Annotated in this window: 114 protein-coding genes, 1 rRNA gene and 1 riboswitch (1 of these 116 running past the window's edge); of the genes, 25 read left to right on the top strand and 90 right to left on the bottom strand. The window is 47.1% G+C overall.

All coding sequences use genetic code 11. The annotated features are described in order from the left end of the window. Together argF and FJM67_RS03720 are read left to right on the top strand one after the other, a co-directional pair. Positions 1–174 carry the 3' end of an ornithine carbamoyltransferase gene (gene argF / locus FJM67_RS03725; protein ID WP_140587328.1) on the top strand. 732 nt of this gene lie to the left of the window's left edge, so 174 of the gene's 906 nt are visible here — the last part of the coding sequence; the start codon falls outside the window, past its left edge; the stop codon is at positions 172–174. 96 nt (positions 175–270) lie between these two features. Continuing rightward, on the top strand, positions 271–1,197 hold the full coding sequence (locus tag FJM67_RS03720) for a LysR family transcriptional regulator (RefSeq protein WP_181161421.1): 927 nt from the start codon (positions 271–273) through the stop codon (positions 1,195–1,197). A 2-nt stretch (positions 1,198–1,199) separates the two neighbouring features. Here the strand turns inward: FJM67_RS03720 and FJM67_RS03715 are convergent, their stop codons facing one another. The 6 genes from FJM67_RS03715 to FJM67_RS03690 all read right to left on the bottom strand — a co-directional run bounded on the left by FJM67_RS03715 (position 1,200) and on the right by FJM67_RS03690 (position 6,501). Further along, positions 1,200–2,711, bottom strand: a complete 1,512-nt coding sequence (locus FJM67_RS03715) for an ATP-binding protein (RefSeq protein WP_140587327.1) — start codon at positions 2,709–2,711, stop codon at positions 1,200–1,202. Between the two features lie 2 nt (positions 2,712–2,713). Next, positions 2,714–3,433 carry a response regulator gene (locus FJM67_RS03710; protein ID WP_140587326.1) on the bottom strand — a complete coding sequence of 240 codons (720 nt, stop codon included), beginning with the start codon at positions 3,431–3,433 and terminating at the stop codon, positions 2,714–2,716. Between the two features lie 44 nt (positions 3,434–3,477). Continuing rightward, positions 3,478–3,939, bottom strand: a complete 462-nt coding sequence (locus FJM67_RS03705) for a DUF1499 domain-containing protein (RefSeq protein WP_140587325.1) — start codon at positions 3,937–3,939, stop codon at positions 3,478–3,480. Between the two features lie 30 nt (positions 3,940–3,969). Continuing rightward, positions 3,970–4,872: a 23S rRNA pseudouridine(2605) synthase RluB gene (gene rluB, locus FJM67_RS03700; RefSeq protein ID WP_140587381.1), complete on the bottom strand. Its 903-nt coding sequence runs from the start codon at positions 4,870–4,872 to the stop codon at positions 3,970–3,972. Between the two features lie 117 nt (positions 4,873–4,989). After that, positions 4,990–5,613: an L-threonylcarbamoyladenylate synthase gene (locus tag FJM67_RS03695; RefSeq protein ID WP_140587324.1), complete on the bottom strand. Its 624-nt coding sequence runs from the start codon at positions 5,611–5,613 to the stop codon at positions 4,990–4,992. A 54-nt stretch (positions 5,614–5,667) separates the two neighbouring features. Beyond that, complete coding sequence (locus FJM67_RS03690; RefSeq protein ID WP_140587323.1) at positions 5,668–6,501, bottom strand: PHP domain-containing protein; 834 nt, start codon at positions 6,499–6,501, stop codon at positions 5,668–5,670. A 107-nt stretch (positions 6,502–6,608) separates the two neighbouring features. Here FJM67_RS03690 and FJM67_RS03685 point away from each other — a divergent pair, with 107 nt between their 5' ends. Continuing rightward, positions 6,609–6,905 carry a YciI family protein gene (locus FJM67_RS03685; protein ID WP_140587322.1) on the top strand — a complete coding sequence of 99 codons (297 nt, stop codon included), beginning with the start codon at positions 6,609–6,611 and terminating at the stop codon, positions 6,903–6,905. A gap of 7 nt (positions 6,906–6,912) precedes the next feature. Here FJM67_RS03685 and FJM67_RS03680 read toward each other — a convergent pair whose 3' ends face one another. Continuing rightward, positions 6,913–7,191: a SelT/SelW/SelH family protein gene (locus tag FJM67_RS03680; RefSeq protein ID WP_140587321.1), complete on the bottom strand. Its 279-nt coding sequence runs from the start codon at positions 7,189–7,191 to the stop codon at positions 6,913–6,915. Positions 7,192–7,271: 80 nt separating this feature from the next. Between FJM67_RS03680 and FJM67_RS03675 the strand changes: the two genes are divergently transcribed. Together FJM67_RS03675 and mnmC are read left to right on the top strand one after the other, a co-directional pair. Beyond that, on the top strand, positions 7,272–7,823 hold the full coding sequence (locus tag FJM67_RS03675; protein WP_140587320.1) for a peptidylprolyl isomerase: 552 nt from the start codon (positions 7,272–7,274) through the stop codon (positions 7,821–7,823). Beyond that, complete coding sequence (mnmC, locus tag FJM67_RS03670) at positions 7,813–9,780, top strand: bifunctional tRNA (5-methylaminomethyl-2-thiouridine)(34)-methyltransferase MnmD/FAD-dependent 5-carboxymethylaminomethyl-2-thiouridine(34) oxidoreductase MnmC (RefSeq protein ID WP_140587319.1); 1,968 nt, start codon at positions 7,813–7,815, stop codon at positions 9,778–9,780. The genes FJM67_RS03675 and mnmC overlap by 11 nt, the downstream gene beginning before the upstream one ends. 49 nt (positions 9,781–9,829) lie before the next feature. On the opposite strand, the gene FJM67_RS03665 is transcribed toward mnmC, so the two are convergent. Continuing rightward, positions 9,830–10,159, bottom strand: a complete 330-nt coding sequence (locus tag FJM67_RS03665) for a hypothetical protein (protein ID WP_140587318.1) — start codon at positions 10,157–10,159, stop codon at positions 9,830–9,832. A gap of 113 nt (positions 10,160–10,272) precedes the next feature. On the opposite strand from FJM67_RS03665, the gene cysE reads away from it, so the two are divergent. Then, complete coding sequence (cysE, locus tag FJM67_RS03660; protein WP_268888255.1) at positions 10,273–11,079, top strand: serine O-acetyltransferase; 807 nt, start codon at positions 10,273–10,275, stop codon at positions 11,077–11,079. A 43-nt stretch (positions 11,080–11,122) separates the two neighbouring features. Here the strand turns inward: cysE and FJM67_RS03655 are convergent, their stop codons facing one another. The 12 genes from FJM67_RS03655 to ccmA all read right to left on the bottom strand — a co-directional run bounded on the left by FJM67_RS03655 (position 11,123) and on the right by ccmA (position 21,231). Continuing rightward, positions 11,123–11,356 (bottom strand): YheU family protein, encoded by a 234-nt coding sequence (locus FJM67_RS03655; protein ID WP_140587317.1) that lies wholly within the window; start codon positions 11,354–11,356, stop codon positions 11,123–11,125. A gap of 3 nt (positions 11,357–11,359) precedes the next feature. Continuing rightward, complete coding sequence (gene ligA, locus FJM67_RS03650; RefSeq protein WP_140587316.1) at positions 11,360–13,396, bottom strand: NAD-dependent DNA ligase LigA; 2,037 nt, start codon at positions 13,394–13,396, stop codon at positions 11,360–11,362. 68 nt (positions 13,397–13,464) lie between these two features. Next, positions 13,465–14,496, bottom strand: a complete 1,032-nt coding sequence (gene zipA, locus FJM67_RS03645) for a cell division protein ZipA (protein ID WP_140587315.1) — start codon at positions 14,494–14,496, stop codon at positions 13,465–13,467. 64 nt (positions 14,497–14,560) lie between these two features. Beyond that, entirely contained in the window at positions 14,561–15,727 is a 1,167-nt protein-coding gene (gene ccmI / locus FJM67_RS03640) for a c-type cytochrome biogenesis protein CcmI (protein WP_140587314.1), read from the bottom strand. Further along, the gene (locus tag FJM67_RS03635; protein ID WP_140587313.1) at positions 15,724–16,137 is read right to left on the bottom strand and encodes a cytochrome c-type biogenesis protein; all 414 of its coding nucleotides are present in this window, start codon (positions 16,135–16,137) and stop codon (positions 15,724–15,726) included. Before FJM67_RS03635 ends, ccmI begins: the two co-directional genes overlap by 4 nt. Then, positions 16,134–16,643 (bottom strand): DsbE family thiol:disulfide interchange protein, encoded by a 510-nt coding sequence (locus FJM67_RS03630; protein ID WP_140587312.1) that lies wholly within the window; start codon positions 16,641–16,643, stop codon positions 16,134–16,136. Before FJM67_RS03630 ends, FJM67_RS03635 begins: the two co-directional genes overlap by 4 nt. Further along, positions 16,636–18,582, bottom strand: coding sequence for a heme lyase CcmF/NrfE family subunit (locus FJM67_RS03625; RefSeq protein WP_140587379.1), 1,947 nt, complete (start codon positions 18,580–18,582; stop codon positions 16,636–16,638). The genes FJM67_RS03630 and FJM67_RS03625 overlap by 8 nt, the downstream gene beginning before the upstream one ends. Before the next feature lie 17 nt (positions 18,583–18,599). Beyond that, a complete protein-coding gene (ccmE, locus tag FJM67_RS03620) occupies positions 18,600–19,046 on the bottom strand; it encodes a cytochrome c maturation protein CcmE (RefSeq protein WP_140587311.1) in 447 nt (148 codons plus the stop codon). After that, on the bottom strand, positions 19,046–19,222 hold the full coding sequence (gene ccmD / locus FJM67_RS03615) for a heme exporter protein CcmD (RefSeq protein WP_140587310.1): 177 nt from the start codon (positions 19,220–19,222) through the stop codon (positions 19,046–19,048). The genes ccmE and ccmD overlap by 1 nt, the downstream gene beginning before the upstream one ends. Continuing rightward, positions 19,212–19,958, bottom strand: a complete 747-nt coding sequence (locus FJM67_RS03610; RefSeq protein ID WP_140587309.1) for a heme ABC transporter permease — start codon at positions 19,956–19,958, stop codon at positions 19,212–19,214. Before FJM67_RS03610 ends, ccmD begins: the two co-directional genes overlap by 11 nt. Next, entirely contained in the window at positions 19,958–20,620 is a 663-nt protein-coding gene (gene ccmB, locus FJM67_RS03605; RefSeq protein WP_140587308.1) for a heme exporter protein CcmB, read from the bottom strand. Before ccmB ends, FJM67_RS03610 begins: the two co-directional genes overlap by 1 nt. Beyond that, positions 20,617–21,231 carry a cytochrome c biogenesis heme-transporting ATPase CcmA gene (gene ccmA, locus FJM67_RS03600; protein WP_140587307.1) on the bottom strand — a complete coding sequence of 205 codons (615 nt, stop codon included), beginning with the start codon at positions 21,229–21,231 and terminating at the stop codon, positions 20,617–20,619. The genes ccmB and ccmA overlap by 4 nt, the downstream gene beginning before the upstream one ends. A gap of 113 nt (positions 21,232–21,344) precedes the next feature. On the opposite strand from ccmA, the gene FJM67_RS03595 reads away from it, so the two are divergent. Together FJM67_RS03595 and FJM67_RS03590 are read left to right on the top strand one after the other, a co-directional pair. Then, the gene (locus FJM67_RS03595; protein WP_140587306.1) at positions 21,345–22,802 is read left to right on the top strand and encodes a flagellar hook-length control protein FliK; all 1,458 of its coding nucleotides are present in this window, start codon (positions 21,345–21,347) and stop codon (positions 22,800–22,802) included. 1 nt (position 22,803) lies between these two features. After that, entirely contained in the window at positions 22,804–23,076 is a 273-nt protein-coding gene (locus tag FJM67_RS03590) for an EscU/YscU/HrcU family type III secretion system export apparatus switch protein (RefSeq protein WP_140587305.1), read from the top strand. Positions 23,077–23,088: 12 nt separating this feature from the next. Here FJM67_RS03590 and FJM67_RS03585 read toward each other — a convergent pair whose 3' ends face one another. The 44 genes from FJM67_RS03585 to bioB all read right to left on the bottom strand — a co-directional run bounded on the left by FJM67_RS03585 (position 23,089) and on the right by bioB (position 67,918). Beyond that, on the bottom strand, positions 23,089–23,496 hold the full coding sequence (locus FJM67_RS03585) for a DUF2802 domain-containing protein (protein ID WP_140587304.1): 408 nt from the start codon (positions 23,494–23,496) through the stop codon (positions 23,089–23,091). A 45-nt stretch (positions 23,497–23,541) separates the two neighbouring features. Continuing rightward, positions 23,542–24,033, bottom strand: a complete 492-nt coding sequence (locus FJM67_RS03580; RefSeq protein ID WP_140587303.1) for a chemotaxis protein CheW — start codon at positions 24,031–24,033, stop codon at positions 23,542–23,544. Between the two features lie 20 nt (positions 24,034–24,053). Next, positions 24,054–25,145: a chemotaxis protein CheW gene (locus tag FJM67_RS03575; RefSeq protein WP_140587302.1), complete on the bottom strand. Its 1,092-nt coding sequence runs from the start codon at positions 25,143–25,145 to the stop codon at positions 24,054–24,056. Positions 25,146–25,154: 9 nt separating this feature from the next. Continuing rightward, positions 25,155–25,928 (bottom strand): ParA family protein, encoded by a 774-nt coding sequence (locus FJM67_RS03570; RefSeq protein ID WP_140587301.1) that lies wholly within the window; start codon positions 25,926–25,928, stop codon positions 25,155–25,157. A gap of 63 nt (positions 25,929–25,991) precedes the next feature. Next, entirely contained in the window at positions 25,992–26,840 is an 849-nt protein-coding gene (locus FJM67_RS03565) for an OmpA family protein (protein ID WP_140587300.1), read from the bottom strand. Further along, complete coding sequence (locus tag FJM67_RS03560; RefSeq protein ID WP_140587299.1) at positions 26,833–27,570, bottom strand: flagellar motor protein; 738 nt, start codon at positions 27,568–27,570, stop codon at positions 26,833–26,835. Before FJM67_RS03560 ends, FJM67_RS03565 begins: the two co-directional genes overlap by 8 nt. Further along, positions 27,570–28,634, bottom strand: coding sequence for a protein-glutamate methylesterase/protein-glutamine glutaminase (locus FJM67_RS03555; RefSeq protein WP_140587298.1), 1,065 nt, complete (start codon positions 28,632–28,634; stop codon positions 27,570–27,572). Before FJM67_RS03555 ends, FJM67_RS03560 begins: the two co-directional genes overlap by 1 nt. Before the next feature lie 20 nt (positions 28,635–28,654). Then, a complete protein-coding gene (locus FJM67_RS03550) occupies positions 28,655–30,964 on the bottom strand; it encodes a chemotaxis protein CheA (RefSeq protein WP_140587297.1) in 2,310 nt (769 codons plus the stop codon). 12 nt (positions 30,965–30,976) lie between these two features. Beyond that, entirely contained in the window at positions 30,977–31,765 is a 789-nt protein-coding gene (locus tag FJM67_RS03545) for a protein phosphatase CheZ (RefSeq protein WP_140587296.1), read from the bottom strand. Positions 31,766–31,773: 8 nt separating this feature from the next. Next, a complete protein-coding gene (locus tag FJM67_RS03540) occupies positions 31,774–32,154 on the bottom strand; it encodes a chemotaxis response regulator CheY (RefSeq protein ID WP_425452749.1) in 381 nt (126 codons plus the stop codon). A 57-nt stretch (positions 32,155–32,211) separates the two neighbouring features. Continuing rightward, positions 32,212–32,961, bottom strand: coding sequence for an RNA polymerase sigma factor FliA (locus tag FJM67_RS03535; RefSeq protein WP_140587295.1), 750 nt, complete (start codon positions 32,959–32,961; stop codon positions 32,212–32,214). Positions 32,962–33,056: 95 nt separating this feature from the next. Further along, positions 33,057–34,394 carry a flagellar biosynthesis protein FlhF gene (gene flhF, locus FJM67_RS03530; protein WP_235889974.1) on the bottom strand — a complete coding sequence of 446 codons (1,338 nt, stop codon included), beginning with the start codon at positions 34,392–34,394 and terminating at the stop codon, positions 33,057–33,059. A 127-nt stretch (positions 34,395–34,521) separates the two neighbouring features. Beyond that, a complete protein-coding gene (flhA, locus tag FJM67_RS03525; RefSeq protein ID WP_140587293.1) occupies positions 34,522–36,651 on the bottom strand; it encodes a flagellar biosynthesis protein FlhA in 2,130 nt (709 codons plus the stop codon). 43 nt (positions 36,652–36,694) lie between these two features. Further along, the gene (flhB, locus tag FJM67_RS03520) at positions 36,695–37,828 is read right to left on the bottom strand and encodes a flagellar biosynthesis protein FlhB (protein WP_140587292.1); all 1,134 of its coding nucleotides are present in this window, start codon (positions 37,826–37,828) and stop codon (positions 36,695–36,697) included. Further along, positions 37,821–38,603 carry a flagellar biosynthetic protein FliR gene (gene fliR / locus FJM67_RS03515; protein WP_140587291.1) on the bottom strand — a complete coding sequence of 261 codons (783 nt, stop codon included), beginning with the start codon at positions 38,601–38,603 and terminating at the stop codon, positions 37,821–37,823. Before fliR ends, flhB begins: the two co-directional genes overlap by 8 nt. After that, entirely contained in the window at positions 38,603–38,872 is a 270-nt protein-coding gene (gene fliQ / locus FJM67_RS03510) for a flagellar biosynthesis protein FliQ (RefSeq protein WP_140587290.1), read from the bottom strand. The genes fliR and fliQ overlap by 1 nt, the downstream gene beginning before the upstream one ends. Positions 38,873–38,875: 3 nt before the next feature. Then, on the bottom strand, positions 38,876–39,616 hold the full coding sequence (gene fliP, locus FJM67_RS03505; RefSeq protein WP_181161420.1) for a flagellar type III secretion system pore protein FliP: 741 nt from the start codon (positions 39,614–39,616) through the stop codon (positions 38,876–38,878). Continuing rightward, positions 39,616–40,032 (bottom strand): flagellar biosynthetic protein FliO, encoded by a 417-nt coding sequence (fliO, locus tag FJM67_RS03500; RefSeq protein ID WP_140587288.1) that lies wholly within the window; start codon positions 40,030–40,032, stop codon positions 39,616–39,618. Before fliO ends, fliP begins: the two co-directional genes overlap by 1 nt. Continuing rightward, complete coding sequence (fliN, locus tag FJM67_RS03495; RefSeq protein ID WP_140587287.1) at positions 40,007–40,465, bottom strand: flagellar motor switch protein FliN; 459 nt, start codon at positions 40,463–40,465, stop codon at positions 40,007–40,009. Before fliN ends, fliO begins: the two co-directional genes overlap by 26 nt. A gap of 8 nt (positions 40,466–40,473) precedes the next feature. Beyond that, entirely contained in the window at positions 40,474–41,442 is a 969-nt protein-coding gene (fliM, locus tag FJM67_RS03490) for a flagellar motor switch protein FliM (protein ID WP_140587286.1), read from the bottom strand. A gap of 7 nt (positions 41,443–41,449) precedes the next feature. Next, the gene (locus tag FJM67_RS03485; RefSeq protein ID WP_140587285.1) at positions 41,450–41,971 is read right to left on the bottom strand and encodes a flagellar basal body-associated FliL family protein; all 522 of its coding nucleotides are present in this window, start codon (positions 41,969–41,971) and stop codon (positions 41,450–41,452) included. Between the two features lie 119 nt (positions 41,972–42,090). Beyond that, positions 42,091–43,623, bottom strand: coding sequence for a flagellar hook-length control protein FliK (locus tag FJM67_RS03480; protein WP_140587284.1), 1,533 nt, complete (start codon positions 43,621–43,623; stop codon positions 42,091–42,093). Between the two features lie 46 nt (positions 43,624–43,669). Then, complete coding sequence (locus FJM67_RS03475) at positions 43,670–45,373, bottom strand: SpoIIE family protein phosphatase (RefSeq protein ID WP_140587283.1); 1,704 nt, start codon at positions 45,371–45,373, stop codon at positions 43,670–43,672. A gap of 6 nt (positions 45,374–45,379) precedes the next feature. Continuing rightward, entirely contained in the window at positions 45,380–45,679 is a 300-nt protein-coding gene (locus FJM67_RS03470; protein WP_140587282.1) for an STAS domain-containing protein, read from the bottom strand. A 12-nt stretch (positions 45,680–45,691) separates the two neighbouring features. Next, the gene (locus FJM67_RS03465; RefSeq protein ID WP_140587281.1) at positions 45,692–47,152 is read right to left on the bottom strand and encodes a hypothetical protein; all 1,461 of its coding nucleotides are present in this window, start codon (positions 47,150–47,152) and stop codon (positions 45,692–45,694) included. Then, positions 47,142–48,716 (bottom strand): hypothetical protein, encoded by a 1,575-nt coding sequence (locus tag FJM67_RS03460; protein ID WP_140587280.1) that lies wholly within the window; start codon positions 48,714–48,716, stop codon positions 47,142–47,144. The genes FJM67_RS03465 and FJM67_RS03460 overlap by 11 nt, the downstream gene beginning before the upstream one ends. Continuing rightward, positions 48,716–49,156, bottom strand: coding sequence for a flagellar export protein FliJ (gene fliJ, locus FJM67_RS03455; protein ID WP_140587279.1), 441 nt, complete (start codon positions 49,154–49,156; stop codon positions 48,716–48,718). Before fliJ ends, FJM67_RS03460 begins: the two co-directional genes overlap by 1 nt. A gap of 42 nt (positions 49,157–49,198) precedes the next feature. After that, positions 49,199–50,527, bottom strand: coding sequence for a flagellar protein export ATPase FliI (gene fliI, locus FJM67_RS03450; RefSeq protein WP_140587278.1), 1,329 nt, complete (start codon positions 50,525–50,527; stop codon positions 49,199–49,201). Between the two features lie 9 nt (positions 50,528–50,536). Next, positions 50,537–51,328: a FliH/SctL family protein gene (locus FJM67_RS03445; RefSeq protein ID WP_140587277.1), complete on the bottom strand. Its 792-nt coding sequence runs from the start codon at positions 51,326–51,328 to the stop codon at positions 50,537–50,539. 9 nt (positions 51,329–51,337) lie between these two features. Beyond that, positions 51,338–52,348 (bottom strand): flagellar motor switch protein FliG, encoded by a 1,011-nt coding sequence (fliG, locus tag FJM67_RS03440; protein WP_140587276.1) that lies wholly within the window; start codon positions 52,346–52,348, stop codon positions 51,338–51,340. Beyond that, on the bottom strand, positions 52,349–54,022 hold the full coding sequence (gene fliF, locus FJM67_RS03435) for a flagellar basal-body MS-ring/collar protein FliF (RefSeq protein ID WP_140587275.1): 1,674 nt from the start codon (positions 54,020–54,022) through the stop codon (positions 52,349–52,351). It abuts the gene before it with no gap. Positions 54,023–54,046: 24 nt separating this feature from the next. Further along, a complete protein-coding gene (gene fliE, locus FJM67_RS03430) occupies positions 54,047–54,400 on the bottom strand; it encodes a flagellar hook-basal body complex protein FliE (RefSeq protein WP_140587274.1) in 354 nt (117 codons plus the stop codon). Between the two features lie 67 nt (positions 54,401–54,467). Further along, entirely contained in the window at positions 54,468–55,808 is a 1,341-nt protein-coding gene (locus FJM67_RS03425; RefSeq protein WP_140587273.1) for a sigma-54-dependent transcriptional regulator, read from the bottom strand. 6 nt (positions 55,809–55,814) lie between these two features. Further along, positions 55,815–56,966: a sensor histidine kinase gene (locus FJM67_RS03420; RefSeq protein WP_140587272.1), complete on the bottom strand. Its 1,152-nt coding sequence runs from the start codon at positions 56,964–56,966 to the stop codon at positions 55,815–55,817. 13 nt (positions 56,967–56,979) lie between these two features. Then, positions 56,980–57,450: a helix-turn-helix domain-containing protein gene (locus FJM67_RS03415; RefSeq protein WP_140587271.1), complete on the bottom strand. Its 471-nt coding sequence runs from the start codon at positions 57,448–57,450 to the stop codon at positions 56,980–56,982. 64 nt (positions 57,451–57,514) lie between these two features. Continuing rightward, complete coding sequence (locus FJM67_RS03410) at positions 57,515–59,176, bottom strand: two-component system response regulator (protein WP_140587270.1); 1,662 nt, start codon at positions 59,174–59,176, stop codon at positions 57,515–57,517. Beyond that, positions 59,176–59,544: a response regulator gene (locus FJM67_RS03405; protein ID WP_140587269.1), complete on the bottom strand. Its 369-nt coding sequence runs from the start codon at positions 59,542–59,544 to the stop codon at positions 59,176–59,178. The genes FJM67_RS03410 and FJM67_RS03405 overlap by 1 nt, the downstream gene beginning before the upstream one ends. After that, positions 59,541–62,162: a response regulator gene (locus FJM67_RS03400; protein ID WP_140587268.1), complete on the bottom strand. Its 2,622-nt coding sequence runs from the start codon at positions 62,160–62,162 to the stop codon at positions 59,541–59,543. Before FJM67_RS03400 ends, FJM67_RS03405 begins: the two co-directional genes overlap by 4 nt. A 10-nt stretch (positions 62,163–62,172) precedes the next feature. Next, positions 62,173–63,342: an ABC transporter substrate-binding protein gene (locus tag FJM67_RS03395; RefSeq protein WP_140587267.1), complete on the bottom strand. Its 1,170-nt coding sequence runs from the start codon at positions 63,340–63,342 to the stop codon at positions 62,173–62,175. Between the two features lie 58 nt (positions 63,343–63,400). Next, entirely contained in the window at positions 63,401–64,108 is a 708-nt protein-coding gene (gene bioD / locus FJM67_RS03390; RefSeq protein ID WP_140587266.1) for a dethiobiotin synthase, read from the bottom strand. Further along, positions 64,105–64,899: a malonyl-ACP O-methyltransferase BioC gene (gene bioC / locus FJM67_RS03385; RefSeq protein WP_140587265.1), complete on the bottom strand. Its 795-nt coding sequence runs from the start codon at positions 64,897–64,899 to the stop codon at positions 64,105–64,107. Before bioC ends, bioD begins: the two co-directional genes overlap by 4 nt. Further along, the gene (locus tag FJM67_RS03380; RefSeq protein WP_140587264.1) at positions 64,877–65,689 is read right to left on the bottom strand and encodes an alpha/beta fold hydrolase; all 813 of its coding nucleotides are present in this window, start codon (positions 65,687–65,689) and stop codon (positions 64,877–64,879) included. The genes bioC and FJM67_RS03380 overlap by 23 nt, the downstream gene beginning before the upstream one ends. Next, on the bottom strand, positions 65,686–66,870 hold the full coding sequence (bioF, locus tag FJM67_RS03375) for an 8-amino-7-oxononanoate synthase (RefSeq protein ID WP_140587263.1): 1,185 nt from the start codon (positions 66,868–66,870) through the stop codon (positions 65,686–65,688). Before bioF ends, FJM67_RS03380 begins: the two co-directional genes overlap by 4 nt. Next, entirely contained in the window at positions 66,863–67,918 is a 1,056-nt protein-coding gene (bioB, locus tag FJM67_RS03370) for a biotin synthase BioB (RefSeq protein WP_140587262.1), read from the bottom strand. Before bioB ends, bioF begins: the two co-directional genes overlap by 8 nt. Before the next feature lie 41 nt (positions 67,919–67,959). Here bioB and FJM67_RS03365 point away from each other — a divergent pair, with 41 nt between their 5' ends. Together FJM67_RS03365 and bioA are read left to right on the top strand one after the other, a co-directional pair. Continuing rightward, entirely contained in the window at positions 67,960–68,700 is a 741-nt protein-coding gene (locus FJM67_RS03365) for a ComF family protein (protein WP_140587261.1), read from the top strand. 78 nt (positions 68,701–68,778) lie between these two features. Continuing rightward, the gene (gene bioA, locus FJM67_RS03360) at positions 68,779–70,068 is read left to right on the top strand and encodes an adenosylmethionine--8-amino-7-oxononanoate transaminase (RefSeq protein ID WP_140587260.1); all 1,290 of its coding nucleotides are present in this window, start codon (positions 68,779–68,781) and stop codon (positions 70,066–70,068) included. Between the two features lie 53 nt (positions 70,069–70,121). Here the strand turns inward: bioA and FJM67_RS03355 are convergent, their stop codons facing one another. The 14 genes from FJM67_RS03355 to hldE all read right to left on the bottom strand — a co-directional run bounded on the left by FJM67_RS03355 (position 70,122) and on the right by hldE (position 85,293). After that, positions 70,122–71,684 carry a methyl-accepting chemotaxis protein gene (locus FJM67_RS03355; RefSeq protein ID WP_140587259.1) on the bottom strand — a complete coding sequence of 521 codons (1,563 nt, stop codon included), beginning with the start codon at positions 71,682–71,684 and terminating at the stop codon, positions 70,122–70,124. A 91-nt stretch (positions 71,685–71,775) separates the two neighbouring features. After that, positions 71,776–73,152, bottom strand: coding sequence for a replicative DNA helicase (dnaB, locus tag FJM67_RS03350; protein ID WP_140587258.1), 1,377 nt, complete (start codon positions 73,150–73,152; stop codon positions 71,776–71,778). Between the two features lie 141 nt (positions 73,153–73,293). Next, positions 73,294–73,740: a 50S ribosomal protein L9 gene (rplI, locus tag FJM67_RS03345; protein ID WP_140587257.1), complete on the bottom strand. Its 447-nt coding sequence runs from the start codon at positions 73,738–73,740 to the stop codon at positions 73,294–73,296. A gap of 32 nt (positions 73,741–73,772) precedes the next feature. Beyond that, positions 73,773–74,621, bottom strand: a complete 849-nt coding sequence (locus FJM67_RS03340) for a hypothetical protein (RefSeq protein WP_140587256.1) — start codon at positions 74,619–74,621, stop codon at positions 73,773–73,775. A 19-nt stretch (positions 74,622–74,640) separates the two neighbouring features. Then, entirely contained in the window at positions 74,641–74,871 is a 231-nt protein-coding gene (gene rpsR, locus FJM67_RS03335; protein ID WP_055461955.1) for a 30S ribosomal protein S18, read from the bottom strand. Between the two features lie 21 nt (positions 74,872–74,892). After that, entirely contained in the window at positions 74,893–75,297 is a 405-nt protein-coding gene (gene rpsF / locus FJM67_RS03330; RefSeq protein WP_140587255.1) for a 30S ribosomal protein S6, read from the bottom strand. A gap of 139 nt (positions 75,298–75,436) precedes the next feature. After that, on the bottom strand, positions 75,437–76,312 hold the full coding sequence (locus tag FJM67_RS03325) for a DMT family transporter (protein ID WP_140587254.1): 876 nt from the start codon (positions 76,310–76,312) through the stop codon (positions 75,437–75,439). Between the two features lie 122 nt (positions 76,313–76,434). After that, entirely contained in the window at positions 76,435–77,058 is a 624-nt protein-coding gene (locus tag FJM67_RS03320) for a thiamine ABC transporter ATP-binding protein (protein ID WP_140587253.1), read from the bottom strand. Next, complete coding sequence (thiP, locus tag FJM67_RS03315; RefSeq protein ID WP_140587252.1) at positions 77,045–78,619, bottom strand: thiamine/thiamine pyrophosphate ABC transporter permease; 1,575 nt, start codon at positions 78,617–78,619, stop codon at positions 77,045–77,047. The genes FJM67_RS03320 and thiP overlap by 14 nt, the downstream gene beginning before the upstream one ends. A 16-nt stretch (positions 78,620–78,635) precedes the next feature. Next, positions 78,636–79,628, bottom strand: coding sequence for a thiamine ABC transporter substrate binding subunit (gene thiB, locus FJM67_RS03310; RefSeq protein ID WP_140587251.1), 993 nt, complete (start codon positions 79,626–79,628; stop codon positions 78,636–78,638). A 51-nt stretch (positions 79,629–79,679) separates the two neighbouring features. Beyond that, positions 79,680–79,777, bottom strand: a riboswitch (TPP riboswitch). A gap of 11 nt (positions 79,778–79,788) precedes the next feature. Then, positions 79,789–80,883, bottom strand: coding sequence for a glycosyltransferase family 9 protein (locus FJM67_RS03305; RefSeq protein ID WP_140587250.1), 1,095 nt, complete (start codon positions 80,881–80,883; stop codon positions 79,789–79,791). Positions 80,884–80,887: 4 nt separating this feature from the next. Beyond that, positions 80,888–82,111 carry a 3-deoxy-D-manno-octulosonic acid transferase gene (locus FJM67_RS03300; RefSeq protein ID WP_235889977.1) on the bottom strand — a complete coding sequence of 408 codons (1,224 nt, stop codon included), beginning with the start codon at positions 82,109–82,111 and terminating at the stop codon, positions 80,888–80,890. Position 82,112: 1 nt separating this feature from the next. Beyond that, positions 82,113–83,873, bottom strand: coding sequence for a lipid A export permease/ATP-binding protein MsbA (msbA, locus tag FJM67_RS03295; protein ID WP_328591921.1), 1,761 nt, complete (start codon positions 83,871–83,873; stop codon positions 82,113–82,115). After that, a complete protein-coding gene (gene hldE / locus FJM67_RS03290; RefSeq protein ID WP_140587248.1) occupies positions 83,863–85,293 on the bottom strand; it encodes a bifunctional D-glycero-beta-D-manno-heptose-7-phosphate kinase/D-glycero-beta-D-manno-heptose 1-phosphate adenylyltransferase HldE in 1,431 nt (476 codons plus the stop codon). The genes msbA and hldE overlap by 11 nt, the downstream gene beginning before the upstream one ends. Positions 85,294–85,381: 88 nt before the next feature. On the opposite strand from hldE, the gene FJM67_RS03285 reads away from it, so the two are divergent. The 6 genes from FJM67_RS03285 to FJM67_RS03260 are packed head-to-tail and all read left to right on the top strand — an operon-like array spanning position 85,382 to position 91,176. Continuing rightward, complete coding sequence (locus FJM67_RS03285; protein ID WP_140587247.1) at positions 85,382–86,509, top strand: AGE family epimerase/isomerase; 1,128 nt, start codon at positions 85,382–85,384, stop codon at positions 86,507–86,509. Between the two features lie 23 nt (positions 86,510–86,532). After that, positions 86,533–87,480, top strand: coding sequence for an ADP-glyceromanno-heptose 6-epimerase (rfaD, locus tag FJM67_RS03280; protein WP_140587246.1), 948 nt, complete (start codon positions 86,533–86,535; stop codon positions 87,478–87,480). Continuing rightward, on the top strand, positions 87,473–88,471 hold the full coding sequence (gene waaF / locus FJM67_RS03275) for a lipopolysaccharide heptosyltransferase II (RefSeq protein WP_140587245.1): 999 nt from the start codon (positions 87,473–87,475) through the stop codon (positions 88,469–88,471). Before rfaD ends, waaF begins: the two co-directional genes overlap by 8 nt. Continuing rightward, positions 88,468–89,358, top strand: a complete 891-nt coding sequence (locus tag FJM67_RS03270) for a glycosyltransferase family 9 protein (protein ID WP_140587244.1) — start codon at positions 88,468–88,470, stop codon at positions 89,356–89,358. Before waaF ends, FJM67_RS03270 begins: the two co-directional genes overlap by 4 nt. After that, positions 89,358–90,140, top strand: a complete 783-nt coding sequence (locus FJM67_RS03265) for a glycosyltransferase family 2 protein (RefSeq protein ID WP_140587243.1) — start codon at positions 89,358–89,360, stop codon at positions 90,138–90,140. The genes FJM67_RS03270 and FJM67_RS03265 overlap by 1 nt, the downstream gene beginning before the upstream one ends. 4 nt (positions 90,141–90,144) lie before the next feature. After that, positions 90,145–91,176, top strand: a complete 1,032-nt coding sequence (locus FJM67_RS03260) for a glycosyltransferase family 4 protein (RefSeq protein ID WP_140587242.1) — start codon at positions 90,145–90,147, stop codon at positions 91,174–91,176. Between the two features lie 31 nt (positions 91,177–91,207). Here the strand turns inward: FJM67_RS03260 and FJM67_RS03255 are convergent, their stop codons facing one another. Further along, complete coding sequence (locus FJM67_RS03255; protein ID WP_140587241.1) at positions 91,208–92,377, bottom strand: nucleotide sugar dehydrogenase; 1,170 nt, start codon at positions 92,375–92,377, stop codon at positions 91,208–91,210. Positions 92,378–92,530: 153 nt separating this feature from the next. Between FJM67_RS03255 and FJM67_RS03250 the strand changes: the two genes are divergently transcribed. Then, a complete protein-coding gene (locus FJM67_RS03250; RefSeq protein WP_140587240.1) occupies positions 92,531–93,289 on the top strand; it encodes a TlyA family RNA methyltransferase in 759 nt (252 codons plus the stop codon). Here the strand turns inward: FJM67_RS03250 and FJM67_RS03245 are convergent. From FJM67_RS03245 to FJM67_RS03225, 5 genes are all read right to left on the bottom strand, one after another. Continuing rightward, entirely contained in the window at positions 93,286–94,641 is a 1,356-nt protein-coding gene (locus FJM67_RS03245) for an MATE family efflux transporter (RefSeq protein WP_235889973.1), read from the bottom strand. The two genes, FJM67_RS03250 and FJM67_RS03245, sit on opposite strands and share 4 nt — an antisense overlap. A gap of 96 nt (positions 94,642–94,737) precedes the next feature. Further along, on the bottom strand, positions 94,738–97,179 hold the full coding sequence (gene lon, locus FJM67_RS03240; RefSeq protein WP_140587239.1) for an endopeptidase La: 2,442 nt from the start codon (positions 97,177–97,179) through the stop codon (positions 94,738–94,740). Positions 97,180–97,286: 107 nt separating this feature from the next. After that, entirely contained in the window at positions 97,287–97,907 is a 621-nt protein-coding gene (locus FJM67_RS03235) for a LysE family translocator (protein WP_140587238.1), read from the bottom strand. A 2-nt stretch (positions 97,908–97,909) separates the two neighbouring features. Then, on the bottom strand, positions 97,910–98,551 hold the full coding sequence (locus tag FJM67_RS03230) for a TetR/AcrR family transcriptional regulator (RefSeq protein ID WP_140587237.1): 642 nt from the start codon (positions 98,549–98,551) through the stop codon (positions 97,910–97,912). A 300-nt stretch (positions 98,552–98,851) separates the two neighbouring features. Continuing rightward, positions 98,852–100,000: a GGDEF domain-containing protein gene (locus FJM67_RS03225; RefSeq protein ID WP_140587236.1), complete on the bottom strand. Its 1,149-nt coding sequence runs from the start codon at positions 99,998–100,000 to the stop codon at positions 98,852–98,854. 127 nt (positions 100,001–100,127) lie between these two features. Here FJM67_RS03225 and FJM67_RS03220 point away from each other — a divergent pair, with 127 nt between their 5' ends. The 3 genes from FJM67_RS03220 to FJM67_RS03210 all read left to right on the top strand — a co-directional run bounded on the left by FJM67_RS03220 (position 100,128) and on the right by FJM67_RS03210 (position 104,214). Further along, a complete protein-coding gene (locus FJM67_RS03220; protein WP_140587376.1) occupies positions 100,128–101,096 on the top strand; it encodes a glutathione S-transferase family protein in 969 nt (322 codons plus the stop codon). Positions 101,097–101,246: 150 nt separating this feature from the next. After that, positions 101,247–102,164 (top strand): glucosaminidase domain-containing protein, encoded by a 918-nt coding sequence (locus tag FJM67_RS03215; protein ID WP_140587235.1) that lies wholly within the window; start codon positions 101,247–101,249, stop codon positions 102,162–102,164. A 133-nt stretch (positions 102,165–102,297) separates the two neighbouring features. Next, positions 102,298–104,214 carry a beta-ketoacyl synthase gene (locus FJM67_RS03210; RefSeq protein ID WP_140587234.1) on the top strand — a complete coding sequence of 639 codons (1,917 nt, stop codon included), beginning with the start codon at positions 102,298–102,300 and terminating at the stop codon, positions 104,212–104,214. A gap of 28 nt (positions 104,215–104,242) precedes the next feature. On the opposite strand, the gene FJM67_RS03205 is transcribed toward FJM67_RS03210, so the two are convergent. Next, on the bottom strand, positions 104,243–105,133 hold the full coding sequence (locus FJM67_RS03205) for a LysR family transcriptional regulator (protein WP_140587233.1): 891 nt from the start codon (positions 105,131–105,133) through the stop codon (positions 104,243–104,245). Between the two features lie 133 nt (positions 105,134–105,266). Between FJM67_RS03205 and FJM67_RS03200 the strand changes: the two genes are divergently transcribed. Further along, the gene (locus tag FJM67_RS03200; RefSeq protein WP_140587232.1) at positions 105,267–105,800 is read left to right on the top strand and encodes a YceI family protein; all 534 of its coding nucleotides are present in this window, start codon (positions 105,267–105,269) and stop codon (positions 105,798–105,800) included. A 13-nt stretch (positions 105,801–105,813) separates the two neighbouring features. Continuing rightward, the gene (locus FJM67_RS03195; RefSeq protein WP_140587231.1) at positions 105,814–106,650 is read left to right on the top strand and encodes a hypothetical protein; all 837 of its coding nucleotides are present in this window, start codon (positions 105,814–105,816) and stop codon (positions 106,648–106,650) included. On the opposite strand, the gene FJM67_RS03190 is transcribed toward FJM67_RS03195, so the two are convergent. From FJM67_RS03190 to FJM67_RS03180, 3 genes are all read right to left on the bottom strand, one after another. After that, positions 106,647–106,994: a hypothetical protein gene (locus FJM67_RS03190; RefSeq protein WP_140587230.1), complete on the bottom strand. Its 348-nt coding sequence runs from the start codon at positions 106,992–106,994 to the stop codon at positions 106,647–106,649. The two genes, FJM67_RS03195 and FJM67_RS03190, sit on opposite strands and share 4 nt — an antisense overlap. 98 nt (positions 106,995–107,092) lie before the next feature. Then, the gene (locus tag FJM67_RS03185) at positions 107,093–107,986 is read right to left on the bottom strand and encodes a sugar nucleotide-binding protein (RefSeq protein ID WP_140587229.1); all 894 of its coding nucleotides are present in this window, start codon (positions 107,984–107,986) and stop codon (positions 107,093–107,095) included. Between the two features lie 11 nt (positions 107,987–107,997). After that, on the bottom strand, positions 107,998–108,771 hold the full coding sequence (locus tag FJM67_RS03180) for a TatD family hydrolase (RefSeq protein ID WP_140587228.1): 774 nt from the start codon (positions 108,769–108,771) through the stop codon (positions 107,998–108,000). A gap of 133 nt (positions 108,772–108,904) precedes the next feature. Between FJM67_RS03180 and FJM67_RS03175 the strand changes: the two genes are divergently transcribed. Together FJM67_RS03175 and FJM67_RS03170 are read left to right on the top strand one after the other, a co-directional pair. Continuing rightward, complete coding sequence (locus FJM67_RS03175; RefSeq protein ID WP_140587227.1) at positions 108,905–109,405, top strand: DUF4405 domain-containing protein; 501 nt, start codon at positions 108,905–108,907, stop codon at positions 109,403–109,405. Positions 109,406–109,679: 274 nt separating this feature from the next. Further along, the gene (locus tag FJM67_RS03170) at positions 109,680–111,287 is read left to right on the top strand and encodes a methyl-accepting chemotaxis protein (RefSeq protein ID WP_140587226.1); all 1,608 of its coding nucleotides are present in this window, start codon (positions 109,680–109,682) and stop codon (positions 111,285–111,287) included. A 65-nt stretch (positions 111,288–111,352) separates the two neighbouring features. Here the strand turns inward: FJM67_RS03170 and FJM67_RS03165 are convergent, their stop codons facing one another. Then, the gene (locus FJM67_RS03165; protein WP_140587225.1) at positions 111,353–112,672 is read right to left on the bottom strand and encodes a cobyrinate a,c-diamide synthase; all 1,320 of its coding nucleotides are present in this window, start codon (positions 112,670–112,672) and stop codon (positions 111,353–111,355) included. 92 nt (positions 112,673–112,764) lie between these two features. Between FJM67_RS03165 and FJM67_RS03160 the strand changes: the two genes are divergently transcribed. After that, positions 112,765–114,591, top strand: coding sequence for an ABC transporter ATP-binding protein (locus FJM67_RS03160; RefSeq protein WP_140587224.1), 1,827 nt, complete (start codon positions 112,765–112,767; stop codon positions 114,589–114,591). A gap of 396 nt (positions 114,592–114,987) precedes the next feature. Here the strand turns inward: FJM67_RS03160 and rrf are convergent. After that, positions 114,988–115,102 (bottom strand): 5S ribosomal RNA (rrf, locus tag FJM67_RS03155). Positions 115,103–115,343 lie beyond the last annotated feature (241 nt).

Below are 115,343 nucleotides of genomic sequence, written 5' to 3'. Positions count from 1 at the left end.
GCATTGATGGATTTGGCTAATAAAGATGCCCTTTTCATGCATTGTCTACCGGCTCACCGAGGCGAGGAAGTGACTGCCGAGGTGATTGATCATCCTGACTCGGTGGTTTGGGATGAAGCAGAAAATCGACTTCACGCTCAAAAAGCCTTACTTGAATTTTTGATCTGTAACTAGCACAATCCTCGTAAAGCTCGTAGTTGGGCTAGTGTTCCAACCGCGGGCTTTTTTTCGCCCTCCAAGCTGAATAAAACTCAACCAAAAGTATAGTTTATGAGCATTATTGAAGTACGCCATCTCAAAACGCTAACCGCACTACGGGAAACCGGCAGTTTGGTAGAAGCTGCGGAACGAGTTCATCTAACACAGTCGGCTTTATCTCATCAAATCAAGGATTTAGAAGAAAAACTGGGATGCCCGCTGTTTATTCGCAAAACCAAGCCCGTACGGTTCACCAGCGCTGGACTGCGCTTGCTACAGCTCGCTGATGACGTGTTACTGTCGTTCCGCACTGCACAACGGGATATTCAGCGCTTCGCCGAGGGCGAAAGCGGCCGACTGCACATTGCCATCGAATGCCACAGTTGCTACGAATGGCTAATGCCAACGATTGATCACTTTCGTGAGCACTGGCCGGACGTAGAACTGGATTTGTCTACAGCCTTCAGCTTTATGCCGTTACCTGCACTAGCTCGGGGGGATTTGGATCTTGTCGTCACATCGGACCCACAAGACTTGCCTAATATTGAGTACATCCCGTTATTTCAGTACGAGTCTCAAGTGGCGTTGTCACGACATCACCCTCTAGCCAAAAAAGAATTTCTAGTACCGGATGATTTTGTCAACGAAACTCTGATCACCTATCCAGTTGAATCTGAGCGACTCGATATTTTTAAACACTTTTTAACCCCTGCAGGAGTCAATCCGGCCCGCATTCGTCATAGTGAACTTACTTTAATGATGATGCAGCTGGTCGCTAGTGGCCGTGGTGTGTGCTGCCTGCCGAATTGGGCGATGACCGAATATACAAACCGCCAATATGTGTTAACTAAGTCTCTTGGCGAGGAAGGCGTATGGTGTAAACTGTATTTAGCCATCCGAAAAGATCAAAAGGATAACGCCTACATGGAAGACTTAATCAATACCGCTAGTAAGACATGCTTTAAAAACTTGCGGGGGATTTTGTCCCCAGACCTGTAGTTCTAACTTAACAAACTATTCTGATGCTGGCTGCGAGACCAAATTAAACTAAATTTGGCACCGCCCATGCTGCTCTCTTCAACCAATACAGCACCACCATGCCAAAAAGCAATACGCTGAACGATGGCCAAGCCCAGACCATAGCCGCCAGATGCTCGGGTTCGGGAGTTATCTAAGCGCTGAAATGGGATAAATACCTTATCCCGATCTTCTGGAGGAATGCCGGGGCCATCGTCTTCTATATCGACCTGCCAACGCTCCGCATCGTTGGTATAGGTAATCACAATCTTACTGCTGGCATACTTCGAAGCGTTCAAAATCAAATTTTGTAGCGCCCGATGTAGGTGATGAGGGTCGGCATTGACAATATCATCGTCATCTAGATGAACATCGACGGTCAGGTGTTTGAGTAAATTTTGGTTGTGCTCAAGCACACCGTTAAGCAGCTGGCGTAAGCTAGTACTTTCAAAATTTAACGCCAAAGAGCCTTCTTCCAGTTTACCGTAAGTAAGAACCTCGTCCACCAAGGTATTCAGCTCTTCTACATCTCCCTCTAGGGCAATTACAGTGCCATGATCATTCTCATCGATATCATCTTTGAGGGCTTCCAAGCCAAAGCGTAATCGAGCGATTGGCGTTCTCAACTCATGGGAAATCGCATTGATCATCTCACGCTGCACTTTAAGCAGTCGCTGGATATGGGAAGACATGGAATCAAAGGAGTAAGCCAGTTCCTTAAGCGCCCCATTACTATCTACAATACCTTTCGGCAAACCACTGCGACCTCGGGCAATTTGCCGAGTGACAATTTCAAAATAACGCCGCTTTCGGTCTAACACCCGCAATTCACGCCAGACTAACAAGCACATACCAATAACAGCCAAAATCACGATAAGCGCCATTTCAGAAAATAACATAGAGTTATTTTCAGTTCTCATTGAAACCGATAAAGCACTCCGATCTTCTTGAGGAACAATAAATTGCAATACACCCTGTTCATCTACACCGATAACCGTTTGCGTAGAATCTGCGAATGTCGGTAATACCTCGACACTAAAGCAAGGGGCAGACTCGAAAAATGCCTGAAGTTGACCTTGCCATAAGCCTTGCTGGCGTAGCAGATCTATTAGCGAAGGAAGTTGCAGCAATGGGGCAGGAACATTTGCTTGTCCAGAAAGAATCACTGTCCCATTATGAAGAATATTAATATCGCCACGAGCGGATTCCTGCCATTGTAGGGGAGCTGTCCCCCCTATGAAATTCTGAGCAAAAGCAGGCGCTATACTAGACAAGATCTGCCAGTGATAACGCGAATAGGTAGACACATCGGCAATTAAATCTGGGGAAGACGCCAGGACAGCGGCAGATAAATAAACATCTGCACACACTGAGGAGTCAACAGATTGTGAAAGTGTTTTTTGCTGAAGATAAGCCAGTGAGGAGAAAACCAACAGGAGAATAGCAGCGCCGCCGATAATGATGTGCCGATACAGGCGCCACACTTCCCCTATCATTTTTATACCTCTTTAACGAACAGGTAACCTTTACTACGAATCGTTTTAATACGACGAGGGTGTATCGGATCATCACCAATTTTAGAGCGAATACGAGAAATACGAACATCAACGGAGCGATCTTGACCATCGTATTTAATACCACGTAATTCACTAAAAATCTCTTCGCGGCTGAGTATGCGACCAGCATTACTAGCAAGCAACCAAAGCAAATCGAACTCAGCACTGGTTAACTCGACCTCATTGCCCTCTAACCAAGCTTCCCGGCGAGAATTATGAACCACCAAAGGACCAAAGGTGAGCGTTTGCTCGACTTCACTCACTGGTGCAGACAAGTCCACATCCATAGTGCTGCGACGCAATAACGACTGCACCCGTGCTAATAGAACCCGTGGCTTGGCAGGTTTACTGACATAATCATCAGCACCAATTTCAAGACCAAGTATCTGATCGACATCGTCACTACGGGCGGTCAACATCAGAATCGGGCCGTTATACTCGTTACGCACGGTACGACAAACAGTAAAGCCATCAACACCAGGCAACATTAGATCTAAGATAACCAATGAAGGTTGTTCATTGATAATTCGAGAAATGGCATTACGACCATCTGGCTCGACACCGACTGTAAAACCGTTTTTTTGGAGGTATTCCTGAGTTAGCGTAGCAAGACGTTCATCATCTTCTACGATCAAGATTGATTGTGGCTCATTGGTGCTCATTATTAATCCTCATCCTGCAGGTAAGCTATTGACTTGCTTTGGATTCAATCTACTAGAAGTTCTCGCAGTTGTCTAAGACGTTTGCGATTCTCGCCAAGGTCATCGTACCCCACCCTTGACGCAGAGCGCACATGAACCACTTGATCGGCCTCAGGCAAGTAGATTTCTATATCATCTTTGAAGCCGAGTAGCGGAGTTGTGATCTCAAAGTGGGCGTAACCCAAGTGGCTATTTAGCAACTTAGCGTGACCACTATTGAGAAAATACGCTTCAATCTTTAGCTGAGTCTCACGCAGGCTGCCACGGTAGATAATAGGCTCAACATAGTGTTGTTCATCATCTGCTTGGGCCATGGAGGACACGCAATTGGGAGTAGGTGGACAAGGAGTAAAACTCCCATCAACCATACCAAGGTTATCTGGGACAGCACTATTCATATCGACATAAACGAAGAAACCAATTCCCATCGCGATAATCGCTACAAGAATCCAACGTAACAGTCCCATATTGTCTCCCTTATTGCAGTGTAATTTTGACTATCGGAATGAGCGACGGCCAGGTTTGCGTGGTTTGAATTCTGGCTTATCCGAGGTTTGCCAGTCAAACCCTTTGCTCTTACTACGCGGTCTAGCGCCACCGGTTTTAGCCCGCTGACGTTTGTAGTCTTGCTGCTCCTGCTGGGTACGCTGACGTAATGGTTGAGTATTTAGACCAACCATAGCCGCCAAGCTATTTACTTCGTCGTCTTCCATCTCTACCCAACGACCAACCTTGGCCTTTGAAGGCAAAAATACTGGGCCAAAGCGCACCCGTTTTAGTCGGTTCACTTTCACGCCCTGAGATTCCCACAAGCGACGCACTTCGCGGTTGCGACCTTCCATTAAGCAGACATAGAACCAACGGTTAATACCTTCACCACCACCATCAACGATGTCAGTAAATTTGGCCATTCCATCTTCCAGCAGGACCCCTTTTTTCAAAGTAGCAAGCTGCTCATCATTTACCGCCCCCATCACTCGCACCAAGTACTCGCGGTCAATCTCGGTAGATGGGTGCATGAGACGGTTAGCAAGTTCACCATCGGTAGTGAATAACAACAAGCCCGACGTATTGATATCCAGACGACCAACGGCAATCCAGCGGCCATTTCTGAGTTTCGGCAAGCGATCAAACACGGTTGGACGACCCTCAGGGTCCTTGCGTGTGCAGACTTCACCCTCAGGTTTGTTATAGATAATTACTCGGCGAGATGATGCCAGGGCTTCGCTAGCATTTACTAGAACACCATCTGAATGAATTTCATCTTTAGGAGAGACGCGATCTCCCAGTTTGGCGACTTCACCATTGACGGTGATGCGGCCATCGCGAATACGATTCTCCATTTCACGACGAGAACCCACACCCGCTCTTGCTAACACTTTTTGTAACTTTTCGTCCATTACGACCTCATTGGGGGAATGCTTCGCAGCAACCTGTTTATCTGTTTTTTTGACGCCTGTTAGTAGGCAAAATATTGGCCGCATTATAACCTTATTCATTGCGGCCTCCTAGCAGATTCAAGGGTTAAATGGCGTCGGATCTCCGCTGCCTACGCGCAGCACTGAAATGTCTTCTGAGTCCATCGCCACCACCGTTGTCGGTTGCATTCCACAAAAACCACCATCAATGACCAAATCAAGCTGATGCTGCAAGGTATCGCGAATATCATAGGGATCCATCATCGGGTCAGTTTCACCCGGCAAGATCAAGGACACACTCATTAATGGCTCCCCGAGCTCTTCTAGCAGCGCTTGCGCAATCGCATTATCCGGCACCCTGATACCAATGGTTTTCCGTTTCGGATGCATCAAGCGACGGGGAACCTCAGAAGTGGCGTTAAAAATGAAAGTGTAAGGCCCCGGCGTGTTATGTTTTAGCAAACGATACATACTATTATCGAAACGCGCATAGACGGACAGTTCCGAGAGATCTCGGCACACTAACGTGAAGTTGTGCTTGTCATCTAAACGACGAATCATACGGATACGATCCAGCGCCTTCTTATCCCCCAAATGACACCCTAGTGCATAGCCGCTATCTGTAGGATAGGCAATTACCGCTCCTTCTCTCACCATTTGTGCGGCTTGCTTGATCAAGCGACTCTGTGGTGTTTCTGGATGAACTGTAAAAAATTGACTCAAAAGAGACTCCCGAAAATAAATAGTATTTGAACCTAGACCATTAATAAGAAACTATCACTGCCATTTTTCCCAAACGGGTACTAGGTTATCTAATTTGACTTGCGTATATTTGCCCACTTGGCTCCAAGGACCAAACGGGCCATGATAATCACTGCCAACCGACACTTGGAAAGCGAAGTCCTGCGCCAACCGCTCCATATAACGCACATGCTCCGGCCTTTCATTGCCAGATACGATTTCCACTGCGGTTCCCCCGGCCGTCTTAAAATCTGCCAACAAGGAACGCAACTTGGTGGCCGTTAAGGGATAGCGCTTGGGATGAGCCAAGATGACATCCACTCCCGCTAGAGTCGGTAACACTTCGTTTATATCGGGCCACACATCCCGCAGGGCTCCGAGGCGTTTATTCGATAGGTATAAATCGAATGCCCGATTCATATCTTTTACCAACCTCAGCTCGACCATCGCTTGGGCAAAGTGAGGCCGCCCCAACTGAGCACCGGACGCTTTTTCCAGAGCCAGCGGCAGTAAATCGGGCAACCCCTGCTTTTGTAGCATTACGTTAATGCGCTCGGCACGCTGTAAACGGACTAGCTGATTATGCTGCACCCAGCTTTGCACGCCGCTGTGATTTAGGACATCGCCCAGTAACACTATATGCAAAGGAAACTTCCCCCAAGCCACGGAAAGCTCAACCCCATTGATTAAATTAAGCTTTCCCAAAGCAGCGCCTTGGGCTTCCTCTAATCCAGCCAATGTATCGTGATCTGTCAATGCCAACCAACTCACCCCTTGGGATTCGGCAAGCTCAACTAACTCTGTCGGCGTTAGGCGACCATCTGAGGCCGTCGAATGGGTATGTAAATCCACCCCTTGATAGCGATCCAAAAGCTAATAATCCTGCGTTGATTGCGATATGATCCGCACCATGACAACACGATACGGTAATGTAACTACCACTCCAATGTAACACTGACTGAAACGAGAAACAGCACATGTATTACTCTATTGTAGGATATGACGTAGAAAATAGCTTAGCAAACCGCCTACAGGCTCGACCTGATCACCTTGCCCGATTGCAGGCATTACGAGACGCAGGTCGCTTACTTGTAGCAGGCCCAAACCCAGCCATCGATAGCAATGACCCAGGTTCAGCCGGCTTTACTGGCAGTGTTGTGATTGCTGAATTTGATTCCCTCGAGGCGGCGAAAGCATGGGCTGATGCTGATCCCTATGTCACTGCCGGTGTTTACGATCGAGTCGAAGTAAAACCGTTCAAACAAGTGTTCTGAGTCGGCGTCACTTCCGATCACTGTGGCCCAGATCTCGGTCTGGGTCTATCTCGTCCCGCAAGCGCTGTTTTAATTCTTTCGCTTCAGGAAAACCATCTTCTTTCTTGCGGCACCAGATTTCCACACCATTGACCCGCACTTTAAAAATCCCACCCTCTGTTGGAATCAAGGTGACACTTTTAATATCGTCGGCGAAGGTCGTCAGTAATTCCTGAGCCAACCAAGCCGCCCGCAGCATCCAACGACACAAGGTACAATATTCAATTTCGACAATCGCCGTACGCACTAAGAAAACCTCGCAAGATACAGTATGATGTGAACAATAAGCACCTATTGTAAAACGCAACTTTAAATTAGGAAGCCACGATGAAAAAAACTTTACTTGCGACTCTGCTGCTAGGCGTTTTCACTAGCGCCGCTTACGCCACGGAAGTGGAAATGATCACCAATAAAGGCACGATTGTTATCGACCTAAATGATGAAGCCGCACCCAATACGGTGGCAAACTTTCTGCGTTATGTGGACGAGGGCTTTTACAGCAATACGGTTTTCCATCGTGTTATACGCGGTTTTATGGTGCAAGGGGGAGGTTTTGAAGCAGACTTAAATCGTAAAGACACCCATCTACCCGTTGCCTATGAAGGTGATAACGGCCTTTATAACGACGCCGGCACTATCGCCATGGCCCGTACTCAAGACCCCAATAGCGCCACCTCCCAGTTTTTCATTAATCAAGTAGATAACACCTTCCTCAACCACGGGGCGCGAGGCACCTACGGTTACACTGTATTTGGCAAAGTAACGCAAGGCATGGATGTGGTCAACCGTATCGCAGACGTATCAGTGCGGAATGTAGGACCTTACCAAAACGTTCCGGTAGAGCCTGTGGTTATCGAGGCTGTGCGTCGTGTCAACTAGCTATTGCCTAGAGCCGCCCAAGCTGCATTTTGGCGAGGATGGTGTGCCTCGTTCGGCAACCTTTGATGATGTGTACTTCGATAAAGAAGCCGGTCTCGCCGAAACTGAGTATGTGTTTATCCAGCAAAATAATCTGTCGGAGCGCTTTGCCGCCTTAAATGACGGCGACCAATTCACCATTGCTGAAACTGGATTTGGGACGGGACTTAACTTCCTCTGTACCTGGCACCACTTTGTCGAGAACGAAAGCAAAGGATGGTTACATTTTGTCTCTGTTGAAAAATATCCCCTTGATAAAATGAGCTTGCAGAATGCGCTCGCGGCATGGCCTTCCCTCTCCCGCTACGCCAAGTTGCTGGTGGATAATTATCCCACCTTATGCCAAGGCTGGCATCGGGTAAACTTTAATGAACATCGAGTATCACTTACGCTTTGGCTTGGTGACGCCGGTGATGGATTTAGCGGTCTCGCTGCCAGTGTAGATGCTTGGTTTTTAGATGGATTCGCTCCCAGCAAAAACCCACAAATGTGGAATGAACAACTCTTCCAAGCAATCGGAAAGTTGAGTCACCTTGGCACCACCTGCGCTACTTTTACCGCCGCGGGCATTGTCCGCAGAGGGCTGCAAGCCTCCGGTTTCAAAATGGAAAAGGTAAAAGGTTTTGGTCATAAACGCGAGATGCTGCGCGGCACTTTCGAGCAAGGGGCGACTACGCTAAAAAACCCTTGGTTCTATCATCAACCCAAACGATTAAATGCATCAGCTAGGATTCTAGTAGTAGGCAGTGGCATTGCAGGTGCAAGTACCGCCAGAGCATTGGTAGACAAGGGCTTCCGCGTGCAAGTCTGGGAAGCCGACACAGAAATCGCTTCCGGCGGCTCAGGCAATATTCAAGGTATGCTCTACCCTAAATTGCAAGCCACCAATACGCCGATTAATCGCTTCTATCTTGCTGCATTTCTATTCGCCCAGGCCACCTTTACCAACTTAAACCAGTCTGTGAGTGGGGAAATCTGGCGCCAGTGCGGTCTGCTGCAGAGAGCCAAAAACTCCGCGGAGGCTGAAAAGTTTGAAAAGATGCTTGGGAGCCAACTTTATCCTCCCGAAGTATGCTTTGCAAAGCAAGATGGCGAGATTCTGCTGCCACTGTCTGGTTGGGTCGCACCAAAACTCGCATGCGCTAAACTGCTAGATCATGAGCGTATTCAAGTCCACCTGGGTAACGAGTTACTTCAACTAGAGCAAACTCAACAGGGATGGGAGGCAACTGGGACAAAGTCACCGGAACCTCAGCATTTCGATAGGGTGGTATTGTGTACTGCCGGAGCGATCAATCAGCACTCTCCAGTTAGTGAGTGGCCAGTTAAAACCATTCGAGGGCAAGTCAGCAGACTATCTGTTGAACATCTCGATACCCAGCAACAGACAACGGCGCTTGCACTTGATCAAGTACTTTGTGCTGATGGCTATGTTTCTCCACCACTAGACGGACATCTCAACTTCGGTGCCACTTATGACTTGACCAGTAATGAGATCCTGCCGACGTTAGCGTCCCACAGCACCAACCTGAACAAGCTGGCGAACTTGCTAAATATTGATACGGAGAACATCGCTCCTGAAAACTTAACCGGAAGGGTTGGCTTTCGTTGTACTGTTGCAGACTATGCCCCAATCGTTGGCCCTGTCAGCAATCCTCAAGTGCTTTTAGAAAGCTATGCACCACTGCGGCAAAATGCCAAATGGCAGCCAACCGAACTACTAAATAACGGTATTTTGGAAGGGCTATATGTAAATGTTGGTCATGGTTCCAGGGGACTGGTTAGCGCACCATTAAGTGCCGAGTACTTAGCGAGCGTGATCAGTGGCGCACCATCTCCGCTAGAATCAGCGGTAGCAGAATCCATTCACCCGAATCGTTTCGCTATTCGCCAACTAAAACGAAACTCTGCTGGATAGACGCTATGATTGGGCACTCGTGATACACCAGTGCCCAGATAGGCGATGACTATAGCTCGAATAGCTCACATGCTCTTGGAATAAGATCTTCCAAACGCTGGAAAGTGGAAGGACGCAAAGCAACGTCAATCAAAAGGGTATGTAAATTGCGTAGCTTATCACTCAAGCGAACCACAGCTGGGTTAATGGGCTCGTAGGGATAAATATGATCCTGAATACTCAGCTTATGCAGCTCATCAAGCTCGTCTTGCAACATGCTCTTCATGGCAAAAAACATGTCTTTGTTATCAATATTATTGGTTTCCCAATAGCCGTCGGCCAACGCCGTGTTCAACTCATAAAAAATATGTAATGCATCCGAAACGGTTTTTTGACTCATAGTGACTCCATTAAATTCGGGAAGACTCTTTACCTTTACCCTTGTTTTGATACATCCTACCCCCATAACGCTTATCTAGCCACGAAAATTCTCACGTTATTAGACGCACAATTATGACATTACAATCCGAAATGACATCCAGCAATTTATGGCCGTCTTTGCAGGCGGAAGCTGAAAAGCTGGCACAAGATGAACCCATTCTCGCCAGCTACTTTAATACGACCATTTTGCGCCACGATAGTTTAAGTTCGGCTTTGAGTTTTTTGCTAGCCAGTAAATTGGACAGCATATCAATCCCTGCCATGGTGCTTCGAGAAGTATTTGAGGAAGCCATGAGTGACCCCAACTCCGGCATTGTTGGTTGTATCGAGCGGGATATTATTTCTATTAAGGAACGTGATGCCGCCTGTGATTGTCTGACCACTCCTTTGTTATTTTTCAAGGGCTTTCATGCGCTACAAACCTATCGCGTGGCGCACTGGTTATGGAACCATAACCGCAAAAGCTTAGCATTGTATCTGCAAGGTCAAATGTCGATGACATTTGGTGTCGATATACACCCTGCCGCTCGCATTGGCTGCGGCATTATGCTGGATCACGCCACGGGGCTGGTCGTCGGTGAAACCTGTGTTATCGAAGATAACGTCTCGATACTCCAGTCAGTCACCCTCGGTGGTACCGGTAAAGAGCATGGTGATCGTCATCCGAAAATTCGCTCAGGTGTGTTGATCGGTGCTGGAGCCAAGATTTTAGGCAACATCGAAGTAGGAGAAGGTGCGAAGATTGGAGCTGGTAGCGTGGTGTTGGAACCTGTTGCGAAACATACCACCGTGGCAGGTGTTCCCGCCAAGGTAGTCGGACGCACTAGTGAAGCTGAACCTTCCCGCGAAATGGACCACTCCATCAAAAACTGCCGCTAAATAACCTAAATGCGCTGCCCTATTCCATGCAGCGCATTTAATTTTATTGAAAGCCCCGTTGCATTTCTGCTTTGGAAACCAAGCGAATAGTCTCAGACTCGGTGTCGAACAATAGCACCGCTTCTTTGCGCTTGAGCAAACTCATCACCTGGCGGCGCTTATCTTCGACACTTAGGTCATAGGCACCATAGTCAGTGCCGTCCCTTGAGACAATATCATCAATAATATTCACCAAGGTCTCAGCAGGCAGATCATCGTACGGGATAAGTGTATCCATTTATTAGGCCACCCCGTGTTGTTGTAGTAACGCCTGCAAACTTGCCTCATCTAAAACAGGGATGCCCAAATCATTTGCTTTGGCTAGCTTAGAACCAGCCTTTTCACCCGCTACTAGACAGTCAGTTTTGGCAGATACGGAGCCTGCGACTTTTGCCCCAAGCTGAATTAGCTTGGCTTTCACATCATCCCGTGAATACTGGGAGAGCGTTCCAGTCACTACGTAGGTTTTGCCTGCCAAAGGCTGTGCCTCTGGTTCCAGCATTTCTACCATTGGCCATGTAACGCCTAGCTCTTGTAGCTGTGCAATAATGTCCCGGTTGCGCTCTTGTTCAAAGAAAGTACGAATGTGGTGAGCAACGATTGGCCCCACGTCATCTACCTCCAACAGATCCGCTTCACTAGCTGCCATCAACTTGGTTAGATCGCCAAAATGCTGCATCAACGTTCGCGCTGTAGCTTCCCCGACTTCGCGAATGCCTAAAGCATAAATAAATCGGTTGAGCTGAGTTTGCTTAGAGACTTCGATAGCATCGAGCAGCTTCTGCACCGATTTGTCGCCCATACGTTCTAGAGCCAGCAGTCTGGCAGGCTTTTCCCGCAAGCGATAAATATCTGCTGGTGTAGCAAGAAGCTTTTGCTCTACTAAAAGCTCAATCAGCTTATCCCCAAGACCATCAATATCCATCGCCTTGCGAGAAACAAAGTGCTTCAAGCTTTCTTTTAGTTGGGCGCTACAAATCAAGCCACCAGAGCAGCGTATTACCGCTTCTCCCTCAACGCGATCCACATCCGACTGACATACTGGACAGGTTGCCGGGAAAACCACTTCAACTGCATCTTGGGGGCGGCGATCTTTCACAACCTGAACCACCTGAGGAATCACGTCGCCAGCACGACGAATCACCACCCAGTCATTCACCATAACACCCAAACGAGCAATTTCATCTTTGTTGTGGAGAGTGGCATTGGAAACCGTTACACCACCCACAAAAACTGGCTTGAGACGCGCCACCGGTGTAATGGCACCGGTGCGACCAACCTGAAAATCAACGCCAATAATTTGTGTTACTTCTTCTTGGGCTGGAAACTTACGCGCAATCGCCCAGCGGGGGGCTCTAGCAACAAATCCGAGTTGGCGTTGCTGTTCAATGCTATCTACTTTGTAGACAATACCATCAATGTCATAACTTAATTGATCACGTTGCTCAGCGAGATTGTTGTAGTAATCAATACAGGCTTCCACCCCAGCCACACGCTCCATTAAATCATTGATCTTGAATCCCCACCCGGCAAGCTGCTGGAGACTCTCATAGTGACTATCTGGCTGTTGCCAGCCTTCCGCCAAGCCAATTCCATAAGCGCAGAATACCAGCGGCCGAGAGGCGGTAATTTTGGGGTCGAGTTGACGTAGACTTCCTGCGGCGGCGTTGCGAGGATTAACGAAGGTTTTTTCCCCTTTCGCAATAGCCTGTTCATTGAGTTTGGCAAAACCCGCTCTAGGCATGTAAACCTCACCGCGCACTTCCAGCACCGGTGGCGGTGTTGCAGTACGCAGACGGAGTGGAATTGAAGGCAGTGTACGAAGATTAGCAGAGATATCTTCACCGGCTAGACCATCCCCACGGGTCACACCTCTTACCAAAGCACCATTCTCATAGCGTAAACTAATGGCCAATCCATCCAGCTTCGGCTCACAACAATAGGAGATATCATTCAAACCCAGAAGCTTGATAATCCTTTCTTCAAACCCCTGTAAACTTTCATTATCAAATGCATTATCCAGAGACAACATGGGCACGCTATGACTAACAGTTGCGAAGCCCGTATCCGGTTTTTCCCCTACCCGCTGGGTGGGAGAGTGTGACTGAATCCATTCGGGATGGGCAGACTCCAGCGCCTGAAGCTCACGGTAACATCGATCATATTCGGCATCGGGTACCATAGGATCGTCTTTTACATGGTAAGCGTAGCTATAGTCATTTAGGCGTTCGACTAACGCCAACATGTCAGCTAATGAGGGGGAGTTCTTCTCGCTCATGCAATCTCTCTGAATTAAGGTAAACGCAGTAGACAAAAAGGCCCCAGTGGGGCCTTTCGCTTTATTTTTTAAGATCGTTTCGATCGAGCCATACGCCGACGTTCAAAGTCGCGAATGCGTTGACGACAATGGGCAATGGTTTGCTCGCTCATGGGGGAGCGACGTTCATCACGGAGCTCTCCCCCAAGATTACGAGTAAGCACTTGGGCCGTTTCTAACATAAAATCAAAAGCGCGCATGCTATTTTTAGGACCAGGAAGTCCCATAAAGAAGCTGACCCCAGGAGACTGGCTTTCGCCCATGGTTTCCAAATCGAAGGTGCCTGGTTCAATGGCGTTCGCCATGCTGAACTGCACTTTGCCTTTGTCATAACCTTCCTCGTGGCGATGGAAGATATCCATCTCCCCGTAACGCATACCACAATTAAGCACCAGCTGTAGCAGCTCCATGCCGGCGTAAGGGTTACCCTCTTCGGCAAATACGTTGATAACGATAACTTCTTCTATCTCGGCGTTGTCTTCATCATCAACACTCTCGTCAATCTTAGCCGAGGAGCTAAAGGCTTCCGTTTGATCTAGGTCGACTGTCCCATAGTCTTGTTCGTAGTTTGACTCTCCCACTTCAGAGGGCGCTTGAGGTTCGTGCAAAGCCTGATCATCCATGTAGTCGGAGTAATCATCGTCAGGAACATCAGCATAATCTTGCTCTTTTAAACGTTCGGGAGATTCGTCTATTAAACGCTCGGGCACCAGAGTCGCAAGCTCCTCCAGTTCAAACTGATCATTGCGATCTAACGCTGGACCAGCATCCACTTTGTGGGGTAAATCAGTAAGTGGGCCCTTTACTGTTTTTCTCGCATTTTCAAATGCGTTCATAATGGGGTCATTGACGTCTTCAGATACCGGACGAGCACCACCATTTGGAAGCTCACGTTTCACCATGGCTTCCTTGAGTGCTTCGTCTGGATCTATCCAATCGTCATCGTCAGGATAAGTGGTTAACTGCTGAGCCTTACGATATCGTCTTACGCCGTCGATCAAGATAACAGCGATGATGATTAGCCCAATTAAAATTAGCCACTCGCGCAAGCTAAAGTCCATTACGTTTTCCGAATTAGGTCAATGAAATTGCTGCTATTATCGGATGCTAGCGGAAATCTTTCAATTACATGCTGACAGGCACTTGAAATATTTGCTCATCTTGAGTCGGAACGCCGGAAATTTGACCAATAATCTTCCCTTGAGTCAGATCAGAGGCATTCGCCGGTGACTGTTTCACCACCACATCAACCTGATCAAACTGAGCTAATGATGCCCCTGGCATTAAGTTATCCAAATTGGTCAACTCAATCACCCCTGACAATTGCTGACTGGTCACTCGCTGGATCGCTACTGGCATAGGACTAGAGCCGCGGGCATAAACTAGATAAACACTATGAGGATCAAGGCTACCTGATACCACATCTATCTGTAGGCGGATACGATGTGAAATAAGCGCCGGAACGTCTTCTTCAGAAATATTCCCCACTTCCCTAGCTTTACGAATACCAGCCATTAAAGCGGCTCGCTCTTGTGGATTCTTGCCATGAATGACAGCATTCTGCCAAGCAATCAGGGCACCCTTATAATCCCCTTGATCGAATAGGGAAACGCCTTTTAAACCTAAAGCGACTGGCTGATCAGGGCGCACTCGTAACACGTCATCTACAACCTGAGTCATACGCGGTGACACTTGGTTATTATTGGCATAGAAGATTGCTTGAGCGTATTCAACTTGAATATCCACTCGTTCTTCTGATTCGTCATCCAAACTATCAAGAGATTGTTTATAAGCAGCGACAGCAGCCACATATTCACCGCGAGCCATATAATCTTTGGCTTCGAAATACCAATCCTCAGCACGCCCGTAGCGTTGACTCCGATACTGCAGAAAGGCACTAATATCATCATTAGTTGCCGTTTGGTTCGCTAATTTATCGGTAAATAGAATCTCGCGCGTGTAGCCCATTTGGTAGTAGACAGTCATGCTACCCAGCACCACAATCCCAAGCGCTACCAGGATTATGTTACGTGCACTACCAATACTTTCTTGCAGAGACTTAAGTTGAAGTTGCTGCTCAGTCTGAGCCTCGGCCAACAAGTCTTCTTTTAATTGCTGCGCTTCATCGTTATCGATACGACCACTTTCTAGCTCTTGTTCAATTTCAGCGCTACGCAGACGTACAAACTGAGCCATAAACTGATGCTGATTTTTACGTTGGGTCAGGTGACTTACGACGTAATACAGGCTTGCCAATAGGAGGCATGCCATAATGATCCAACCAATTATCATGCTTTACCCTTTTTTCGCTTGTTCAACGAAATCACCACTACAAAAATGACCGCGCCGATACCTAACAGAATGAATGGACCATACCAAAGTAAAAAAGTACTGGGCTTTTGTGTGGGTTTGTAAAGCACAAACTCTCCATAGCGAGCAACCATATAATTCACGATCTGCTCATTAGAGTCGCCACGCACCACCATGCGATAGACCTGATCACGAAGATCCGTCGCGATAGTTGAATTAGAATCAGACAAATTTTGATTCTGGCATTTAGGGCAACGCAACTCCTCGACCAATACTTGAAAACGTTGTTCTTGTGCAGGATTGTCAAAATGCAATAACTCTTCTGCCGCTAGCGCAGGCAATGAAACACCTAAACCTAGGCAGGTTAGCAATATTATACGCAGCCAAATCATCGCATATACCCTTGTAATGTTTGCCAAACCGCTTCATTCACAACCCCTTGATGACGATAAGCGACTCTGCCTTGACTATCGACTACAAACGTTTCCGGAGCACCAGTCACTCCCATATCCACGCCAAAGTACCCCATCTCATCCTGTAACACCACCGCATAAGGGTCACCTTTATCTAGCAACCATTGTTTTGCGGCATCTGCCTCATCCTTGTAATCAATACCAACGATAGGAACGCCCTCAGCCGCAAGTGCCATAAGGTATTCGTGTTCAATACTACAAGAAGGACACCAAGTCGCCCAAAAGTTAATTAAATAGGGGCCTTTTGGTAACGATTCGTGCCCAACAAGCTCACTACTTTCAAGTGGCACTAGCTGGAACTCTGGTAACGGTTTACCAACCAAGGCTGACGGCATGTAATGCACATCCTTACCAAGCTGCATATAAAACAGCACACCAAGTACAACAAACACACCAAAGGGGATAAAGAGCAATGCTTTACGCATGGGCAACCTCCGCTTTTTTACGGTAACGGGGATCAAATGCTGCTAATAAACCACCTGCCATCATCATCAAACCGCCTAGCCAGATCCACCGCACGAAAGATTTCACATAAATCCGCACGCCCCAAGCCCCTTGATCTAAAGACTCTCCCAAGGACACATACAAATCGCGGGTAAAGCCCGGAGACAAAGAGGCCTCTGTCATCACCTGACGAGTAGTGGTATAGAGCCGTTTCTGGGGGTGCATAGTATCAATTAGTTTGCCATTCTCACGTACCGTAATTACACCCGTGTCAGCAACATAATTTGGGCCTTCGACGTGTTTAATACCCTCGAAAGTGAATTCATATCCATTTACCTCGACACTCTCTCCAGGAGCTAAGCGAACCATTTTTTCGACACTATTGGCGCTTACGAAAATCACACCAATCAGTGCTACAGCAACACCAATGTGAGCAAGCTGCATTCCATAATAGGCCCGAGGCAACTTCTTCGCCCTTGTCCATAAAGATGAGTTCTTGCCTGCAACTTTAGAAAACCATTCAACAAAGCACATCAATGAGAGCCATAGAGCAATAGCTAAACTAGCCCACACCCAACCATCAAAGTCGCCAACAAAGTACACAATGGCACTCAATAATACGGCTAATAGCGCCGGGGCGATGGCATGACGGACAAGCAAGGCTCCTTTGGTTTTGTGCCATTTTGCAATTGGCCCGATTCCCATCAAGACGATCAAAAACAGCGCAATCGGGCCAAAGACAGCATTAAAATAAGGCGCACCAACAGATATTTTCCCCAAGCCCAATGCATCAAAGATGAGTGGATACAGGGTGCCCAGTAAAACAGTTAACGTTAAGATCGTGAGCAGGATATTATTCAACAATAACCACGCTTCTCGACCAGTAATACCAAAGGACACAGAAGAACGTACCTCTCCGGCACGCAAAGCATATAACAATAAGCTGCTGCCGATGATCACCACCAATAAGGCCAAGATGAAAACACCTCGGGTGGGATCAGCTGCAAAAGCGTGAACAGAGTTCAACACGCCTGAACGTACTAAGAAGGTTCCTAGGAAGGACAAGCTAAAGGTAAAAATCGCCAGCAACACCGTCCAGCTTTTGAACACTCCGCGTTTTTCAGTGACTGCAAGGGAATGTACTAGTGCCGTACCAGCCAACCATGGCATCAAAGAAGCATTTTCTACCGGATCCCAAAACCACCAGCCACCCCAGCCGAGCTCGTAATAAGCCCACCAGCTGCCTAAGGTGATGCCCAAGGTCAAAAACGCCCACGAGACATTAGTCCATGGACGCGCCCAACGCGCCCAAGAAGAGTTTAAATTTCCAGTTATTAATGCGGCTATCGCAAAAGCAAAGGCAACAGAGAACCCTACATACCCCATGTACAATGTAGGAGGGTGCACAATCAGACCAAAGTCTTGCAGTAAGGGATTCAAATCGGCGCCATCAACCGGAGTCTCTGGCAGAAGTCTTACAAAAGGAGAAGATGTATAGACGATAAAAGCAATAAAACCTGTAGCAACAATACCCAGAATGGCAAGCACAACAGGGGCTGTCAATTCCGGTAACGTATGAGATTTTCGCGCAACAGCGCTAGCCCAACCACCTAAAATAAGAGCCCATAACAGCAGTGAACCTTCATGCCCCCCCCATACCGCACTCACCTTGTACCATATGGGCAACAGGGTATTCGAGTTCTGTGCAACATATTGAACTGAAAAATCATCTTGAACAAATGCCAGCGTAAGTGCTACAAAACTAAGAAAAATTAAGGCTGTCGTCACATAAGTCAATGGTACTGCACTACTCAGCAGTAAGCCATTCCGGGTGCGATAGCCGATTAAAGGCAGAACCCCTAAAGCCGCAGCAAAAAACATTGCCAGTATCAGGGCAAAATGACCAATTTCAGGAAACATCATTATCAAACCTTAATCTAGTAGGCTTTCGCGTCTGCTTGCTTAGACGCCTCGAGGGCAGCGCTAATTTCGGGAGGCATATATTCTTCGTCGTGCTTGGCAAGTACTTCGCTGGCTATCAGTACGCCAGCGTCGTTCAATCTACCCTGAGCGACAATGCCTTGCCCCTCCCGGAACAAATCTGGCAGGATTCCTTGGTATTCAATACGAACCTTTTGAGCGTAATCTGTTACTTCAAAAGATACATCTAGTGTTTGCGGATTACGCTGCACACTTCCCTCCACTACCATACCACCAGCTCTCAATGTGACGCCTGTCGGTGCCTCCCCTGCATGAATTTGAGTGGGCGAGTAAAATAAATTGATATTTGTTGACAGAGCATATAATACCAAACCGATAGCCCCACCAAGCAGAGTGAGTATCACACCAATCGTGATCATGCGTTTTTTTCGAACTGGATGCATTAGGACTTTTGCTCCCTTTGAATGCGAGATTTCAATTGACGACGCTGCTTGCGACCATGTAGTAGGGTTTGCACAACCAACCCGGACAAGACGATAAGACACAGGGCATAGGTAGACCACACGTAAGCGCCATGATTCCCCATCTGAATAAATTCACTGATCGAATTAAACGCCACGCTTCATTACCTCTTCCTTAACCCAGTTGGCTCGTCGTTCCCGAACCAATACTTCATTCTGCATTCGCCACATGGAAACACCTGCAGCAAACAAGTACAAACCCAGCGCGCTAAAGAGTAGCGGCAACCACATTTCTACCGGCATTGCAGGTTTTTCTGTTAACTTAAACGTGGCAGGTTGATGCAACGTATTCCACCACTCAACGGAATACTTAATAATCGGCAAATTAATAACTCCAACGATACTGATTACCGCCACTGCTTTATCAGCCAGTTGAAGATCATCTAGGGTGTTTTGAATGGCAATCACCCCCATATAAAGTAAAAATAAGACCAATACTGATGTGAGACGTGCATCCCATACCCACCAAGTCCCCCAAGTAGGTTTCCCCCAAATCGCTCCGGACACCAAGGAGATAAATGCCATCACGGCTCCAACTGGGGCGACCGCTTTAATAAACACCGGAGCCAACTTCATTTGCCAAACTAATGCGACAAAACCAGCTATACCCATGGCCAAATAGCAACTTTGAGCTAGAACCGCAGCCGGAACATGAATATATATAATACGAAAGCTGTTGCCCTGCTGATAATCTTGGGGAGCGAAACCTAATCCCCAAATAACCCCAACTATTAGAAGGACAGTACCGAACCAGAAGCACACCTTGCCCCAGCGATCTGCCCACTGAAAAAACCATTTTGGGGAACCCAATTTATGAAACCAAGTCCAGTTCATTAACTCACACTCGCTTTAATTGAAATCGCCGCCATGAGTGGCGAAATTGCTAATGCTAATAGGGAAATAGCGCCTAAAATAGCCAACTGTCCGGTGAATGGCATTTCTAACTGCGCCGCTCTAACCGCTCCAGTAGCAAATATAATGACAGGAATATAAAGCGGTAAAATCAGTAGCAACATAAGTACAGCTCCGCCTCGCAAAGAAACCGTCAATGCTGCTCCGATAGCACCAATTAAGAACAATGCTGGCGACCCCACCAACACACTGACCAACATCACGGGTATTAGTTCACTAGCCAAAAACAGCATCTTGGATAAAAACGGTAACGCAAGTACTAAAGGAATGACTACCATCAACCATTGCGCAAATACTTTGAGCAGAACAAGAACCGAAACCGAGTGACCACTCACCAGCCACTGTTCCAAGCTACCGTCGTTGTAGTCCTCTTTAAACAGAGACTCTACAGACATGAGAATTGCCAGTGCGATTGCGCACCAAATAATCCCCCCCGCAGCAGGGGCTAAGAAATCAGGGGAGGGATCAACACCCAATGGAAATAAAGTCACCACCATGACAAAAAAGATCAGAGCGTTAAATATGCTTTGTTTGCGGCGGAACAAAGTGAGTAATTCCGCTTTGAAGAAAGACGATAAGGTCATGACGCTAACTCAATAGTCACGGGATTAAGCGAGTGAAGGGGTTGATGGGTCGTTAAGACAACAATACCACCCGTTATAACATGATCCTTAATACGCTGTTCCAATACCTCTACGCCAGATACATCCAGTGCGGTGAAAGGCTCATCTAGTAGCCATACAGGCTTCTGTGTTAACCACAAACGAGCTAAGGCCACCCGGCGTTTTTGTCCTGCGGAGAGTTGTGCTGCTGGGGTATCCCAGTAGGCGTCAAGGCTAACTTGAGTTAACGCATACTCAAGCTCTTGATTACTGGAGTGAGGAGCATAAAGCTTGAGATTTTCCGCTACCGTAAAAACGCTTTTTACTCCCGGTGTGTGGCCGATGTAGAGCAAGTCCTGTATCAGCACGTCACGATGAGCAGAAATATCTTCACCATTAAAAGCGACGCTCCCCTCAACAGCGGAAAGCGTGCCTACCAAGTATTTCAACAAGGAGCTTTTACCCGCGCCATTTTCACCTATTATGCGCGCAACTTGACCACCCTGCAGCGAAAAACTCAATCCACGACATAAATCGCGATCGCCCCGTTCTAGCCAGAGGTTCTCAACACAAAGAGTTGTGACTGCCTGCAAAAGTTTTGCCTCAAATTACCGATAAGGATAAAAATACTAACAGTGTTGCCGCTTAAAACGGCGCTATTATAAAAGAAATTTCTAGGTTAGATGAATAAAAGGGCTGCGAAAGCATGATCAATGACATAACTTCGTTAAATACCAAGGCCCCTCTGAGCCCCAATAGCGCCGCCAAAAACCTACAAAACGAAGGGGTATTAGCAAAGCTTTCCAGCGAGCTAAAACTGATTTCCAATCTACCTCGCGTAGAAGTCATTAACACCCAAGCCATCGCGAATAATCAACTTATCCAGCTGAAAACCCCACAACAGCAATCTTTTAGCGTCATAAGCAGCAATTCAGATACCAATAAGTTGCGCCCAGGAGATACGCTATCCTTGCGCTCATCACCAACCGAAGTGAGCCTAACGAAAGTGATCACTTCCACCAGCGAGAAAACAGCCACGCCATCGACTCAAGTTGCGAAGAACTCCTATCAAAATTCCACACCCCAACCTACCCAATCCGTAAGTATCCGGGGACAACTCGCCTCTAGCGTCATGACCTTACAAGCGCAAGCAAATTCATTTCCAGTTACCACCTCTCCCCAAGGTGGTACACCAACAAGCCCGCAGACTTTTCAGACTCCAGTTCAAATAAATGGGCAGTCGTTATTGCTGGAAACGAGCTCACCGTTACAGCAAGGCGAGTCACTGAAAGTGATCGTTGATGCTCAGGGGAAGCTACAACTCTTACCCTCCCCCACAACCAGCGCACCGCAAGTCGTACAATCAGGTTTAACCCAGTCTCTGCCAGCACAGCTCAATCGCGACGAAATGGTGCAAACTATACGTCAATTACAACAATTGGCAGAGATGCCTGGGAATAAACTGCCAGCGTCGCTACAAAGTGCCATTAAACAATTGGTACAGACTTTACCTAGTTTAAATAACTTAACGGCTGAGCAAGGGAACATTCGCCAAGCACTACAAACATCCGGTCTTTTTGCCGAAAGTAACTTATCTCAAAATCAGCATGTGAAACAGGATCTAAAACTAAACCTGTCTCATATCGAGCATACGGTACGGCAACTACAACAGGCAGACCTTAAGGCTACGTTACCTCCCTCATTAGAGAAACTCTCTGGCGCCATCGAACGGATAACAACCCAACAACTCACCCAGCTACTGGACAAAGATGGTATCGGCCAATTTCCGCTAACCATGGAACTACCGATTAAAAATGGGGCCATGACTGAGTATATTGGCGTTAGAATTGATCAAGATCGCACCGAAACTCCGACGCCTCCCCCCCATAAGCGACGCTGGTTAGTACAACTCAAGTTTGATTTCGAAGAAACAGGCCGTTTTGAAAGTCGCGTTAGCATTCAAGAGGATAAGGTGCGGGTACTATTTGCAGTAGAGAATACAGCAACGGAACTGCTAATTCGCCAAAACATGGACACTTTAAGGCAGGATTTACGCCGCCGCAAAATCCAAATAGAAGGTATGGACTGCTTCGTCACGAAATTGTCCGACGATGCTCCGAAACCCACTCTGGGTGAAAACCGACTGATAGATATTAGAACCTAGCATGACAAACCAACATCGCCGAAAGCCAGCCCAAGCCGTTGCACTACATTATGATTACAGTTCTGCCCCTAAAGTGACTGCCAAAGGTAGCGGCTATCTAGCAGAAAGAATCATGGAGGTGGCAAAGGAAAATGACGTATTACTGCATAAAAGCCCTGAGCTCGTGGAGGTGTTGGCTACGTTAGAGTTGGGCGACGAAATACCTGAAGCACTTTACCTAGCTATTGCAGAAATTATTGCCTTCGCCCATTCCCTGAAAAAATCGGAAACATAACACTGTTCTGCGCTATTTACTCGACTGGCTGTTTAGGCGGGATTCTTTCTTCAACAAGCTAATCAGCTCCGCTTCGGCGCGAATCAGCCCACATTTAGAGACAAGATCATCCACCGTGGCACCCATTTCAAGTAACTCCATCGCGCGATTATAGGAAACACTGCCCTCTTTGGAGATAATCTCGCTTTGGCGTTCCACTGCCATGTTTAGGCGCTTTTCGATGGCGACTAAGCGGCGCCCCATACCGATAGACCCAGACGCCAACACCTGGACTTGTTTTTTTTGCCCAAGCTCAGCCTCGCTTTGTTGATCCTGGATACGGTTTAGCCGGCGCTGGACACGCCATAACCAAACCACCAGCATCACAATTACGAGAAACTGAAACACAAGTAAAAAATTGAAAATCCACTGAGAATCCATTAACTGCCTTATGGTGTTGAGCGGCCTAGAATAAAACCCGAACTATTACATGGAGGCCACTTCGGACCATTCATCCTCAGACAATAATTTATCTAAATCCACCAAAATAAGTAACGTGTCATTTTTATGGCATACGCCTTGAATAAATTTTGACGATTCATCATTACCTACATTGGGAGATGCTTCAATTTCCGACTGGCGTAAGTAAACTACCTCAGAAACTGCATCAACCAAGATACCGATAACATGACCATCTACTTCCAAAATCATGATGCGGGTAGAGTCAGTGATCTCACCTGACGTTAGGTCAAAGCGCTGACAGGTATCAATCACTGTCACCACGGTGCCCCGCAAATGAATAATACCCAATACAAATGAGGGTGCGCCAGGTACTGGGGCGATCTCGGTGTAACGCAGAACTTCTTTTACCTGCATCACGTTCACACCATAGATCTCATGCTCCAAGCGGAATGTCACCCACTGTAACATTGGATCATCATTTACCTTTACTTCTTTTAACGCGCGACCTGTTGACATGGCATGACCTCCGAGGACAGTTAACCTTTCACGTGCATTTTATAGCCGTTATTGGGATCGTCTAACAATTCAATAAAACCTTGTACATCTAATATAGCGCACATATGGTCAATAACAGTACCAGCTAACCAAGGACGACGGCTGCGATCACTGCGCCATTTTACTTGGGAGGGCTCTAATGAGATGGCTTCCGCCACTTTCTCACAAGCAAGCCCCCAATCAGAGCGATCGAGCTGAATCACAAACTTAAAGTTATCCTTTAGTTCACCTACGTAGTGATCTGGCATTACCCAACGAGCCGTGTCTACTGTGCGAATATTAAACTCGCCAACATTCGCGACACCCATATACCAAGACGGCTGTCCAAATATATTGGTCACGTTATCTTTATTCGCTTGGTAAATACCACCTAATTCTACCAGTGGTACCGCCATTTTCAGACCACCGACATAGAACAGTAGGCATTCGAAGCGGCTTTGTGCCCAAGGTAATGGATCAGTCTTCGCAATCTGTGGTTTTGCGACTGGGGCTTCGCTCTCGATCGTGATATCAGCTGGAACAAATTCTTGCTCAAGCTCTTTTTCGTCGATTGCAGGCAACTCAGCAGAATCCTGTTGCACCACACTAGCCAAATCACTGATGTGAGCGCCCACTTCCAACTCAGCTTGGCTGTCTGGTATTTCTTGGCTGGGATCGTTCTCGTCAACCACATCCTCTAAGGCATCAACCTCTTGCGGTAATTCAAAAGAAACAGTGTCGAGCACTTCTGAGGAATGGCGCTCCTGTACCATAGTTACAGAAGGTGCGCGATTCTCGATCACAGGTTTAGATTCAGCCCGTGCATCGCTGCTCTCATCCTGCAACCCTTGAATAGCCGCTTCAAACTCGGCAAAGGAGAGATCCAACTGTTCATCTAGATCAATTTCCGCAACCGCCTCAGAAGCGTGCGCTGCAACCTCTAACTCTACGGCAACATCTTCGGACGACGTGATAGATTCATCCTCCTCAGTCGCTTCCGAGTAGGTAACATCTAACAACAAATCATCCAAGTAACGCTGCAAGGCTTGTTGCGGAGAATTCATGGTATCAAGTTCTACATTGGTGCTCTTCATCGTGTACCGTTATTTGGCAGGGCTAACCAAGGATTCTAATAGACTGGCGTAGGCCTTCACGCCTCGAGCGCTAGCGTCCAACGCAGAAGGTGCAATACCCGCTGTGCTCGCATCCCGTAGCTTAGTGTCTACTGGAATCACAGACGGCCAGACCGAATCTTCATACAGCTCTTTCAGGTTTCGCAGACTTTTATTGGAGGCCTGGGTACGACGGTCAAACAAGGTTGGCACAATAATATAAGGCACTGGACGTTTACGAGCACGGTTGATCATAGTAAGGGTGCGGATCATACGCTCTAGGCCCTTGATGGCTAGAAATTCTGTCTGAACCGGAATTAATAACTGCTGACAAGCCGCTAAGGCATTAATCATCAAGACACCAAGCACTGGCGGACTATCGATCAACACGTAATCGTAATCATCCCAGAGGATAGCGAGTGTCTTAGAAATCACTAATCCCATGCCGCCTTGGGCTTGGGCGTGCCGCTCCAGTGTCGCCAATGCGGTAGAAGCCGGCATAAGAGATAAATTGGGATGACCGGTCTCAAGGATCAGACTAGGCGGCAAACTCTCTGGAATTTTCCCAGGGACTTGAAACAAATCGTAGGCACTGTGCTCAATGGAATCTGGATCGAAGCGAAAATAACTGGTAAGGGAACCGTGAGGGTCCAAATCAATCATTAGCACGCGATGACCTGCATCTGCCAATAATCCAGATATGGTTACTACAGTGGTTGTTTTGCCTACCCCACCTTTTTGATTTGCCACAGCCCAAATGTGCACACTAATTCCCCTGAGTACAGGCCAACTTTGACGTCTAAACACCTAATCATATACAGATAGGCCTTAGTTAAACAAGTAATCATGAAGATTATCAGACACTTGCTTACTAATTTTGAGAGTGACGCGACGGTTTTGCGCTCGGGCATAATCATTGGTGTTGCGAACCTGAGGATTTTCACTAGAAAAACCCACCGGTGCCAGCAATTTTGGATTAATGCCGCGATAAATTAACTCATCCACTACAGCGGCTGCCCGCAGCGCTGATAGATGCCAGTTGCTACTAATAACACGCCCAGTTGTTGGGGTATCATCCGTATTGCCGAGCACTAAAATCGGCGATGGGTAGGCTTGTAAGATATTGGCAATAGCAATAAGTAATGCCACAGCTTCATTACTGAGTTCTGATTCCCCTTCAGCAAACAACAATCCAGATTTCATATCTAGGGTGATCCAATTAGGATCCTCATTGATAGTAACATCGCCAGAACGCTGCAATGAAGGGAATTGCGACGTTATGGTATCACTCAAGGCTTTATAGACAACCGTATTGTCGACCTGGCTCACATTAGAAATGACATTGGGAGTGGGGTCAAAGCTTTCGTCAGGGGTAACTTGCAGCATTTGCTCACCATTTGCCTCTTCAGCGACTGGATCACCAATATTGATGGGCTTAATTGATTTCTGCACTGCATCGAAGATTCCTTGCAGAGTTTGCGTCAATTGACGTTCATCGCCAGCTTGCTTTAAGGAGATAGAATAAAGTGCTACAAAGAAGGCAAAGAGAAGAGTAATGAAGTCCGCATAGGATAATACCCAACGATCACGTCCACCAGTATTCAGCTGACGTTTTAAGCGGCGCTGCGTTTGCCATTGCCGGGCCCGATCACGACCAGATAGCTTACGCTCATTCATAGCCGTCTAGTTCAAGTTCTAAACGCTGGGGGTGTTTGCCAATCGCAATACCATGAATACCATCTATATATAGCTGGTTCAGTAGTAATTCGGCATCCACGTAGCCGGTTAATTTACGACACAAGGGAAACATGATGAGGTTTGCGAACCCCTGACCATAGAAGGTCGACACAAAGGCCACGGCGATGCCATGACCCAATGCCTCAGGACTGTCTAAGTTGGCCATAGCCTGAATCAGACCTAGTACGGACCCCATGATGCCTAATGTTGGAGCATAGCTACCCACCGACTCTAGAAAACCGATGTAATTACTTTTGCGCTCGTGAACCCGCATGGCTTCTTCGTGCAGCCGATCAGCAAATACGTCCGGCTCAGTACCATCAACGGCCATCTGTAAAGCTCTTGTGGCAAAACGGTTATTCAGAGCCTTAATATCGGATTCCAAAGATAAGACTGACAAACGGCGAGCTTTAGCAGATAAACGACTGATGGTTTCTCTGGCGAAAACGAGGTGAAACTGCGGTGGAAAAAATGCCCAACGCAGCATTTTCAGGGCCTTAATGGCATCTTCGGCGGAGCTCTGTACCAAAGCTGCCCCGACACTACCAACAATAACGATGATTGCCGAAGGCAAATTCAGTAATAGGACAATCTCACCACCACCAAGCCAATTCGCCAGAAAAACAGCGCAAAAAGCAACGACTAAGCCGCCGATGGTGAGCAAATCCATCAACACACCTCTTTAACGATGCGTTCACCTATATGGTCTAAATGGATAATATCATCAGCGAGATTCGCTTTCTCTACCGCCATCGGCATACCGTAGATAACACAGGAATCTTCGCTTTGTACCCAAACTTTGGAACCCGAGTTTTTAAGCATACGAGCACCTTCGCGACCATCTGCCCCCATTCCCGTCATCACCACGGATAAAACCTTACCCGGGTAACATTTAGAGGCAGAACCGAAAGTGACATCCACCGATGGTTTATAGTTGAGTCGCTCGTCACCTTCTAGGATACGCACACTGCCGCCGTTGCGTGGATCAACCATCATCTGTTTGCCACCAGGAGCTAGTAACGCCACGCCAGGTTGCAGTTTGTCGCCATCTTGCGCTTCTTTAACGCTGATTTGGCAAATTTGATTTAAACGATCGGCAAACGCATGAGTAAATGCAGCCGGCATATGTTGCACCAACACCAATGGCACAGGAAAGTTCTTTGGTAATTTGGTTAACACCGCTTGCAAAGCCATTGGCCCCCCAGTAGAGGTACCAATTGCTACTAAGCTTACCTTCTTACGAGCGCGGGGAATAATAACGCCGCGATCAGTAACAATTGGCTTGGGAGGCTCTTTTCGCGATACTGGCGCGATTGGCGCACGTGCTCCACCCAAACGAGTTCGCGCCACTGTCAGTACGCGTTCCACTAGGGTGTGCTTCACCACCGCCGAATCCCGAGAAATATCCTCGAAATTCTTAGGCATAAAATCCACTGCGCCAGCTTCCAAAGCATCAAGTGTCACCCTCGCCCCTTCGTGAGTCAGGGAAGAGAACATCAATACCGGCGTAGGCTTCTCTTTCATAATTGCCGTCACAGCGGAGATACCATCCAAAACTGGCATCTCGTAATCCATAGTCACGACATCAGGAGAAAGAGACATTACCTTGTCTACTGCTTCTTTGCCGTTGTTAGCTGTGCCAACAACTTTTAAGCGCGGATCTGCCTCAAAAATTTCCACTAAACGACGGCGAAAAAAACCCGAATCGTCAACGACCAGCACCTTCACTGGCATAGTAAAGCTCCCATATCAACTTAGCGAGAAGCGTAATTCTTCAACATGCTAGGCACATCAAGAATCAAAGCAATACGACCGTCACCGGTAATCGTCGCGCCAGCCATTCCCGGCGTGCCCTGCAACATTTTACCTAGAGGCTTAATAACTACCTCTTCCTGACCAACGAGTTGGTCAACAACGAAGCCCACCTCATTCATGCCCACCTGAACGACCACAACGTGAGCTTCTTCAGGAGTTGGGTTATAACGAGCCCCTTTAATCATCCAATGTTTCAAGTGGAAAATTGGTAGGGTTTTGCCACGAATTACAACCACCTGCTGGCCATCAACAACATTTGTCTTCTTCAGGTTTAGGTGGAAAATCTCATTTACACTAACCAACGGGAAGGCAAACGCTTGGTTATCAAGCATCACCATCAAGGTAGGCATAATAGCCAAGGTCAATGGCACCTTAATACTGAAACGAGAGCCTTGGCCAAGCACGGACTTGATATCTAATGTACCGTTGAGTTGAGAGATTTTGGTTTTCACCACATCCATCCCAACACCGCGACCAGATACGTCGGTAATCTCTACTTTGGTAGAAAATCCGGGAGCAAAAATTAGATTAAATGCTTCATCATCAGACAATCGCTCCGCAGCATCCGTATCCATCAAGCCTTTTTCAACGGCTTTACGACGCAATACATCTGGGTCCATACCAGCGCCATCATCGTCGATGGATAATAGGATATGATCCCCTTCTTGCTCTGCGGACAAGACCACATGACCAACGCGCGGCTTACCTTTTGCCTCTCGGACATCCGGAGCTTCAATACCATGGTCAACCGAATTGCGCACCAAGTGAACCAATGGGTCAGCAAGGGCTTCAACTAGGTTTTTGTCTAGGTCTGTCTCTTCACCACGCAACTCTAAATTAACTTCTTTCTTCAGGCTGCGTGCCAAATCCCGTACTACTCGAGGGAAGCGACCAAACACTTTCTTGATTGGCTGCATTCGGGTTTTCATCACGGCGTTTTGCAAATCACCCGTGACGACATCTAAGTTGGAGACGGCCTTACTCATGGACTCGTCGTCGCTTTGCAAGCCCAGACGAACAAGACGGTTACGTACTAGTACGAGCTCGCCGACCATGTTCATAATGTCGTCCAAACGTTTGGTATCAACACGAACCGTGGTCTCTTGAACCACTGGGGATTGCTTTTGACTATCTGCCGGTTCAGCCGCTTTCGGAGCAGGTGCTGGTCTCGCTGCTGGTTTGGGCGCAGCAGGCTTGGACTCGGGCTTAGGTGCTGCTTTAGCTTCGACTTTTGGTTTCGGTTGTGAGGCTGGTTCTGCTTTTTCTGAGCCAGAAGGAGTAGCGTGGGTTGGGCTTTGGCCTTTACCATGAAGACTGTCTAGTAGCGACTCAAACTCGTCTTCGGTGATCAAGTCAGATTCCGCACTGGCTCGGCCAGCAGCCGGCTCACTAGAAGTTTCAGATTTGCTTGGCTGACTTTCTTCCCCTTTAGCCACACCCGGGGCGCCACCACCATGTAATTGATCTAGTAGGGCCTCGAACTCATCCTCGGTGATATCATCCGAATCACTGGAAGAATCCATTTCGGGCGCGGCTTCTACTGAGCTACTCCCGCTAGATCTCATACCCGGCGCACCGCCGCCGTGAAGCTGGTCAAGCAACGCATCAAATTCATCTTCGGTAATGTCATCAGAATCGGATGTTTCAGCCGCTGGAGAAGCCTCGGTCGCTTCGTTACCAGCACCAGAACCCAATGCACTTAGCAAAGATTCAAATTCATCATCAGAGATATCGGCAGGTTGATCATCTGCTTGCTCAGCAGAAGAGTTATCTTCAGGGACTGGCTCTTCTAACTCTGGCTCAACCTCTTCTTCTACTTCAATGTCTTTCTCCGCTGACGCTGCGAGTTCATCTGCGGATGGGGGTTTGGCATAGAAACTAAGAGCATCGATTAGTTGCGGGTCAGCATGTTGCGGCTCTTGACCGGAGCGCACCGCCTCAAACATTTCGTTGACTGAATCAAGCGCTTGAAGCACCACATCCATGAGATCCGAGTCAATAGTACGCTGACGATTACGCAATACGTCGAACACGTTCTCTGCATAGTGACAGCAGTCCACCAGTGCCGTCAGCTGCAAAAAGCCCGCACCACCTTTAACTGTGTGAAAACCTCGGAAGATTGCATTTAACAACGCAACATCATCAGGGTTTTGTTCCAGATCTACTAACTGTTCAGAGAGCTGCTCAAGGATTTCGCCAGCTTCTACCAAAAAATCCTGAAGAATCTCTTCATCGACCTCGAAACTCATCCTCAGCTCCTCTTAGAATCCAAGACTCGAAAGTAAATCATCTACTTCGTCTTGGTTATTCAATACTTCTGGGTTGTTGTCTTGTTTAATCGACGGCCCGTGACCGAGATCATCATCCCGCTCAAATTCTTTTTCTTCGTGTTCGATACCGGAAATACTGTCAACACGCCCTGCGACCGCCACCAGGTGAACCAAACGCTCTTCAACATCTCGAATCAAATCGTTAACGCGGGCAATAACCTGCCCTGTCAGATCCTGATAGCCTTGCTCCAGCAATATGGTATTGAGATTATTGTGCAGTGTGGTGGCACTCTCATCAGTATATTTCAAAAAGGCATCGATGCGTTTATACAGTTCACGGAACTCTTGGGGAGTCAAATCCCGCTGAATTAGACGGTTCCAATCTTTATGTAACTCTCGCGCTTGGTTTTGCAATTCACTCGCTACTGGAACGCTACTATCAACCATATCCATGGTTTTGTTAGCTGCCGAGCTGGTCATCTCGATCACATAGTTCAAGCGGTCTGAGGCATCGGTAATTTTAGAGGCTGACTCAGCATCACCACTAGAGGCCATCATATCAAACGAGTCAATTTGAAAGTCACGAATGGCATCATGCAGACTGCGCGTGAGGTAACCAACTTCGTTATAGAAGCTTTTATGTCTAGCTTCACTCAATTCCTGAATGATTTTGATAGCACCGCTGAAATCCCCTACTTCTAACTTATTCAGGAGATCCACCGCACCATCTTTAACGATATTTTCGAAATCGCCCAGTTCAGAGCCTTTCTTATCTGACATGACGGCACCTATTTAGCGGAATCAATTCGCTCAAAAATTTTCTCAATTTTCTCTTTCAACGCCACTGCAGTAAAAGGTTTGACCACATAACCGTTCACTCCGGCTTGGGCAGCGGCGATGATCTGATCACGTTTCGCTTCCGCAGTTACCATCAATACAGGAATAGTTTTGAGCTTATCATCTGCACGCACTGCACGAAGCAGTTCGATACCCGTCATACCAGGCATATTCCAGTCGGTAACGAGAAAATCGATGGTTCCGGTCTGTAAAATTGGCAGCGCTGTCGTTCCATCGTCCGCTTCGACTGTATTGGTAAATCCCAAATCCCGGAGCAGATTTTTGATGATACGTCTCATCGTTGAGAAATCATCAACAATCAGGATTTTCATATTTTTATCCAATGCAACCTCCACACCCCTAAGGTAATGTCTGTAAAAATGTCGTTATTAATCTTGCCAAGCCGCTAGGCGAGAGCGCAATCGCATGGCTGCCTGACTGTGTATTTGGCTGACTCTAGACTCGCTGACACCGAGCACTGCGCCAATTTCTTTTAAGTTAAGCTCTTCATTGTAATACAAGGATAAAACTAACTTTTCCCGCTCGGGCAAACGATCTATCTCTGCCGCAAGCTGCTGTTGGAAACCATTTTCTGCTACCGCCATGAAAGGCTGAGAGCCATCACCTTGCTGGTCAGACTCTATATCTAGCTCAGAACTGCCGTGTTCACTTTCAAGCATTTCTTCATAGCTAAACAGTTGCGTCGACATAGACGATTGCACGATGTCATGGTACTCATCAAGTGAAATCCCCATGTGGGCGGCCACTTCTGCGTCGGACGCCTCACGACCAGTAACCGATTCAATTTCTCGTATCGCGTTTGTCACCGCTCTACCGTTGCGACGAACGGAACGAGGGGCCCAATCACTCTTACGCACCTCATCCATGATAGCGCCACGGATGCGAATACCTGCATAAGTTTCAAATGACGCACCTTTGGTAGACTCAAAGCGTTTGTAAGCTTCGATGAGTCCCATCATGCCCGCTTGCAACAGATCATCAACTTCCACATGGCTCGGCAATCGCGCCAACAGATGGTAAGCAATTTTTTTTACTAAAAAGCCATACTGTTGAACGATAGCATCAACGGTTAACGTGGCTTTTTTTGAGTACGTCCCATAAGGATTCTTGCTATGCATATATCCGCGTTTATTTAAATCAAAGGATAGCCGTGTAAACTGGCTAACTGTACAACATAGTTTTGCTTTATGCGCTCAGTAATAACATATTTTTACTAACTACCATACTTCAATGAGCCATAAAGTTGACCATACTGGTCTGCAATGTAAACTGCTCGGCTAATTAGGTGGTGTGCACGGGCTGGTTCAATATCATCTGGGATACGTTGCCCATCCGCTATATACATTACCGGCAACGCTTCTTCGATAACTACGCTGATTGCCTCACCCAATGACGCCGACTCATCAAGCTTACTCAGTACACAGCCATCAAGCTGCACCTGAGAATAGACATCAACCACCGTTTTCAACACTTGATGCTGACTGGTGCAGGGCAACACTAGGAGCTTTTTGAGATAGCCACGAGCGCGTTTCATCATGAGCAACTGTCGCTCTAGGTTACGATCCCGAGGATTCATACCCGCTGTATCGACCAAAATTAGCGAATAGTTGGCGTATTTATCTAATACTTCGTTTAAATCTGAGTATTCATTTACTACTTCAACCGGCACATTCAAAATCCGCCCAAAGGTGCGAAGCTGCTCGTGAGCGGCGATACGGTAAGTATCCGTTGTCACTAATACCACGCTGCCAGCCCCGTATTTCAACACATACTGGGCGGCTATCTTACCAATTGAAGTTGTTTTACCTACACCGGTAGGCCCCATAAAAGCGATACATCCTTGCAGGGTTTCCGCCGCTGAGCGTATCGGAATATAATCGGCAAGGTTAGACAGTGCTCGCTTCCAGTCTTCTTCTCGTCCAGTCAAAGACATGTTGGAACAAATTTTCTCGATAACGCCATCAGACAAACCTAAGTATTTGAGTCTTTGCGCTAAAATCTGACGAGGAGATTCTGATGGTGGCGCGGGAATTTTTACTGCGGCTGGAGCAACTGTTTGCTGCTGAGTTTGCTCTAGCAGACGCTTCACTGCATTTAGTTCTTGCTCCATTGCCCGAATTTTCTCTTCTTCCGGCGATGGCACCACAGGACGCTTGACTGAAAGAGCCTCTTCAATATTGCCCTGTTCTTCTAATTCAAAACGCTGTGCCGCATGATTCAACTCATTCACTAAATTGTGCTGAGTCGGTTGGGCATTCGTTTCGTAGGATTGCTGTTCTGACTTCGCTCGGGCGCGTTCAATCCGCTCCTGATAATCTTCACTAGGTCGCACTGGTGGCTGCTGGCGCGGAGCAGGTTGTGGAGACGACGCTTGCTGATTTGAGCTTCGAGGAGCTACCGGACGCTCATAAGAGGGAGACTTATTCGGCAAAGAACCGTCATAATCTATTGCGGTCGTAATCTCAATTTCGCCGGAAGGAAGGCGTTGATTAGATAAAATGACAGCATCAGGCCCTACAGCGTCACGGACTTTCCGTATCGCTTTGCGCATATCGGGTGCTCTGAACCGCCTAATTTGCATGCTACCGCTAATCCTTCCAGTTTTTTTTTTCATACAAATCCATAGCTTACCCGAATAGTCTGGATAAATATAGCAACAAAATCACACAAATGATCAGCTACTGACCAATTACGCCGACCACCGAAACCCGCTTATGATCAGGCACTTCTTGGTAAGAGAGCACAGCCATGTTCACCATACCATATCTTAGGAAGCGCGCCAGCATGGGGCGAATGGGTGCAGATACAATCAGAATTGGAGTATTCCCCATTTGCTCTTGCTGCTCTGCAGCCTGCTTAAATGATTGCTGTAGTTGTTCTGCCATTTTCGGCTCTAAAATGAGCGCCTCTTCATTTTTAATGCCAGACTGCTGACTTTGTTGCACAGTCTGCATCAGCATTTTCTCTAGCTGCGGGTCCAATGTCATTACCGGTACCTCATCAACCCCTTCCGCCAGAGTCTGCATAATCAGCCGCGACAAAGAAGTCCGTACCGCAGCCGTGAGCACCATTGGGTCTTGCGTTTTTGGCTGCACCCCCATGATAGCTTCAGCAATGGTACGCATATCACGCAGCGGCACTCCTTCCAACAATAGATTCTGCAAGACTTTTAACAGAATACTTATTGGCACTGTGTTTGGCACCAGTTCTTCAGCAAGCTTAGGATTATACTGTTTGAGCAAACCTAGTAGCTGCTGCACCTCATCATGACCGATAAGCTCGTAAGCATGTTTTTGCATAATCTGGTTGATATGGGTGGCAACAACGGTTGCCACATCAACCACTGTGTAGCCGTAGGTCTGAGCCTGATCTCGTTTTTTGGGATCAATCCAAACGGCGTCTAAGCCAAATGACGGATCCTTACCAGGAATACCGTCAATAGTGCCAAATACTTGTCCTGGATCGATCGCCAATTCTTTGTCAGGATGCACTTCTGCCTCTGCCAGGCTTACCCCCATCAAGGTGACACGGTAGGCATTTGGCATTAAATCAAGATTGTCACGAATATGGACACTAGGAACTAAGAAACCGAGCTCTTGGGAAAGCTTGCGCCGAACACCTTTAATTCGCGACAACAACTCTCCCCCCTGACTTTTATCTACCAACGGAATCAGCCGATAACCCACTTCCAGCCCTAACATGTCCACCGGAGCCACATCTTCCCAGCTCAAGTCTTTCGCTTCTGCCGGTGGCTGAGCATCAGAGCTCCCCGGCTTACCAGCACCAGCCGCTTTGGAGGCAGGCTTGACGGTTGCTTGCTTCTTGCGGTGCTCTAGGTAATAAGCCAAACCACCAATGCTGGCCGCCAAACCAAGGAATGCAACATGGGGCATACCAGGCACAACCCCCATAATCGCCATAATGGCGGCTGCAATATAAAGGGCTTTAGTTGAAGCAAACATCTGCCCCATTACTTGCTGCCCCATATCCCCTTTTTCGTTGACACGGGTAACCATAATCGCCGCGGCAGTCGATAACATTAACGATGGGATTTGAGCAACCAAGCCATCACCAATGGTTAACAAAGAGTATATTGTGATCGCTTCGCTAAAACTCAGATCATATTGCATCATGCCGATTAGTAGACCGCCGATGATGTTGATCGCTAAGATCATAATGCCTGCGACGGCATCGCCCTTTACGAACTTTGAAGCACCATCCATGGAGCCGTAGAACTCGGCTTCTGCAGCAATTTCATCTCGGCGAAGTTTAGCTTGATCCGCATCGATCATACCGGCATTCAAGTCCGCATCGATGGCCATCTGCTTACCCGGCATTGCATCCAAGGTGAAGCGCGCACTAACTTCGGAAATACGTCCGGCACCTTTGGTTACCACCGCGAAGTTAATAATCATCAAGATAGTAAATACCACAAAACCAACGACGTAATTACCGCCGATAACCACTTCACCAAACGCCTGAATCACTTTACCCGCCGCATCACCACCCTCGTGACCATAAAGCAAAACAACCCGAGTCGATGCCACGTTAAGCGCTAAACGCAACAAGGTAGAAACCAGTAGAACCGTCGGAAAAACCGCAAAGTCAAGGGGGCGCAAGGAATACACCGCGACCAGCAATACCACAATGGACAAGGCGATGTTAAAGGTAAACAATACATCCAAGAGAAAAGGAGGGAGCGGCAATATCATCATTGCCAACAGCGATAGCAACAGGAAAGGCACCCCTAAGCCGCTTCCTAACACACCACGAAACTGGCCTAAAACTCGCTGGCGATCAATGGCCACTTAAACTCACCTCTAAAAAAATCGAACCGGAATGGTTAACTCTTTAACCATTCCACTGAAACTCTTCCGGCACTTCCAGATCCGGAAGCAATTCAGGAACAGGCTCGCCTAAACGGGCGCGACGTAGCTGGTAAACATACGCCAATAGCTGTGCCACCACTTTAAATAACCCTTCAGGTATTTCATCGCCAATTTCAGTATGCCGATAAATTGCACGGGCTAACTGTGGGGATTGTATCACAGGAATATCGTAAAAATTCCCTACTTCACGGATCTTCAGGGCGATGAAATCACTGCCTTTAGCGACCATGATCGGCGCCTTGCTGTTTGTTTGATCATATACTAATGCCACGGAAAAGTGTGTCGGGTTGGTAATAATCACGTCCGCTTTAGGAACATCCTGCATCATCCGATTCATGGCGGCTTGCCGTTGCATTTGGCGAATGCGCCCCTTCACTAAGGGATCCCCCTCCGCCTGCTTGTATTCATCCTTAACTTCCTGCTTAGTCATTTTTAAATCGTTACTGTGTTTCCACGCTTGATATGGGATATCGATGGCTGCAATCACAATCAGAGCCGAGGACACAAAAATGAAAGCCCAAATCAAAATGGTCACAGCATGCTCTATAGCCTCGCCAAGAGTTTCATAGGTTAGCGAGGTCATTTCTGGCAGGTAATAGGTCAATACGAACCAAGCGATCACTCCAACTAAAGTAACTTTAGCGATAGACTTAAGTAGCTCAACCAAAGACTGAACCGAAAACATGCGTTTTAAGCCTGCAATTGGGTTCAACTTGGAAAATTTGGGTATGAGCGGCTCCCAAGTGAAGTTAAATCCGCCCATTACAATGCTGCCAATCACCCCCGCTACAAATAACACAGACATCATGATGATCAATGAGTCAACCATTGCCATAATCGACTCATACATGTGATATATCATGCGTGCCATATCAAACATATCTTCACGCTCAATATCAAAATTGAAGCGAAAGACCTTAAGTAAATCCACCGCGATCAAGTTACCGGTACCGTACAGCGTTGCAGCGGCAACGATCAGCAATGCGGCTGTACTCAAATCACGAGAACGCGCCACGTTTCCCTTTTTTCTCGCATCTTCGATTTTCTTGGAACTGGCATCTTCGGTTTTTTCGGTACCGTCTTCGTTCTCAGCCATCTACACGTAACCCCCATGTATCCTGAAGCCACCTAGTCATTTCCTCGAAGTAGAGGCGATATATGTCAAGAAAGTCTTCCAGCAGGATCCAGAAAAATATCAGCGAAAATAACAGTATCACAGGAAAACCCAACGCGAAGATATTTAATTGGGGCGAGGCTTTAGATACCACACCAAAGGAAATGTTCATTACCAATGTAGCAATTGCCAACGGCATCACTAGCAATAGAGCTTTTTCAAACATCCAGCCCCCCAACTGCACCACATCCCAATACCGCTGACTATCAAATCCTTGTCCAATAGGCCAATAGTTAAAGCTCTCAGCCAGATACTCAATCATGACTAGGTGTCCGTTAGTCCCGAGAAAGGCCAACCCTACCATCATCATGTAGTACTGCCCCATGGTTGCTACACTAATTCCGTTTGCAGGGTCATTTGACATCGCAAAACCAAGACCTGCTTTCATCGCCGCTAACTGGCCAGCTAATGAAAACAATTGAAATAATGCCGTTACTACAAATCCCAATATGTAACCAATCACCAACTGCTCAGCGATCAGAATAATGAATGCCGGAGAAATAGGGTCGTACGCAGGGATAGGGACAATTGGTGTGAGAATAATTGAAATAACAAACGCGAACAGTACTCTCACTTGGACACTGACCAACTGACTACCAAACAGTGGCAACGCCATGATGAAAGCACCGATACGAAAAAACGGCAGCAAAAAAGAGATAGTAAGAGTTAATAGGTCATCAGTGTTAAAGTTCAACATTAGCCAATGATCATCGGTATATCGACGAATAACTGGTTAGTAAAATCCGTCAACGTTGTAAGCAACCAAGGGCCGAAGTGCATCGTAGCGAAAAGGGTAACAATAAGGCGGGGTAAAAACGACAACGTCTGCTCGTTGATTTGGGTTGCTGCCTGGAATATTGACACTATTAGCCCCACAATCAAGCTTGGCACCATGACGGCAGACACCATGATGATAATCAAATAAAAACCGTGCCCATACAAATCCAATACTACCTGTGGATCCATGCCCTACACCCCGAAGCTCGCCGCCAGAGTCCCCATGATCATAGCCCAACCATCAACCATGACAAATAACATAATCTTAAACGGTAGGGAAATAATCACCGGCGATAACATCATCATACCCATTGCCATCAATACACTGGCAACCACCAAGTCAACGATCAAAAATGGGATAAACAACATAAAACCGATCTGAAATGCTGTTTTCAATTCACTCGTAACAAACGCTGGCATCAGGATGGTAAACGGTAATTCGGCATATGATTGGTACTGCCCTTCCCGTCCAGCGAGCTTAACATAAAGCGCGATATCGTCTTCCCGTGTTTGCCCAAGCATAAATTCTCGAACCGGAACTTCTGCAGCCTGCACTGCCTGCATTGAGGTCAGCTCGTCATTGAGATAGGGCTGAATCGCGACTTCATTCACCTGATCTAAGGTTGGCGTCATAATAAATAAAGTCAAAAATAGCGCCATTCCCACCATAATTTGGTTTGAAGGTGTCTGAGCTAACCCTATTGCCTGACGCAATATGGCGAGCACTACTATGATACGCGTGAAAGAAGTCATCATAATCAGAGCTGCCGGCAGCAGGGTCAGCGCTGTCATGATGAATAGGATTTGTAGGGAAACCGAGTACTCCTGACTACCGTCAGGATTGGTTGTCAATGTGACTGCTGGCAAACCGGTTTCAGCAAACGACAAGTTGGGCAAAGACAGCAGCAAAACCAGCGGAATAAAAAAACGCATCAGCTCATTCCAGACTTTTCTTCGCTTTGTTGCGCCTGAGCTAAAGCATCAGCAAAACGACTAGAAGGACCTAATTCACACAATACCGTTATCTGCTGGGAGGTTGCCCCTAACAGTAAACGTTTGTTTTCAATTTCAACCAAAACAAGCCGTTCTTTGGGCCCCAAATGCTGGGATTCTATGACCTTGATTTGTGAACGAGAGAATTTGTGCTGCACTTTCTGCAGACGCTTCATCCCCCAAACCACTGCTGGAATAAGGACAACAAGAACGGCTAAGGATAACACAAGTCGCCATACCGCCCCTACATCCATCAGACCTAAAGAGGATGGCTCCTTATCGGCAGCTTGTAATAGCGGGCTACCGATAACAAACAGCACAACCATCAGATTATTTGAGGCGTTTAATACGTTCACTAGGGCTCACTACGTCGGTTAAGCGAATACCATACTTATCGTTAACCACTACCACCTCACCGTGGGCTATTAGTGTGCCATTTACCAACACATCCAACGGCTCACCAGCAAAACGATCTAACTCTACCACTGAACCTTGGGTCAGTTGCATCAGGTTACGAATAGCGATTTCAGTATTACCTAGCTCCATAGATAAGGTCACCGGGATATCCATAATAAGGTCGAGATCAGACCCTAATCCGGCACTACCACCGCCCCCTAGTTCTTGTAGTTGCACAGGCTTAACATCATCCACCTGCTCAGACATGGCCGCAGCCCATTCATCATCCAGATTATCACCACCACCCTCGGAGGCTTCCGACATGGCGGCAGCCCACTCATCTGCCAAGTCGCTGTCCATACCCTCTGCGTCTGGGTTTTGCTCTTCTGCCATCTTTGCTACTACCTTGAATTCTTGTAACTTTCTACCATCTCAACCGCATAGCGGCCTTTGCTGACACCGAGTTTCCCTTTGAATGTGGGCACATTATTCGCCCGAACCGTCACGTACTGGGGAAGCTCGACCGGAATAATATCTCCAGGTTTGAATTTTAGCACCTCCCCTAGGGAGACTTTTTTATTTACCACATTCACCTGAAGTTTGACATCTAACTCTTTCACGTCTTGCTCTAATGACTTACCCCAGCGCTCGTCTTTTTCATCCACATCACTTTGCACACCGGCATCAAGCAGTTCTCGGACCGGCTCAATCATGGAATAAGGTAAGGTGATATGAAGCTCACCACCTCCACCGTCCAATTCGATATGAAAGGTAGATACCACAACCACTTCGCTAGGGCTGACGATATTCGCCATGGCAGGGTTTACTTCGGAACTAATGTACTCAAGCTCCAACTTCAATACTGGCGCCCAAGCTTCGGTCAAGTCCACGAAGACCTGCTCTAGCATCAACTGTACAATGCGTATCTCAGTGGGAGTAAATTCACGACCCTCGATTTTTGCATGTCGCCCATCACCACCAAAAAAGTTGTCTACCAGCTTGAATACGAGCTTCGCATCCAAAATAAACAGGGCGGTACTTCGGAGGGGGCGAAACTTAACCAAATTAAGGCTAGTGGGTACATACAGCGTATGCACATACTCACCAAATTTCATTATCTGCAAGCCGCCAGAGGACACATCGGCAGTTCGTCTTAGAAGATTGAATAAACTAATGCGGGTATAGCGGGCGAAACGCTCGTTGATCATCTCAAGGGTGGGCATCCGCCCACGGACAATACGCTCTTGACTGGTAATATCATAGGATAAGACCCCGCCCGCGTCCGCATTATCGTCTGCTTCGGGTTTCTCATCCGCCCCATGCAATAGGGCATCGATTTCGTCTTGAGAGAGTAGATCTTGCGTTGCCATTAGAGTATCACTGCATTACAAAATTAGTGAAAAGCACATCCTCAATACCACCTACACCGGTTTCCTGGGTCAGAATCTGATTAATAGCAGCAATCGAGGCTGTCTTCAGGGCTTGCTTACCAGCAACCGTCTGCAACTCATCAAAAGATTGACTGGAAAACAACAATACCAAGCTGTTGCGAATAAGTGGCATATGAATTTTCACGGCGTCTATTTGGGCTTGATCGCGGGATTTCAACGTCATATTGAGTTGCAAATAGCGCTGTTTACCAGAGATCATAAAATCCACTACAAATGGCTGATCGATCTCTAGGTAAATTGCAGGACCATCTGTCTGTACCATTTCGGCGCTAGCGGTTTCTTCTTGGGCCGCCGCTTCCGTGTCATCTCCACCCATAAGTAAGAAAAAAGCCGCAGCACCGCCACCACCTAAAACTAATAAAGCTACCACCAGTATGATGATCAGCTTTTTTTTGCCACCTTTCTTACCGTCTTCAGCTCCAACGTCTAAGCCTTCATCTTGCGCCATGAATAACCCTTGCTCTACTTAGTCGATTAATTTTGTGTTTAAAAATGTGCTAATTGCTTCATTCTACTGACTTTGTCAGGAATCACCATGGTTTTCTCCGTGGCATTTTCCCCATATTGCTAGGCATAGAAATCAATTCCACGATCAGCTGGATCGATGTAGCTAATATTTACGTCTTCCGTTGCTTCAATATCATTCCCTACACCTGCTGCTCTTGCCGCACTTTCATCATCTCCATAGCGATCACCCTGTTGCCCAGCAGCATTATCTTGAGCTACATTCACGTCAACTGAGTCTAGTTCAATACCCTGTTGTTGTAGCATATCTCGTAAACGCTGCATTTGCCCCTCAATCATGTCCCTAGACTGGGCATTAGCCGCGACAAAGCTGACATGAGTATTGCCGTCCTGATCCATCGTCACCTTGATCGTCAAACTACCGAGTTCAGGGGGATCAAGCTGAATATGCGCCGTTTTCACACCTTCGCTAGCTACCCAACTCACCTTTTGCGCCATTTCCAAAGGCCAAGCGCCAGATTGAGGAGGCACTGACATTGTCAACGCTGCCCCACTAGATGTCGTTGCTGGAGCAGCAGCACCTCCCAGAGAAGTGGTAACTGAAGAACTTCCCACTCCACTCTGATACAAAAGCTGATCACTACTTTCAGTAACATCTACACCTGTTTGCCCAGCCACTAGAGACATCAAAGCCTCTGTAGACAAGGGCATCTTCCCTGCAGCAGGCGTCAAAGAAGAACTGATTCCACTAGCGATTGGTGATAGTGTCCCGGAGGTTGGGGAAGCGAGATCAGACTTTGGAGTGAGCTGACCAAGCACCCAAGCCAAGTTATCTTGCTGGCGGCGCTCTTCAATACTGGTCTGCATCGGAGAGGCTGTACTCGAGTCACTCAAAGCTTGAGATTGCAATACTTGTGCGCCTGACAAGACTTCAATTTCTTCGCTTTGTGCTGCTAAGGTACCAACATCGGTGCTAGTAACTGGCTGAGCTTTGATAGGTTGATTTGGAACGGATAGAGGCGTGCTTTGTAACTGTTCGTCGGATACCACCTGAGCTTCAGTAGCAACCACGCTGTTATCGGCATCTACCAACACTGTGTCAGGGGCATCCTGTGTCCCAGTCAGCACGACGGCTTCTGCAGAATGCTCATCTACTACCGTCGCAGATACATCGGCAAGCTCACTATTTTCAGCGGCGGATTCTGTCTCATTAGGCTGCAAATTTGTGCCACCCAAAGAGGGGTTAACTGCGGTTATCTCGTCAATGTTCGGGTCAATTTCTTCGGCTTCGGCTCCAGAAACCGATGCTTCAACAGCATCGACTTCCTCGCTTGCTTGATTAGCGGCTAAAGTTGACTGGCTCGCAACAACGTCTTTATCTTGATCTTGCTTCTCTGCCGTGGCATTTGAATGCCTGTCGTCACTATCTCGGGCTGGCTTAGCTTCGGCAGACTCCACCCCGTCAGTATCTGCCTCAGATTTAGACGCAGTGTCTTCGACAGTAGATTTTTGTTGTGAAGCATCGTTAAAGATTTCACCAAAGTCGCTACCACCCTCCCTAGACTCGCGCCCAACGGATTGTGCATTACTGGTTTTAGGAGCAGACGCTGTAACATTCAGGATAGAATTAACCATACAAACCTCCGAGATCGTAACGCAAAGTTTGCAAGATCAAGGCCAACTAGTTTTTCCAGCGATAAACAGCTTCCATACTATTACCATGATCACCAAAGGTAACACTGGTACAAAGTTGATGAATGAGCGCTAAACCGCGATTGAATGGCTTATCTGAATCGAATACATCTAAATTGATTTTGCTGATATCAAAACCTTCGCCACTGTCAGATACCGTGAGTACCAGCTTGCCCTCTTCAGCATTAGCGACCACTTCCACCTTGATTGAGATCCGCCCCTCATTGAGATTTTGCAGTCTTAATTCCCGTTCTGCATAGTACTCAGAGAAACCATCCACTGTGCGTTTTTTGCTGGATTCTAAGCGTAAGATGCCGTGCTCCAAAGCATTAGAGTACATCTCAGTTAAAATCATAAATACTTGGCTAGAATGCCGATTTAAACCATCTACCGTATTCAGTATCTGCAACAGGTACGGCAACGGATCACTGGTGCGCAATGATTCCGCATCGAGGTCATATTGAAATGAAAAGCAAGCTGGACGGTTATTTCCTCCGGCAGCCTCCCTCATACCGCCATCTTGACCGTTATCGCGCGGCAGTTTAGAAAGATCAATTGCTAAACAAGAAATATCATCATGGGGGTTATCCAGTATACCTTCCGAACGCAGCATATCGGTCAACCAGTTAAATTGCTGGCCATGAACTACGTCGCCGGCATATAAAGGGTCTAATGCGTCGTTATATTTAACCTTACCGGCACCTGTTTTCGCCTCATAGACTCCATCGGAAAAGGCAATTAAGTAGTCATTCTCGTTGTAAGTAATAATTTCTGTATCACATTCAAACTCCCGTCCATTCAACACACCAAGAGGTAGGGAACTAGACTGAATTCGCTGCGGGGCAGAACTCTCAGTAGAGAAGAACAGAACATCAGGCAAGCCCCCGTTCCAAACTTCTAAAGTCTGATCGTTGATATTCAGATCAATAAAGGCGGCTGCACAAAACATGTTAGGAGGCAGAATCTCAAATAGACGTCGGTTTACCTCAGGCAAAATCTGACGCATAACGAAGCCTTTTTCCGTCCAATCGAAAAAGATATCCGCCAATGGCAAGGCGCCGATCGCAGCAGACAGGCCATGCCCGGTAAAGTCACCGAGCAAAATGTGCATGCCACCATTTGGCTTGTAAGCAGCTAGCACGACATCTCCGTTGAAGATATGACTGCCATGGTGCAAAACATTAAGCATGGGGTCAGATAGACAGTTGGAGTGGGTGATGCGCTCATAAACAATTTTGGCAATTTCTTGATCATGTACCATCTGCTGGTTGAGCACAGTTAACTCATCGCGCTGCACGAACAGGGTATTTTGCAACATCAATAATCTTGCAATGGCATTAAGCTTGGCTGTGACCAGCATCGGGTTGTAGGGTTTGGAGATGAAATCCGTACCCCCTACTCTGAGGCAGTTTTCTAGGGCATCGGTATCGGTAACACCCGACAAGAAAACGATTGGAACCAACTTATCTGTTGCTAACGCCTGAATTTCCAACGCGGCTTCCCAGCCATTTTTACGTGGCATACGGATGTCTAGGCAGACCAGTTGAATCACGTCTGGATCAAAGAAATCGATCGCTTCCTGACCATCCTCGGCACAAACTACTTTGTGACCAAAGCGACTCAGCATAGACTGCAACAGCAGCCGGTCAGATGGATTATCATCTGCAACTAATATGGTCAGGTGCTCACTCATCAGACATCACTCCAAGGTAAAAAGTCGATCAAAGTTGGCGATGCGCAATACATCAAGGGTGGCTGGAGGCGCCGATTTCAAGATGATTTTTTCTTGGCCACCACCCGCGTGATCCCGCAATAACAGCAACATGCCTAGTGCCGCCGAATCCATATAAGTTACCCTACTCAAATCAATCAAAAAGCGATTCTGGCCTGAGTACTGGGTAATGACTTCTTTGAACTCGTTTTGACAGTTGAAATCGAACCGTCCCTCGACAACCACTTTTACCGTCTTCGTTTTCGCTATTAATTCGTGATGAATCATATTCTATCCCTTCTAAAATTCGTCCCACGGCTCTATCGCTACATTCTCAATCTTGTGAGCATATAATCTGGAAAGCCCTTTTACGTGCGCTTCGGCTTGTAAAATTCGCTCGCCTAATTCAGTAACATCGTGAATGATTTCGTGGCCATCCGTTCCGGGGAGCATCTCTGTATCTATGATCGAACGCGCTTCGCGGACGACCGCAATAACGGTATCTATATCGTGACTGAGATCAATCGCATGGGCTCTAACTAATTGGGGGTTTTGCACCGCTCCTGGAGCAATCCACTGCACGATAGCCGCTTTTATATCTTCAATCGCATGTTGCACAAACTGCAGCTGATCTCTACTTGAGCGCATCTGCTCTGTCCAAGTTTCGGTGTTCTCCGCCACGCTCTGAGATTGATGATCCAGACCACTGGCAAGATTACCTAATTGACGATAAATCTCGTTCAGCTGCTCCAAGTGAGTGGTTTGCCAACCCTCTAGTTGCGCTTGATCAATACCGCTAGGTTGAAGATTAGCTGTCGTCAGTCCTTCGAGCTGTTGTAGTTTAGTAATTTTTTGCGTCACTACACCATGTTCAATAAAGAAATGTGACAGTTGCTCTAACGCCCCTTTTACTCGACGACGCACAGACTCCAATTTGACCGTATGAGGATAAAATGGCGATAACTTATCCTGTAACCTGACTGGTATATCCCAACTATCGGCGGCTAACAGATTGATGTTGGCAGTAAGCGCCTGTATTTCCGCTTGATTCTGATGCTGTCGGCATTCAAGCAAGAAACCAATAGGTTCATTCTCATGCAGCAACGGCAACTTATTCAGTTCGTAACGGATGTTGTCGATATATCGCACGCTGCCGTGTTCGATATCACCCACATCCAGTCTCTCACCAATGAGACAGTCTAGATGATGATCAGCACCAACCAATGCGGAAATTTCGCTGCGGGAATGCTCCCATAGATTCATAAAACCCAGACTCTGTGTGACAACTTCATGTTTACTATTGAGCAGAACTTTCGCGGTTAGAGATCCCGCCAACGCGGCCTGCAACAGCTCAAATTTGTTTGACACATGCTGGTAGTCGTAAGCGATCGTTACTAAAGCGTTATCAAGATAACGCGCAAAATCACCAAACTCATCCCTTCTACTAACCGGCACCAACTGGTGCTCTGGATGCCGTTCCCTACGATCAACCAATAATTGGAAGTAACGCAAACTCGCTTGAGTATCCTGATGAACTCTTCTGAGTAGGTAGACGAAATACCCCACAACAAGGCCAAATCCGGCCCCATACAACCACCATGGCGACAGGGCCATAGAGTCGGGGTAGAGACTCAAATATAAGCAACTGCCGGTGAAACCACCAAAAAGCAAAACAAACAGTACTCCATGTACTACCAGCCAATCGCTTTGACGACTACGCTTTTTAGCAAATGCAGCAATGCAGATATCTTCAGTTTCCATTTTTAGCAACCTGAGTATAGAGATCCGACCAAAGATCACGGTAATGATGAGAGTGGATTGCCACTGTTGCGTTGTCCGTAGGAATTTGCACCACAAAATCTGCGCTTAACGTGATAGACACAGATTCAATTTTCTGTGGCATTTCAGTAAGTCCCAGCGGCCGCCGGAGCAACAAGCCAAACCATGCCTCACCCTGGCCAATTAGCACAATAATACCTGTTTCCGAACCAGAGGGGACTTGCATATTACTCCCTACCCTCAATACCGGCAGCACATACTCACCGTAGAGGATTTCCCGCTCGCTCACCCAATGCCCCAAGTCATCAACTAACACATCAATAATCACCCCATCGTCAATTTTGATGGTCGTTGGCGATGAGTCTGAGTAAAGAAATTCTACCCCCCGATACTCAGGAGAAATCACCGGAAATTCCAGAGGGTCTGACTCGATAGCCCTGAGTAGTGGCTGCCATGGCTCACGGAAAACCTGTCCCTGGGACATCCAATAGTTGGCACAGAACTTAGCATGATGGCGTACCACGAGAGGAATAGCTGAAAGCAACTGGATTCTCGGCACCAACAAGAGATAGCTCTCGGAAATACTATCGATATGCAACCAGTGCTCATAGATACCAGCATGCCCCTCATCAACTGGCACCCGCTGACCGTCTTCGGACAATACAAAGCTCGGCACATTGGGAAGATTTGCACCTCGAAGACTGTCATTAATTACCCAGTAATAAGGAATTGCCCAACTCACTTCTCCTTGTGACAGCACGCACAACAGCTCGGTGGAGGGCTTGTATACTAATTGATCTGCCCCTAATAACTGCAGCTCAGTATCCATGTGAAGCATATATCTTGCTCCATGGAGCCAAATAGGTCGGAGAAAACAACTTGAGGCGATTGAGAGCTCCGATGCAGAGCTGTTGGTAAGCTCGGAAGAGCCAATCGACAAGCTACACTCTTGCTGCTGTCTAGCAAGGTAAGCTGGAGATAAGCCGGATACACTACCATTCACAAATTGAGCTGACCTTAACGGCGCTAAGCGCCACCGCCAGTCTTCAAAACGACTTTCCAGAAAAGCTTGAGTGACGGCCGTCATTAGATGAATTTGTGCGCTGAAGGATTTTCGGGTAACTAATTCTGGCTGCGCCACTGAGGTAACGTGCCAGTCCCCAAATTCAGTCAAGATATCTAGCTCATGCCAGAAACTATTGCGCTCCCCCTGAAAAGTACCAATCACTAATCGCCTAGGCTGGGAGCAAACAGCAGGAAGCGATGGCGTAACAAAGCTCTGCTCAGGTGAAAATAGCTTCCCTCTCAAGAAGATTATGTAGCTAGCAAGGCCTACTTTAAAATCATCTAGTGATGACAGACGGCATTGCCCCAACTGTCCCACGAATTCCTTTAGATAATTCTCAATACCCAACTTAGTGGCAAAATGAGAAGCCACAAACGCAATTTGATTAAGCCGGCGTATTTCTTGACCGTTGAGCGGCTCAGTTAAACTAAGCGCTGCCACTTCAAGCTCGTAACAAGCCTTTATCAAAGCGCTAGTCATCAAAACAGTCCTCGACGACTAAAATACAATCGCCCAGCATGTTCATCCAGTTGCTTTTGTTCCTGCTTATCAACTACCGCTTGCTCTTCTCGCTCACTTTTGTCCTTTAGCCAATCCATTCCTTTGGTTTTTGCTCTGGCTTGCTGCCATCTTCTGCGGGTCATATTAACCTGCTGTTCAGAGCGCTGAATTTGCTGACGCTGCTGTGTGATAGCTTGTTGCACCCGATCGACAAAATGCTGGTAATTGGTTGCTAAATAAGGGGATAGACCGAGGAGGTTACGCTCCTGCTCATATTGGCTGGCGTAGTCCATTAGCTCTTGCAATTTACGCTGATCCGCCTCAAGCCGCTGCTGATCCTGGGCCAGCTGCTTCGCCACATCATCTTCGCGACGTTGCCACACATCTACCAGCAATGACATTCGCTGAGACTTCTTCATATCACTCCTTGGTAAATGGGGAAATTAGACTTGCGCTACAGTTTAACCAGACGTCATGGCCTTGACCAGCTGCTCCAGAGTTTGATCCACGGTAAAGCTTTCCCGCAATGACTGGCGTAAAAAACCATTAATCGCTGGCATCAAGGTAATAGCACGGTCCAGATCCGGATCACTCCCCTTGGCATAGGCACCTACGGCAATTAAATCTCGGTTCTGAGCAAATTTGGAATAGAGTTGCTTAACTTGCAAAGCGCCTTGAAGATGGGCCTCCGAGACAATATGTGGCATCGCTCGAGAAATGGACGCCTCGATATCAATAGCAGGATAATGGCCCTCTTCCGCCAAGCGTCTCGATAGTAAAACATGACCATCCAAAATAGCCCGCGACGCATCCGCGATAGGATCTTGCTGATCATCTCCCTCCGTGAGTACCGTATAAAATGCCGTTACCGAGCCGCCGCCTTCTTTGCCATTTCCGGCACGTTCTACTAGCCAAGGCAACTTAGAAAACACCGATGGAGGATAACCTTTGGTTGCTGGGGGCTCCCCTACCGACAGTGCAATTTCACGCTGTGCCTGGGCATAACGGGTGAGACTATCCATTAGCAGCAAGACATTTTTACCTTGATCCCGATAGTACTCGGCAATACGAGAGGTTAACACTGCTGCACGCAGGCGCATTAATGCCGAATCATCAGCCGGCGAAGCCACTACCACGGAGCGAGCAAGCCCCTCTTCTCCCAAGGTTTGCTCAATAAATTCTTTCACCTCACGACCACGCTCGCCGATCAAGCCCACGACGGTGATATCCGCTTCGGTAAAGCGGGTCATCATACCTAGTAGTACGCTTTTACCAACACCACTACCCGCAAACAAGCCGAGACGCTGGCCTTTACCAACCGTCAGCAAACCGTTGATGGCTTTGATGCCCACGTCTAGGGTATCAGTGATTGGCTTACGCTCCAACGGGTTAATAATTTCCCCTTGAAGGCTAATATAATCTTGCGCTTGAATCGGCCCCTTACCATCTAAAGGACGCCCTAAGCCATTCACAACACGACCAAGCAACCCTGGGCCAACAGGCATCTGGCTGTCTTCTTTTAACGGACGAACCCGGGCCCCCGGAGCAATGCCATCAATCGCTTCCGTTGGCATCAAATAGGTTAGTTCGCCGGTAAAGCCTACCACTTCAGACTCGACCCACCGCTCCGCTCGAATTTGAACAGCACAACGGTCCCCTAAGGCCGCTGATAATCCTACCGCTTCCATGGTTAAGCCAACCATACGGGTCACTTTACCTTCTATATCTAGGGAGCGTTTTGGTAATGGGGAGCTGAAGCGTTTGTCGAGTCTTTCAAGAATAGAAGTCATGTTAGCAGGTTACTCCTGCTCCTTGGCGAAACCATCGAATATCGCCGCCATGGCTGTTTCGACCCGACCATCTAGGTGAAATGCTTGAGAGTCGATAATAAACCCCCCTGGCAATAATTCCGAGTCAGTTTCAAATTGCAGGTTAAGACGGGAAGAAACTTGTAATGCTTCAGCTGCTTCAAGAACGTCTGGATGCACTTTGACTTTGATACGCCCGCTAAATTCACTAAGTCGATTTAGGGCGGCCGTCAAATGACGTGTCAGGAGCGCTTCAGCATGATCTGTCAGCTCGCGCTCAGTAATGTGACTGACCATGCTACGAACTGTTTGCGCCAGTAATCTTTCTAACGCATCACGGCTATCTTCGAGGGGCGATTGCAGTTCATCGACTAATGCATTAAGGGCTTGTTCTAATACTTCGAGCTGCTGCTGAGCTTGCTCCGTGCCTTCGGTAAGCGCTTGTGCCAGACCTTCTTGGTATCCCTGCTCACGGCCTTCTACTAGACCTTGTTCAACACCCGCAGCATGCCCTTCTTCCATGCCTTTTTGATAGCCATCCGCTTCCCCTTGTATAAAGCCCTCTTCATAGGCCGCGGAACGTATTTCCTCTAGCTGTTGTGCAGTCAGTGGTTCGTAAACCAGTTCCTCGTCACTGATTTCTTCGTCAACTTCAAAGGCTTCTTCACGAATAGCCAGTGCCGATTGGCCGACACTTGGCGCGGGCTCGCCGCGCTCTAAGTTAGGTAACTCCCAACGCTCGTACGCCGTAAGTTTGCGTTCACCGGATTCATCTTTCACCATGAGCTACCACTAAAGCATCTGCTCTCCACCGCCACCCAAGACAATTTCACCATTGTCTGCTAAGCGACGGGCAATCGCCAAGATCTCTTTTTGTGCAACTTCTACTTCGCTAACACGCACTGGACCTTTAGCCTCAAGGTCATCGCGTAACATATCAGCCGCACGGGACGACATATTCTTGAAGATTTTTTCCTGCATATCAGGATCCGCACCTTTGAGGGCTAAAATCAAGGTTTCAGACTCTACCTCGCGCAGAATCACCTGAATACCTCGATCATCCACATCCATCAGGTTATCAAATACGAACATCAGGTCTTGAATGTTGTTCGCTAGGTCTTCATCGACGTCGCGAATCGACTCCATCAACTCGGCTTCAACCGAGCTGTCGATGAAGTTCATAATATTGGCAGCGGTACGAATACCACCAATCGAAGTAGACTTAGTTGAGTTGTTGCCAGAGAATTGACGCTCAAGAATGTTATTCAATTCTTGCAACGCAGCCGGCTGTACGGTTTCTAGGGCTGCTACCCGTAACACAATATCAAGCCGCACCCGCTCATCAAAGTTAGCCAGAATTTCCGCTGCTTGGTCCGGATCCAAATAGGAGATAACAATCGCCTGAATCTGCGGGTGCTCATAACGAATCACATCCGCAACAGCCCTTGGCTCCATCCATTTTAACGTATCCAAACCAGTAGTATTTCCGCCTAGCAGTATGCGATCAATCAAACTACCGGCTTTTTCTTCACCTAGGGCTTCTTTCAACATATTGCGAATATAGCCGTCAGCACCCAGACCTAGGCCGGTTTGATCTCCAACTAACACTAGGAAATCGTCTAATACCTTTTCCACTTGGTGGCGCTGTACGTTACTCAGCTGCGCCATAGCCTGACCAATACGCTGAACCTCTTTTGGCCCCATATGCTTAAGAATTTGTGCTGCGTCTGATTCACCGAGCGACATCAGCAAAACAGCGGCTTTTTGAATGGAGCTTAAATCGCCCCCAGTTGCATCTGACATCTAGCCTTCCATTACCCACTGCTTAACTACTTGAGCAACACGCTCTGGTTCCTCGGCAATCAAACCACGGATAGCATTAAGCTGACGCTCAATCTTCTCTGGGGAGCCAGGAACTAAGACATCCTCTGCACTAACGAGAGATACCTGATCATCAGAAATTTCGTCAGTTTCATCGGCAAAAATAGCAGCTTCGGTGTCTTCTGCCACTGCGATTTTATTTTGCTCACTCAAGGTACGCAATATCGGGCGTACCACTAGCAACAGGAGCAACAAGACAAACATACCCACCATCAAAGGCTGCAGCAAATTGAGGAACCAAGTCTGCTGGTAGAATGGTATGGGCTCTGGCAGATCTGGGGGTTCCGGCAAGGCGAACGGCGAGTTGATCACGCTGACACTATCACCACGGGAAGGGTCATAACCTACCGCATCACGAACAAGTAGTGTAAGTCTGCTAAGCTCTTCATCACTCCAAGGTGTACGAATAAGCGCTCCGGTCTCGCTATCCAGAGAAGCGATATCGTCGACTACAACAGCCACAGACAAACGTCTGACGGTACCCTGCTGACGCTTGGTATAGCTAATACTGCGATCAAGCTCAAAGTTTCGCGTCACCTCTTCACGACTTTGATCATTGCTGCTATTAGCGTTTCCGCCGATAGGAGCACCATTCTCATCGACTGCTTCCGGTGCAGTTACCGCTCCTGGAGGCTGATTAGTCAGTGAACCGGGAACACCGCTGTTAGCCGCGGCAGAATTGCGTCGCTCACGTAGAGTTTGCTCACTGCGAAGTGCCAATAAATCTGGGTTATATTGTTCGTCGGTTTGCTCAACAGCGGTGAAATCAATATCTGCCGAGACTTCCGCTTTAAACCGCCCACCACCCACGACAGGGTCGAGAATATTGTTTACCCGCTGTAGTAGCACATCCTCGACCCGCCGGGTATATTCAAATTGCTTGCCTGCAATGGATAATTCAGAACTGCTATCTTTCTCGGTTAACAAGGTTCCCCGCTGATCCACCACGGTTACATCTTTATCACTTAGCTGGGGGATGCTCGAGGCGACTAAATTGATAATGGCATCCACTTGACTGCGATCTAACCTACGCCCGGGATAGAGTTCGAGAAATACGGATGCAGAAGGTTTGCGGGTATCACGTACAAATACCGACTCTTTCGGAATAGCTAAATGCACTCGGGCAGATTTAACACTCTGCAGACTTGTAATGGTACGACTCAGCTCCCCTTCCAAGCCGCGACGATAACGGGCGGTCTCAACAAATTGAGATGAACCAAGGCTTTGATTCTGATCCATGATTTCAAAGCCAACAATATTATCCGACACTATCCCAGACCCAGCGAGTTTTAAGCGAGCTTGATGATAAGAGTCTGCTTCGACCAGCAAAGCACCGGTATTTTCATCTAAACGAAAGGGAATATTGTTCGTGTTGAGGATTTCAACAATCTGATCTGCGTTGTAATCCGTAATACTACTCAGGACTGGCTTGTATTCCGGGCCGCTAGTCCAAAGGACTGCCGCTAAAGCGATAGCAATAGACGCAGCAAGACCGACCATCAACGCCAACTGACGAATGACCGTCAGCTTGTTGAAGCCAGTAAGTAGCTCTAAATAGAGCTTTTGTTCAGATCGATCTGCCGGAATATTGTCCATTCACCTAGCCAACTGCCTAATAGTCTAGATAGGCATGTTCATTATTTTCTCATAGGCATCTACAAGTTTATTGCGCACTTGAGTCATCGCTTCAAATGACACGCTGGACTTCTGCAAACCAATCATCACTTGGGGCAGATCCACGCCTTGGTCACCACGCTCGTAGGCTTGTGCTAACGTGTTTGCTTCTTTTTGCAAACTGTTCACGTTATCTACCGCCGACTTCAACATATCAGCAAAATCAGGTCGTTCCACCGCTTGCGTTTGCTCAACTCCACTCACTGGGGAAGTCAATTGGCTGCCGGGGGAGCCTATTTGACTGCGCAAATCACGCATTTGAGAAAGCACCTGATTAATATCAGGTCGATTGGTTACCATAACTTTCACCTATTTTTCAGTTACTGCACTAGCTTAGCACACTGCGATAAAAAACCAGACCCTTAGTTCAATCAACTTCTATGCCAGCCTCACGCATCTTGGCAATCTTATAACGTAAAGTCCTTGGACTGATACCCAGTTTTTCTGCGACTTCTTTACGTCTACCTTTAGCCTCTATTAGCGCTTGAGCTATGATACGAAATTCATGTTGTTGCACTCCTTTACCTAATATAGAGGCAGCATCTTCGACCTCTGGGCTAACGTCAGGTTCAACAACCGTTAACATATCAAACACAATATGATGGTCATTAATTTTGCCGCTGGAACAAAGAATCAAAGCTCGCTGGATCACATTATCAAGCTCGCGCACGTTACCAGGCCAAGGGTGACTTTCTAACTTACTTAGTGCAGCGGGAGCAAGTTGAGTTCCATCACGACGCATTTTTACACAGTGCTTGGCCAACAACGCCTGAGCCATAGGAACAATATCTCCTTTACGCTCACGCAACGGCATCCATTTCAGCGGAAATACATTAAGACGGTAATAAAGGTCTTCTCTAAAACCTCCCTCACGCACGTAATCTGCTAAATCACGGTTAGTCGTGGCAATAATGCGTACATCCAGCGGGATAGCTTTTTTTCCCCCTAAGCGCTCCACCTCTTGCTCTTGCAAAACCCGCAGGAGCTTAGCCTGCAAACCCACATCCATCTCGGTAACCTCATCTAGCAACAAGGTCCCGCCGTTAGCCTGCTCAAATTTACCAGCTTGTGAGGAAACTGCGCCAGTATAAGCGCCTTTTTCATAACCAAATAAAATGGCTTCCAGCATATTTTCTGGGATCGCGGCACAGTTAATCGCCACGAACGGTTCGCTAGAGCGCCCAGAGCACGAATGAATGTAACGAGCCAACACTTCTTTACCAGTACCACTTTCACCACAAATTAATACGGTAGAATCCGTCGCCGCTACTCTAGCCGCTAATTCCAACAGACCTTTACTCGCTGGATCGACTGCAATAGGAGCCTGATCTTTGGCGGCAACGACTTGCGCCGTATATTTGCGCACCACTTCCAACAACTCTTGCTCCTTGAAGGGCTTTAGCAGGTAATCCACCGCGCCATTGCGCATTGCTTCCACAGCATGGGCAATGTCGCCATAGGCCGTCATCAGCATAATCGGCAGATCAGGATAGTGTTCTATCACATGATTCAACACCCCGTAGCCATCTATACCAGGCAAATTCACGTCGCTGATGACCATGGCAAATGTGTTGTTTTTTAGAGCGACAATTCCTTCTTCCGCGGAGTGCGCGATATGACACTGGTAACCCGCAAGCAACAGTGTGTCCTCTAACGCTTCAGCGAGACCTTTATCGTCCTCAATGACGAGTAATCTAATATCGTTCATGTCACTTTATCCCAATAATGGCAGTCTAATGGTGGCGGTAGTGCCTTTTCCTTGAATACTGCTTAACAGAAACTCTCCGTGATGAGCTCTAGCAATCGCCTTCACCACCATTAACCCTAACCCTGTACCGTGTTGCTTAGTCGTCACAAAGCCTTGCTGGACTTGCTCAAGTTGCTCTGGCGACATCCCCATACCTGTGTCAATCACCTGTACTTGCAGGCTTGAGGCTTGCCTATCGACTTGGCTTCTTAGAATAACCAGAGACCTATCCTCGACCGCTTCGCAGGCGTTATTCACCAAATTTAATAATGCCCCGAGTAGCGCTTCTTTATTGCACTGCACTACTCCGGTATTCGCTTCATTATCAAGCTGCAAGACCACCCCCGCTTGAGTGGTGATTTCTTCCGCTCGCTGGGCTAATTCATCAAACAGGTCCGGAACAGCGATTTTTTCATCTAATCTGACTTCTTCTCGAGAAAAAATCAGCATGTCTCGGATTTGCCGCTCAATATTGCCAAGACGCTCACCTAATTTGCTCGCGAAGCGTGTACGCATTGTGTCGGGTAAATCCGGCTTAAGCAAATGTTCCGCGTACAGGGTCGCCGAAGAAAGTGGTGTACGTATCTGATGGGCTAAGGCCGCAACCATTTTCCCCATGGTAGATAGACGCTCGTGATGGGCAAGTTGCCTTTGCAAATCTCGCGTTTCCGTCAAATCCACCAACACAATAAGCTGCCCTGGCATTTCCCCAAGAGATGACGTTTCGACACGAACGCGACGCCCGCTAACCATGGTAACTTCGTGACCGTCATCCTTTTGTGGACGAAAACTGGTCGGCACAATCTTTGCCCAAGGTTGACCAAGTAAATTAAAGCCAAATAGACGGGTCGCTACCGGATTCGACATAACCACCAGGCCGGCCTCATTCAATAGCAATACGGCGATTGGCATCGAAGCAAATAGTACTTGCAACTGCTGCAATAGCAGGCGATTACGCTCTTGCTCCTGTGCCTTTTCCTGTTCAGCCTGCGCCAGTTGCTGCGTCAGAGTCGCTACTTGTCCCTGCAGCGCCTTATAGGAAGCTTGCAGGGCGGCGGACGTTTTCTCGAACTCAGCGAACGCTTCCTTTAAAAAGGCTATTTCCTGATCTTTATTCAAACAACCACTCCCACTAGCTTCCGGCTTTATCAATATTGTAGCGGCGCATTTTTTCAATCAGAGTGGTACGTTGAATTTGCAACAGATCAGCGGCTTTGGAAACCACGCCATTTGATACCAGAAGCGCTTGCCTGATGAGTAGAGTTTCCACATGACGGATGTAGATATTAAGGTTAACACTTTGTCTACGCGGCAAATTGGGGCGGGGAGTCAACTGCTTTAAAATGGGTGCGACTAGGGCCTCTCGCCATGGCAGAGGCAAGTAGTATAGATTGGCGTGCAGCAAATCACTTTTCTGTTTTAAGCTAATGATGGGCAAACCGCAATCAAGTAGCTCTTCAACAGCCACCCCCACTCCGACAACAACCACATCAGCATCGCCACCAGTGGCTCGATAATCTTCCCAACTAATATCTAGGTAACAAAGCACGGGGATCAAAGCATCGTATTCTTGCTGTGTTAAACCGACTAAACAAGCGTGCATAACTACCTATTTTATATAGAAAAATAACCACATCATAACATAGGCTTGAGACGGCTCGGCACAATCAGGGCAACTGTTGTTGAAACTCCGCTAACGGAAGCGGACGGAAGAAGTAAAAGCCCTGTATCAAATCTGCGCCAGCGGCAGCCACTCGCTGCCATTGCTCCTGCGTCTCAACCCCTTCGACCACGACTTCAAGTTCAAGTTCGTGAGCAAGAGAAATCACATGCTTCATCACGCTGGAAGAACGTTGATCACGATCCAGTGCGTCAACAAATTGCTTATCAATTTTCAATTGATCGAGGGGTAATTCCAGCAAGTACGATAAGGAAGAATAACCTGTACCGAAGTCATCCAAAGAAAGTTTTACACCCAGATCCCGCAGTGCTTGCATTACCTTAATTCCGTGCTCTTTGTTGGCGATCAACACACTTTCAGTCAGTTCAAGTTTGACTAAATGGGGAGCAACACCGCTCTCTTCAAGCTGACGCTGAAAATAGGTGACAAAGCCTGAACGCAAAAAGTGGTCGGAGGAAATATTGATGCTAGTGGGCACCGCTTTATCTCCCATGCCCTGCAACGCTTCCAGTACTAAGGAAATTACTAAATCCCCCAACTCAGGCATCAAGCCTACTTCTTCAGCCAAGGGGATAAACGCCCCCGGTGATACCATCCCCCGCTCTGGGTGCGGCCATCTAACCAAAGCTTCCGAACCAACTAGAGTACCACTATTGGCGTCCACCTGAGGTTGCAAATAGACCACCAATTCTCGATCTTCAATTGCGCGTTTTAACTCAGCCTCTAGGACAATTTTCCCCAATGCATCAGATTGGTTGGCGTTTTGATACAAGGCGATTGGCTGGTTCTGACTGGTTGATTCGGTAGCGGAAATCATTTGCCTAATCAGCTCATCACCATCCACTAACGCTTCAGGAGCCGCTACACCAACCCGCACATCCTCAATAAATGAAATGCCATCCAGTTCAATGCGACCGCTAAGCTGGCGCATAATCTTGGCAGCAACGTCTAATACCCGCTCTAAATCACACCCCGCCAAGGTCATAGCGATCGAATCATCGCGTCCACGATAAACACAGTACTCGCCACACAAGTTCTCGCTGGCGATCAGGTTTTGCAGTTTTTCTACCTGACTACGCAAGTAATTAGACTTAATAGAAGCGCCACAGCTACGGTAAATGGCGCCACTTTTTTGAAAGCTAAACCACAGTCCATGATAGATCGGCCCCCCCGCTTCACTAGGCCAAGCAAGACTCGCTTCCATTAGACCATTCAGGTTCATCAGCCCAGTATCATCGTCAAAATGTTTCGCCTGAGACAGTTTGCTAAGGGCACGCTGACGCTTTTCTAACGCAGACTCGGTTCGAGCTTTTAGAATCGCTGGGTTAAACGGTTTCGATAGATAATCCTCGGCTCCCAGTTCAATGCCCTTGGCAACATTCTCTAAATCATCCGCAGCCGAAATCATCACCACCGGCAAATGATCCAACATCTGTTCATCACGCATAGCACGTAATACATCGAAACCATCCATACCAGGCATCATTAAGTCCAAAAAGACCAAATCTATTGCCTGGGCTCGAAGCACTTCCAAGGCCTGATAACCAGACTCTGCTTCTACGCACTGCTCATAACCGAAACGCTTCAAGCGCCGACGCAGGGTGTAGCGGTTGTCTTCTATATCATCAACTATCAAAATGGTTGGCATTAAAGCTCTCCCAGCAAGGCTTCCATTTTTGCTTTAAATCGTTCGAAATCGACTGGTTTACTATCGAAATCATTTGCCCCGGCGGCGAGCGCCTGATCAATATGTTCTTGCATCGCGTGAGCTGACAAGGCGAGCACCGGCGTTTCGATGCCAGCCGCGCGAATTTGCTGCGTCGCCTCCCAACCATCAATACCCGGCAAACTCAAATCCATGATGATTAAGTCATAGGTATTATGCAGGGCTTTATCAACACCCTCTTCACCCGTAACGGCAACATCCATATCTATTTTCAAACGCTTTAAGCGGCGTCCCAGCATATAGACATTGTCTTCGTTGTCTTCCACATACAGAACTGTTTTGCCCATCATTCGTCCTTCGCTACCAAGCCTTGGATACGATTGAACAAGGAGTCAACACCAGCACCGCCCTTACTCAAAACAGCGCTAGCTTGACGTTCCAATAACCGTTTTTGCACATCGGTCAATGTCATGGCTGTCATGACATACACGGGCAACTCTTTAAAAGCGTCGCTATTTCGTAATGTGTCTAAAAACTCGAAACCATCCATCTGTGGCATCATCAAGTCCAATAGCACAAAGTCTGGCTTACGCTCGTTGACCCGTGCTAAAGCCTCGATGCCATTTCCAGCTTCTCTCACTGTTGCACCCGATTTTTCTAAAATGCGGCGGGCGGCAATGCGTATCTCTCCGGAATCATCGACTAATAGCACATCAAGGGAACGCTCCACCGCCACAGAGTGAAAACGCCCCAGAATCCGCTGCATATCTTCATTGCCAATTGGCTTGATTACATAATCGTCCACACCAAGAGCAAAGCCACGGGTCTTGTCATCATCAACGGATATAATGACCACAGGAATATCTGCCAAGGCTTTATCGGCTTTGATTGCCGCCAAGGTATCCCAGCCATTCAACAGCGGCATTTCTACATCTAGAGTGATCAAATCTACCTGCTCATCGCGGGCGATACGTAACGCTTCGACGCCATCTTTTGCATACAGTAGCCGGAAGTTTTTAGCGAAATGCTTGCTAATCAACTTGGCACAAACATCATCATCTTCAATGATCAAGATGGTACGCTGAGTAGTACTGGATTTAAATGGAGCAAGCGGCTTAACGCCCCCCTCTGAACGAGGCAGTGGTAGATGCACTGTAAAGCAGGAGCCTTCACCCTCGCGACTGGCAACACTGATATCGCCCCCCATCATGCGAGCAAATTTTCGACTTATCGCCAGCCCCAATCCTGTGCCTTCATGCTTACGATTGGATTTGGAGTCAAGTTGCACAAAATCAGCGAAAAGCGTAGCCATCTGCTCTTCACTCATGCCTGGGCCGGTATCTTTAATCGCCACGGATATCGTTTCTTCTAGCATCTGCGCCGATAAAGTAACGCTACCACTATCAGTAAATTTTGCCGCGTTACTCATCAAGTTCAGTAAAATTTGCTTAATCCGCGTGGGATCGCCGTACACAGTGCCAATCTTTTCCAGCTCTAGCTTAAGCTCAATCGGCTTATTCTGAATAAGAGGTCGTGCCGTCGCGGCAACGTCCTCAAGCAAGGCGTCGAAGTTGACCTGTTCGTTGTGCAACTCCATTTTTCCGGCTTCAATTTTTGAGATATCCAAAATCTCATTAATTAAATTTAATAGATGTTTAGAGGAACGAATCACCCGTTCTAATGGTTCTACATAGTCATCATCACCAAACTCTTTTGCGTCCTCATGCATCATTTCCGATAAACCGATAATGGCATTAAGAGGAGTTCGCAACTCGTGACTCATTTTGGCTAGGAACTCGGATTTGACGGCGCTGGCCTTTTCCGCTGCGTCACGGGCGCTTTCTGCTGCCTCACGATGCAATTCCGCCTCTTCCCGTAAGGATTCTGCATTCATGCGCAGACTTTCAGAACGGTCCCGTTCTTGTAAAATGGTCATCTCACCGGATTGAATACGACGTTCGATGCGACCTAGCAAAAAATAGAACAGCACCAACAGAATAGCGGCGATGACCAATGCGATCCCGGTCACGACTGCTTGCACCCAAAAGGTTTCCAGCTCGACTTGGCTAGAGTCCTTCACCATCAGCACGTAAGCTAAGTCATCCCCATCGGCCGACAACACCGGCAAGACAGCTAAGTCGTAGGTAATTTCAGCCACATCAAAACCGGTCAAAAAGTAAAGTTGACCAGCCACTTTACGCTGCTCAAAGTCCTCTAAGACCGGCACGAAGGTGGTAACATCGGTGAGCGCATCGGAAGCAAATAAAGACTTAAAGTGACCTAACGCATATTCCTTCTGCATGGACATACTGCCGCTACCAAAACTCTTCATAGCGTTTTCGTCCACATCCCCGGCATTGACCAAAACGTTGGCATATACATCGAGCGCACGCGCCAGCGAAGACACCATCTTGTTAAAGGGTAAGTCTGCTAGCATAACGCCTAAGCTAGGGTCATTTTGTGAAATTGGTAAAATGACACGAAGCGCCATTTCCCCATGAGCCATTAGAATCAAACCACTACGCTTTTGCGGCCACTGATAATTTTCGAATAAGGGTTCGTTTAGAGCATCTGCTGTAGGCAGCGCCGACAATGAATATTCGTAGTGACTTTCGCCATTAGGCTGAAGCCACAATAGACGGCTAAGCTGCAACCCTTGCGCTGACTCATCTAAAAGACGCTCCACCAAGCGCTCTTTATCTTCCATGCTAGCCGCTTCTATCACCGAGGACAGCAAGCCGATACGCTCTTCCATTTGACTGACCATGGAAGACTGAGACTGAAATAGCTGATCATCGAAACGTTGGGTCATTTCTTCTAAGGCACGCTGCTGCCCTGTTTCCAACCACAACCAAACCACCGACACGAATGCCAACCATACCACCACAAAGGCTATAGCTAAGGGAATTAGTACCGGAGCCTTCACCCGAGCAAGTTGCACACCATTTGCTTTGAAATCCTTACTCATCACTGTTTCCTTATCTCGGTGATCCAGAAAGAATCGATAGATTCCAGTTTAGGCTATTCTCATTTTCTTGGTAGCCTGGATAGTAACCAATCCCCAAATCGAACGAACGCATCACACTTAAGGCATTGATGAGTTTTGATTGAAGCTCAAAATCCTTACCGGTTTGCACCCAGCCAGTTAGGCGACGGGCCACATTGAGCGGTAGTTTCATGAAGTCACTGGGGTTTTCAATTTCAAAAGGCTTCACGACATCTTGTAAACCGATAGCCAGAATCTTACCGGCTAGATACCCCTCAAACCCCCGTTGTGTGGGCACTAAGTAGGCATTTAACTGCTGTAAGCTGCGCTGATATTCTTGGTACGTTTTAGTCTGCTCAAGATTTTTTGGCAAGAAGCTGATTTGGTTGATGTTTACTGGCGTGGCGATGTTATTGCTAACTACTGTCAAATCAACTAAGGAAGGTAACCAGAACGTATGAAAGCCCAGTGTGGTCGCTGGGGCTTGATCCAGCAGGCGATTCAACCCCACTGAGCTACCAACCAATATTACATGCTCGTGTCCAAGTTTTTGTATTGCGGCAATAGTACTCTGGAAATTCAAGGTGCTGGCACTGTAACGAACGGTGGTCAACTCAACCCTGTGCTCACCACAAAGCTCCGCGATGTGCTCCGCACTTTCATCTGGACTTACCACTGTCGCTTGTCGGATTCCTTGGGTGCGCATTTGGCGACATAAGAACTCAGCTTCGTGAGCGATTGAAGGGCGAATGTTCAAAACGCTTCTCACGTTACCGTAAAGCGTCGGGTGTCCTGACAAGGAACCTAGAAACAACACCTTTTCCCGCTGGGCAGCCAAAGCCAGCGACGATGCGGTTGCCATATCGCCACCCAACACAGCGAGCACACCTTTGCGGGTCACAAAACGCATCAAATTACGCTCTGCTAAATCGGGAGAGAACTCATCGTCGAGCACTTCCAGCTCAATTTCTTCCCCTTTAATACCACCTGAGCGATTGATCTGCTGAAAGTAGGCCTCCACACCATAGCGATACGCTAGGTTGTCTTGCCCCTGAGGACCAGTAAATCCAGCTGTCATACCGATATAGTACTCAGCCATCACTACTGAGGAGATGAACCATAATAGGCCGGTGATACTCACCTTGCGCAATAAGCCAGCCATGTAAGTAATTCCTTCGTTGATTATCCCAAACCTATTTGATTCTACACCATGTCGACGGTTATGCACCTGCAGTAGGGTGGATAGACTCAACTAAATTGGCAAATATCTGATCGAACTCGTCGTCATAGGTGCTTTGATCGGCTTGCCAACTGATGGTGCCCAAGCATGGTGCCGACATGGCCGCTTTTAGTGTCGCAAGGTTCTCATCATAAAATGGCATTCGCTCTGCCCCCGTATTGGCCACCCATCCAGCAAGTTTAAGACCATCTGACAATATCGCTTGAGCACTCAACAGAGCATGATTAATACAGCCAAGACGCATGGACACCACTAGCACCACCGGCCACTGCAAACGTTTTGCAATATCAGAAAAGTACTCCCGGTCATTCAGCGGCACGCGCCACCCACCGGCTCCTTCTACTAAACAGAAGTCATAGGACAAAAGAGAAGCACCATTAATCATACCTTCCACACGGGATGCGGTAATCAACTGCCCTTTCTGCATCGCCGCAATGTGAGGAGCAATTGCAGGCTCAAATACAAATGGATTAATCTGGCGATACGGTAATTGCAATGTACTCGCTGATTGTAGCGCCAATGCATCCTCGTTTTTTAACTCCCCATCTTGCAAAGTAGCGCCAGAGGCGATGGGCTTTAACCCAAAACAACGTAGCTGGCGTCGTGCCGCAGCATGCAATAGACCGGTACTCACATAGGTTTTACCCACTTCCGTATCGATACCAGTAACAAAAATCTTGGTTTTCATAGATTCCTCTTTTTTGCATAGATAAAGCCAACTTGATAAGTCAATGGTAGGCCATCGGGACAACGCAGACTTTCATAGAACTGACTAAAAGCACGCCATTTGCTTTTGGCAAACTGGGCTTGGGGAACATCACTTAAGGTAGAAGCCCCCACTTTACGTAACGAATCCGTGAGTGCTGTTAACGTCGTAAAATATAGTGTTAATGGTTGCTGCAGCACACGAACCTGAGTGAAGCCTGCAGCCATCAGCTCCGTTTCTAGTAGAGCAGCAGATGGATAGCGATTGTGATGTACACTGCCATCAACCTGACGCCAACCTTGATCAAATTGTTCAAGGGAACCTTCGAGCAAGGTACTAATCACCAACTCACCTTCAGCGCTCAACACCCGATACAGTTCATTAAATAATTGATGACGCTGCAAACACCATTGAATTGCCAAACTCGACCAAATACCAGCAAAGGCCTTCTCGGCAAAAGGCAGCGCTTCAGCATCAGCACACACCGTGCTTACTGGCAGTTTCTCCCTTGTCTTCATTAACATAGCTGGGGACAAGTCTGCCGCAATGATCTGCTTCTGACTCAGCTGCTGAGATAGCAGCCGTGTACTTTCACCTGTGCCACATCCTAAATCTAACCAGAGTCCACGGGGGGAAGTAGGTAACAACGGCAGCAATAACTTGAGTACCTCTTGTTGTAACAAGTTATGCTGATCGTAAGTATCAACTGCTTGGGAGAAGCGGCGAGAGACAGTTTGTTTGTAACGGTGATCAGTGGGTATCTGTGTGGTCATTAATAAACTGCTGGATCAAGGTAGCAACCTGCGAAGGAGATTCGATATGAGGTTGATGACCACATTGGTCAATAACATAACGCTTAATTAACGCATTCTTTTCTAGTATGGAAGCCCCGGCGCTTCTATCAACAAGTTGATCTCGCTCCCCAAAAATCTGCAGCACAGGGACATCGACCAGTTCAAGCTCGCGCCGCACATCTAGGGATGCCAGCAAATCCAGACCACGGTACAGAGCTTCTTTGTCAATGAGTTCCGCCGGAATACCAGACTGCAGCTGCTTAGCGAGTTCCTTGCCCCCTGCAATACCTTGGGTTTGTTGTAACAAGAAACGGGATACTGCTTTAACGGGATTCGTTCGAGCAAGATCAGCAAAGGATGCCAACACCTCTGACGCTATGCCCGATGGCCAATCTGTACTGGTAGTGAATTTTGGCGTACTGGCAATGGTAATCAACCCTTCCACACAACTAGACCGACGTGCTGCCACATAGGTGGCGATTTCGCCGCCAAGGGACCAGCCAATCCACCAACAAGGCTTGGGAGCAGAGCGAATTAATTGTTCAGCAAGCGCTTCAATATCGTAGTTGGGGCCAAACCGATTACGCTTAAACCATTGTTCGTCACTGGTTACACCGGGCAAATTCGCTACAACCACATAGAACTGCTGGCTAAGGCAACGAATAAATTCCATAGATAGGGAAGCAGGCATTGCCCAACCTGAAACAAAATAAAGCGCAGGAGCACTGGGGGAACCAAACACCTGAGTTTCAATCGGTGTACGCATCATTCTCCTCCGGATGTGTAATCAATGGCATCCGCCAATTTGCGACACAGCAAAACAATGTCCTCTTGCGTATGATCCGCCGACAAAGTGATCCTTAATCTAGCTGATCCTGCTGGAACCGTTGGTGGTCGAATCGCCGTACAAAGAATACCTTGTTGCTGTAAAAATGCACTCACTGCCATAGCACGACCACTGTCGCCGATCACAATCGGCTGAATTGCCGTATCGGAAGCCATTAAGGTGACACCTTGTGTCGGGAGCGACTGCTTAAACAAAGCAATATTATTGCTTAAGCGTTGACGACGTTGATCTCCCTCAGCTGAGCAAATCAATTCGAGGCTAGCCAGTGTCGCGGCAGCCATTGCTGGCGCCATTGCCGTAGTGTAGATATAAGGGCGAGCAAATTGGGTGAGGTACTCAGCCATTTCTTGGGAACAAGCCACGAAAGCACCCGCCGTGCCGAATGCTTTACCAAAGGTACCGACTAACAGAGTGACGGCGTCCGCCTTTAATCCAGCGAGCGACAAACTCCCCTGCCCTTGGTCGCCAAGACAACCGAGTCCGTGGGCGTCATCCACCATGGTCATCCAATGCTCTTGATCCGCAAGCACTACCAGCTCTGACAAGGGTGCGATATCGCCATCCATGCTGAACACCCCATCCGTGACCAACAAGCCTAGCTGCTCCATACGAGCCATCATCTTGGCAGCGCTGTCCACATTACCATGAAGATAACGTCGCCAAGGAGCTTGCGATAATTGGGCCCCATCAATCAAAGAAGCGTGATTCAGCTTATCTTGTAAAATAGGACAATCTTTCCCACCTAAGGCAGAAATCACCGCTAGATTTGCCATATACCCAGTACTGAACAGCAAAACGCGTTCAACCCCTAACCATTGGGCTAACGCTTGCTCCAACTGATCGTGAATATCTAGATGACCACTCACCAGATGGGAGGAGCCACTGCCAGCACCATAACGTAGCGCCCCTTCGGCTAGAGCTTGCTTCAAGGCGGGGTGGTCAGCCAACCCCAGATAATCGTTGGAGCAAAACGACAGATAAGTCTCACCAGCCAGCGACATCTGGGTATTCTGGGGTGCAGCAAGCACTTTAGTTTGACGCCACAGTTGGCGCTCTCGTTGGAGCACCAGTGAATCAGTCAACCAATTTGGTAACTTAGGCATTCGCGTCGTAGAACATTTTGTTATCGGCCTGAGCTTTCGCTTGAGCGGCAATTGACTCCAATACAGCCTCATCAGACACATCATGGCGCTGTTCTGGGTTAATACCAAGCTTGGCGAATAGCATGCGATCTTGATCTGCTTCGGGGTTACCGGTGGTTAGCAGTTTTTCTCCATAAAAGATGGAGTTAGCGCCTGCCATGAAACACAGGGCCTGGGTCTGTTCACTCATCTCTTGACGACCCGCAGACAAACGCACATGGGATTTCGGCATCAAAATACGCGCTACGGCAATAGTGCGGATAAAATCAAATTCATCCAAATCATCAACGTTTTCTAATGGCGTGCCTTTGACCTTAACCAGCATGTTAATGGGCACGCTTTCAGGATGTGGCGTCATTTGGGAAAGCTGGCGCAAGAGACCAATACGATCTTTCTCTTCCTCTCCCATCCCCATGATGCCGCCGCAACATAACTTGATACCAGAGTCACGTACTCGAGAGAGAGTATCTAGGCGGTCTTGATAACTGCGGGTAGTAATGATGGAGTCATAAAATTCCGGTGAGGTATCTAGATTGTGGTTGTAGTAATCCAACCCAACATCGGCCAGCTGTTTGGCTTGGGCATCCGTCAGTGTTCCCAGGGTGACACAGGACTCTAGTCCAAGATTTTTTACACCTTTAATCATCTCTAACACATAGGGGAAATCCCGCTCAGAAGGATGCTTCCAAGCCGCTCCCATACAGAAGCGTGACGCGCCTTTTTCTTTCGCCTTAGCCGCTTCTTCTAATACCTTTTGCACTTCAAGCAGCTTCTCTTTTTCGAGTTCAGTATTGTAGTGGCCACTTTGTGGGCAATATTTACAGTCCTCTGGACAAGCGCCTGTTTTGATGGAAAGAAGCGTGCTAACTTGTACCTGATTTGGCGCAAAATTCGCCCGATGCACAGTTTGAGCCTGAAACAGCAGATCCATAAAGGGTAAGTCAAATAGAGCTTTGACTTCTGCTTCGGTCCAATCAAAGCGTGGGGTGGTAGAAATTGTTAGCGCCATATCATCCTCTGGAATTTGATCTTGCAAGGAGTGCAATACTAATGGCTAGGGAAAAGCTGTCAACCAAACTCAAAAATCTTGTTTACTTATGGACAAAAAACAAGCAGTGCTATCTGTGTGATCATCCTAGCGCGCGTTATTTATGCCAATACTGCCGCGCCTATTTAGAACTGGATTACTGCCATTGCACCCTTTGCTCAGCACCAACTACCGACAATGTTACTCGCTGCAGGCACTGTAAAACCGAAGATCACATTCATCGCATCCACTGCCTCACCCCCTATCGAGGATTGAGCAAGGCCTTGCTGTTACGTATTAAGTTTTATCAGCAACCCCATTTATTGAGAATTTATGCGCAGGAGTTTGCTCTTCGTCTCCTCCAATCTAATGAAGAGATTCCCACCACTTGGTACTGCGTACCCAGTAGTTCCAAGAGCCTATTCCAACGGGGATTCCAGCAAACCAATGTGTTTGCTAAGTTACTCAAGCAAGAGCTCATTCGACACGCCAAAGACTCCGACCTAGCCCTAGCAAGCTTACAGGCTATTCGTATTCACGCCTTGCAACAGCGCAACAAGCAACAACAGCAACACCACCTAAGCAGGAAGCAACGCCATAAACGCCGTCACACTGACTATAAAGTGGAAGCGATTCACGCATCCCATGTGGTGCTGATCGACGATATCATCACCACAGGTTCGACCATAAATGCCTGCGCGGAAGCCCTTCTTCACGCAGGAGCACAGCAAGTGGACGTATGGGCATTGGCTCATACTCCCTGAAAACTGGCATCTCCGGTACTGATTCGCTAGTATGCCGAGCGAAAGCTGCAAGAATCACCGCTAAACTTAGGAAGCCACATGTCTACCCCCCTATCAACCAACCAACTCATAGAGCTGGATAAACAGTTACTCTGGCACCCTTATACTTCGATGACTCATCCCGCACCCCATTTTTTAGTAGAGCGTGCCGAGGGCAGTACCATTACCTTGGCCACCGGGGAACAACTCATCGATGGCATGTCCTCCTGGTGGAGCGTTATTCATGGCTACAATCACCCAACCATCAATCAAGCCATTCAAGAGCAGTTGCAACACTTTGCTCATGTGATGTTCGGTGGTTTTACCCACAAGCCAGCTATTGAACTAGCGCAGAAACTGGTTTCCATCACACCACAAACACTCACCCGATGTTTTTTTTCTGACTCTGGCTCCGTGTCCGTAGAAGTGGCATTAAAAATGGCTATCCAGTATTGGCATAGTCAGGGTGCGCCGAGTAAACAACGCTTCCTAACTCCCAGAAGTGGTTATCATGGAGACACCTTCGCCGCCATGTCGGTTTGTGATCCGGTGAATGGCATGCATAGCCTATTTAATAATGCATTGATTCCGCAGCATTTTATGCCGGCACCGCCAACCGGATTCGATACCCCTGTCGATGAACATTATCTACAAGCGGTAAGGCAACTGTGCGAACAGCATTATCAGGAATTGGCAGGGCTAATCATCGAGCCAGTCGTGCAAAATGCGGGCGGTATGCGTTTTTATAACCCAGCCTATCTAGATGCCTTTAGAGCACTCTGTGACGAATTTGATCTGTTACTTATTTTCGATGAAATTGCCACTGGCTTTGGACGCACTGGCAAACTCTTCGCTACCAATCATTGCCAGATAGAGCCAGATATTATGTGTTTGGGTAAAGCCCTTACCGGCGGCTATATCACCCTGGCAGCCACACTAACTAACGATAGAGTAGCATTGGGAATCAGTGAAAATGGTGGCGTTTTTATGCATGGCCCCACTTTCATGGCTAACCCGTTAGCTTGCAGCGCAGCCAATGCCAGCTTAAGCCTGCTTGAAACAGAAAATGTTTTAAAGAAAGTGAATCTCATGGAAAGTTGGCTAACCAGAGCACTGAAGCCATGCCAGACACTACCGCAAGTAAAAGAGGTACGATGCTTAGGTGCAATCGGTGTGGTTGAGTTACATGAAGCCGTTGACCAGAAAGCCATCCAACCCCGCTTTGTGGAGCAAGGAATTTGGGTCAGACCATTTGGGAAACTGGTTTACCTAATGCCACCTTATATTTTAACGGAGAGAGAAATAACGCAGCTCGCGGAAGGCATTTTTAAGGTTGTAAGCGATTTATAGAAAGCAAAGGCGGTGGTTCTGGGACTTCAGAACCACCTCGCAAACGCGACGGATTAGGCTTTCATTCGTTCAGCAAGATTACCTTGTTCGTAAGCTTCTTCTTCGATATGCGCGATACTGGTCACGATATGTTCCGCCCGTTCAATGCTGGCTAGACTCAGCTCATCCACCAGTTGCATCTGTTCATTCAAATCATTAGCTACCTTCGCCTGCTCTGTAGTGGCCTGATTTATTTGGCTCGTAAGTTCTGCAACATGGCGAATTGCCGCTTCAATCGCGGCCATATTCTCCGCAACCTTGGTTACTTTTTGCACCCCTTCATCAGCGACTTGGGCACCCTGTTCAATGGCGGCTAACACAGATGACGTATTTTGCTTCAAGGATTCCGTCGTCTCATTGATTTTTTGGGTAGCATCTTGGGTGCGGATTGCCAGAGCTCGAACCTCATCTGCAACCACCGCAAAACCACGTCCAGCCTCGCCGGCACGGGCTGATTCAATTGCTGCATTGAGTGCCAATAAGTTCGTTTGCTCTGCTATTCCACTAATTGAATCGACCAACTGGGTGATTTCATCGCTCTGCTTCGCCAGCACATCCACCACCATTTTTGCCGCATTAACTTCTTCATAAACCTTACGCATAGTCAAACCCGTACTTTCTGCAAGTGTTTGGCTAGCTTTGGTTTGTTGCTCTACTGACTCCGCGTCTTGGGCAGTAATGCTGATACTGGTAGATATTTGTTGCACACTCGCTTGTAACTGAGCGCTAGCGGATACCACCGACCGGAAAGTATCACGCTGCTGGTTGAAGTTCTCTAAGTTTACGGTCACATTATCTTTCGCTTGCAACGCTCTCGACTCCAATTTGTGAGAGCTAGCAGCCAGGCGATAACGAAAAGTATTGGCCGCGGCTTCTTTGTGAATTTGCGCAAAACGAATCGCCGCATGGGGGCCAATGGTTTTGCAGTATAAATATTGACCGATCGGGTTATGTGCCTCTACCGGCAATGCATTGAGAGTAGCTACCAAGGAATTCCGCTGGGTATGTGTCAAATAAATCCCCAACACCATGGTAACAACCGCAACTGTAGACCAGATGGATTGCGTCAAATAAATCCCAGCGCCACCCAAGGCTAAATAAAGCAGCCAATTAAGCCAAATCTGCTGTAGCACTAGGGAATGGAGTTGCGTCGTTCTTGGAATAGCAGACTTGCCGGAGTTAATACGATCGTACAATGCTTGTGCATGGACCTTTTCCGCTGGTGTCGCTTTACGGCGCACGGACTCATAGCCGATGATCTTACCATTATCAAACAAAGGGCTAACATGGGCACTTACCCAGTAGTGATCGCCATTGTGACAGCGATTCTTAACGATGCCCATCCAACTTCGGCCAGCTTTCAGGTTCTGCCACATGTCGGCAAACACCGCAGGAGGAACATCAGGGTGACGTATTAAGTTGTGGGGGGCGCCGATCAGATCTGATTCATCAAAACCCGCAACTTCACAGAACACTTCATTAACAAAAGTGATTCGCCCTTTTACATCCGTACTGGAAACCAACACATAATCTTCAGGAAAATCATTTTCCCGATTGGTTGCCGACATCTTGCGCATTGTCTTCTCTCGACTCAATAATTTTTTCTAATAGGCAAACTTTAAACCAATTTGTCCCAAATTGGCAAAGCACCCCAGAGTACTAACACGATTATTCATCAACAAAATCCCGGTAGGCATCGGGCGCCAAGTCTTCAAAACGGGTATATTTCCCGATAAAGGCCAAGCGACAGGTACCGATAGGACCGTTACGCTGCTTACCAATAATAATTTCCGCGATGCCCTTGTGAGGCGTATCTTCGTGGTACACCTCGTCGCGATATACAAACGAGATCACGTCCGCATCTTGCTCAATCGCACCAGATTCACGCAAATCAGAGTTGACCGGGCGCTTATTCGGACGATTCTCCAAACTCCGGTTCAACTGGGATAACGCGATCATCGGACAGTTCATTTCCTTGGCTATTGCTTTCAATGAGCGGGATATTTCCGAAATCTCATTGGTTCGTCCTTCGCTAAAACCGGGAATTTGCATCAACTGCAAATAGTCGACCATGACTAACGCCACGCCACCATGCTCTCGAGCAATACGTCGTACTCGCGAGCGCATTTCCGTAGGACTAATACCGCCGGTATCGTCTATGAATAACTTCCGATCTTTCAGCATTTTGACTGCCGACATCAACTTATCCCAATCTTCTTGGATAAGCTGACCGGAACGCATCCTCGTCTGATCAATTCGACCTAGGGAAGACAGCATACGCATCATCAACTGTTCAGCTGGCATTTCCAAACTGAATACGATGACTGGCAAATCGCTAATCATGGCGGCGTTTTCGACCAAGTTCATCGCAAACGTGGTCTTACCCATGGAAGGACGACCAGCCACAATAACGAGATCCGCTGGCTGTAGGCCGGAAGTCATGGCATCTAGATCGGTAAAACCGGTACTTAACCCGGTAATGGCACCTTCCTTGTGATACAGCTCATCAATTTTATCGACGGTGGCACTGAGGATGTCCGACACGATACGCGGACCACCTTTTTTATCCCCACCTTCGGCGATTTGGAAAATTTTCCGCTCAGCCTCATCTAGCACTTCTGCTGCCGATAGACCCTCTGGATGAAACGCCCTTTGCGTAATTTCGTTGGTGGTTGAGATCAAACGTCTTAGCAAAGAGCGCTCACGGACAATATCCGCATAGGAAGCAATGTTTGCCGCACTGGGAGTTGCTTCTGACACTTCGATCAGATAAGCCACACCACCAATATTGTCTAGTTCCCCACGTTTATCTAAGCGCTCACTGATCGTCACCACATCAATCGGCTCTGATTCATCCGCCAATCGAGCAACAACAGCAAAAATCAACTTATGCTCGGGACGATAAAAATCATCGGCAACAACAATCTCCGATACTTTATCCCAGGCCTGAGGGTCCAGCATTAGACCGCCAATTACGGAGCGTTCAGCTTCTATGGAATAAGGAGGGAGTTTTAAGTTTGAGACTTCTTTATCTTCAACTTGCACGGGATTCTTCCTAGTTCGGACAGTATGACGGTGGAGGCGTTAGCTTAGCATACTCATTTAAGCCAGATAGATGCCCAAAAACGCAAAAGGCAGGTATCCGCGAGGAAACCTGCCTTTTTGACCATCTAAGTCGTTGTGCGATTAGGCAGCAACAACCTCAACAGTAACAACAGCAGTAACTTCTGGGTGAAGCTGAATGTCTACTTCGAATGCGCCAGTATTACGTAGCGCTCCTTCTGGAAGACGAACTTCAGATTTCTCAACTTCAACACCGGCAGCAGTGATCGCATCAGCGATGTCACGAGTACCGATAGAACCAAATAGCTTACCTTCATCACCTGCGTTTGCAGAGATAGTCACTACTTTGCCTTCCAAAGACTGTGCACGTGTTTCTGCAGCTGCTTTACGCTCTGCAGCTTGAGCTTCAAGCTCCGCACGACGTTCTTCGAAAGAAGCAAGGTTAGCTTTAGTAGCCATTACCGCTTTTTTGTTTGGAATCAAAAAGTTGCGAGCAAAACCTGGTTTAACAGCAACAACGTCACCGATACCGCCTAGTTTACCAACTTTGTCGAGTAGAATAACTTCCATCTCGATCACCTCTAATTAAATAATCTAGCTTTTTAATTGGACTCGTTCTTCTGCAGGCGCGCTCGGATATCTACAAAACTGTCAATCATCGCTAGAGCGATAAGTAAGTTTGTGAAAATCACTCCGAACACCATACCTAGCAGGTAAAAACCAACCAGCCCAATCATCCCAAAATTTGTTTTCGCCAAAATACCATGTACTACTGCAAGACCTGCTACCACTAAAGCCGGTGCACTAGCTCGGGCCAATATTTCTAACGACCCGGTAGTTGATTCACCAACAATGACCATAGCTCCTAACACAAGCGCCATAACAGTAGGTAAGCGCAAAGTAAGGAACTCTTGCCGAAGGCCGCCAGGATTAAACAACTTGGCCTGCCAACGTCGTGATAACAATAACGCCGCTACGGCAATGTAGGCTTGTAATACGGACACCGCGATGACAGCTTGAGTTATGATCACCTCTTTCGAGGGCATCGCCTCAACACCGTTAGCATCCAACACGCGCAAAACTAACTGCGCGATCATATCCAGTAAATCAGCCATAAGCCAAGGCTGGATAAGCGACAAACCACATGCTAGCAAAGCAGCGGAAAACAACACCCAAGCCCACGAGATCTTTTGGCGTAGCACCTGAGCGAGTATTGCAATATTAATCAGCACAATTAAGGCTGTAGCATCACCTTGGGCGACCCAGAGCACGAATGCTGGCAAAGCCCCCCAAGCGAGTACCGGTATTCCCGCTTGTATACCCTTACGCAGCACAACCAAACCAAGCACAGCTGCAGCTAACCAAAACATCAAAGGTATTAGACTAAAACCCGCAACAGCGATGATCGCATTGCGACGATTTTGTATTACCCAGTTAGCTAATCCGCTCATTGGTGTGCGTCAATCACTCTTAGTTGAAGTGACCGTCAGTGTAAGGCAACAAAGCGATGTAGCGAGCGCGTTTGATCGCAGTCGCTAGCTGACGCTGGTAACGCGCACGTGTGCCAGTGATACGGCTAGGTACGATTTTACCAGTTTCAGTGATGTAACCTTTTAGGGTATCTAGATCTTTGTAATCGATCTCTTTGACGCCTTCTGCGCTGAAACGACAGAATTTACGACGACGGAAAAAACGAGCCATGAATATCTCCTAATCTACCAATTAATCTTCAGAATTGTCTTCAGCAGACTCTTCTACTCTCTCATTGCGCTCTTCACGCTGAGGAGCAGAGCGACGCTCTTCACGGCTTTCAGCCGCTTTGATTGGAGAAACTTCAGTAACTGCTTCTTTACGGCGAATAACTAGGTTACGGATGATGGCATCGTTGTAACGGAAGGTATCGCTTAGCTCAGCCATAACGCCTTCAGAAGCTTCGATGTTCATAAGAACATAGTGAGCTTTGTGAATTTTGTTGATTGGGTAAGCTAGTTGGCGACGGCCCCAGTCTTCTAAACGGTGCACTTTACCACCATCTTCAGTGATTAGGTTGGTGTAACGCTCAACCATTGCTGGAACTTGTTCGCTTTGATCTGGGTGTACCAGAAACACGATTTCATAATGACGCATTATTGCTCCTTATGGGTTCTTAGTCTCCGCGCTTTCCCCGCATAAGCTGTGAGACAAGGAGTATTCAAATACGGGGACGCGCATTATATACCAAGCTTTCCCATTAACCTAGCCCAGACAATCATTATCTTATCTAATTCTAGCCAGAAGTTGGCGTACGATTGCGAGCCAAACGAGCACTCAACAGCACACTCGCAAAAATCAACCCCGTTCCAGTAATTGCTAACCAATCCGGCACGTGCCCCCAGATCATCCATCCCCAAAACCCACTAAAAACGATTCCAACATAACTTACCGGCGATACCACAGAGGCGGGTGCATAGGTGTATGCCAAGGTATAGAGATACATTCCGATATACAGTGTTGCGCCAACTAACAACACCCACCCCCAGGTGCTTGCTGGTAGCGACAATGTCTCACCTTGAACTAGAGACAGCACTGCCGATAGGAGCGCAGAAATGGCAAAATAAATGAGCATGGTCTCTTGACCCGACACATGATTACTCAGCATCCGTGTCGTCACCATAGAGAACGCCAAACCAACTGCCGACAAAAGCCCGACTAGATGCCAAGGATTGAAATGATCCGGCGTTGGCTGAATGACTAACCCAACACCGACAAACCCCACAAACAGAGGTATCCAACGGGCTTTAGGGATCATGGTTCGATGCATAATAAGCACCACGAATGGCACACATAACGGAGCACAAGCGCGCAATAACGAAGCCTCGACCAGGGGAATGTGATTCAAAGCCCAGTAATAGAATAGAAAACCTAAAAAGCCACCTAAGCTGCGTAAAAAATGTATTTTCACCACTGCCAACGTGCGTCTTTCCCACTTCCCCCACATCTGAGGCAACAGCACCAAGCAACAAAATAAACTTTGCCAAAAAACCAACACCGGAACCGCCAGCTCTGTTTGCACTTGCTTAGCCCCGACTGCGGTAACAGACATCACCAGTGCATAAGAAAGGGTGGCATAAATCCCTTTTTTTACTAAGTAAACATCACTCAATCTAGATAACCCTATTGCATGAAACTTGGATTCGGCAATGATGCCGCCAAAGCATGCCGGTGAACATAGCAAAAAGGTCTATTTCAAAGGACTTTTACGCACTTGAAGACAAGCAAAGCGCATTATTCACAAATGCGACCAGCATTAACATTTACCACCCTCGCTTCCAGCTGTTGAGCTTCATAAGGTTGATGGGTCACCATCAAGGTTGTCCAGTCATTCGCTAGCGTTAGCTCCTGAATCAGCCGCAACATGGCCTCACGCAGATCAGGGTCCAATGCACTAAAGGGCTCGTCCAATAATAGAATTGGGGCATTACGCACCAACGTACGAGCAATGGCGACCCGCTGCGCCTGCCCCCCAGACAGCGTATGGGGCAACTTATCTTTGAATCCTTCAAGACCAACTTGAGCTAACGAAAACAACACTTTCTGATGCTGCTCGGAGTCGAGTTTACGATTTGGCGCAACGCCAATTGCCACGTTGTCCCAGACAGTCAACTGTGGAAACAAGTTGTCACTTTGGAACAAGGTAGTCATAGGACGCTCATAGGGAGCTAGATGTTCCAGTTGCGCACCGTTATAAGTTACCTTACCCTCGCCGCGCAGGTACCCCCCCAATAGAGCGAGCAAAGTACTCTTACCGCCACCACTTGCCCCTACAATACAGTGCATACCGGTAGAAAAACTAACTTGATAATCGGCAACGAAATCACGCCACTGGTATTTCATATCAATTTGTAACATCGCGCCCTCCTACGCAGCGGGTAATAAGAAAAAACAATGCTACACAAAGCAATACCAATACCACAGCAACACTACTGCCCTGCTCGACGCGATAGCTACCGATTAAGCGGTATAAGTAGAGTGGCAAGGTCTCTAAGCCTTGGGAACCAAACAAGGCTACCACACCAAGATCCCCTAAACTTAGCAACACCGCATAGGCCAATCCTTGAGCTAGCGCTTTTCTAATAGCTGACCATTCAAGCTTAAAACGAATCCAACCCAAAATGGCGTATTGCTCATAAAGATGACCATAACGCTGTTGCTGCTGGAGCATGGCAGGCGCTATCGCTCTCACCACAAACGGCAACGCCATCACAGCATTCACCCAAACCACCACCCAGTAGGCATTATTTATCCCACCTCCGGTATGACGCAGCAACAAAAACAGTCCAGTAGCCAACACCAAGCCCGGTAACATCAGCACTAGGTTTGCCGACTGTTCCAAATAGCGCATTACACGGGAACAGCCCAAATACAAGAAACCTCTCGCCAAACTCACCAAACTGAGAGCCATCATCAATGAAAGCAAACCGGAGGGTATTGCTACCTGCAACGATACCAAGGTGGCCTGCCAGAGACCCGGACTTGCTAGTGCAACCAGAAATTCAGCACTCCAAATCGGCGTTAACACCGCCACAAATGGTGGCACTATCCAGACAGCTGCAAGCATTAAGCTACCCAAATCCACGACAAAGTCACGTTTTCTCCGGCGTAGTTGAGGCGCACCACGATACAAACTGGCATCCTGTTGTAAAGGTTGGATATAGCGAAATACAAATCCCCCTAGGGCTAGGCAGATAGACACCTGCAACAAGGCCAAGAAACTGGCTTTACTAAGGTCAAATTCAAAACGCAAAGCTTGGTAAATAGCAACTTCTAAGGTGCTACTTTTTGGCCCCCCACCGAGACTAAGCACCACAGCAAAGCTTGAGAAACACAGCAAAAACACCAGCAAAAACGTACCCGGCAAAGAGCGGCGCAAATAAGGCCACTCTATCACTCGAAACGCTTGCCATCGATTCAAACCAAGCTGGGTTGCAAGGCGCCATTGACCATCGGGAATCAGGCCATACACCTGAAGCCCCAACCGTACTACCAAAGGCAGATTGAAAAACACATGGGCCAATAAAATTCCACCAAGCCCATAAAGCGGAAAATGAAAACCAAATAGACTGGTAAACCAGCCTTGGCGTCCATAGACGATTACTATCCCAAGAATCGCCACTATGGTTGGAACAACAATGGACACAGCGAACAGGTTGAGCAACCAGCGCCGCCCCAAGAATTGATTATGATATAGGGCGGAGATGACCGGAATGGCGAGCACAATACTCAGCAAGGCACTCAGTAACGCCTGGGTAAAAGAAAACTGAATTAAACGCCACAGATAGGATTGAGTTAAGGAAAGCCCCCAATCGGAAGGAGTAGCCTGTAACAACAAGGCAACCAGTGCTGCAAACACGCCACCTAAATAAATCAAAGCGCCCAACCAAGTGGGCGCTTGCCAAAGGAAATGCTTCATTCAGTTAAGGGAATAACTAGCGTGTTGTCGCATCCAGCCACTCACTAATCCATTGCTTACGTTTTGCTGCTACTTCAGTTGCTGGCAGAGTCAACACCTTGGTAGGCTGGGGCTGGGAAGTAAATGCCTCTGGCAAAGGATCAATATTTTCCGTGACCGGATACATCCAGTTGCCGGTAGCTACCGTGTTTTGGAAGCCAGGCTGTAAAATAAACTCCATAAACTCTTCTGCTAAAGCCTTGTTTGGCGCGTTCTTTAACATGGCCGCCACCTCGATTTGAGGGTAAAAACCTTCGCTTGCCTCAGCCGCACGGTACTTGGTTTCGCCTTCCGCAACGATATGGTAAGCAGGAGATGTGGTGTAACTCAGTACCACGTCAGACTCACCCTTCAAGAACAAGCTGTAACCGTCGTACCAGCCTTTGGTAACGGTCACCGTATGAGAAGCAAGTTGCTCCCACGCTTGAGCAGCCTCATCACCGTATACAGACTTCATCCACAACAACAAACCTAGGCCAGGAGTACTCGTACGAGGGTCTTGATAAATAACGCGCAAATCCTGATTTTCGACGATTTCTTTTAGCGACGTAGGTGGGGTTTTCAGCTTCTCGGAATCATAAATAAAAGCGAAGTAACCTTGATCAAATGGCACGAAGTACTCATCACTCCAGCCACCTGGGGTAGTAACGCCGGAGGTGTTAACTGAATGCTTAGCTAATAGCCCAGTCTCTTTTGCTGCTTCCATCACATTCAGATCAAGACCCAGTAAAACATCCGCCTCCGAGCTTGAGCCCTCTAACTGCACACGGGACAAAATACCAACAGAGGAATCTAGAGCAACGAAATTTAATTCACAGTCACATTGCGCCTCAAAATTTTCCTTAATTTTTGGACCGGGGCCCCATTCGGAAGCAAATGAATCATAGGTGTAAACATTTAACGTATTTGCTAACAACAGACTAGATGTGGACAGTGCGATAGCACCAGCAAACAGGGATTTAAAGGACATTAGTCGCTCCGTAAAAAATAAGAGCGGCGTAAAACTGGATGGGCAGACCATGATGTACTGCTATCTCAATTCCTACGCCAGCATGATCTGGTTCAGGTTCGATGGGTTGGCAAATTGCCTCTCAGCCGGTGGCACCCCATGAGACAGGCGTTAGTGTAACTTATTTTTCCGTTTGGACGCTATGGGCTAGCGCTGTTTCGACAGCAACCATTACTTCATCTACTTGTGGATGAACCAAGCTAATATCTTGTTCACCTTGAGGCACAAATTTGTTCGATAACGAGGTACGCAATACCGCGATTACCGGAACATCAAACGCTGCCGCCAAGTGCATAGGCCCCGAGTCCGGCGTAATCAAACAAGACATTTTCGACATCAACCCTGCAAATTCCCGCAACGGACGCGGTCGGATTACGACACCATTTACGCCAACAAATGCTTCTAATCGGTCGGCATACTGAGATTCTTCCGGCCCAACAAATATCGCAAATGGAATACCTTTGTTGGCCAACGCCACAGTGACGGATTCCCAATATTCAATCGGACTACGTTTATCCAAGTGCCCGCCAACGAACAGACCTACAATTTGTTCTACTTCCCGACTAGGAAAGCTATCTGAAATGGCTTGCTGCGCATGCTGTCTCTCTTCATCGGAGAGTATCAAGCTAGGGCGTCGACGCGCTTCCTTAGCGTATAAAGCAGCAAAGGGCACTGCCATATCGTAAACATGCTGGGTTTTCATTGGTGCTGTCACATCGTAAACCTGCTGGCCACGCACACAATCACCAATGGTATAACGCCCCTTTGCCAAGCGCGTAAATAGCAAAGAAGTTACCGAACCCGCCGTAGCATCTACAATCAAATCGTACCGGGCTTTACGCGCTTGGCGAATCATTGCCAACAACGCCCAAGGACGATAGATAAACGCTCGAGACATACAATAAAGAGTGCGAATTGGAAAATTGGCATAAATCGCCTTGGTGGTATCTGTCCCTACAAAATCAATTGCCGCCCCAGGGTACTGGCTATGGAAAAACTCAATTACAGGCGTACAGATCAGGGCATTTCCAATACGGTAGTTGGGACGAATAATCAGTATCTGCTCTACATCTTTCATATCTTGAACGGATACAACAGCAGCACCGTGATTAGACTTAACTAAAACACCAAGCAATTTGCTTTTTAACCAACGCTCGATTTTTTGGGCACGTTTTTTTAGAAAGGTATTTCTGCGAATTTTCGTCAGAATAGACATATTACTATTTCACCATGGATTCAATCGACTGCAATACACGCCCTAAGGCCCCCTGATGGGTGCGCACATATTCTTGAGCAATCTGTCCTTGCTTATTAGCCTTTGCCGTATTTGTCAGCAACACCAACAACTTTTCTTCGAGCTCTTTAGTAGATTCCACCACGGCAACACCGTCGAGGGCACTAAGTTCGCGATACACCAGCTCAAAATTGAACGTATGTGTACCACTGACTACCGCTTTCCCTAATGCGGCAGGTTCCAAGGGGTTATGCCCGCCGCGCTCAATAAGACTGCCCCCCATAAATACCACTTGAGCCATGCTACAATAATGCAGCAGCTCCCCCATGCTATCACCAATGACTACTTGCGCCTGCGACCATTGGTCTGCAGTATTTTGGGAACGCGTCATAACATAGTCAAAATCCTGACGTGCCAGTGCTTCCACTTTACGAAACCGTTCTGGATGTCTCGGCACCAAAATAAGCACAAGCTCAGGCAAGCTTCGACGTAGCTGTTGATGTACTTGGAGAATCCGTTCCTCTTCACCTTCATGAGTACTGACAGCAGCCCAAGCTTTCAAGCCAGATAAGGAAAACTTTGGTTTTTCTATCGCATCTGCCACATTAACATCGAACTTAATATTGCCAGCTACTTCCACACTAGGGGAACCCAACGCAGCAATTCGTTTCGCGTCGACACGAGTACATGCCAACACCCGCGTAAACGAGGCGAACACGCTACGACTGAGACGAGGCCATTTTTGGTAGCGCCGAAATGAGCGCTCGCTCATACGCGCATTAATAACCACTTTGGGGGAGTTTGAAAAATAAGCGAGTAAAACTGGCCAAAACTCCATTTCAAAGAGCACCAAAATATCGAAATGAAGCTTACGACTCCAAAGCGAAATAAATAAAGGGTGATCGATCGGAAGATAACAGTGCTCCACACGACCATGGAATAATCTTTGTAACTGCTGTGCTCCTGTGGGGGTATAAGTCGTTACAAACACCTTATAACCCTCGCCTAGCCAAGCGTCTAGCAGCGGTTTAGCTGCCAAAACTTCACCGACGGACGCGCAATGGAGCCAGCGTTGATAAGTCCCTTTAGGCCCACGTAAACCAAGTACATCACGCAAGCGATACACACTAGGAAAACGCCACTTAAAGCGCAGGCAGATAAAACCATAGACAGGCAGCAATAAAGTACTCAGTAAACTCAAACCAAGCATATTACTCACTAAGACTATGCTGCTGCTGATATAGGTTGGCGTAGAAACCGTTTTTCGCTAGTAATTCACCATGACTTCCCACTTCTACGATACGCCCCTGATGCACTACAGCAATCACGTCAGCATTTTCTATGGTCGATAAGCGATGAGCGATAGCGATTGTGGTTTTATTAGACAACAAGGTATCGATAGCTTCTTGTATTTGCTTTTCCGATTCCGTATCGAGGGCTGAAGTGGCTTCATCTAAAATCAAAATAGGACTATCTTTCAAAATTGCCCTAGCGATGGATAAACGCTGACGCTGCCCTCCTGACAATAACACGCCGTTTTCGCCAACCTGTGTATTTAGCCCATCCGGTAACGCTTCGATAAATCCCCAAGCATTGGCCATCTTTGCTGCAGCGATCACTTGCTCGTCGGAAGCAGCAGCTAACTCACCATAGGCGATGTTGTCGCGCACCGAGCCATTAAACAATACGATATTCTGATTGACGATGGCGATATGCTGACGTAACTCCGATAGGGAAAAGTCAGTATGCGGCTTACCATCAATAAGGATACGGCCCGCTTGAATATCGTAAAAGCGCGGCAATAAACTAACCAAACTGGATTTCCCGCCGCCAGATTCCCCTACTAAGGCGAGCATCTGTCCCGGCTTTATTGCCAAAGACACGTCCTGCAAGGCTGGCTTATCTGCCCCAGGATAAGTAAAACTCACCCTCTCGAACTCAATTCCACCAGAAACAGTCACATTTATTTTTTCAGTTTTCTCAACTTCATTTGGTGTATCAAGCAGGGTAAAAATACTATGCGCTGCCGCCACTCCCTTTTGCAGTACGCTGTTCACTTCGGTCAACATGCGTACGGGTTTGCTTAACATACCTGCCGCCCCGATAAAGGCCACGAAATCGCCCGCCCCCATTGCTGCAGAGATGGCTGGATCCAAGGCCAACCAAACCAACAATGACAAGGCCGCTGCAATAAACATTTGAATGAGTGGAATAGAAATTACCCGCGTCACTTCCATTTTCATGGTAGAAACCGCATTGTAGGCAGTCATTTTTTCAAAGCGATCCTGCTCATAAGCTTGACCACCATAAATTTTAACCACTTCATGACCGCGAATTGCTTCCGAGGCAACATCTGTCACCCCACCCATGGCGTTTTGTATCCGTGAACTGAGTTTACGAAAACGTTTGGTGGTATAAGCCACCACTAGGCCAACAAACGGCAGAATCACAAAAAATAGTAGCGACAGACGCCAATTGGTGTAAAGCAAGAACCCCACCAAACCGACGACAGTCAACCCCTCTCGAACTATCACCCGCAAGGCATTGGTAATAGCACCAATGACTTGCTCAGTATCATAGGTGAGCTTAGACATCAGCCGGCCAGACGCATTGTGGTAGTAAAACTCCGCCGGCAGCACCAGTAACTTGGCAAACATATCATTACGTAGCCGCTGCACGACGGATGTAGACACCTTCGCCATAAAATACGAGCCAAAGAAGGTACCTACACCGCGAAATAGGAATATCCCCATAATCATCAATGGAATCATATGACGATCTTCCGCGGCTTGGCCGCTAGCCACCACATCGACAATGTGCTTTAGCAACGCCGCCATTGCCGGCTCCATAGCGGCGAAGATAATGAAGCCAAATATACCTAAAGCAAAGTACAGCTTAACGGCTTTAAGATAACTCAAGAGACGTTTGTAGTCGGCCACTGCAGACCGAGTTGAAGCAGTTTTATTCGCCACTGATTTTTTCCACGATTTTGGTGGTGGAATAACCATCAACAAAGGTCAGAACTTTTACTTCACCGCCATTTTCAATGACATGATCCGCCCCAACGATGGTATCAATCGAGTAATCCCCGCCTTTTACCAACACATCCGGTGTCAGCTGCTGAATCAGTTCTAACGGTGTGTCTTCGTCAAACCAAGTTACCCAATCGATAGCGCCCAGCCCTTCCAACACTGCCATTCGATGTTTCAGATCATTAATGGGACGTGTTGGCCCTTTCAAGCGCTGCACCGAAGCGTCGGTATTCACCGCAACAATCAATTTGTCGCCTAGTGCTTTCGCCTGCTTCATGTAGGCTACATGGCCTGGATGGAGAATATCAAAACAGCCATTGGTAAATACCACCTTCTCCCCATTAGCTTGAGCCAAACGAATTTGCTCTTTCACTTGCTCTGGGGAAAGCACACCAAAATTACTCGAGTGAGTGCGCGCAAACATAATCGCATCTAGAGTTTGCGCAGTAATAGAAGCGGTCCCTAACTTACCGACAACATAGCCCGCCGCTTGGTTGGCGTAATCCACCGCATCGGTGAAACGTTTGGATGTACAGTATACTGCCGCTAGCACAGCAACCACAGTATCTCCGGCTCCCGTCACGTCGAACACTTCTTTGGCAGCCGTGGCCAAACGGAAGGGGGCTTTACCCTCTTCAAATAGCACCAGCCCATCCTCTCCTCGCGTAACCAGCAGCGCTTGCCAGCCAAATTGAGCACGTAAGGCTTCTGCACGCGCTTGAATTTCTGCGAGGTTGGCGCATTTACCAACGATGGTCTCAAATTCCAGCAAATTTGGCTTAACTAAGGTTGCACCACGATAAATCGAAAAATCATTCCCTTTCGGATCAACAAAACTCGGGACACCGGCGTTGTTGGCTAGCGCAATTAATTCAGCCACGCCTGTAAGACAGCCTTTGGCATAATCCGAGAATATCACCGCGCTCATTGCTGGTAGTAACTGCGCCACTTTTTCGGCAACGGCTGCCGTTTCCACTTGGGTATGTGTATTTTCTTCAAAATCTAACCGAATCAGCTGCTGATGACGGCTAATGACACGCAATTTAGTAATAGTCGGTAAACTAGGAGCCACTACAAACTCACAGTTCACCCCTTCCTTAACTAACGCAGCCTCCAAGGATTGCGCATTGTCATCCGCACCCACTACCCCCACTAGAGTGACAGGTACTCCTAGCTTCGCCAAACCTAACGCGACGTTGGCTGCACCGCCAGGCCGGTCTTCAATCTCGGATACTTTGACGACTTGAACGGGAGCCTCTGGAGAAATGCGGGACGTACCGCCATGCCAGTAACGATCAAGCATTACGTCACCAACAACAAGAATGTGTTTTCCGGAAAAATTTAGGTGTGAGGAGGTCATACTCTTAATTCGTCGATTTTTGTTGGCAAGCATTTTATCATAGGCGCTTAACTAAAGGGAAAATTTGCTAACCATACGAGTGCCTCCAATGCCCCGTCTAGATACTGTTCTTGATCAATGTAAGAAACACATTATCGATACCACTCTCCCAAACTGGATGAAATACGGACAGTTGGGGCTTGGCGGTTGCCGCGAAAGTTTGAATCAAGACTGGTCACCCAACCCTGTTGGTCGCATTCGTTTGCTGTCCCAATGCCGTCAACTATATACCTGGTGCCATGCGGCACTAGATCATGAACTAACCTACTCCACTCCTGACGCCAACAGATTATTTGACTTTATCGTGTCGCACTACTATCGCGATGGACGCTGGCTATTCTCATTAGACGACGCACTGCGACCGCATCAAACTCATACGGATGCTTATGCACTGGCCTTCATACTGCTCTCTTTTAGCTACTATTTCCGTTTGACAGGTAACGATCAAGCATTAACCCTGATCGAATCCACCCATCAGTTTCTGCAAACCGAAATGGTTCACCCGAACGGGGGATATCATGAAGTCTTCCCCTATGACGATGATCTCGTACGCCGCCAGAACCCTCATATGCATTTGCTCGAAGGCTACGTGGCAGCCTTTAAGGCAACCGGTGTTGATGGCTATAAACAAGCAGCCTTAGATATCGTCTCCTTAGCACAAACACACTTTTTTGACGCCAAAGATGGCACATTGAGGGAGTTTTTCAACCCCAAATGGCAACCGGATTCGACGCAGGGGAACTGGATAGAACCTGGACACCACTTCGAATGGGCATGGTTGCTACATCAGACATTTAAAATTAGTAACAACCAAGCAGACCAAAAACTGGCTCAACAACTTTGGCAAACCGGCATTAAATACGGACTAGACCCTTTAGGTGGGGTTTACAATGCTTTTGACAGCGGCACCGGCACTCCGCTTGATCGGGAAAAGCGAGTCTGGCCAATTACTGAGTACTTGAAGGCTTGCTGCGTGATTGACATGCCAGAAGTGGAACGTGAAGAACGACTCACAGCAGCACTCTCATTCTTGCTAGAACACTATTTAATCGACAATGGTCGCTGGCACGAATATCTAGATCAAAATAATCAGCCAAAAGAGTACCCATTGGCCGCAACAACCAGTTATCACCTTTTTCTTGGATTACATGAAGTGCTAAACTGGCGGGCAAATTGAGTTTACTAAGTAGGAACCTATCTATGTATATTGTCACAGGTGGTGCTGGTTTTATCGGCAGCAATATTGTTAAGGCACTAAATGATCGGGGCATTACCGACATTCTCGTGGTAGACGACTTAACTGACGGCAAAAAATGCTTAAACCTTTCTGATTTAAACATCGCCGACTACATGGACATGTACGATTTCCTTGAGGTAATAAAAGCAGACGCTCTTAACACCGACGTAAAAGCTATGTTCCACGAGGGAGCTTGTTCAGCGACTACGGAGTGGAATGGTAAGTACGTTATGGATGTTAACTACCAATACTCCAAAGCAATGTTGAAATGGTGTATGGATCACAGGATACCCTTTTCCTACGCTTCCTCTGCTTCCGTCTACGGTGCGGGCCCAATTTTCAAAGAACAACGTGATCACGAAAAGCCACTCAACATGTATGCTTTTTCGAAGTTTCAGTTTGATCAGTACGTGCGTCAAATTCTACCAAAAGCGGACTCGCAAATTGCAGGCTTCCGTTACTTCAATGTATATGGTCCACGTGAAAACCACAAAGGCAGTATGGCCAGCGTTGCTTTCCATTTACGTAATCAGGTACTGGCTGGAGAGAATCCAAAATTATTCGGTGCCTATGACGGCTACGAAGCCGGTGGCCAAAGTCGCGACTTTATCTACGTTGAAGATTTAGTCAATACCAAACTGTGGTTTTTAGACAACCCAGATAAATCTGGCATCTATAACCTTGGCACGGGTAACGCCGAGCCATTCCGCACCATTGCAGAAACCGTAATCGATCACTATGGTAAAGGGGAAATTGAGTACATTCCTTTCCCTGAACACCTTAAAGGCGCTTATCAAAGCTTCACCCAAGCAGATATATCAAAACTGCGAGATGCGGGCTATCAAGGCTCTTTCCGGGGCTTGGCGCAAGGCGTAAAAGACTACATGATGTGGCTAGACCAGCGTGGCTAAATACCTAATCGTTGGACCATCTTGGGTGGGCGATATGGTGATGGCGCAGAGCCTGTTTAAGACGATTCGCCAACGTGATGATCAAGCTGTCATCGACGTGATCGGCCCAGCTTGGTCAAGCCCAATTTTGGCACGCATGGCAGAAGTCCGTAATGCCATTACCTTACCAACCAGCCACGGGGAATGGGGAATTGCGACGCGACGTAAACTTGGCCATGCATTGCGATCAGAATCCTATGATAAAGCCATTGTCCTGCCCCGGTCTTGGAAATCTGCTCTCGTTCCATTTTTTGCCAATATTCCTCAGCGAATCGGCTTTCATGGTGAGCAGCGTTACCTGATTCTCAGTCAGCGTCGCAAGTTAGACAAAAAAGTCCTCGACCAAACAGTGAAACGCTTCGTCTCCCTAGGCCTACCTGAAGAGCAAGCCTATCCACCGCAACAAGTCCCGCAACCGGAGCTTCAGGTGGATAAAGAGAACCAAGCAAGACTCTTTCAAGACCTCAACCTTGATAAACAGCGTCCTGCTGCAGCGCTGATGGCAGGCGCGGAATATGGTCCAGCTAAACAATGGCCCCTTGAACACTTTCATACACTGGCAAAAAGCTTGATTGAACAAGGCTACCAGATATGGGCACTGGGAGGCCCAAAAGACTCGAAAGATGGGGACATAATTGTCAAAGAGTTGGGGCAGTTTGCTTATAATCTTTGTGGCAAAACTCAACTAGTCGATGCCATCGACTTGCTTGCAGCAGCCAAACTTGCCGTGAGCAACGACTCAGGTTTAATGCACGTTGCCGCTGCTGTTGGAACGCGGGTACATGGCATCTACGGTTCAACTAGCGAGCTTTACACCCCCCCTTTGACCGATAATGCTGTTATACACAACCTCAAGCTCGACTGTTCCCCTTGTTTTAAACGGGAGTGCCCGTTGGGGCATACGGATTGTTTGAAAAAGCTTACGCCAGATATATTGTTGGGGAAAATGTGAGTATCGTACTATTACGTAGCCGCCCATTTTTTGGCGCACAAATGACCTGTATACCTGCGACATATGCAGCTAGCCTAATATCAGGAAAATGTAAAGTATATACCAAACATAAAGTCGGCTACATCTATGAGCAACTGCCTTGGGTAGAAGAGACAGTAGAAAAAACCAGCTTTTTAACGGAACTTAAAGGTTTAGATTTTCACTCTCATATCTTAAATCTGAGACCTACAAAAAGGCTTGAAGCAAAATTGCTAGCTTTTTTAACTTCAAGTGAATTGATGTCAGTACCAAAAGATGTAGACACCTCAATCTATCGTGCTTTGTGGCACGTCTTACCTATTGCAGAAACAGTAAATATATCACCATTAGATCTATTGAAGCTACCCTATATTGAGTTAGCTAGGCTTAGTAACCTAGATTTTCAAAACGATACTTTTAACGTTTCTATTTTACCGGGAGCTGGAGGTGGAGATTTCAAAAAATGGGGTGTAATAAATTTCATAAATTTCTGCAAGAGATTAGAAAACACACTAAACAAAAAGTTTTTTCAATTTCACTGGATACTAGGTCCAGACGAAAAGAAGGAAATGGATGAAATAATTAAGGCATTACACCCTAACTTTATAATCCACTCTAACAAAAACTTATCTGACATATCAGCAATAATAAACAAAAGCGACTTAGTAATTTCCAATGATTGCGGCCCATCACACATAGCTCAGTGCCTACAAAAAAACATGGTAATCATTTATGATAAAAAGAAACCAGAATGGTTTTTAAGCAGAAAGAATGCCGTGGCAATTTACCCAAAAAATAATGAAAGTATACAAGAAATTTCTGTGGAAAATGTTATCCTTTCTGCAATCTCAATATTGGAAGATAATTAATGATTTCAGGAAACATTATTACATTAAATGAAGAGCACAACATTAGCGGGTGCATCAAAAGCCTTAAGCAAGTGTGTGATGAAATAATCGTAGTAGATTCAGGTTCTAGTGACAAAACAGTTGAAATTGCAACATCCCTCGGCGCCAAAGTAATCCATCAACCTTACCTAGGAGATGGGATACAAAAAAATGTTGCTTTAGCCCATGTTAGTAATGTGTGGGTACTTAGTATTGACGCTGATGAGCGCGTTACTGATGAAATGGCAGAGACTATTCTGAAACTTAAACTCTCCGAAACAGAATACGATGCCTTTTCTTTCCGACGCAGAAACATGATTGGGCAACGCTGGATTAAACACTGCGGCTGGTATCCTGATCGCTGCGTTAGGCTATACAATATAAACTCTGCTCGGTTTTCCGATGTAAAGCAACATGCTTCTGTAAAGGCCAATAACATCAAAGCACTTAATAGTGACATCATCCATTATTCGTTTAGAAACATTGGCGAGCTTTTTGCTAAACCTGGGCGCAACTTTAGTTCTCGAGCTGCAAAGATAATGTACCACAAAGGTAAAAGAGCCCACTCTCTATCCCCTTTTCTTCATGGTCTGAATGCATTTTTAAGAAAATACATTATAAAACGCGGCTTCTTAGGTGGAGTGGATGGCTTTACTGTTTCACTTAGCTCGGCAGTAAACAGTTACCTAAAGTACGCAAAGTTACTCGAATATCAACGTGATCCTTCCGTCACTCAACAAGATGACTTCAAAAATATTTGGTAAAAAAATGCATATCACACATGTAAATTTAGCAAAAGGATTTCGTGGCGGAGAACGTCAAACAGCCATTTTAATTACCGAGCTAAGCAAAAATAAAGACATTTCACAACAATTAGTATGTAGAAAAGATTCTCCACTTAGAGATCATCTCTCGAAGGTTCAAAACTTAAAATTTATCGACGCAAACCATCAATTATGTGGGCACTTTTCTGTCAAAAAAACTGACATCATTCACGCTCATGAAGCAAAAGCTGTTCATTGGGCATTTTTACAGCATCTCTTAAAAAAAACACCCTACATTCTTACTAGAAGAGTCGATACACCAATAAAGAAAAAATTGCTTAACAAGCTAACCTACTCGAATGCATCACGTAGAATTGCTATATCGCGATTAATAAAAGAAATCATCAATGAAAAAGGGTGGGGGGATGCAGATCTTATCTTTAGCACTAAAGGTGATTTAGCTTATGACGACGATTCCAGCAAACTAATAAGAATGCAATTCAAAAACAAGAAACTAGTTGGCCATATTGGCGCATTAGTTGATAGACACAAAGGACAGAAGCTAATCATAGAATCAGCCCATAAGTTAGAGAAAACTCACCCACACTTACACTTCTTATGCCTAGGAGAAGGAAGAGATCAGACGGAGTTGATGAAGCTTAGCCAACAATTAAACAATATCAGTTGGCTTGGCTTTAAAGATAATATTGGCGACTACATAAATGCATTTGATTACTTCATTTTTCCATCTAGAAACGAAGGGCTTGGATCTACACTACTCGATGTAATAGATGCCGGAGTACCCATTATTGCTTCTGATGCCGGCGGCATTCCAGATATAATTAATGGTACTACAGGCATATCAATTCCATCAAATGATCCACAAGCCCTCACAGAAGCTATCATAAAACTGGATTCAGATACAAAACTACAGCAAGAATTAGTTTCAAACGCTAAAAAGCATTTATTTGAATTCTCACCACAATACTGTGCTCAAAAATATTTAGAGATATATAATATTACTCGGAAAAATTGATTTCTCTAAAAATAGAGAAGTGTTACCTTCTCTACGAATCCCTACCAAACAAATCTCGGGTATAAACTTTATCTAATACATCTTCAACATCTGGCACTATGCGGTTCGCAACAATCACATCTGACTCTTGTTTAAACGCTTCAAGGTCTTTAATAACGCGAGAATTGAAGAATGTTTCTTCTTCCAACACCGGCTCGTAGACAATTACTTCAACTCCTTTGGCTTTCAAGCGCTTCATTACTCCTTGGATGGCTGAAGCACGGAAGTTATCAGAACCAGACTTCATAACCAGACGATAAATTCCTACCACCTTAGGATTTCGTTTAAGAATCGCATTGGCAATAAAGTCTTTTCTGGTCACGTTAGCATCGACAATGGCGCGGATTAAGTTGTTTGGCACTTGCTCATAGTTGGCTAACAGCTGCTTCGTATCTTTCGGTAAGCAGTAGCCACCATATCCGAATGAAGGGTTGTTATAGTGGCTACCGATACGTGGATCAAGACCAACCCCTTCGATTATTTGACGGGAATCTAGACCATGGGTTTCCGCGTAGGTATCCAATTCATTAAAGTAGGCAACTCGCATGGCAAGATAGGTATTGGCAAATAACTTGATCGCTTCCGCTTCAGTGGAATCCGTAAAAAGCACAGGAACATTTTCTTTTTCAGCACCTTGAACTAAGAGTTCCGCAAATATTTTTGCTCGCTCCGAACGCTCTCCGACGATAACCCGGGAAGGATAAAGATTGTCGTACAGCGCTTTACCTTCTCTTAGGAACTCCGGAGAAAAAATGAGATTTTGAGTACCATAGGTTTCCCGAGCTTGGGCGGTGAAGCCCACCGGGATAGTCGATTTGATGACCATCACCGCATCGGGGCTAATCTGCATCACCTGCTGAATCACACTTTCCACATGCAGAGTATTAAAATAATTTGTTTGCGGATCGTAATCAGTTGGCGTCGCAATAATAATATAGTCCGCCCCGATAAAGGCCTCTTCTGGATCTAGCGTAGCCTTAAAATTGAGCGTTTCTTCAGCAAGATAACGCTCAACTTCGCTATCCTGTATTGGTGACTTACCTTGGTTAAGCATTGCTACTTTTTCAGGAATCACATCCAAGGCAATAACTTGATTGTGCTTCGCAAGCAATAGTGCGTTTGAAATCCCCACATAACCGGTTCCAGCAACGGCAATCTTCATCGGTAAACAATCCTAGTCGTTTTAACGTTGTCCTATTCTAACCGCCCCCCGATGGGCTATCCAGCAATATCCTTGCTTCCATGTCGATCCTAGGCAGTTCTATCAACAAGTGCGTTTTGTTACCATACAGCCGACTTAATCCGAGAGATACCTATGAACCGAATCGACCTGATGTTAACCGAGCGCGGTATTGTTAAGTCCCGCGCTCAAGCACAAGCCTTGATCAAACAGGGTAAGGTTTCTTATTTAGAATCAGGTAAGTGGCAGGTGGCGAGCAAGCCCAGCTTAAAAATACCCACAGATACCGAGTTAACGGTAGCTTTCACCAATGAAGACAAATATGTCTCTCGTGGTGCATTGAAGTTAGCTGGGGCGCTTGAGCAGTCTGGCATCGACTTCACCGGCAAAATTATTCTCGATGTCGGTCAATCCACCGGTGGTTTTACCGATTGCGCACTGCAGTACGGCGCTCGAAAGGTTGTCGGTATTGAAGTAGGACACAATCAGTTAGCGGAGCAACTGCGCGAGGACAGCCGAGTAGTCTGTTTTGAAGGGATGAATGCTCGCACACTCACTGCTGAAGATCTTGGCGAGCATATGCCAGAGTACGGTTTTGACGCCGTGGTGATGGATGTGTCCTTTATTTCTCAGACGAAAATACTACCACAGCTTCCCGCTTTGATGGCGAGCGGCGCTTACCTTATCACCTTAGTGAAACCTCAATTCGAGCTTGGCAAAGAGGCCATAGGCAAAGGCGGGATCGTTAAGGACACCTTCAAAATAAAAGCGCTAGAACAAGAAATGAAAGACTTTGTGAGTGAGTTAGGACTCACCATCATTGCCTATAACGCGAGTCAAATCACTGGAGGGGACGGTAATCAAGAATACCTATTGATCGCGCAAAAGCACTAACCATTTGCTAGCGACTTCACTTCCAGTTCTCTAATGAAGCGGCGTGCCATCCGAAAACCGATCAGACCAAAAATGACTGAGCCCACCGCTTGGCCAAACAAGACGCCATCTGCGCCCATGATATAGCCGAAAATGGTAATCAAGGGCCAAGTTCCCAACGTCGCTCGCCCAAAATTGAGCAAAGTACTGTTTAGGGGCTTGCCCAGGTTATTAAACGCGGCAATGGCGATAAACAGCAAACTCTGGAAGAAAAAGCTGAAGGATACAAAAGTAGCGAAGAACCGGATCATCTCTGCGGTAGCTTCGGTGGCACTAAAAGTACGTATCAAAAACTCTTGGGACAGATATAAACCAGTACACAGTAATATGCAGTAAATAGCCGAATAGATAACGGCGCTAGACAAGGTTTTATACATGCGGTCAAAGAGACGGGCGCCATAGTTCTGTCCCAGTATCGGCCCTACCGCCCCCGACAAAGCGAACAACCCTCCAAACACGACAGGGATGACCCGTCCTATAATTGCAATAGCAGCCACGGCATCATCTCCAAAATCAGCCCCGTGAGCCATCACAATGGCATTCGCGAGTGGTGATGAGAGATTCGTTAACATCGCCGGTACGGCAATGACGGCAATCGGGCGCACATCTTTGAGAAAATCCATCAACTCAAATTCACCTAACATTTTGTGAATATGTACAACCCCATAATAACTTACCGCTACCATCGAGAAACGAGCGGCTAAGGAGGCCAACGCAGCACCTTCCACACCGAGGTCCAAAGCGAAGATCAAAATCGGGTCTAATACCGCATTAACAACGCCACCAAGTAAGGTGGCATACATAGCTCGTCGCGCATCTCCAAGAGCTCGCATAATGCCTGAACCAATCATACCTATCATGACGGCCGGCATACCTAATACGAGAATTTGCAGATAGTCCGTCGCCAAATCCAGCGTGCGAAAGTTCGCGCCGATAAAATACAGGAGCTGGGGAATACGCGGCCAAATTAACCAAACGAGAGCCAAGGAAAAGAGCACCCCAAATGCCAGCACATGGGTCGCTCGACGTTTAGCCAGCGCCATATCTCCAGCACCAATCGCCCGCGACACCAAGGCCGTTGCCGCTATAGATACAGCGATACTCAATGACACAGTAAAAAACATTAAAGTGCTGGCAAAGCCGACGGCAGCAACGGCTTCTTTTTCATCCAGCATAGAAAGAAACAGCATATCCACTAGATCAACCAAGAACATCGCCATCAAGCCCAATGCCCCAGTGAAAGACATGACCGTCACATGTTTAAAGGTGGAGCCTTGGGTGAATTTCGCCTGTTGTGGTGCGCCGTCTGTCAAAATAAGTTGACCTGTTAGAAACGAAAAAGCCGGAGATTGAATCCGGCTATTGTCGCATGTATCCCCAAGGGGGAGAACGAAGAATATGTGAAGATATTAGTGAATTCCGTTGCCACTCCCTGCAAATACCACTTTTTCCACGTCCGCATAGCGCTCAGCAAAATGGACTATCATCCCTTCTTTTACGGTATCTGGTAACTCCTCATAATCTCGGCGGTTGGCTTCAGGTAAGATCACTTCGGTGATCTTGCTACGCTTAGCCGCAATGATTTTTTCTCGAATCCCCCCGACTGCAAGCACTTGCCCAGTCAGAGTTAACTCCCCCGTCATGGCCAATGGACGGCGAATCGCCTCGCCTTTGGCGAGAGACATTAACGCAGTGGCCATGGTAACACCGGCACTTGGCCCATCTTTCGGCGTTGCCCCTTCCGGTACATGCAAGTGAACCAAACATTTATCAAAGAATTCGGCGTTTTGTTGATAGCTCTTAGTGTGAGACAACACATAGGAGTAAGCAATTTCCGCCGACTCTTTCATCACCTCACCTAGCTTACCGGTGAGTTTTAAGCCACGAGACAATTCATGTACCTTATTGGCCTCGACAGGAAGAGTCGCTCCTCCCATGGATGTCCAAGCCAAGCCTGTAACAACACCAATACCGCGGATCGATTTTTCTGGTCGGAAATAAGGCAAGCCTAGAAAGGCTTCAACATCCTTAACACCAACGTTGATACTTTCCTTTTCTCCGGTCATGAGTTGCACTACCGATTTACGCAAAATCTTCTGCAGTAGCTTGTCTAATCCACGCACCCCTGCTTCCCGGGCGTAGTTTTCAATAATGAGTTTTAACGCCGCGTCGGTAATATTAAGCTGTTTCTTCAACAACTTATTTTTCTTAAGTAGCTTTGGCCATAAGTGCTGTTTGGCAATGGCCAGTTTTTCCTCGGCGATGTAACCCGACAAACGAATCACATCCATACGATCAAGCAACGGACTTGGGATGGTATCAAGCTGGTTAGCAGTACAAATAAATAACGCTTTCGAAAGGTCCAAACGCATATCCAAATAGTGATCAAGGAACTCGCTATTCTGCTCCGGATCCAAGGCCTCAAGTAAGGCTGAAGCCGGATCACCTTGGAAAGATGAGCCGATTTTGTCGATTTCATCCAACATGATGACTGGGTTCTCGACCTCCACTTCTTTTAGCGCTTGTACAAACTTACCCGGCAAAGCGCCAATATAGGTGCGTCGATGGCCCTTGATTTCGGATTCATCACGCATACCACCCAAACTAAACCGGTAAAATTTGCGGTTTAATGAATCTGCGATGGATTTACCAATGGACGTCTTCCCGACCCCAGGTGGCCCCACTAATAACAAGATGGAGCCCCCCATCTCTTGCCGGTGCGCTCCAAGGGCGAGAAATTCCAAAATACGATCTTTGACATCATCTAAACCAGCGTGATGCGCTTCCAGAACATCCCGAGCTTGTTTGATATCGAGATTGTCCTCCGAATGAACTCCCCACGGCAAACTCGTCGCCCAGTCTAGATAGTTTCGGGTCACACCATATTCCGGTGAACCAGTTTCCAGAATACTCAGTTTGTGCAGTTCTTCCCGAATTTTACCCATGGCGGCATCAGGCACCGTTTTACCTTCTAAACGCTGCTCGAACGTCTCTACATCGGTAGTGCGATCATCTTTAGAAATACCCAGCTCTTTTTGAATGACTTTGAGCTGCTCTTTGAGGAAAAACTCACGCTGATTCTTACTTAACTTGGTGTTTACTTCTGCGCTGATTTCATTCTGTAAATGGGCGATTTCCAGCTCTTTGCGCAGTAACATCAAGCTCGCTGCCATACGGGGCTGGATACTCAGCTCCGCCAGAATTTCGTATAACTCGTCGGGTTCAGCGGAGGTAATCGAAGCGGCAAAATCTGCCAGTAAACCAGGTTCGTTGAAGGAGAAGCGCCCTAGGTACTGGCGCAAATCTTCACTAAAGAGTGGATTGAGACGAATCAGCTCTTTGATGGCATCCAAGATGGCGATGGAGTAAGCCTTGGATTCATCATCTTTTACTTTCAAATCAGTGATGTAACGCACCCGAGCAAGATAAGGGGCTTTATCACTCAACCATTCGATCACTTCAACTCGTTTTAGACCTTGAGCTAAAAAAGTGATTTTATCGTTATGTTTCTCGGCTTTATGGATACGGGCCACACAACCAACAGATTTGAAATTCTCGACCAAGGGTGCGCCCTTGCCATGGCGCTCAGCATATACAAGGCCCACCGCAGCTTGCGGCTGTTCCGCGATTCGCTCTAAGGTGTCTTCCCACGGGTCAGCATCCACCATCACTGGCTGCACTTGGGCGGGAAAAAATGGTCTACTTGAAACGGGTAATATATAGAGGGTATCAGGTAGCACGTCATCCGGCAGCGCTAGCGCTCCCGGATCACTGATCACAACCTGTTCGTCGTCTTGCTCTGCTTTTGCATCCTCGTCATGGATGTCTTCGTAGCGCTCTTCACTGCTCATATCTGCATCTCTTGTATTCAAAAAATGTAACGGCAATACAATCTAATAGAGACTATGTAGTGACACTTTTATGAATTACAACATAAGCAATAAAGTACGAATTTGGGCTATTTACTTAGGGCTAGATAAGCGCCAGCGCCAAGCATAATACCACCAGCACCACGATTCATACGCTTTAGGGCACGTTCAGATTTCATCATCTTGCCCGCTTGGGCTGCCCCTAGCGACACCAAGGTAAGTCCCAATACCAAAGCACTGAATGCGATAAAAGAAGCATAGACAACGTCATAACCTTGCAAGGCAGTTACGTCCATAAAGGTGGGCAAGAAGGCGATGTAAAATAACACCACTTTGGGGTTAGAAGAGGAAATCATAAAGCCTTGGACCGCCGCCGCGATGCCTTCCCCTTTTACCTTAGGCGCATTGCCCTGATCTGCCATGTTTACCGGAGCTACCCACATTTTGTAACCCAAATAAATCAGATAAGCCGCACCAGCATAACGAATGGCTAAGAATACCTCCTCGAACTGAAGCGCAATAGCCGATAAACCAAAGCAGGCTAAAACCAAGTAAACAATGTCTCCACAAGCCATACCAATAGAAAATGGCAGAGTTCGCATTACCCCTTGGGACAAGCTTTTCGCCAGTACGGCGAAGGTGCCCGGTCCAGGCGTAATGCTAAAGATAAAGATTGCAATAAAAAACGTTAAGCTGGCTTCGATACCCATGATTAATCCTTTACGCCGCAAGCACTAAGTACCATCCGGGTTACAAACTGTTTTGCCATATCGTAGTCCTCTTCCTCGAGGATATCTTTGCCCAACATGATTTTAACTTGAGCATCAAAGTCCGCATAAGTCTGAGTCAGAGCCCATAAACTAATAAACAAGTGCTCTACTGGCACCGGATCCATAAGACCTTGTTCTACCCAAGCCTCAATGGTGGCTTTTTCTCTCTGTAGCTCCCCAACAAAATAGCGACGCAAGTAATCAAGAACAAACTCTTCTTCGCCAATCAGCGCCATAGCAAACACTTTAGAGGCGTTAGCATTGATACGGGATTGATCAATTTTTTCACTGACATAACGGGTTAATGCGGCCTTGGGCCCATCTTGCTCATTAAATCGGCTGACTGATTCAAGCCATTGGTGTAGCGTTTTCTCTAACACTGCCTCAAGCAAATCTTTTTTGGAACGAAAGTAGTAGTGGATATTGGCTTTCGGCAAACCCGCCTCATCGGCAATCATCTGTGTGGTCGTTTTCGCCAAACCTTGACGAGCAAAGACTCGTTCTGCAGTTGCCAAGATTAATGTTTGGTTTTGTTCACGAATATGGGATTTGAGTTGATCTTTAGGGCGTTTGGAAATGGTCACAACGCAGCCTCATAAAAATAGAGTTAGTTAACATTGAGAAACGGGGCTTATAGACCGCTAAACATAACATTAATGCGCCATCGTTGGCAGTCGCCAGCCCCGCGAAAACGAAAAAGGGGAGCAAAAGCTCCCCATTCCCCTCACAGCATTGCATTTAGGCGATGCAAAGCTGTGCCACGTTGGCTCCGTTAGTACTCAAAATAAGCGCTATCTTTTCAAACCATTTGGTTAACATTTCGCATTATAGGGATGGGATACTCGGGATTCAACCAAATATTGACCATTCGATCAAAATTAATCTTAGGCACGACCAACAACACAGTTCCGCCCTTTCTTTTTCGCTTTATATAGGGCTTCATCAGCACGTTTGATGACTTGGCTAGGATCATCACCTGCCTCCGGAACTGCCCAGCCAATGCTTACGGTGACGTTTATGACCTTTTCCTGTCCTCGAGCAGTAGTCACGTCAATCGGTACCTCCTCAATCTCCTCACGAACCCAATTTAACTGGTCGGGTGCACCCTCAACATGTTTACCACGAAATACTAACGTGAACTCTTCACCACCGTACCGAAAAGCTTGTGCAGGCCCACGATATCGCTCTAGCGTCTTGGCAACCATTTGTAGCACCACATCCCCCATATCATGGCCATAGGTATCATTGAATTGCTTGAAATGATCCACATCCACCATGGCGATGGCGTAATTCGAGGGTAACGCCGCCATAGCATCATTTAGGGCACGACGACTCGGCAAGCCGGTTAATTCATCCCGATAGGCCATATGCCGGCTTTCTAACAGCAATTGCCAAACCCATAGAAACAGCAAAGCAGAAAACAAAATAGTTTCATGTAAGCGGGTAATTGGCAGTACATTAATAAGAATAATGCCCACAACTGTACCCAAAATACAGGCACTGAAATGGTCAACGCGGCGCCACCATAACGCCAGCAACAGAGTAATAGATAAGCCAATTAGGCCCAAAGATAAAACGCTTTCAATGAACTCTGTTCTACCATCAAGTGCCTCCCCGCCCATTAGTGGGACTGTCGTTGGCAACTTAACCCATCCAGTTTGCAATGCTCCCCACCATGCGAACAGCACAGCAAATAGGAATATCCGATTGAAAGTAAAACGATTTAAACAACCGCGTTCCCGCATCAAGCTGAGCCAAGTGAGCGCTAACACGGTAGGCACTAGCGGTAGATTATGATCTTGCTTCAGGTAGCTAGGAACCCAAAGCGCTGCCATAACAATCAACACAGCAACGAAAACTCGTCCTTTATTAAAATGCCAAGCCATAAATAGCGCGGTAATGCTCAAGAAATAAGGCGCCCACGGCAGTACCGCCAACCATATTTCCGGTAGCGTAGAAACGTATACGCTGCCGATAACGAACAGCAGGAGAATGAAGAAAGGGCTTAATAAAACTCGTAAATGCTGAGGCATGGCTTCCTAACCATCGAAACATTCGATTATATACAGTTATTATCTTGCCCCCAATTTACATCATTTTCATTAAAATAGTTCACTAAAGCATAGAACATTCATGATTCATTCTGATGAGGTGGAAAAGATGGGGCTGTTAGTTGACGGAAAGTGGGTGGACCAGTGGTATGACACAAAATCCAATCAAGGACGTTTTAAACGTACCGAGGCTCAATTTCGTAATTGGCTAGTCCCTCCGGCACAAGTGGTTGCAAGGGAGCGTCAGTTTCCAGCAGAAAGTGGACGCTATCATCTGTATGTATCTCTAGCCTGCCCTTGGGCTCACAGAACCCTAATCATGCGTCAATTAAAAGGCCTAGAAGAGCACATCAGTGTGAGCTGCGTGCACCCTCATATGCTAGAAAACGGTTGGCAATTTCAACGTGAAGCGCGTTTTGATAATAGCCACGTACCAACCGGCGATCCGCTTTACGGTCTTGATTATGCTTACCAGCTTTACACCAAAGCCGCCCCGAACTACAGCGGCCGGGTGACGGTACCAATACTCTGGGACAAACAAACTCAAACCATAGTCTCTAATGAATCGGCGGAGATCATTCGTATGTTCAATCACGCCTTCAATGAACTTACTGGAAATGAGGACGATTACTACCCCAGCGAACTGCGCCAAGGTATCGACAAGATCAACGAAAAGATCTACCACACGGTGAATAACGGTGTTTACAAAGCTGGATTTGCTACTACACAAGACGCCTATGAGGAAGCAGTCACCGCTCTGTTTCAATCGTTGGATGAGTTAGAACAGCACTTAAGCCACCACTCTTATTTAGTCGGCAACCGTTTGACCGAGGCAGACTGGCGTCTATTTACAACCCTGATTCGTTTTGATCCGGTATACGTGGGCCACTTTAAATGCAATCTCAAACGAATCATAGATTACCCTGCCCTCAACCGTTATCTGGAAGGGCTCTATCATTTCCGCAACGTTGCGGATACCTGTGATTTCACACATATCAAGCAGCATTATTACTATAGCCACGACACAATTAACCCGACACGGGTCGTGCCCCATGGTCCCGATCAGTTGTTCAGATAACAGCGTCTATTGAGCTGGCAAATGAGATAATTCAGCGAAGTGTGACTAGACACCTGTAAAACTGTCACAAATTTAAGGATAATGTGCGCTCAATTTTTAAACGTCAGCTCACTCGAAGAGGCGCTGATATCTGAATAAACAGTGGTGTTTATGGAAAGAAAAGTACTCTGGCTTGTCTCGTTTGCCGTCATTTTTATTTTATGGCTTAAAATTGATCCGGTAGCAGAACAAGCGAAGACTAATACAGCTGTTGAAGTTTCAACAGATAATGTTCCCATGGATGATGACAACAAGCAGTCCAAAGTCACAGAAAGCCAATCCAGCAAGCAAGAACAGGAGTATTTCGAGTCTCACCCGATTACTACTGAAAAGCCAGACTTCGCAGCGATCACGGATATCAAACAGCGTAAACAAGCTTTTTTTGAGTTTTTAGCGCCATTTGTAGAAGAGAAAAATGAGTTACTCCTACGGGATCGAGAAACCATTAAGCAGATACTTGCTAATGAAGAACCTCCTAGCCGAGAGGAAAAGCGCTGGTTAAAAGCACTACGTGAACTACATAATCTGAAGGATGTGGGGGTTTATTTACACGAAGACGTGGCAGAGCTGCTTACCTATGTAGATATCATCCCTACTTCTATGGTTTTGGCGCAAGCCGCCAATGAATCTGCTTGGGGAACCTCAAGATTCGCCGTCGAAGGCAATAATTACTTTGGTCAGTGGTGTTTCCGTAAAGGTTGTGGTTTAGTACCAAGTTCTCGAGAAGAGGATGCGGATCATGAGGTACGTAAATTTAACGATGCTCGAGAGTCCGTATTTGCTTACGTGGATAATCTTAATAGCAATCCAGCCTACCGCGAATTGCGTCAGATTCGAGCGCAGTTACGAGCCGAAAACAAACCAGTGACAGGCCTAGAACTCGTTCATGGTCTCGACCATTACTCCCAACGAGGTCAAGAATATATCGATGAGATTGAATCACTGATCGAATATAACCAGCTTTGGCGTTTCAATTTAGATCATCAAATCGCCCAAGAAAATACAGATGAAGCAGCCCCTTCGAACTAGGCTTACATCTGCCCTGCTCGAAACGACCTAGTTTTTTCAGCTAAATACCTATGTATGAGGGTGGCGGTCACTAACCTCCATCCCTTACAATATCCCACTATTCGCATCCATAACACACAACGAGGAATCTCCATTGGCCCGTTTACCTGTCATCGTTGGCTTTGGCGGCATCAATTCGGCCGGCCGAACATCTGCACATCAAGCTTACCGCCGTTTAATTTTTGATGTGTTACCGGCAGAGGTACAACAGGAGGTCCTACTGGATCTCGCCACCCTAACTAATATGGCTGAATTTCAAGAGGGTGCTTGGCTGACGCCTGATGGAGAAGCGTTGGATGCGGAAACCTTGGTTGATACCATTGGCGAAGAGCTACTTGCTCGTACACTGATTCGTCGTATCCACCCAAGTTTATTCGACGTGGATCATGTCAGCTTGCATAAAACAGCACTGTTGCAGAGTGGCACTGAGACAGAAAAACTGACTTTCACCATTAAAACTCGCTTACTTCCATCCAGCATTCCAACCAATTGGCAGGTTAAAGAACTATCAGCAACTCATTCAGAAGTGATTGTTGATGGGCAATTAGAAGCCTTGTTTAAAGATACCAAAGCGCTGACAGTGAAAGCTGCAGGGCAGCTCCCAACGGGCTTCGATCCCTCTAAATTGTACCAGAGCCGTAACCATCCCCGCGGTCTACAAATGACGGTTTTCGGCGCCTCAGATGCCTTGTTAAGTAGTGGCCTAGACTGGGACCAGGTTCGTCAACAAGTCGCTCCAGATCAAGTGGGTGTATTCGCTGCAAACTCCATTGGGCAAATGGATGATCTCGGCTTTGGCGGAATGCTCAAGTCTGCTTTGATGGGCAAGCGCACGACTTCAAAACATTTACCTCTGGGTTACGCGCAGATGCCTGCCGATTTCGTCAATGCCTACGTGCTTGGTTCTGTCGGTCAAGTTGGTACCTCTATCGGTGCTTGCGCGACTTATTTCTTTAACTTAGAAAAAGCCGTCAATGCTATCAAAGCAGGAAAGATTCGCGTAGCGTTAGTGGGTGGCAGTGATGCACCAATCACCCCTGAAATTATTGAAGGCTTCCGCACCATGGGGGCGTTGGCAGAAGACGCAGCGCTCTTAGCATTAGATGGTTTAGACCAAAAAGAACCAGACCATACACGCAGCTGCCGCCCATTCGCTAACAACTGTGGCTTCACCATCGGAGAGTCTAGCCAGTGGACGCTGCTGATGGACGATGAGCTCGCAATTGATCTTGGGGCAACTATTTTCGGTGCTATACCTGCCGTATTCTCATATGCTGACGGTTATAAGAAATCAATTTCTGCTCCGGGTGTAGGGAATTACCTCACCATGAGTAAAGCCATGGCTTACCTTAAAAATCTCATTGGTTCCGAGGGCCTCACCGAGCACACCTTCATTCAAGCCCACGGCACCAGTACTCCACAAAACCGAGTAACGGAATCCCATGTGCTCAGTGCCGCTGCTACGAGTTTCGGCGCGACTGCGATGCCCGTTACAGCGATGAAAGCTTATCTTGGCCATTCACAAGGTACTGCAGGCGGTGACCAACTGCACATGTCCTTAGGTGTGTGGGAGCATGGCGTATTACCTGGCATTATTACTTCTGATACGGTTGCCGATGATGTCCATACGGACGGATTGAAGTTTCAGTTACAACATGAAGAGTACGGACAAGAGCACTTCCAAGCTGCATTGCTAAACTCAAAAGGCTTTGGCGGCAACAATGCTACCGCTGTATTGCTTTCTCCATTCCAAACAATGGCTATGCTATCCAAGCGCTATGATGAAGCGACTATGAGTAGCTATCATGAACGCAATGAGCAAGTAAAACAGATCGCAGCGCAATACAATGATGATGCGATTCACGGTCGTTTTGCCCCAATCTATCGCTTCGGTTACAACGTGCTAGGTGGTGAAGATTTGGCCATCACAGACACTCAAATCACTTTACCGGGCTATGACCTTGCCGTAAGCCTTGATTTGGAAAATGATTTTGCTGACATCAGCAATTAACGTGTAATTCCCTCAATTTCAGCCAACATTATAATGTTGGCTGAAGTTTCTTTTGCAAGAAATCGAGCAATAAACGGGTTTTACGTGGCATCAATTTGCGCTGTGCGAATACCGCATGAAAACGGCCAGTAAAACCATCGTATTCAGGCAATACTCGTACTAATTCCCTTCGCTCCAGATATTGGTCTACTAAGAAATCGGGTTGGTAGATAATACCGGCTCCCGCTACTGCCATTCGGGTAAGCGCCCCACCATTGTTGGCTTTCATGTTGCCTGATACTTCTGCCAATACCTCCTCGTCAGCTCGATACAAAGGCCAACGATTCTCATAAGGAGCATGGGTATAGAGCAGACAGTTATGCTCTTTGAGATCTTCAACCGTTGTCGGAGTACCATAACGAGCCAAATAGGCTGGCGACGCACACAAATACGTTTTCAAATCACATAGTGGACGTGCAATGAATTGGTCTCCCCCTAAACTGCCGCCTCTAATGGCAAGATCGATACCAGATTCAGTGAGATCGACACGCCGATCACTGAAGTCGATATCCAGTTGAATATCTGGATATCGATCTGAAAACTCAGCCAGCAAAGGGATAATGTGAGTTAAACCAAAGTCCATTGGTACACTAATACGCAAATTGCCTTTAGGCTGACTGGCAAGATCCCCAAGCTCTGCCTCCGCCTCTTCCAGTGCATCAAGGATGGCGAGGCAGTGTCGATAATACTCGCCGCCCGCATGGGTCGGTCTAATATTTCGCGTATTCCGGTACAGAAGTTTGGTGCCAAGACTTTCCTCTAGAAAGTTAACGTAGCGAGTTACCATAGGACGGGAGATGTCTAACGATTCGCTAGCAACTCGAAAACTTTCCGCTTCATATACCCGACAAAAAACCTGCATCGCGGTAAATTTATCCATATTTCCCTCTATTTAGCCGTTCTTCAGACAGTTCATTTCTTATTTCGAAATAGTGCATTGATTATCGGCTAGATTATAAAACTATTTCACTTATATATACTGCATCTATTCCAATCAAACACGGAGAGAACCCATGAAAAAACTTACTCTAGCCGCTTTAACCCTAGCTTCTTCTGTTGCCTTTGCAGCTGACTATCAAGTTGATGCAGCACACTCTGCAGTCACTTTCGAAATTGGTCACCTTGGCGTAAGCACTACTGCAGGCCGTTTCAACGAGTTTGACGGTAAATTTACCTACAATGAAAACTCAGGTTCTGTTGAATTTACGGTTGCAACCGCAAGCGTTGATACCAACCATGAAGCCCGTGATAAGCACCTACGCAGCCCTGATTTCCTAGATGTTAAGCAGTTTCCAACACTGACTTTCAAAAGCTCATCGTTTGATGGTGAAAAGCTGGTCGGTGATCTGACTCTACATGGCGTGACTAAGCAAGTTACTTTTGATGTCGAGAAAATTGGCGAAGGCAACGACCCTTGGGGCGGCTACCGTGCCGGTTTCGAAGCCAACGCAACCATCAACCGCAGTGACTTCGGCATCACTTACTTCATTCCAGGTGTGTCAGATGCAACTGAAATCACCGTGTTCATCGAAGGTATTCGCCAATAATCAGGAGTAAGGCATGTATCAAGATGCTGCAAGTTCCAACATTACTATGTTGCTGAACACCGGGGTTTATCCCTTATTGATTGCAGCGGTTGCCACTTTAATCCTCAGCAAGCTGCACCGCCAGCTTGCTGCCCTTGGCGCCGTTATTAGTTTCATCGCTGGCCTTGCTTTGATCCATACAGGCCTGAATTTCCCACCAGCCAAAGCATTAGATTATCTAGCACTGACTGCTCCGATTGCGTTTGCGAGTTATCTAATCTGGCAAAGTAATATCTCGTTACGCCTCAGATTGATCACAATAGCAGTGCTCAATTCATTAGCAATGTATTTACTGATGAATCCAGTGCTACAACATCAAGGCGTAGCGGTAAGCGTATTGGCGGCACTTGTGGTTGGTATAATGGCCACCGGCTTTATGATTTCGACACAAAAGCATGGTAACGACACCTATATTGGCGCACTCGCCATAGTGGCAGGAACCAGCGCTCCAGTCGTCGCCATTGGGGGAAGCTTGTTGCTTGGACAGTTGCTTGGGGCTTATGCCGCGACATTAGCAGGAACCTTGCTAGTTTCACGTTTTGCTTACCGACAGCCAACTCTTGGACTGACTTTGGTTGCTACACTGCCATTAATTGCCTTACTTGCACAGGCTTATGTATTGGCAGACATACCAATGTGGTTCTGTCTGGCCGCTGCCTTGACGCTATCGGTAAGTTGGATCGCAACACTGATTTTCGAAGCCAACTCATTTTCAGGCTGGGTCAAGAGCTTAATCCCACAACTGATCACCAGCGCGGCATTAGCCGGTATTGGCTTGTGGTCTGTTTGGCCAGAAAGCAGCCTATATTAGTCTTTAAAAATGGAGCGTGTGCTACGCCAGAATGGCAGAATCACTGCAGCTGTCAGAGCACAGGCTCCTCCTAAAGATAACAAGTAGCCCACTTTTTCCGAGCCAAAGTCGTGCAATACCGACACAAACACGAAGTTTGGCAGCACCATAAAAAACCAGCTGAATAGAATTAGTATCATTCCCTGAAAGCTACTGATACCCCGAAACTTAGATAGCAGCCACGCACAAAAAAGCGTGTAAACAACAATTGCTATCGCTAACGGCAATACCCCAGCAAGATCAAGGCCGTCTAGTGCGACTTGCCCATTAGAAGAAAGTGTCTTGGGAGCCCCCGTATACCACATTCCCCCCAAAACCAGCTGCAACAAAATTGTGAGTAACACTGCTCGCTTATGAATTCGATACAATGGCCTGCCCTTCTTATCAGGTTTTCGATAGGATGCTAACCTTTTCCTTGGAAGTATTCCTTTATCAGTGTTCTTAAAACTGGACGCCAAGAACGCTGCTTGATACCAAAATGATTAAAGATCTTTCTACAAGACAAAGATTGTCTGCGTCCGGCCATTAACGCCCCTTCCGCAGCAGCGCCATCAACAATACGCTCTAATGCCACATTTGCTTTCGGCTCAAACTGACTAGAAGTGGTTAATATAGCCTCGACTAGTCCAATCCAGCTCACTTCTTCGGAGCAGCAATAATGGTAGATCCCAGCATTTTGTGCCCCATAATAACGCTGTTTAACGATAGATAGCAAAACGCGTGCAACATCTGTCACTGGCGTCGGACACCCCACAGAACCATCATTGAAAAGCAGTGGTTCGCCTCGCTTCATTAAATCTATTGTGTTGCATACAAAGTCATCTCTATGACCGCTGAACAGCCATCCTGTGCGCAACACCACATGACGCTCATCACGAGCCACCATGTTTTCCATCTCGATCAGAGTCTTAGCAATTTTGCCTTTGGCATCCGCTACGTCTGTCTCCAAATAGGAGCTGTCCTTATCACCAGAAAAAACCTGAACTCCACTCAACATGTAATGCAACGGATAATTTTCTGACGACATCAAACTCGCTAGATGCTGAGAGAATTCGTTATAGTCATTCTGCGTAATATGACGCAGTGAGTAGGCATCTATCACAGCATCATAGGCGGCAAGCGCGTCTGGCTGACTCTGTAGTTCTAGCAAAAGGCCGATCACTTTGTGGCCAGGAACAAGATGCCAAGCAAAGTCGTAATCATTTTGGTAATAACTTTGCAACGCTCTGCCAAGTTCCGTATCGCTACCAAGTAATAACACCGATATCGGCGCATTTATGTCTTTTATTTCAGCCAAGGAAGAGCCTCTCACCATCGCGGTAAAACATTAATCAGGTTATGGGTACTATGCTGCATAATAGCATTCATTTCTTGCTGCCGTAATTGCCTTAACACGTCAGCGATGCACAACAATTGGAGCGGCGTATTTCGTTGACCTTGATAACCCAATATCGGCATATCAGGGGAGTCTGTCTCCAATACAAAACTATCATTCGGCAACGCTGCTGCCACGGTTCGCGCTTTTTGCGCTCGTGGATAAGTAATGGTACCGCCAATACCAATCTTAAAACCCAACTGGAGATACCGCTGTGCCTGCTGCAAACTGCCGTTAAATGCGTGAACAACGCCACCGTTTTTGAAGTCCACTTCTCGTAAAGTTTTAAGTACCAAATCATCTGCTTTACGGGTGTGCAAAATAACTGGTAAACCATGGTCCTTGGCAATCTGCAGTTGATGTCGAAAATAGAATAACTGCCTCTCCATTGATGGCATACCTTGCCAAGCATCTAACCCTATCTCACCGACAGCAACTGTTCTCTCATCTATACTGGACGATAGACAACTCAAGTCTTCCTCCTTGGCGTTATCGAGAAAATAGGGGTGAATACCCAAGGCATATCGTATAGCGTCATAATGATGTGACAAGGTAATTACTTTGTTCCAAGTCCTACGCTCGGTTCCGGGTACTAAAAAGCCCTTTACCCCTTCAGCAAAGCAGGCATCTATAAGCGTTTCTAAATCTTGCTCAAAATCCGAGAAATCCAAATGGCAGTGGGAGTCAATCCAATGAGAATATTGCACACCACCTCCAAGGCAAAATACCGACCTGTATCAAAAACATCACAATAGCTTTACGCATATCTGACGTACACAGCCCATAAAAATATGGATGATACATCAATCAAACAGACAACTTAATTAAGGGAGCAAATTGATGACTCTTCACCGCAAATGGATTACACCAGCACTAGCCGGAATATTTTTACTGATTAGTCTTACTGGCGCTGCCATGTTCTTTCACTTTGGTACCACACTAGGCAAGGTGCTACATGAGTGGTTAGGTTGGCTACTCGTATTGATTGCGGTTGCCCATATAAGCCTAAACTGGCGTCCATTAAAACACCATTTGAAAACCATCACTGGCAAAGCTTTGGTTACTGGCTTTTGTGTGATTTCTTTAGTCGCCATCGTTCCATCTGGTAACACTAGTGTCGGCAGCGAACCGCCATTTATCCAACCAATGAAAGCACTTGCCGAGCAACCCATTTCAATGGTCGCGGAACTAGCACACCTATCATTTTCACAAGTACAGGACAAACTCGCTCAGTCTGGATACAGCAACGTACAACAACAGCAAACAGTATCCCAGCTAACAGATAATGATTTGCGCCAAAGCATGAATTTACTAGGACAAATTTTCACCCAAGTTCAGTAAGATCAGCAAAAGCAAAGCCTCATTTTAAACGCCAGCAAATGCTGGCGTCCCCAGTTCATCCACCTGTAACAGAGTCAAATTAAGCTATCGACTCCCAAGCCATAAAGATACATAACATTACAAATCTGTTTTGCAATCACAATAAATAACATAGTTATATGGAGCCAGATCAATTTTCAAAACTTTAAGGAAAAAATGAGCTTGCTCCTGCTATACTGATGGCGTAAACCTTTCGAGTTTTCTCAAAAAATTTAGATCGAGATCTAGGCAAAGTATGAATCATTACATCTCTGTACGTTGGAAGATTTTGGGGCCAATGGCTCTGATCCTTGTTCTCATCATCACCGGCTTAAATATCTATTCATCCAATCAGCAAAAAGAACGCCTGCTGCGACTCACAGAGCATCAGGTGATCGACATCGCGAATGGCTACATGGACAGTATGAATGCCCTCATGTTTTCTGGAGCAATGGGCAGCCGCGAACTATTGCGGGAAAAGATTGAAAAGCGTGATGATGTCGAATCGGTACGAATGCTACGTGGCGAGGCCGTCAGTAAAATGTTCGGCCCTGGTTATGACAATGAAAAGCCTGTCGATGATTTGGATCGTCGCGCTCTAGCAGGTGAAGAAATCCTTATCCAGGAAACCATTGATGGCGTACGTCACATTACACTGTTACAGCCATTCGCTGCGGTAACAGACCGACACGGTACAAACTGTCTGATGTGTCACCAAGTTCCAGAGGGAACCATTCTCGGTGCGGCGCGTATTCAGTTCAGTATGGAGTCTAGAGACAACGCTATAGATAAAGAGCTTGCTGTCAACTCAATTATAAACTTGGTGGCTATTTTAATCGGCTTGGCAATCATTTCTTTCATCATGTTTAAGGTCGTAATTAAGCCCCTTAACCGACTCAAAGACACGATGACTGAAATAGGTGAAAACTCCGATCTACGTCCACGAATCGAGCTTGGTCCTAAAGATGAGTTCTACCTAGTCGGTCAGGCGACTAACAACATGCTGGATCGTTTCCAGCCGACGATCCATGACTTAACACGTACGATGGATAATCTAAGCAACTCTGCCACTCAGCTAGCTCAAGTGACGAGAGAGACCAGCCAAGGTGTCGATGAACAGCAAAGTGAAACCCAGCAATTAGCTCAATCCATCAACGAGCTATCAAATGCTGCTGAGGAAGTCGCACGAAATACAGCAAACGCCGAAGATTCTGCCCGTGACGCTAAAGAGCGAGCTGATAGCGGTAAAGAGAAGGTACTTCACGTTGCTCGCACGAATACCACCTTAGCTCGCCAAGTGGATGAAGCCACACAGGTAGTGCGTAAACTTGCGGCGGATACGCAAAGTATCGGTAATGTTTCTCAAGCTATCAGTGATATTGCTGAGCAAACAAATCTGCTGGCATTGAACGCTGCAATTGAAGCGGCTCGAGCTGGAGAGCAAGGACGCGGCTTCGCGGTTGTAGCGGATGAAGTACGTAGCTTGGCAACTCGAACACAAGTTTCGACTGACGAGATTCGCAGTATTATCGAGCAACTGGCTCAAGCGTCGGAGAAAGCAGTAAGCGTGATGGAAGCCAGTAAGCAACAGGCGGACCAAAGTGCTCACGATGCTGACGATGCAGGCAATGCTCTACAGGAAATTGCCGATAGTGTTGCCACTATCCAGCAAATGAACACTATGATCGCGGCGGCAGCCTCTGAACAAACGGCTGTTGTAAACGAGATTAACAATAATATCCAAGCAATCAGCGCTGTGTCTGAACAAACTGGTCAGGGCGCTCATCGCACCCTTCAACAAAGTGAAGATATTGCCGCGATTGCAACTGAGCTAGACAAGACTATTAATCGCTTTAAGGCTTAGTAGAGCCTAAGACATAATCAAATGGGGTCCCTTCCGAGAGACCCCATTTTTGTTTTCAATGTAGATTACTTGGAGAAGATAGCCGCTATAGCCTCGGGGTTAGATGGAAAAAAGAGATGTAGATAAGTAGCGGTTAACCCTTTGCAGCGAAAGATCTCTTCTCCAGGGGCTGAGTGACGCTGACGTTTGCCATAGGCAATAGGGTCGGGAGTACCCTGAGTCATGGACCGATGGTGAGAGTGAGCCCTCACTACTCCTTCCGGTAGCATAGCTGTTTGCATGCCTTGGCACCCCCCCTTGTCGCGCATTATCCCCTCGCCACTGATTAACCCTAGCATCTCGTAGGAAATGCCATCGAGGGTATGCAAGTGATCAAGGCAATACATCATACCGCCACACTCCGCTAAAATCGGCTTCTCAGACAAATAAAATGCCAAGATTTCCTTTTTCATGGACTGATTTTTGGCTAGTTCATCGGCATGTAGTTCTGGATAACCGCCAGGCAACCACAGTGCGTCCACAGATTGCGGTAACTGACTATCTCGCAACGGGGAAAAGTACTCTATCGTCGCCCCCAATTGCTGTAACAACAGGATATTAGCCGCATAGGCAAAACTAAACGCTTCATCTCGGGCAATGGCTATCGTCTTACCACTCAAATGTTGCCCTACTTTTATTTGCCCCTTTAGGTCAGCCCGAAATAGCACAGGCTCAGGCAATGTCAGCAAAGGCGCGTTACGAGGTTGATGTAACCAAGTTAAACTCTCAACTAACTTTTCTTCTAACTCATCTCTCATCTCGGCAGCTTGTACCAAGCCAAGATGCCTTTCCGGTAATCGAACCCTCTCCTCCCGAGATAAAGCAGCTAGCAATGGGATATCTGAAGGCAAAGCATCAGCAATTAAACTCGCGTGGTAATCGCTGCCACAGCGGTTAGCAATGAGTCCTGCAATCTTGATGTCTTCACGGAAAGTGGCCATACCATGCACTAAAGCAGCGGCAGTTTGTGCCATTCCTCCAACATCCATAACAATAGCAATGGGAATACCAAACAAAGCCGCTAAGTCCGCAGAGGAGGGAGTGCCGTCAAACATGCCCATTACCCCTTCAACCAGGATCAAGTCCGAACACAATGCCGCTTCATAAAGACGCTGGCGGCAGTAATGTTCTCCTGCCATCCATATATCCAGTTGCTCCACTGGGCGCCCCGACGCCTGTGCCAGTATCTGCGGATCCAAATAGTCTGGACCGGTTTTAAAGACTGTTACCCGCTTACCCTGACTACAAAAATAGCGCGCTAAAACCGCCGTTATTGTTGTTTTACCCTGTCCTGACGCAGGGGCCGCTAAAAACAACGCCGGACACAACACTTGATCACTACTCATAATAATATCTTTGTTAAAATGGTTTCGTCGCATGCTAACACAGTCACACTGTATCGTGCTTTCTAATACAATATCCCATTTAAGGATGCCCAATGCGTAGCACTGCACCGGACACCCCAAAGATCGACAAACACATGTTGGGGGTATTTCGTTATACCAAACGTGCTATCGGTCTTGTCTGGCAGACGTCACCCCGTCTAACAGTCGGCCTAGCAATAGCAACTTTATTCATAGGCATACTTCCAGCTCTTATGGCTTATGTCGGCCAACTGTTGGTGGACAGTGTCGTGACGTTAACATCCCAAACTCAGCCCACAGAAAGCTGGCTGGCACTACGCTATGTTATCTTGGAAGGAATACTGGTTTTGGCATTTAGCGCCAGCCAGAGAGCCTCTGGCGCAATGCAGGCACTACTTCGAGCTCAGTTAGGACAGAAAGTAAATGTCATGATCTTGCAGAAAGCCCAAGATCTGAGCCTGGCTCAATTTGAAGATTCCGAACTTTACGATAAGTTAACCCAAGCCCGCCGCGAAGCCTCCACACGCCCCTTAGCGCTTGTCAATAAAACCCTCTCACTGTTACAGCATGGCATAACGCTTAGCTCTTTCGCGGTATTGTTATGGCAGTTTTCTCCGTGGGCATTGATATTCTTAGTATTCGGTGCCTTACCAGGGTTCATCGCTGAAGCGAAATTTTCTAATGACGCTTTTCTGTTGTTTCGATGGCGTTCACCTGAAGTGCGACAGCAAGCCTACCTAGAAACCCTAATCGCACGGGAAGACAACATAAAGGAAATCAGACTCTTCCAACTTGGTCGATCTTTACTGGAGCGATATCGTGCCATTCATCAAAAGCTATTCCGAGAGAATCGAAAACTAATACTACGCCGTGAATGGTGGGGTTTTTTACTTGGCATTATCAGTACGGGCATTCTCTACAGTGCCTATATTTGGATCGTGTTCGACACTATTCAAGGACACGTCACCTTGGGCCAAATGACTATGTATCTGCTGCTCTTTAAACAAGGGCAAACAGCTGTTACAACTTCACTAACGTCCATTAGCGGCATGTACGAAGACAACCTATACCTCTCTAACTTGTATGATTACCTCAATCAACCGACTTCATCTTTAAGAGGGACTCGCACTGCCGGTATAGCACCAGGAGAGGGAATTTATTTTAAAAATGTATCTTTCACTTACCCCGGAGCTAAACGCCCTGCACTGAATAATGTCTCACTCCGTATCAAGCCAAGCGAGAGCCTCGCCATAGTCGGAGAAAATGGCTCCGGCAAAACTACTTTGATAAAGCTGCTGACCCGCCTCTACGAACCCACTGATGGGGTTATCTATTTAGATGGCACTGCGCTCTATGACTGGCAAGAAGAAGCACTCCTAAAGCGAATCGGAGTGATCTTTCAGGATTTTGTCCGCTACCAATTCACGGTCGGTGAAAACATAGGGGTTGGCGACAATGATGAAATCGACAATAAAGAGCGTTGGCGATCTTCCGCAGAGAAAGGTAAAGCGACTGATTTTATAGATCGGCTCAGTGATGGCTACCACACTCAATTAGGACGTTGGTTTAAAAATGGTCAAGAATTGTCAGGAGGCCAGTGGCAGAAAATAGCGCTATCTAGAGCCTTTATGAGAACTAAAGCTGACATTCTTGTGCTAGATGAACCCACAGCAGCGATGGACGCAAAAGCAGAAGCGGATATATTCAACCAATTCCACGAGTACAGCCGCGACAAAATGATCATCCTGATTTCTCACCGTTTCTCTACAGTGCGACTTGCTAGCCAAATCATCGTTATGAATCAAGGTGAAATTATTGAGCATGGCACCCATGAAGATTTGCTGAAAGCAGGTAAACAATATGCTGAGTTATTTAATCAACAAGCTAAAGGATACATGTGAGGGGTGAACATCGAACACTCTGGTACGTTACTCTGACTACTGTTCCTAAGGATTAGGATGTACCTAGGTGCTCCTCATTACCGCAGCTTTCCACCCCACCATAGTTTTGTCTGGAGGCTGAAGCTGTTTATTATGTTGTCGTTCGGGAACCGAACTCCCATTAAGAGCGAGACATCAGGCACTGTTCCGCAGCGACCTTACAAGCTTGCTTGTGGAGCCAGGAACAGTAGCCTGATGGCGAGTGACGGGGATCAACCCATATCAGGGTCAGCTCCCCTAGACATCAGCTTCCAGCTCAACCACCGTTATTCTGGGGGTCTGACCCTTTTGCTATTTCGCTTTTCAGCAGGCACAAAAAAGCCCTGACCGTTTCCGATCAGGGCTTCTGTGTTTGAAGCTTGACGACGACCTACTCTCACATGGGATCTCCCACACTACCATCGGCGATGGCGCTTTTCACTTCTGAGTTCGGGATGGGATCAGGTGGTTCAACGCCTCTATGATCGTCAAGCAAACTGGTATGCGCGGTGCGCAAATTCTGTTTACTTGTGCTCATTCACTGCTGTGCAGTGGATGTCTTTAACAATGACTTTTGAAATAGTGACAACCAAGTCTCAAACCGTTGGTTTATCTCTTTGTATCGTAAATTTGTTGTAGCTTAAAACCACTTTGGTGTTATATGGTCAAGCCTCACGAGCAATTAGTATTGGTTAGCTCAATGCCTCACAGCACTTACACACCCAACCTATCAA

The sequence above is a fragment of the Maribrevibacterium harenarium genome (genome assembly GCF_006385675.1).
Lineage (GTDB): Bacteria > Pseudomonadota > Gammaproteobacteria > Pseudomonadales > Marinomonadaceae > Marinomonas > Marinomonas harenarium.
This window is presented reverse-complemented; position numbering and strand designations above follow the sequence as displayed.

What these genes read in the sequence shown, in the direction of transcription:
- bioA (WP_140587260.1), top strand. Translation starts at nt 68,779, where the DNA reads ATGTCTACCCCCCTATCAACCAACCAACTCATAGAGCTGGATAAACAG.
- thiP (WP_140587252.1), bottom strand. Translation starts at nt 78,619, where the DNA reads ATGAAGCATTTCCTTTGGCAAGCGCCCACTTGGTTGGGCGCTTTGATT.
- FJM67_RS03365 (WP_140587261.1), top strand. Translation starts at nt 67,960, where the DNA reads ATGGCTAGGGAAAAGCTGTCAACCAAACTCAAAAATCTTGTTTACTTA.
- FJM67_RS03535 (WP_140587295.1), bottom strand. Translation starts at nt 32,961, where the DNA reads ATGCATAGCAAGAATCCTTATGGGACGTACTCAAAAAAAGCCACGTTA.
- fliE (WP_140587274.1), bottom strand. Translation starts at nt 54,400, where the DNA reads ATGGTAACCAATCGACCTGATATTAATCAGGTGCTTTCTCAAATGCGT.
- FJM67_RS03300 (WP_235889977.1), bottom strand. Translation starts at nt 82,111, where the DNA reads ATGCTTGGTTTGAGTTTACTGAGTACTTTATTGCTGCCTGTCTATGGT.
- FJM67_RS03460 (WP_140587280.1), bottom strand. Translation starts at nt 48,716, where the DNA reads ATGACTAGCGCTTTGATAAAGGCTTGTTACGAGCTTGAAGTGGCAGCG.
- FJM67_RS03205 (WP_140587233.1), bottom strand. Translation starts at nt 105,133, where the DNA reads ATGGATAAATTTACCGCGATGCAGGTTTTTTGTCGGGTATATGAAGCG.
- FJM67_RS03710 (WP_140587326.1), bottom strand. Translation starts at nt 3,433, where the DNA reads ATGAGCACCAATGAGCCACAATCAATCTTGATCGTAGAAGATGATGAA.
- FJM67_RS03655 (WP_140587317.1), bottom strand. Translation starts at nt 11,356, where the DNA reads ATGGATACACTTATCCCGTACGATGATCTGCCTGCTGAGACCTTGGTG.
- fliQ (WP_140587290.1), bottom strand. Translation starts at nt 38,872, where the DNA reads ATGGATCCACAGGTAGTATTGGATTTGTATGGGCACGGTTTTTATTTG.
- rpsF (WP_140587255.1), bottom strand. Translation starts at nt 75,297, where the DNA reads ATGCGTCATTATGAAATCGTGTTTCTGGTACACCCAGATCAAAGCGAA.
- flhB (WP_140587292.1), bottom strand. Translation starts at nt 37,828, where the DNA reads ATGGCTGAGAACGAAGACGGTACCGAAAAAACCGAAGATGCCAGTTCC.
- FJM67_RS03355 (WP_140587259.1), bottom strand. Translation starts at nt 71,684, where the DNA reads ATGCGCAAGATGTCGGCAACCAATCGGGAAAATGATTTTCCTGAAGAT.
- FJM67_RS03170 (WP_140587226.1), top strand. Translation starts at nt 109,680, where the DNA reads ATGAATCATTACATCTCTGTACGTTGGAAGATTTTGGGGCCAATGGCT.
- hldE (WP_140587248.1), bottom strand. Translation starts at nt 85,293, where the DNA reads ATGACCTCCTCACACCTAAATTTTTCCGGAAAACACATTCTTGTTGTT.
- flhF (WP_235889974.1), bottom strand. Translation starts at nt 34,394, where the DNA reads ATGCGCAAAGCGATACGGAAAGTCCGTGACGCTGTAGGGCCTGATGCT.
- FJM67_RS03485 (WP_140587285.1), bottom strand. Translation starts at nt 41,971, where the DNA reads ATGGCGCAAGATGAAGGCTTAGACGTTGGAGCTGAAGACGGTAAGAAA.
- lon (WP_140587239.1), bottom strand. Translation starts at nt 97,179, where the DNA reads ATGAGCAGTGAAGAGCGCTACGAAGACATCCATGACGAGGATGCAAAA.
- FJM67_RS03380 (WP_140587264.1), bottom strand. Translation starts at nt 65,689, where the DNA reads ATGATGCGTACACCGATTGAAACTCAGGTGTTTGGTTCCCCCAGTGCT.
- FJM67_RS03200 (WP_140587232.1), top strand. Translation starts at nt 105,267, where the DNA reads ATGAAAAAACTTACTCTAGCCGCTTTAACCCTAGCTTCTTCTGTTGCC.
- FJM67_RS03175 (WP_140587227.1), top strand. Translation starts at nt 108,905, where the DNA reads ATGACTCTTCACCGCAAATGGATTACACCAGCACTAGCCGGAATATTT.
- FJM67_RS03305 (WP_140587250.1), bottom strand. Translation starts at nt 80,883, where the DNA reads ATGTCTATTCTGACGAAAATTCGCAGAAATACCTTTCTAAAAAAACGT.
- FJM67_RS03705 (WP_140587325.1), bottom strand. Translation starts at nt 3,939, where the DNA reads ATGGGACTGTTACGTTGGATTCTTGTAGCGATTATCGCGATGGGAATT.
- fliF (WP_140587275.1), bottom strand. Translation starts at nt 54,022, where the DNA reads ATGGACAATATTCCGGCAGATCGATCTGAACAAAAGCTCTATTTAGAG.
- fliI (WP_140587278.1), bottom strand. Translation starts at nt 50,527, where the DNA reads ATGACTTCTATTCTTGAAAGACTCGACAAACGCTTCAGCTCCCCATTA.
- FJM67_RS03220 (WP_140587376.1), top strand. Translation starts at nt 100,128, where the DNA reads ATGGGGCTGTTAGTTGACGGAAAGTGGGTGGACCAGTGGTATGACACA.
- FJM67_RS03320 (WP_140587253.1), bottom strand. Translation starts at nt 77,058, where the DNA reads ATGTTACAAATTGATATGAAATACCAGTGGCGTGATTTCGTTGCCGAT.
- FJM67_RS03425 (WP_140587273.1), bottom strand. Translation starts at nt 55,808, where the DNA reads ATGAACGATATTAGATTACTCGTCATTGAGGACGATAAAGGTCTCGCT.
- fliJ (WP_140587279.1), bottom strand. Translation starts at nt 49,156, where the DNA reads ATGAAGAAGTCTCAGCGAATGTCATTGCTGGTAGATGTGTGGCAACGT.
- FJM67_RS03575 (WP_140587302.1), bottom strand. Translation starts at nt 25,145, where the DNA reads ATGAAGAGCACCAATGTAGAACTTGATACCATGAATTCTCCGCAACAA.
- FJM67_RS03225 (WP_140587236.1), bottom strand. Translation starts at nt 100,000, where the DNA reads ATGCCTCAGCATTTACGAGTTTTATTAAGCCCTTTCTTCATTCTCCTG.
- FJM67_RS03635 (WP_140587313.1), bottom strand. Translation starts at nt 16,137, where the DNA reads ATGATTTGGCTGCGTATAATATTGCTAACCTGCCTAGGTTTAGGTGTT.
- FJM67_RS03555 (WP_140587298.1), bottom strand. Translation starts at nt 28,634, where the DNA reads ATGCCAGTGAAGGTGCTGGTCGTTGACGATTCGGGTTTTTTTCGCCGT.
- cysE (WP_268888255.1), top strand. Translation starts at nt 10,273, where the DNA reads ATGACATTACAATCCGAAATGACATCCAGCAATTTATGGCCGTCTTTG.
- FJM67_RS03445 (WP_140587277.1), bottom strand. Translation starts at nt 51,328, where the DNA reads ATGGTGAAAGATGAATCCGGTGAACGCAAACTTACGGCGTACGAGCGT.
- FJM67_RS03395 (WP_140587267.1), bottom strand. Translation starts at nt 63,342, where the DNA reads ATGGCTGGCTTATTGCGCAAGGTGAGTATCACCGGCCTATTATGGTTC.
- FJM67_RS03340 (WP_140587256.1), bottom strand. Translation starts at nt 74,621, where the DNA reads ATGAGCGGATTAGCTAACTGGGTAATACAAAATCGTCGCAATGCGATC.
- FJM67_RS03190 (WP_140587230.1), bottom strand. Translation starts at nt 106,994, where the DNA reads ATGTGGTATACGGGGGCTCCCAAGACACTTTCTTCTAATGGGCAAGTC.
- FJM67_RS03265 (WP_140587243.1), top strand. Translation starts at nt 89,358, where the DNA reads ATGATTTCAGGAAACATTATTACATTAAATGAAGAGCACAACATTAGC.
- FJM67_RS03235 (WP_140587238.1), bottom strand. Translation starts at nt 97,907, where the DNA reads ATGGGTATCGAAGCCAGCTTAACGTTTTTTATTGCAATCTTTATCTTT.
- FJM67_RS03560 (WP_140587299.1), bottom strand. Translation starts at nt 27,570, where the DNA reads ATGGATTTGCTCACCATCGGCGGCTTAGTCGTTGCTTTTTGCGCTGTT.
- FJM67_RS03545 (WP_140587296.1), bottom strand. Translation starts at nt 31,765, where the DNA reads ATGTCAGATAAGAAAGGCTCTGAACTGGGCGATTTCGAAAATATCGTT.
- fliN (WP_140587287.1), bottom strand. Translation starts at nt 40,465, where the DNA reads ATGGCAGAAGAGCAAAACCCAGACGCAGAGGGTATGGACAGCGACTTG.
- ccmI (WP_140587314.1), bottom strand. Translation starts at nt 15,727, where the DNA reads ATGATAATTGGTTGGATCATTATGGCATGCCTCCTATTGGCAAGCCTG.
- bioD (WP_140587266.1), bottom strand. Translation starts at nt 64,108, where the DNA reads ATGAAAACCAAGATTTTTGTTACTGGTATCGATACGGAAGTGGGTAAA.
- FJM67_RS03195 (WP_140587231.1), top strand. Translation starts at nt 105,814, where the DNA reads ATGTATCAAGATGCTGCAAGTTCCAACATTACTATGTTGCTGAACACC.
- FJM67_RS03165 (WP_140587225.1), bottom strand. Translation starts at nt 112,672, where the DNA reads ATGAGTAGTGATCAAGTGTTGTGTCCGGCGTTGTTTTTAGCGGCCCCT.
- thiB (WP_140587251.1), bottom strand. Translation starts at nt 79,628, where the DNA reads ATGTCCTTTAAATCCCTGTTTGCTGGTGCTATCGCACTGTCCACATCT.
- rpsR (WP_055461955.1), bottom strand. Translation starts at nt 74,871, where the DNA reads ATGGCTCGTTTTTTCCGTCGTCGTAAATTCTGTCGTTTCAGCGCAGAA.
- FJM67_RS03720 (WP_181161421.1), top strand. Translation starts at nt 271, where the DNA reads ATGAGCATTATTGAAGTACGCCATCTCAAAACGCTAACCGCACTACGG.
- FJM67_RS03480 (WP_140587284.1), bottom strand. Translation starts at nt 43,623, where the DNA reads ATGGTTAATTCTATCCTGAATGTTACAGCGTCTGCTCCTAAAACCAGT.
- FJM67_RS03540 (WP_425452749.1), bottom strand. Translation starts at nt 32,154, where the DNA reads ATGAAAATCCTGATTGTTGATGATTTCTCAACGATGAGACGTATCATC.
- ccmB (WP_140587308.1), bottom strand. Translation starts at nt 20,620, where the DNA reads ATGACCTTATCGTCTTTCTTCAAAGCGGAATTACTCACTTTGTTCCGC.
- FJM67_RS03590 (WP_140587305.1), top strand. Translation starts at nt 22,804, where the DNA reads ATGACAAACCAACATCGCCGAAAGCCAGCCCAAGCCGTTGCACTACAT.
- fliP (WP_181161420.1), bottom strand. Translation starts at nt 39,616, where the DNA reads ATGCGTTTTTTTATTCCGCTGGTTTTGCTGCTGTCTTTGCCCAACTTG.
- FJM67_RS03610 (WP_140587309.1), bottom strand. Translation starts at nt 19,958, where the DNA reads ATGAACTGGACTTGGTTTCATAAATTGGGTTCCCCAAAATGGTTTTTT.
- FJM67_RS03410 (WP_140587270.1), bottom strand. Translation starts at nt 59,176, where the DNA reads ATGCCAACCATTTTGATAGTTGATGATATAGAAGACAACCGCTACACC.
- fliG (WP_140587276.1), bottom strand. Translation starts at nt 52,348, where the DNA reads ATGTCAGATGCAACTGGGGGCGATTTAAGCTCCATTCAAAAAGCCGCT.
- rplI (WP_140587257.1), bottom strand. Translation starts at nt 73,740, where the DNA reads ATGGAAGTTATTCTACTCGACAAAGTTGGTAAACTAGGCGGTATCGGT.
- FJM67_RS03260 (WP_140587242.1), top strand. Translation starts at nt 90,145, where the DNA reads ATGCATATCACACATGTAAATTTAGCAAAAGGATTTCGTGGCGGAGAA.
- FJM67_RS03715 (WP_140587327.1), bottom strand. Translation starts at nt 2,711, where the DNA reads ATGATAGGGGAAGTGTGGCGCCTGTATCGGCACATCATTATCGGCGGC.
- FJM67_RS03250 (WP_140587240.1), top strand. Translation starts at nt 92,531, where the DNA reads ATGAACCGAATCGACCTGATGTTAACCGAGCGCGGTATTGTTAAGTCC.
- FJM67_RS03215 (WP_140587235.1), top strand. Translation starts at nt 101,247, where the DNA reads ATGGAAAGAAAAGTACTCTGGCTTGTCTCGTTTGCCGTCATTTTTATT.
- zipA (WP_140587315.1), bottom strand. Translation starts at nt 14,496, where the DNA reads ATGGACTTTAGCTTGCGCGAGTGGCTAATTTTAATTGGGCTAATCATC.
- FJM67_RS03630 (WP_140587312.1), bottom strand. Translation starts at nt 16,643, where the DNA reads ATGCGTAAAGCATTGCTCTTTATCCCCTTTGGTGTGTTTGTTGTACTT.
- FJM67_RS03580 (WP_140587303.1), bottom strand. Translation starts at nt 24,033, where the DNA reads ATGTCAACAGGTCGCGCGTTAAAAGAAGTAAAGGTAAATGATGATCCA.
- FJM67_RS03160 (WP_140587224.1), top strand. Translation starts at nt 112,765, where the DNA reads ATGCGTAGCACTGCACCGGACACCCCAAAGATCGACAAACACATGTTG.
- FJM67_RS03625 (WP_140587379.1), bottom strand. Translation starts at nt 18,582, where the DNA reads ATGTTTCCTGAAATTGGTCATTTTGCCCTGATACTGGCAATGTTTTTT.
- FJM67_RS03405 (WP_140587269.1), bottom strand. Translation starts at nt 59,544, where the DNA reads ATGATGGGCAAAACAGTTCTGTATGTGGAAGACAACGAAGACAATGTC.
- FJM67_RS03565 (WP_140587300.1), bottom strand. Translation starts at nt 26,840, where the DNA reads ATGAATGAGCGTAAGCTATCTGGTCGTGATCGGGCCCGGCAATGGCAA.
- FJM67_RS03255 (WP_140587241.1), bottom strand. Translation starts at nt 92,377, where the DNA reads ATGAAGATTGCCGTTGCTGGAACCGGTTATGTGGGGATTTCAAACGCA.
- ligA (WP_140587316.1), bottom strand. Translation starts at nt 13,396, where the DNA reads ATGAGCGAGAAGAACTCCCCCTCATTAGCTGACATGTTGGCGTTAGTC.
- FJM67_RS03585 (WP_140587304.1), bottom strand. Translation starts at nt 23,496, where the DNA reads ATGGATTCTCAGTGGATTTTCAATTTTTTACTTGTGTTTCAGTTTCTC.
- FJM67_RS03415 (WP_140587271.1), bottom strand. Translation starts at nt 57,450, where the DNA reads ATGCACGCTTGTTTAGTCGGTTTAACACAGCAAGAATACGATGCTTTG.
- ccmE (WP_140587311.1), bottom strand. Translation starts at nt 19,046, where the DNA reads ATGCATCCAGTTCGAAAAAAACGCATGATCACGATTGGTGTGATACTC.
- bioC (WP_140587265.1), bottom strand. Translation starts at nt 64,899, where the DNA reads ATGACCACACAGATACCCACTGATCACCGTTACAAACAAACTGTCTCT.
- FJM67_RS03595 (WP_140587306.1), top strand. Translation starts at nt 21,345, where the DNA reads ATGATCAATGACATAACTTCGTTAAATACCAAGGCCCCTCTGAGCCCC.
- FJM67_RS03475 (WP_140587283.1), bottom strand. Translation starts at nt 45,373, where the DNA reads ATGAGTGAGCACCTGACCATATTAGTTGCAGATGATAATCCATCTGAC.
- rfaD (WP_140587246.1), top strand. Translation starts at nt 86,533, where the DNA reads ATGTATATTGTCACAGGTGGTGCTGGTTTTATCGGCAGCAATATTGTT.
- FJM67_RS03550 (WP_140587297.1), bottom strand. Translation starts at nt 30,964, where the DNA reads ATGAGTTTCGAGGTCGATGAAGAGATTCTTCAGGATTTTTTGGTAGAA.
- FJM67_RS03285 (WP_140587247.1), top strand. Translation starts at nt 85,382, where the DNA reads ATGCCCCGTCTAGATACTGTTCTTGATCAATGTAAGAAACACATTATC.
- bioF (WP_140587263.1), bottom strand. Translation starts at nt 66,870, where the DNA reads ATGCCTAAGTTACCAAATTGGTTGACTGATTCACTGGTGCTCCAACGA.
- FJM67_RS03675 (WP_140587320.1), top strand. Translation starts at nt 7,272, where the DNA reads ATGAAAAAAACTTTACTTGCGACTCTGCTGCTAGGCGTTTTCACTAGC.
- FJM67_RS03470 (WP_140587282.1), bottom strand. Translation starts at nt 45,679, where the DNA reads ATGATTCATCACGAATTAATAGCGAAAACGAAGACGGTAAAAGTGGTT.
- FJM67_RS03465 (WP_140587281.1), bottom strand. Translation starts at nt 47,152, where the DNA reads ATGGAAACTGAAGATATCTGCATTGCTGCATTTGCTAAAAAGCGTAGT.
- fliM (WP_140587286.1), bottom strand. Translation starts at nt 41,442, where the DNA reads ATGGCAACGCAAGATCTACTCTCTCAAGACGAAATCGATGCCCTATTG.
- FJM67_RS03685 (WP_140587322.1), top strand. Translation starts at nt 6,609, where the DNA reads ATGTATTACTCTATTGTAGGATATGACGTAGAAAATAGCTTAGCAAAC.
- bioB (WP_140587262.1), bottom strand. Translation starts at nt 67,918, where the DNA reads ATGGCGCTAACAATTTCTACCACCCCACGCTTTGATTGGACCGAAGCA.
- rluB (WP_140587381.1), bottom strand. Translation starts at nt 4,872, where the DNA reads ATGGACGAAAAGTTACAAAAAGTGTTAGCAAGAGCGGGTGTGGGTTCT.
- FJM67_RS03400 (WP_140587268.1), bottom strand. Translation starts at nt 62,162, where the DNA reads ATGAGTAAGGATTTCAAAGCAAATGGTGTGCAACTTGCTCGGGTGAAG.
- fliR (WP_140587291.1), bottom strand. Translation starts at nt 38,603, where the DNA reads ATGTTGAACTTTAACACTGATGACCTATTAACTCTTACTATCTCTTTT.
- FJM67_RS03665 (WP_140587318.1), bottom strand. Translation starts at nt 10,159, where the DNA reads ATGAGTCAAAAAACCGTTTCGGATGCATTACATATTTTTTATGAGTTG.